This is a genomic window from Pseudomonas duriflava (assembly GCF_007830155.1).
Taxonomy (GTDB): domain Bacteria; phylum Pseudomonadota; class Gammaproteobacteria; order Pseudomonadales; family Pseudomonadaceae; genus Chryseomonas; species Chryseomonas duriflava.
Genome location: NZ_VLKY01000005.1, coordinates 228,888 through 344,230 on the forward strand (window position 1 = coordinate 228,888; position 115,343 = coordinate 344,230).

Sequence of the window (115,343 nt, forward strand, 5' to 3'; positions counted from 1 at the left end):
AGGGCTGCTCAAGTCGTAGCCGCATACCAATGACCTGCTCTTCGCCGGGCAATGCTACCGGGACGAATCCAAGCTGACGGTAAACGGCCTGGGCAGCCACATTGTCTCGGTAAACGCGCAGCGTTACCTTGGAGGCGCCAGTCATCTGTACCCCGCGCTGGATCAGTCGCTGGCAAAGCTGCCTGGCCAGACCTTGTCTACGCATTTCGGGCGCCACAATGATGCGACACAGGTGAATTGTATGCGGAGGCACCCGACGATACTGGCCAAAGGCAAGTAACCGGTCTTCGTCATCCGTGAGACAGAAACTTTCACCAGGCACCTTTAACAGCGCGGGCAATTCATCAATGGAAAAAGGGTAAAGCAGTTGTGGGCCGGCCCACCGGACACATGCCTCAGCGTCAGAGACCCAGGTGGCAAGTGTCTTGTAATCACCGTGAGCAGGCGGTTTGAATACCAGACCCATAACATGGTCCCCTTTCCTTACACGATGTTGGACCTGCCTGAGCGCCGGACGCGCTTAGGCAGGTCTTTTCTCAAGCGGCTGCCGACCCTTCCTTTTTCAGCGACGCCATATCGATCACGAAACGGTACTTTACGTCACCCTTGAGCATGCGCTCGTAGGCCTCGTTGATGTCTTGCATGTCGATCATCTCGATGTCCGAAACAATGTTGTGCTTGGCACAGAAATCGAGCATTTCCTGGGTTTCGGCAATCCCGCCAATAAGCGAACCGGCAATCTGGCGGCGCTTGAAGATCAAGCTGAACACATCAGGCGAGGGATGCGGCTCGGCGGGCGCGCCGACCAGGGTCATGGTGCCGTCACGCTTGAGCAGAGCGAGGAATGCGTCCAGGTTATGCGAGGCGGCGACACAGTTGAGGATGAAGTCCAGGCTGTTTGTATGGGCAGCCATTTCATCAGGGCTTCGGGAAACCACCACCTCATCGGCACCCAGGCGCAGCGCATCTTCTTTCTTGTCGGGTGACGTAGTGAATAGCACAACATGCGCGCCCATAGCATGGGCGATTTTAACCGCCATGTGGCCGAGCCCACCCAGACCTACTACACCAACTTTTTTGCCGGGGCCTACTTTCCAATGGCTCAATGGCGAATAGGTAGTGATGCCTGCACAGAGCAACGGCGCCACAGCTGCTAGATTTTCGGTGTGCGTAATGCGCAGGACGAATTTCTCGCTGACAACGATATTGTCGGAATAGCCACCGTAGGTATTGTCTCCGCCGAAAACCGGACCGTTATAAGTGCCGACAAAGCCGTTTTCGCAATACTGTTCCAGCCCCTCACCACAGGAGGAACATTGCTGACAGCTATCCACCATACAGCCGACACCCGCTATGTCGCCTACCTTGAAACGGGTAACGTGTTCGCCGACCGCGACGACCTTCCCGACGATCTCGTGCCCGGGAACGGACGGATAGAGCGTATTTTTCCACTCGTTGCGGGCCGTATGCAGATCCGAATGGCAAACACCACAGTAGAGAATATCGATCTGGACATCATGCGGACCTAATTCGCGACGCTCGAACTGGTAGGGCGCCAGACGATCCGTCGGGGAGTGAGCAGCATAGCCATAAGACTTGATCATGTGTGGAATCCTATCGTTGAGAAAAGGAGCAGCAAAATGGGACATGAAACAGTAGACGCGTTTCCTGTCCTGGCGTTACCGTGCCCGATGCCCATTCGACCTGCGGCGTATCAAATGCTTACTTTAAATGCTTACGCTGACGATACGATGAACAAAGGACCTGCGTACATGACAACCACGCCCATCATTTTCGACACCGATCCCGGCATCGACGACGCCCAAGCCATTGCTCTGATCATGGCGGACCCAGGCATCGAAGTCGTCGGCCTGACCACGACCTTTGGTAACGTTTCCATCGAGACCGCCACCCGCAACGCACTGTTACTGGTGGAGCTGGCCGGCCTGGACATTCCTGTAGCCCAGGGCGTCGGTACGCCACTCGAAAAGACGCCATACCCAGTACCGACCCATGTGCACGGAGACGATGGTTTGGGCAATCTGCACCTGCCGGCACCGACCCGTCAAGCCGTCAGCCAGAGCGCCGCAGAGTTCATTGTCGAGCAGACCCGCCAACGGCCCGGTGAAATCACGCTGGTGGCGGTTGGGCCGCTGGGAAATCTTGCCAAAGCCCTCGAACTCGACCCCGAGGTTGTCCATCGCGTGGCCCGCGTTGTGGTTATGGGCGGATCGATTCGTGAGGGAGGTAATGTTACACCGTTAGCCGAAGCGAACATTTTCTCGGACCCCCATGCCGCTGCGCAGGTATTGACTGCGGGTTGGCCGCTAACGCTGGTGGGCCTCGATGTGACCCATCGCACCTGTCTCGACCCGGCCAGAATGCAACGCATCACCGAAGCGCATCGCACTCTCGGCCCGCTGCTGGCGCACAGCTATGCGTTTTATGCGAAGTTCTACGGGTCCGCGTTGGGTATCGATGGCTGCTGCCCGCACGACAGTTGCGCCGTAGCCTGGTTGCGTCGCCCCGATCTGTTCCAGACCGTACGCGGACATCTGAATGTGATCACCGAGGGCCTGGCCGAAGGGCAGACTATTTTTGCACCTGAAGGTCGTCAGTATGTAGACGAGCATTGGAGTCGCTCGCCGGTAGTAGACGTCTGTCTTGGTATAGACGGCGCCGCCGTGGTGGACTGGATGGAGTCGGTGCTCACGACCCACGGTTAAGCAATGCATCCTTTGTTGTGGTTAGTGCATCCTGGGTGTTCCAAACACCTATGGGTGCACTAAACGCAGCGTACCAGAGGCTTCTTACCTGTCACCAAAATACTCGCTTAACCCGCAGCCAGTCATTTTTTGAACTTCAGGCAGCCCCCTTCTTCCAAGTAACGCACTAGACGGAAGAAGGAATGGACCATGCGCTCCGTGTTGGCTATCACGTTCGCAGCCCTGACTTTGGCAGGGCTGGCTGCCTGTGGCGATAAGACCGAGGACTATCGTAAGGAAGCTGCCAGGCATGAACAGAAAGCCCAGGAATATGCTGCGGCAGGTAACCAGGCTGCGGCCCGGACAGAACTCGCCGAGGCGGCCTCGGCCGACCATGCTGCTCGCGTCGAAGAGGCCGCCAATAAGAAGCGTCAGAGCGATGCGGAAACCTCACGCTAAACACTTCGCCAATATAACGGCCTATAAAGGCAAGCCACGCAAGACGTAGAAGCAGCGCCCAACCGTTGCAACCTGCTTTAACCAGAGCCCAGATCAGCGTAGCAGTTAAAGCCAGACCAAAGACCCATACGCCTAGAAACATGAGACAGGCCAGTTGAAAACCTGCCACAAGCAAGGCGATAGCTATGAAGTCGTACGCCCAGCGAGAGCAATTTGCCCCACCGACGACCCGGGCGATCTGCAAGGACAAAAGGAGGAGCAACCCATCCAGGGCTGAGGGGCAACGTAGCAAGCCATTAGTCGTATGACGAAATCAAAAGTATCTGGATGTAAAAATGGATTGCTCGGCAGCTGATACGTTTCTTTGTGATCCGACACAAACACTATCCCCTTACGACTGACCAGCAAGCGAGTCGGCCGCCGCGCTTCTGTTGTATCAATTGATAGCCATTGGCCGCTTAGTCATATTTTTGTCATGATTCTGTCATACCAACTTCACGTCGCCGCTCTAGCTTCAGGCCTACCCAATTGCCTGACATGCCTAGGAGGCATCGTGTATATCACACGCACCTTTCGTCTTTCCGCCCTTCTCTCTGCTTTTTGCCTGAGTACGGTCGCCCAGGCTACGGACGTGACTGGCGCCGGCTCCAGCTTTGTCTATCCGGTGCTATCGAAGTGGTCCCAGGCTTATAGTCAGAACTCTGATAACCGTATCAATTACCAGTCCATCGGCTCCGGTGGCGGCATCGCCCAGATCAAGGCTGCGACAGTTGACTTCGGTGCTTCCGACGCCCCGCTCAGCACCGAGGACCTAGAGAAGTCCGGTCTGGGCCAGTTTCCCAGTGTGATCGGCGGCATTGTGCCGGTGGTCAATGTGGAAGGCGTCGAGCCCGGTCAGCTCAAGCTGGACGGCGAAACGCTGGCCAAGATCTTTATGGGAACCATCAAGACCTGGAACGATCCGGCCATCGCAAAGCTCAACCCAGATCTTAGCCTGCCTTCGGCCAATATCACGGTCGTACACCGCTCCGACGGCTCGGGTACGTCTTATAACTTCACCAACTACCTGGCCAAGGTCAGCCCGGAGTGGAAGGAAAAGGTTAATTTTGGCACCACTGTCAACTGGCCCATCGGCGTAGGTGGCAAGGGTAACGAAGGTGTTTCTGCCTACGTTAAGCAGATCAAGAACTCGATCGGCTACGTCGAGTATGCCTATGCGCTTCAGAACAAAATGTCCCACGCGCAGCTGAAGAACGCGGCAGGTAATTTCGTCGAGCCGAATTCGAAGAGCTTCCAGGCCGCCGCTGATACAGCCGACTGGAGCAGCGCAAAAGACTTCAATTTGCTGATGACCAATGCCCCTGGTGCTGATGCTTGGCCGATCACGGCGACGACCTGGGTCATCATGTACAAGGAGCCGAAGAATGCCGAGCGCAGCAAGGTTGCATTCGACTTCTTCAAATGGTCGCTGGAAAACGGACAGAAGGATGCTGCCGCGCTGGATTACGTTCCGCTCCCGGACTCGCTAGTCAGCAAGATCGAGACTTATTGGGAATCCGAGTTCAAGAACTGATCCTTAGCTCGGCCTATACACCCCGCTCCTTCGCCGGTGCGGGGTGTTTTATTGAAGGACCTATCCATGTCCGCCACGACACCTTATAACCCCGCTACCGCACGAGATGTGCGCGAGCAACGCGCCCGCCGCGATACCCGGCATGACCGCTGGTTCCGCCTTACCCTGCTGACCGCTGCACTGCTGGTTCTACTGGTCATGCTGGGCGCTGCCTTTTCTACCCTCTGGGGCGGCCGTCTGGCCTTTTCTACCTTTGGCTGGTCGTTTTTGACCAGTGCCGAATGGGATGTGGTCAATGGTCGTTTCGGTGCCTTGGTACCGATCTATGGCACCTTGGTAACCTCTCTGATTGCCCTGGTTCTGGCTGTGCCGGTGAGCTTTGGCATCGCTCTTTTCCTCAGCGAGATCGCACCGCCGTGGCTGCGTACGCCCGTAGCGTCTGCTGTCGAATTGCTGGCTGGTATTCCATCCATCATCTATGGCATGTGGGGCCTGTTCGTTTTCGGCCCGTTCATGGCGCAATACCTGGCTCCATTCATTAACGACTACCTGGGCAGCCTGCCGGTAATCGGCGGTTTCTTTCAAGGGCCGGCCCTGGGCATCGGCCTGTTGAGCGCCGGTATTATCCTGGCAATCATGATCCTGCCGTTCATAACCTCAGTGATGTACGAGGTCTTCCGTACCGTACCGCCAGCCCTAAAGGAATCTGCCTATGCGCTGGGCTCGACCACGTGGGAAGTCTGCTGGGACATCGTCCTGCCTTACACACGCTCAGCGGTGGTAGGCGGCATCTTCCTTGGCCTGGGACGCGCGCTGGGAGAAACCATGGCGGTAACCTTTGTACTGGGCAATTCGCATCAGCTCTCCATGTCGCTGATGATGCCGAGCAGCTCCATCGCCTCGGTCATTGCAAACGAATTCAACGAAGCCTACACCGACCTGCACCGCTCTTCCCTGATTGCCCTGGGTTTCCTGCTGTTCGTCGTCACCTTCATCGTGTTAATGCTGGCTCGGCTCATGCTGGCGCGCATGTCGCGCCGGGCGGGTAATTGATGAACATGAGCGAACGTTTGTACCGCACACGTAAGATCAAGAACATGATCGCCATGACGCTGAGCAGCGTGGCGGCCATTATCGGCCTTGGCTGGCTGGTATGGATTCTGGCGACTACACTGATCAAGGGCGGCAGTGCCTTGAGCCTGACCCTGTTCACTGAAATGACGCCACCTCCCGGTGCGGATGGCGGACTCGCCAACGCCCTGTTCGGTAGTGTACTGATCAGCCTGCTTGCCCTTGCGATCGGGGCGCCTATTGGCATCCTGGCAGGGCTCTGGCTGGCCGAATTCGCTCGCACATCGCGCCTGGGGACTGTCATCCGATTCGTGAATGACATCCTACTGTCCGCACCGTCCATCGTGATCGGCCTGTTCGTCTACACCGCCGTAGTGATTCCAATGAATCAGTTCACTAATGGTTCGATCAGCTTTTCAGGCTTCGCTGGCGGCTTGGCACTGGCCATGCTGGTCATTCCGGTCGTGACCCGTACGACTGACGAAATGCTCCAACTGCAGCCGGCCTCTTTGCGAGAAGCGGCCTTGGCACTGGGCATTCCCCATTGGAAGGTTACTCTGCAGATCCTTTTGCGTGCCGCCAAAGCAGGCGTGGTGACGGGCGTACTGCTGTCCATGGCTCGGATTACGGGTGAGACGGCGCCGCTACTGTTCACAGCGTTCGGCAATCAGTTCTGGAATGCCGACCTGTTCAAACCCATGGCCAGCGTCCCGGTCACTATCTTCCAGTTCGCCATGAGCCCGTTCGAGACCTGGCAGGCACTGGCCTGGGCAGGTGCCCTGCTCCTGACAATTTTCGTTTTGCTCCTGAGCCTGCTGTCCCGTTTCGTCTTTTCTCGCAAGCGAGGTGCGCAATGACCAATCTTCAAACTCACATGCCCGAGATTTGCGCACGCAACGTGGGCTTTCAGTACAAGCAGCACGTGGCGTTGAAATCTATCAACCTGGATATTCCCGCTAACAAGATCACCGCCATCATCGGGCCCTCGGGATGCGGCAAATCCACCTTGCTGCGTATCTTCAACCGTATCTATGCGGAATACCCAAATCAGAAGGCTACCGGCGAGATCCTGCTGGATGGTGAGAACATTCTCGACCCGAAGTATTCGCTCAGCCGCCTGCGCAGTACGGTAGGCATGGTGTTCCAGAAGCCGGTCCCCTTCCCCATGTCGATCTTTGACAATGTCTCTTATGGCATTCGTCATCACGAGCGGCTCTCTCGTGTCGAGATGCGCGACCGCGTAGAGCAGGCTCTGCGTGGGGCGGCTTTATGGGATGAGGTCAAGGACAAGCTCCAGCAGAGCGCGCTGGGCTTGTCGGGCGGTCAGCAACAACGGCTGTGTATTGCTCGCACCATCGCGCTGCGCCCACGGGTATTGCTGCTGGATGAGCCAACGTCTGCTCTGGACCCGATTTCCACCGTAAAAATCGAACAGCTCATCACTGACCTGAAAGAGCAGTTCACCGTGGTTATCGTGACCCATAACATGCAACAGGCCGCTCGCTGCTCGGATATCACGGCCTTCATGTACCTGGGCGAGCTGATCGAAGTAGGTTCGACGGACCTGATCTTTACCAAACCGAAGGAAAAGCAGACCGAGGACTACATCACCGGCCGATTCGGTTGATGTAATCGGGCAATACAATGCGCGTTGCTTAATTACGCTCTACGGCATCCTGTTTGTAAGTAGCCATAAGCAACGCGTATTACCCCTACCCCTGCCTTCGCCATCTCCCGCTTTACGCCAACGCCACACGCCGCTATACCTCTTGCTTCTCCTGACAAGTAGGACCGCTGTGCATGTTGTCGCCCGAACAACTTCTTAGCTTTCTCGCCGTTGCCGTCGTAGTTACCCTTTCCCCCGGCCCGGACAACCTCATGGTACTGGGCCTCGGCATGGCAAAGGGTCGCCTGCGCGGTATGATTTTTGGGCTGGGGTGTGCCTTAGGCTGCCTGACTCATACAGCCTTGGCCGCGCTGGGCGTGAGTGCCCTGATCGCCGCCTCGGCCACGGCATTTACTGTACTTAAAATCGTAGGGGGACTCTATCTGATCTGGCTGGGTATCCAGGCCCTACGCAGCACCGGCCAGCCCCGTATTAGTTGTGAACAACCGGATGAGCCGTTGGGCCGCCTGTTTCTCAAAGGTCTGTTCGCTAATGCGATCAACCCCAAGGTCGTACTGTTCTTCCTGTCATTCCTGCCTCAATTCGTCCTCGCCGAGCGAGGTCATGTGAGCCTGCAAATCTTGCAGCTGGGCGTTGTATGTACTCTCCAGGCGGCCATCCTGTTCGGCCTGCTGGGTTATTTTTCAGGCGCAGTCGGTCAATGGCTACAGAGAAAGCCTCGTCTAGGCCTCTGGCTGGATCGCATGGCGGGTGGCATTTTCGTTGGGCTGGGCGTAAAGCTGATGGTTTCGCGCTAGAACAATATCACTACGAAAGGCCGGGCCCGGCCTTTCGCTGCCTTCTTTACTCGTTTCCGCCCAAGGCAAAGTTGGGTAGTGCTGCTACAGGCTGGGCAAACCGGAAGGGAATGGAAACCACGGCATCGCCTGCCGCCTGCTGGACCACGAAATGCAGGTGCGGCCCGGTACTCCGGCCCGTGTTGCCGGATTGCGCCAGTGGCGTCCCGGTCTTTACGGTCTGCCCTTCTCGTACCATCACGGAACCGCGCTTCAGGTGCAGATAAGCACTCTGGGTTCCATCGTCATGCAGGATACGCACAAAGTTGCCTGACGGGCTTGGCCCATGGCCAAACTGACGGTTCTCGATTTCGATAACCGTGCCGCCACGCGCCGCCACGACCGCGGTTCCTTCCGGCATGGCCACGTCTACGGCATAGCGGCCTTTTGGAGTGTGATGGCTGAAATCGCCATTGGCACCCTGGCTGATATAGAACGGGCCGCCCTGCCAGGGCAATGCATAGGCGTAGCCTGTGGTGATACCGGCCAGACTGTCCGGATTGCCCAACCCACCTCCTGCACCGGGCGAGTAATGCGGCGAGAAACTGAAGGCCTGCTTGAAATGCATGGGGTATCCCTGCTGGCGCTTTTGCAAGGAAGCAATTCGAACCTGACTGTTTGCCGGTATGGTCTGGCGAATCGTACCTTTGCCTGCGCCCGCCACATTGACCATGCGGCTCAGACGCAGGGTGACCGTCACAGGGACATCCAGACTGTTACTTACGTCAAACACTTGACCGCCTTTGGCCCGCCGTGTCACAAGCCGTACGCCGCCGTTGCGGGATTTGGGGGGCTTGGCCAGCCCAGCCGATGCAGAAGCAGAGGCCTTAGCAGAAGTCGAGGCGGTAGCCGATGGCTTAAGTTCAGCCCAGGCGGAGGATGTTGCCAGTACGGTCACAAGAATGGAGAGAAAAAATAAACGCATACTGTGGTCCGTCACGTAAAAGAATGCCCGAGGCAAAATCCAACCGGTCGAGGGCGCGTCGAGCTACGACCGGAGGGGGTAAGCAGGGTTCATCGATTCGTCATAAGACTGAGTAACAGTTCAAATTTTCTGCTGGCAAATTGATGGCCGGTACAGCCCGTTAGGATCGATCCGGCTTTATCAATCCTTTTTGATCTATAAAAGCCATGCTTATCGCTCAATGATAGAAGCCTGCTCTTAGGCCTCTTACCTTGCCATCTATACTGAAATCAGGTCGCACCCTTGCCGCTGCGCCAGGCAGCCAAGGTCCTGAAACGGCTCGGCGAACGCGTCCGTCGACGAGAGCGAGGTGTCTTATGATCAATCACGTCTGGGGTCTTCTGGCCCATCCCGATCGGGAGTGGCAACAAATTCGCGGAGAACGGGAAACGGTGTCCCATGCCTATGCCCATCATGTGCTATGGCTGGCCGCGATTCCGGTAGTGTGTACCTACATCGGTACGACGCAATTCGGCTGGAGTTTCGGGGCACGCCATGCCGTTACGCTGTCCCCCTGGACGGCCTTCACCATCGGCGTGATTTCTTATGCACTGATTTTAGGCGCCGTGGTGTTGATGGGTAATGTGATCCACTGGCTCGCGAAGCGGCATGCCCATCGCCCAAGCCGACGTCGCTGCATCGTCTTTGCTGGCTATACCGCAACCCCCATGTTTCTTAGCGGCCTCGTTGCCCTTTATCCACGGATCTGGCTGTGTATGCTCGCCGGAATCGTAGGGCTTTGTTACACGGCCTATTTGCTCTATGTCGGGATTCCCAACTTCCTGAACATTGACCGCAAGGAGGGCTTCATCATTTCTGGCTCGACCCTGGCAATCGGGGTATTGGTCCTGGAAGTATTACTGGCCATGACGGTTCTTTTGTGGGGCTACAACCTGGTTATGTCCTGACCTTTCTCGATAGCGCACCAGAGCTTTCCTGACGCGCTATCGCTCCCTCATAGCAGGTGATAAAGCGGCACGCCAATAAGCCAGATCATGTAGGTCAGCGTGGCGATCAGCAGACCATCGATCCGTCCTAACTGTTCAGCGCCACGGCGCCCATAGGCTAATAACAGGCCCAGGCACAACGCGGCATGCGGCAGAATGAAGTAACTGCTACCGCTTAACAGCCCCTCCGCTATTCCCGTCACATCAAACAACAGGGCCAGCAGTGCCGATATCAGCACTGAACCGCCTGCCGCCGCCAGGGCTGCGGCATTTCCGAAGCGTTGGGCTACGGTGTGCTTGTTGACGCCAGCATCCGCCTCTCTGTCCGGCACTCCGGCCAGAATGATGGCCGGCAAGATGGCAAAGAACAGCGGCAGAGCCAACAGCCAAGGCAGATTGGCAGCCAATGAGCCACCTTGAAGCGTATACCCCAGCCACAAGACCATTGCGCTGTGGGTAAACGCTACATCCAACTCCCCCCAACCCCGGTAGTTCAGCATGAGCGGTGGGCTGCTATAGCCCAGGGTCAGCACAGCAGCAATCAGAAGCCATAAAGCCGACCCGCCTGGGTTAAGCGATGTTTTAAGTGCCAGCCCTGCCGTTACAAAAGTCAGCAGGAGAGCAACACCAATACCTTTGCGCAACGATGCAAAGCTGAGCTCCTGGGTCACGAGTACTCGCGAGCCACCATTGAACGGGCCATGGTTCTTGTTGACGCTATCGCTCGGGTAGTCCCGGTAGTCATTGCAGAAAACCGTTGCGGCTTCGAGAAAGAAGATGCACAAAAGCCCCCAGAGATAAGGCGCCAGAGAGAGCCCTTGCGTAGCACTGGCCAGCGCGCCGATCGAATAGGCAAGCCAGGCCATGGGATAAAACTGCAAACGCAGCGCCTTAAGCCAGGGCCTGACCTGCTGCCAGACGCGGCCAACCGGTGTGTGTACGCCATGGCGCAAGGCGAACCCGGCACAGCGGGCTTTTTCGAGCCAGCCCTGCCGTTGCTCCTCGGTCGACGTGCGTACCGAACCGGCAATCAGGGTATGCACAGGTTTAACCCCGCAGAAACCAAGCGTGGCGTTACGCATGGCATGTGTACCCGGGGCGCGAAACAGCCAGTTATAGACTGGAGGCGGCGTATCCATCGTCGTAATGAGCTGGGCAGATTTGCCCTGCCAGAGCCCTTCCCATTCCGTTGCACCCCGTCCATAGAAGCGAAAGGCAAATCCGGGCATAACCAGCCGATCCAGAAATCCCTTGAGTAAGGCGGGCATCGTGCCCCACCAGGTGGGATAAACGAAAACCAGATGATCGGCCCAGATCAACAATTCCTTGGCCTCTTGCAGATCCGGCTCCAACACCTGATCCTCCGGTGACTCCACATGTACATACGGATCGAACTGCAACGACGCGAGCGACAACTGGCGTGTTTCTACACCGGCCCGCTCCGCTCCTTCCCGATAGGCCTGCGCGAGTGCAGCGCAATAGCTGTGCTCGCGTGGATGGCCCAGTATGATCAAGACCCTCATCGCGTCTCCTTAAGACAATCGAGTGAACGGCCCTGGCACCTAACCGCTGGTCGCCAAGCCCTGGCATAAGGCCAATAGACCAGACGCTGGCGTGACAAGTGCCACTGCTAAAGCGATTCGATGACGTATCGGTAAGAGGCGTTATAAGAGTATTGCGCTTAGCAGTATGGGATACGGACCGATTAGGGACGTAGCGTACGAATTGCGTCTAATCCTTCGACACGATCATTGGGTTGGGTGTTATTACGCTCAAACCAACCCTGGTTCATTTCCAGCGCAAGCCTTACGGCACGTGGCGAGCAGTGAAGGGTTTCGCTTTTAGGCTGCATGTCGGCGATACCGACAATCCTGCCGTCATCCGTTAAAAACGCCACCGACAAGGGAATAAGCGTGTCCTTCATCCAAAAGCAGACCGTTTTGGGAGCTTCGAATACAAACAGCATGCCTTGATTATCGGGCAAATATTCTCGATACATCAGGCCTTGCTGGCGCGCCTGCGCAGTCTCCACAACCTCTACGGCAATAGAATGCTCACCGAGACGGAGCTTATGAAGATCTCCTTCTTCTGCCAGGGCTGGGGTACAAAAGAGCCCTATCAAACACGCCAATCCTGTACGCCTGCGTTTTAACCGGAAGCTACCCTGCCTTAGATAACGCCTTACTCGATGTTGCAGGAATGCCATAGGATTAGGCCTCAAAAGAAAGGGCATCACGGAATAATGAAGCCGGATGCCCTTTCTGACTAGACCACTAAAGATTAATGCGTCTTGAACTGTGAGGAGACCCTGCTCAGTTCATGGGCCAGCTCAGACAACTCATTAGCCGTACCGGCTACTTGATTGGAAGAGCGGCTGTTCTGCTCGGACAAGGTCGCAATATGCTCGACGGTACGTGCTACTTCCTGGCTCGCGGTAGAGTTTTCACGTACGGCGTCGCTGATATTGCGCACGATACTCACTACTTCGCCAGTGGCCCGCTGGATATTATCGATTGCTTCAGCGCCCTCGCTCGCAAGCTGTTCACCCTGGATAACCTGCTCAACGTTATGCCCCATGATCGCAACCACAGATTTCACGTTGTTCTGGATACCTTCGATCTTTGTGGCAATGTCGCGGGTCGATTGCGTGGTTCGTTGAGCCAGCAGCCTGACCTCATCCGCAACGACGGCAAACCCTCGTCCCTGCTCTCCTGCACGTGCGGCTTCAATGGCCGCGTTAAGAGCCAGCAGGTTGGTCTGATCAGCAATCGACTGGATCAGTCCTACAATCGAGCGAATCTCATCTGACTGCTGCCCCAGTTCCGTAACCTTGCCAGCAGACTCTCTTACACTGTTCGAAAGTGAAGCCATGCCGTTCGCCAGATCCAGAACCTTGGAGCTGCCATTGGCGGCAATCTCACCGGTCTGCCGTGTCGTATCTGCCGCAGCGGCTGCGTTATTGGACAGATCCGAAATGCTGGTTGTCATCTGTTCAATGGAAGCGGCAATGCTGGACGCAGCGTCGCTGCCACGACCCGCGCCCTGGGCTACCGTTTGCGATGTTTGAGCCAGCTCGCTGGAAAACGAGACAAGGCGCTGAGAACCGTCTTTCAGACGGGAAATAACAGCGTTCAATTCGTTACGCATGGCCTCCAGATGCCCTAAAAGACTATCCGGACGTGTGCTTGCAATCGGCTGCGTCAGATCACCTTTCGCAATCAAGGCTACGCTTTGAGCGGCCTGTGCAGGTTCTCCGCCCAGAGTGCCCAGCACCGAGCGAACGATCCAGCTGATCAGTCCGATCGATACCAGAACCGCTAACAGCAAGGTAATAAGTGTCAGAATGCGCGTGTGGCTTACCGTTCGGGCGGCCTCTTCCTGACTTCGCTGCAGCGAGGCAGATTGGTAAGCGCTCATGGCGTCATAGGCGTCCATATACGCCTTGACCTTTTCGCCCAGCTCACGGTCAAGCGAGGACATTAACGTATTACGATCGGCTCCCTTGGACTGTTTAACGAAAACAGCCAGCGCATCCAGATAGGTCTTGCGCTTTTCACGCATCGTTTCCAGTAATGCGATCCCTTCAGCTTCTGTAACGCTTGCCTCAAGCTCCTTGAGATACACGTCATTTAGTGCAACGGTTTCTGCCCGCTTTTCATCTAGCGCCCGAATCGCAGCTGGATCGTCTAAAAACAGAGATTTAATAGCGCGCTCACGGTTCAGGTTCAAAATGCCTGGAATCGTCAAAGAGAGCTGAACTTTACGAGCGGCTGAGGCCATTTCACGGGTCCGCTCCTCCATTGAACCCAAGCTCCAATAGGCAAGCAGCCCCAGGCTTAACACCAGAAGAAACATACCGCCAAAACCAGCCCACAGTTGATGCTTAAGCTTCATAATCTTCACTGCATATTTATTGGGAAGCCCGGCGTGAGATGCCGAGTGGTTTATCACTAGGAAGACTCTGACCACACCTTGTGAGCCAGAGGGGCTAGGGGAATCCATCACCAAGGTTTTCGCTCGGGCAGTACCAAACTTTAACTACTAATGGCGCAGTGATATCAGCGGTTAAAGGTGTGGCTAACCCTGACTTTTGCTCTTTTCCCTGTCTAGCATCAGTGTTTCCAGCTGCTTGTTCTCTATAAAGAGCCCTTTGCCTGCTAACCGGCAGGCGCAACAGGCAGACGGACGGCTTTAAATGGCCACCGGAAAATAAACCGCTCACCTCTTGCCGGTGCCATTAGCGTCGAATCCGTCATCCGACGTCGAATGAAATGCAACTTGTCTTGCCCAAGGTTCTAAGTCTTATGACGAGCACCAGCAGCCTCTACAACAGCTGCTCCGCGACAGAGCTAAAGCCTTTTCCAAAAACAGAGCATAAGGGGTACGCATGATTACATCTGAACTCAACAGCGATGAGCATGTACTAGGCGCTGTGCTCGATGGCGATCGAGAACATCCTTTATTTGAACAGTATGTGGCGTACTGTGATGAGCGCACCGAGGCTATGTTGGGATGCGTGAGTTTTCGCCAGTGGCTATCCGACCGTATGCATATCGAAACCGTAGCAGCAGAGCTGGCTGAACGAGCGCGTACGGCTGGAATCAGCGAGGCGGCCCTTGATGCCCTGGTCAAGGATGCGACCGGAGCCAACCTATCCGATGCCACCGGAGCCCGTCTTGAGCAAGCGGTAGAGGATGATGAGGGAGAAACAGAATCGCTTGATACCCTAGAGGCAGAAGATGCGCCTCATGGACTAGAGAGCCAGATTATTTTCCTAATGACCCATTTTGGTATTTCCAAAATAGAAATCGAAAAGGAACTGGGATTACCGTTTGAATAAAAAAGGCCATGCAACGCATATTGCATGGCCTTCCAAGACAGGCCTGACTTAATCAGGCCTGAGGAGCACTGTTACTTAACGTTCTCCTCTTTCACGCTGGATTGTGTGGGATTGTTTTTGCTATCGCCTTCAGGCTCGCCGGTGTCATACAGGGTGACATCCAGATCCTGTCCCGGCGCCGGACGCCCTTCCAGAGGCGGCAGTGCCTTGGCTTTTTCAATATCAATACCCACACCATTAGCCAGACGCTGGCCATAGTCCGGATCGCAATGCCAGAAGTGCCAAATCATCCGTAGCTGGATATTTTCCGGGCACTGCTTGAGGTCAGCGGTAATGTTATTGATCAGGTCCTCTCGTTCCCACTCCTCGAAGGTGCGGTAGCGCTCACCCGCCTGCTTGTAGTCCGCCGCCGTCTTGATGGTCTGATAGCGGCCCAAATGGCCCTCTACCCACTGGTGGTAGTCCTTCTTGGGCTTGGGTGCCTCTTTCAACCCGCCTTCTGTGCTGGGCTCGTAGTTAACGTGCGGATTTTCACCAGCTGCATCCACATGGTAAGCCATAAAGCCATCACGCTGGTTGGTAGCAACCGCCTTGCGAGGCGCGTTGATCGGCAATTGCAGATAGTTGGCACCAACGCGGTAGCGCTGAGTGTCTGAATAGGACAGGGTGCGGCCCTGGAGCATCTTATCGTCAGAAAAGTCGATGCCATCAACCAGAACACCCGTACCAAAGGCAGCTTGCTCTACTTCTGCGAAGAAGTTGGACGGGTTGCGATTCAAGACGATACGACCAACCGGCAGCAGCGGGAATTTATCTTCTGGCCAGCGCTTGGTGTCGTCCAGCGGATCGAAGTCCAGGTTTACATGCTCATCCTCAGACATGATCTGCACACACATTTCCCATTCAGGGAATTCACCCCGCTCAATGGCGTCGTACAGGTCGCGCGTTGCATGGCCTACGTCGTGCTTCTGGATCTCGGTCGCCTGCTCGGTAGTAAGGTTTTTCACGCCCTGCTTGGGCTCAAAGGAGAACTTGCACAGCACGGCCTCGCCCTGGTCGTTTACCAGCTTGTAGGTGTTCACGCTGGAACCTTGCATATTGCGGTAGGTGGCGGGACGTCCCCAGGGACTTTTCACCCACGTGACCATGTGCAGCGCCTCAGGGTGATGCTGAACAAAGTCATAGAAGCGCCAGGGCTCCTGGCGGTTGCTGATCGGGTCGGGCTTGAACGCATGGATCATGTCGGGAAACTTGATCGCATCCCGAATAAAGAACACTTTCAGGTTGTTGCCTACCAGGTCCCAGTTACCGTCTTCGGTATAGAACTTGATGGCGAAACCACGTGGATCCTGAGCGGTTTCTGGCGACTCTTTGCCACCGATTACCGTAGAGAATCGTAGGAAAATCGGCGTTTGCACGCCAGTTTTAGTGAGCACTTTGGCACGGGTGTATTTGCTTGCCGGCTCGTCGCCAATCTTGCCATAGGGCTCGAAGAAACCATGCGCTGCGGTACCGCGCGCATGCACGACGCGCTCTGGAATACGCTCACGGTCGAAGTGCGTGATCTTCTCGATGAACTGATAGTTTTCCAGCGTAGCCGGGCCACGTTCGCCTACGCTGCGCAGGCTCTGGTTGTTGCTGACGGGGTGACCCTGACGCGTTGTGAGAGTTTTCGATGTGTCAGTCATAGCGGTTCCAAGCCTAATTCACGGTGTGGAGTTATTTAGTTCCTGGAAACAGACTAGGGTTCGCACCCCTCAAAACCACTCAGCGAGAATATAGCCCTACCCATGATCCCTAATCGTTTGTTTTACAAGGCCGAGGTTAAGTCAGACGGGAAAGTCCCTCATCCACTCGCATGGTTTAACTAATTGGAATTACTAAGTTTTATTCTAAAACTTTGGCTATGCAGCTAGTGCTTTAACAGCCAGAACACGAGCGCAATAAACTCCTTTAAATCTCCATATTTAAAATAGCTAACTAATTCATAGGGCATTCCAATCGGAAATCCTCTTCAAACGGCTCTTCAGCCGTCCCTTCTGTATAGCCGCCCCGCCTGACAGCCGTTACGATTGAACACTCTGAAGTAATCCCGGCTGGGGATTACTGTGTTTCGAGTGGAACTACCGAACCCTTATGGATCATCACGCATCTGCCTCTTCCTTGCCTTCCGATTCTCAAAGCCGTTGGGCGGCTGAGGTTCTTCTTGTAGATGACGATGCCCCCATGCGGCAGCTGATCATCGACTATCTGGCACGTTTCAGCCTTCGCGGTGAAGGTGCGGCCAACGGCACGGAAATGCGTCAGGCGCTGGCGCGTACACGCTTCGACATTATCATTCTGGACCTGATGCTACCTGGAGAGGACGGCCTAACCCTGTGCCGCTGGCTGCGTAAGGAAGGGACCACCCCCATCCTGATGCTGACAGCTCAATCAGAGCCAACCGACCGAATCATAGGTTTGGAGCTAGGCGCCGACGACTACATGGCCAAACCCTTCGAGCCACGGGAGCTTGTAGCTCGAATCCAGTCGGTACTGCGTCGCACTCAGGATAACCAAGGGGTACGCCGCGGCGCGACGCGTACCCATATTCGCTTTGATGGCTGGAAGCTCGATGGCATACGCCACCAGCTTGAGTCACCAAGCGGCATGATTGTCCCGCTCTCCAATGCTGAAGTCCGCATGCTCTGGGTATTCATTGAACACCCCCGCCAAGTACTGAGTCGGGAGCAACTCCTGGATGCCACTCGTGGGCGCAGTATCGAAGCCTTTGATCGCAGTATTGATTTGCAAGTCTCGCGCCTGCGGCAAAAACTTGGCGATGATCCCCGTGCACCCAGACTGATCAAGACGGTGCGGGGCGAAGGCTATCTGTTTGACGCTCAAAAGATCGGCAACTGATATGCACCGCCTGGACACCCTGTTCGCTCGACTGTTTGGTGTTTTTTTAATAGCCATCGTGCTTGGCCACTTCCTGGCATTCGGCTGGCTCGATTATGCAGGCCATGGCCCGCCAAACCGTCTGCCGCCCAGTATGCAGACTCCCCCGCCTAACAGGCCTGACGGCGAAGCATCAGCACTTCGCCCTGCGGGGCCTGAGTTCCGTCCGGGCCCTGAGTTCCGTCCAGGCCCGCCACAGAGCCTGATAGATCGGCTAAGCTGGATATTGGGCGGGCCGTTTCTGTTTCAACTGGTCGCCCTGATCATCGCTGCCTGGGTGAGTGCCCGCCTGCTGACACAACCGATCAGTCAGCTCACCGTGGCCGCGCAGAGTCTGAGCGACAACCTTGATAGCCCACCTATTGCCGAGACCGGCCCTCGCGAGACGCGGGAGGCAGCCCGGGTCATGAATCACATGCGCGAGCGCATCGTGGCGCAGATTCAGCAGCGCGGACGTATGCTGACCGCGATGTCCCATGACCTGCGAACGCCCCTGGCCCGCCTGAAGCTACGCATCGAAGAGATTGAGGATCCGCAGGTACGCAATCGGGCTACGCAGGACGTAGACGACATGATCGCCCTGCTGAACGCAACCCTGGACTACCTGCGTGAGCAGCGCAGCGAAGAACCCTGGGTGCTTTACGATATCTATGCCCTGGCCGAATCCCTTGTGGAAAACGCTCAGGACGACGGCGCCGACGTACGCCTGGCTGGTCATTGTCGCCCCATCCGGGTACAAGCCATGGCTCTGCGCTCTTGCCTGACCAACCTGCTGGACAATGCCCTGCGCTATGCCGGTCATGCGACGCTCGAACTGCACGAAGACGAACAGTACGTTGAAATTCGCGTCATAGACCACGGACCGGGTATTCCAGAGGAATATCGAGAGGTTGTCTTCGAACCTTTTTATCGCCTGGAGGGTTCGCGTAACCGCTACTCGGGTGGAGTAGGCCTTGGACTTTCCATTGTTCGTGAAGGCATCGAGCGGCAAGGCGGCACGCTTGAACTGGTCGATACGCCAGGCGGCGGTCTGACTGTGCTTATTCGTCTGCTGGCGCGTGAATAACACTTAGCCACTTTGTATTGGGCTGGATACAAAGTCACCATATCGAGGAAACATCCCTGAAGGATGCTATGCACTGGATCGTTCCCAGACGCTCTCAACCTTTAGGTGACGTATCATGATCAATGGAATAGGAAGCAGTTATTCCAGCTATTACAGCAGTTCTGGCAGAAATCGGAGTACAGACAGCGCTACTATTGAGGCCACCGGCAACGAAGAGAATCCGCTAAAAAAACGCCTCAAAGCGTTGGATAGCGATGGTAACGGCTCAATCAATAAAGCCGAGCTAACTGCCGTAGCCACCGAGGCTGACTGCCAGGAAGAAGAAACTGCCGACACGATAGACGTGGATCAGTTGCTTGGTCTTTTAGACCAGGACAGCGATGGCAGCTTGACTGAAAGCGAGCTGGTTAATGCCTTTACATTACTCTCGCCATCTTCTACCTATGCCAGTTACGACACAGCCGATGATTTGATTTTCAATCTCGATTCGGACGGCAGCGACACGCTCAGCAGCAGTGAACTCGAAGCCTTGAGCGAACTCAGCGGCACCACTCTGCTATCTGCTCTGGATAGCGATGAGATGGATCGCAGCGAACTGAGCGAGACCTTGCAAGCAGCCATGATGCCTGTCGAGCCTAAACGCCCGCCAGTCAAAGCGACGCAGCAGACGGATACCGCAAGTGCGGCCTATGTACAAGTGGTACAGACTTTTCTGCGGCAGTACCAGACAGTTGCCGACTACAAACCAGAAGCCACCAAACGCTCGAAGATCAATGTATCGGTCTAACCTTGTAACGTGAGGTGACAGCTCGCAGAAGCTTCCTCGTTCGTTGCTTAGCGTAGCGGGCTGTTGAGCAGATACTCCAACAGGGTTTGCGCGCAGGCTTCCATACCGTCCTGCAGAATCACTTCATAGCCATGCGTATTCTCAGTTGGAATAGCGATACAGCCTGCTTTGGCTGACGCCCCTGAGCTTAATACCGCACTGGCATCCGAGGCGAAATCAGGCATCAAAGCCGGTTGTGGGTTGTAGCCACAACGCTGGGCAGCATGCAACAGATCATCCGCTACGGTTTTCGAGTAATACCCTTTTTCATCACCTGTCAGAATGATCGGGTCCGCGCTCAGGTGCGTGTCGTACTCATTGGCAATAGGCCCTACCTCTACGGCAATGCAGATCTCACCGGGGAGCGTGCGGGCTGCATACTGCGCGCCAGCGTTGGTCTCCTCTTCCTTGGTTGTAAATACAAACAATGCATCGCGCTTGAGCATAGCCTTGCGCTCGGCCGCCAGGGCTGCTGCCTTGAGTGTGGCTACAACCGGGGCGCGGTCATCCAGAAAATGCGCTGCGACACAATCATTAACCAGGAAAGGCTTGCGCCAGTGCTGACTTAAAATAACCCGAGTACCGGCTCGAATACCCAAGGTGCCAAGCTCTTCCTTAGAGCGCCGCGTCAGGATATGAACATCAGTCCATTGCACGTTGCCGCTGAGCACGTCAGCACCTTGTGGCGACTCCGACGTGGCGTGCATGGTGCCGAACGACAGAACACCCGGAAAAATGCCCTCGTCGCCCATGATATCCACGGGGCACACGCCAAAGTTGATAGGAAACGCACCGCCCAGCGCGACCACGTTCAGGGTTCCATCCGGATTGATCCGCTTCACCACCATGGCGATCTCATCCTGATGCGCCATGATCAACACACTGCGGGCTATGGCCTCTTCACGCGAAGCATCGCCGGCCCGGACGATACCGATGACATTATCCGCTGCATCGATCCAGACCTCATCACAGTGACGCTTGAGTTCACGCCAGCAAATGGCCCGAACCGCATCCTCCTGACCGCCCGGCCCACGTGCGAGCAATAACTCCTCCAACAGGGCCAAGTCATCAGTATTCGCCATAAGTTCTCCTCGTGGACACAGGTGCGAAAACGGAACCGGCCCTGTCGGCCAGCCGGTTCCGTTTATACAATGTTACTTACCGTTATTGCCGTCCTGGTTATCACTGCCGTCACTGTCAGCGCGGTCGGGCTGTAGCTGGATGGACGCCTTTTCGGAACTGGACTCGCTGGATTTATCGTCGCTTGTGTTGAAGCAGCCGCCGAGTAGCATGGCGCTCAACATGAGGCCGATCACACCTATTCTTGAAATCATTGCCTTATCCTCCTCATCCCATCGTTTGATGGGCATTGCTTACAGAGAAGTCGACTCCCGGGCGAAGACGATGGTTCGATCAAGACACGATAGAAGAAAAGAGGATGGCCAGGCATGAGCCGTGTTTTATGAACTGCAACACGCTGCCTTTATGTTTTCTTGACACTCACAGTTCACGAGTCAGTAACCTGTCGACAGGTCCCTTTTGCAAGCTGACATGAAGCCGTCTATCTGCCAATGAAAGTATCTAAGACCAATTGAACTGGATCACACGGCATAAGAACTGGCATATTGCCAGTTCCGTATTTTTTGATGGTATGAGTAGTACATCATGACCCCTATACAACTGTCCGATCAGGAACCAAAAGCTCCACGTAAGGCCCGTCGCACTAAGCACTTTGAAACTCAGTACGAGTTCCACAATCGCTTGCTCGTCCGCTGCGAAGAACGCATCGAAGAGCTGGGTATGCTCGATACGATCAGCCGCGACGAGAAAATGACTCATCTGCAAAACATCGAGTTGCTGGCCAAGACCGTACTGGCGCAGACCGAAGAAGACGATTTGATCAGCCGAGCCCAGTCAGCCCTGGCGTACAGCCAAACGCATATGGCGGAGCAGAGCTTCTCAACGTCGGAATAGCAGCCAGACGACATCCGGGCGCGCCAGGCGCGGCCCGGATAATGACGTCAAACCTTGAATTGCCCGAGTTGCTGTCCGAGTTGGTCGGCAATGCTCCGCAATTGACGGCTGGATACGTGTGTCTGCTCGGTCGAGACCAAACTGACCTGAGCCAGGTTTGCGACCTGCACTACGTTCTGGTTGATTTCTTCGACCACGTGGGACTGCTGGAGGGTAGCGCTGGCAATCGAGGCGTTTACGGTCGACAGGTTATGTAGCGCCTGCAGAATGCGTTCCAGACTCACGTTCGCCTGCCCAGCCTGCGCTAGGGTCTGCCGGGAGACCTGCTCGCTTTCCTGGATAACGCGTACCGCCTCGCTCGAATTACCTTGCAGGCGACCGATCATGTCCTGTATTTCCTCGGTTGAGCGTTGGGTGCGCTGCGCCAGTAGACGTACTTCATCGGCTACTACGGCAAAACCACGGCCCTGATCACCGGCCCGTGCTGCCTCGATGGCCGCATTAAGCGCCAGCAGGTTGGTCTGCTCAGCAATGGCACGAATCACTTCCAAAACCTTACCGATCTGCGTGCTTTCCTGGGCCAGCGCCTGGATAACACTGGTGGCTTGCATAATCGTGGCCGACAACGTCTCGACCTGTTTGAGGCTGGTCGTCAGGCTGGCCTGCCCCGCCAGGGCGCATCCCTCGGCGGCCTGGACTTCGGAGGAGGCCTGCCCTGCATGCTGGGCTACGTCCTGAATAGCATGGGTCACTTCGTTAATAGCCGTAGCCAGCAAGTCCGTCTGCTGTGATTGTGCGTCACCCTGGCGCTGGCCTTGCTCGGCGACGTGGTCCAGGGTAATGGAATGCTGATCAAGGCTTTTCGCTGCGTCCAAAAGCTGCCGGATGATATGGCTCAGTTGCTCGGTAAAGCGGTTAAAATGCCGGCTCACCTCCGACAATTCGTCCTGGCCGCTCTCATCCAGCCGTCGGGTCAGATCCGCCTCGCCACTGGCGATATTGGCCATGGCACGTGCCGTCGACAGCAACGGGCGGGTAATACTGCGCTGGATCACCAGAATCAGGGCCGCCATCAGCAGAACAATGCCCAAACCCACACCGGCGGTCTGCCAGAGTTGAGCACGGAACTCGGCTTGCAAGTCATCGATATAGACTCCCGTCCCGAGAATCCAGCCCCAAGACTCGAACGGCTTGACGTAGGAGATCTTTGGCACCGGCTCGCTGGCGCCTGGCTTAGGCCAGCGATAGGCCACCTCGCCACCACCGGTACGGGAAATCGTCACCATGTCGTTGAACAGCGCTTTGCCGTCAGGATCTTTGAAGGTGGACAGGTCCTGTCCGATAAGCTTGGCATTCATGGGATGCATGATCATGCGCGGCTGCTGATCGTTGATCCAGAGATAATCATTATGGCCGTAGCGCAGATCCCTGATGACAGCCAACGCTGCCTGTTGGGCCGCTTCACGCGTCAGCGTTCCCTGGCTTTCCAACTGATGAAAGTGCTGGAGCACACCAAGCGCCGTTTCGACCACGTGCTGGGTCTTTTCTGCCTTGCCTCGGTAGAGCTGATCGTAAGAGGCGGAGAGCATCAGGGCGCCGAAAACACCCAACGTCAGGGTGGCGACACCAAGTATCAGCCATAAACGGCCGCGGATCGGGTATTTGCGTAAAACATCCATGCTAGTGGCTCCGACTTATTGTTATTGAATGCGTAAAGAAATGACGCCTGAAGTCAGCTAGGACTCAGCGGGTCATCGGCCTGATGCCTAAGGAATAAAGGCTCAACCGATGGTCGGCCGTTGCGGGATGACGGCTGGCTGGTCAGTTCTGAATCCGCCTGGAGCAGATGACCGTACGCTTTGCTCTCAACTTTTTCCGGTTATGGCCGATAAGGCGTGGTATCCGCGAAGTCCTGCTTAGATTTCTCTTGCAACAGGTATCTCATGACCAAACATGCTGTTTCCGATGACTCGCTCTCGCTGCTGTTGTTTTCCCTGCGTAGCGGAAAGCTCATGGCCATTAACCTGCTCAAGGTCAGCGAGATTATTCCCTGCCCGGCGTTGACCCGCCTGCCGGATTCACACCCTCATGTCAAAGGCATCACGACCTTGCGTGGGGCGTCCCTGTCAGTGATCGATCTTAGTCGTGCGATTGGCGAGCAACCGCTGGCTGATCCCAATGGCGGTTGTCTGATCGTGACGGAGATCAGCCGCTCCAAGCAGGCTCTTCACGTACAGAACGTAGCCAAGATCATTCATTCCCGCTCAAGCGATATTTTGCCGCCGCCCTATGGCTCGGGTACCCGTTCCTTCGTGACAGGCGTCACCCAGGTTGAAGGGCAGCTGGTTCAGGTATTGGATATCGAGAAGGTTATTCATGGCATCGCGCCGGAGCCCATACCGTGCGAACCGTCCGCTCTTAGCGATAACGAAGCCACTGCCCTGACCATGGCTCGGGTGCTCATTGTCGATGACAGCCAGGTTGCCCTCAACCAGTCGCTATTCACGCTTCAAGCCCTGAATATTCGTTGCCAGACGGCCCGCAGCGCCCAGGAAGCCATTGAAAAATTGCTGGAGTTACAAGGCTCCGACAATGAAATCAATGTAGTGGTCTCTGACATCGAAATGCCGGGTATGGATGGTTATGCCTTTACCCAAAGCCTGCGTGAGAGCCCTGATTTCAGTGGAATCTATGTGCTGCTGCACACATCCCTAGACAGCTCGATGAATAGCGAAAAGGCCAAGCGGGCCGGTGCCAACGATGTGCTAACCAAGTTCTCGCCGCCGGAGCTGACCCGTTGCGTGATCCGCGCAGCCCAGGCGGTTCAGGCCTGATCTGCGGTCCTTACATAGGCCTCTGGCTTCGTTAAACTACCGGGCTTATCGAGGCCATGAGCCCGGCAGTAACGAGAGGATGCAATGGACCCTAAGGACCTGAAACTCCTGGTCACGCGCGAGATGCCCTACGGCAAGTACAAAGGACGCCTGATTGCCGACCTGCCCGGTCATTACCTCAACTGGTTTGCACGCGAAGGCTTTCCCAAGGGAGAGATCGGTCGGCTCATTCAATTGATGCAAGAAATCGATCACAACGGCCTGTCCGCCCTGCTTGAACCGCTACGCCAGGCACACCCGCAGGCTTTGGCGGCGCGCTTCCCAGACAAGCCCGAACGGCCGCGCCGTTATTCCTTCGACCCGTAAGCGGGTCCACTGCCAGGCCTCATATCTGAGGGCTATTCGGCTTACTGCTTTTATTTCACAGGTGAAAGCCACGTATCATTAGCGCTCTAGCTATTACCGAGCGCTCATTCGAATGTCTTCTTTCGCAGCCCCCAACGCCGCCCTGGCCGATGGCCTGCCGACTCCGCGCCGCTACCAGGCTATCGCTGCGCTATTGGCCGCTATCAGCATGACCGTACTCGACGGCGGCATTGCCAACCTGGCGCTTCCCAGCATTGCCCAGGTACTAAACGTCGACGCTGCCGCCTCGGTGTGGATCGTGACCGCCTACCAGCTGGCGCTGGTTGCCCTCCTCTTCCCTCTTTCAGCCCTGGCCGAAAGAGTGGGGCTAAAGCGTGTCTTTATCGGCGGCGTGATGATGTTCAGCCTGGCCTCACTAGGCTGCGCCTTGGCTAGCAACCTGACCTCATTAGTCATCTCCCGAGCACTGCAAGGGGCTGGAGCATCGGCCATCATGTGCGTCAGTGCCGGCATCGTCCGGCTGACGTATCCGAAACGCCTGCTAGGTCGTGGAATCGGCATCAATGCGCTGTGCGTAGCCTTGAACTCAGCGCTGGCCCCTAGCCTAGGTGCGGCGATCCTAACCTATGCCAGTTGGCCCTGGCTGTTTGCCATCAACTTACCTATCAGCGTACTGGTGCTGCTGATGTTCCGGGCGCTACCAACCAGCCCGCGTGCATCGCGGCGCCTTGATCCGCTCAGCGTCATGCTCAATATCGGGCTTTTTTGCATGGGGATAAGCGGCCTGGAGCGGCTGGCCGAACAACCTTTGTTGGGCGTTCCGCTGTTGATGGCAGCCACAGGTTGCCTAGTAGCCCTGCTACGCCATGAGCGGAGTAACCCCGCCCCCTTGCTGCCTGTCGATCTGCTCCAGTACCCACTGTTTCGGCATGCCATGTTGGCATCACTGTGCGCCTTTGCCGCGCAGATGCTGTGCTTTATTGCTTTGCCATTCTATCTCCAACACCAGCTGGGCTTTACCCCGCTGCATACCGGTGCGCTGATGATGGCCTGGCCGCTGGCAGTCGCCGTGGCAGCGCAGGTTTCTGGACGCCTGGCCGATGTCTACCCACCGCAGCGCTTGTGCGTCTTTGGTGGCCTTGGCATAGCGGCCGGGCTGGCTGGCATGGCCCTCTGGCCTATGGATGAGCACTCGCTGCCCCTGGTCCTGTTTTTGTGCCTGAGCGGTATTGGCTTTGGCTTCTTTCAGGTGCCTAACAACCGTGTTCTGCTTACCTCTACCCCTCAGGCTCGCAGCGGTGCCACGGGCGGCATGCAGGCGGCCGCACGACAAACCGGGATGGCTCTGGGCGCTGCCCTGATCGCAGTTCTGCTTGGCCTACTGCCTGATCAGGCGCCACGGACCGGACTGGCCATCGCCGCTGTGTTAGCCATGCTGTCAGCCGCCGTCAGTGCCAAGGCGCTGCGTCATCGTACTGAATAGCTAAGAATCTACGATTGCTCAGTCTATTCCGACTCGCCAGCCTTCGATGACGCCAGACCTTTACGGCCCGGATACAGCCCGGTTGGATCCTTTGCTCTAGAGCACATGCTCCATGCATCAAGGTGCTGATCAATAGCCCTTGATGCCAGGCTGGCAGCGTAGCGCCAAGGGTAATGCCTGATCCGGCTCTTTAGTCGGTTAGCAATGCTTTGGCGTCCAAAGGCGGGTAGGCCCCTATCGCCCGAAGTTCGTTTACCGCGTCGCGGACCACCTCATACAACAGTTCACGGTTGTGTAAGAGTCGCGCACTAAAGCTGCGCTGGGTCTTGGCGGGAAGCTGTGGGTCGAACAGGGTAATAATCAACGTACCCTCCCGCTCCTCAAGGGTATGTTTAAGCGGCGGGTCTAGTTCTTCCAATTTTCGTTTGAGCGCCTGCATGGAAACGTTCTCATTTCGATGCCTTGATTATGCGACTCGCCCTACTTGTGCAATGTTCCTATCAGGAATATCTGTATGAAGTGACAAGAACCGCGCACTTGAGACCATGAAGAGAAAACAGAGGGAACAGAACTCACGAATCGGAAGGTAGCTCCTTCCATGTACCGGTGCCAAGAAACTGGGCAACCAGGGTACGCGCCAATTTCAGGCACTCATAGGCCGCTTGATCAAGGTTGTCTTGACCAGGCTGACCAGCTGCCAAGTAAGCGGAGGAGCCCATCAGTGCTATAGCCGCCTCAAATAGCCGCGCCTGATAACCAGCCTCACGGGAGCCGCTACGTACAAGAGTAGAGGCATCGTTTTCGTCCCGCTTGAACAGACAGGCGAAAGCTGCATCGTTGAGTCTATCCTCTTCGCTGACCACATAATCACCCTCACTGCCTTCCTTAAGTACGCGCTGAATAGCTGCATACTCGTCTTGGCTCAGACGAGAAGACAGGGTATCCGCGGGTTCAGAAGAGGGATCAGCAGTGAGGGGATGAAAAGTCTTCATGGCTGAGGTGTAAATTAGTATCCATTGATGAGCAGTGTGAACATCTCGTGTCGCTTTTCAACACGATGAGCCATAGGCCTTTGTCTATCGAAAAACGGCGAACCAGAACGAGGGGTTGGCTAAACCACAAGGTCGCACAGGCACATTATTACTATCGGCCTCCAAAGCGCAAACTTAAGAGCCACTCATTGTCAAGGCCCCTAAGCTACAAAACTTATACATTCTTTACATTTCTTTAGGGGCCTACCGTATTTTGGCACGCTACCTATCGTTAGCATTTCGCGTGCCAGAGCAGGCGCCGCTTCGCTCACAAGGTAAAGAATCTGCTTAATCAATGGGGTAGCCGCCTTAAACAGCAAGCCCCGTACGAAGCGGGGCTTGGTTTTACCAACGAGGTGGGCCGTAGTAGCCGGGCGGCGGGCCGTAATAACGTGGCGGCACTGGTACAACCTCCACCACTTGGGGCGCGGGTTGGTAGTACACCGGCTGGGCGGGATAGTAGACCACTTGCGGCGGCGGAGCAGCCTGAACATAGACTGGCGACTCGGCAGCGCGCGAACTGGCCACAATCGCCCCTCCTACGACAGCACCGACCACAGCCCCTAGAACGGCCGCACCGGGACCAGGCCCTCCGTGGGCAGAGGCCTGTCCGGCTACAGCCAGACACCCGGCCAGAAGGGCAATTTTGGACACTTGGCGAATCATGACTTTCTCCTCCTCAGGAGCCCGGCACATTGAAAAAGCCGGCCATTCATGAAACCGCGAATCTCTGGAAAGAAATAGTACGCTAACGTAAAGGTTATGTAAGGGCGGATAAGCGGTAAACCCGGGCAGCCCATTCACCGCTACCGAGCACTACGCAGCGCCCAGCGCGATAAAGGCATAACTCTCTTCAAGGGCCGACGCGATCAAAGCGCCAGTTTCCTCCAGCTGACTGGCAAGATCCTCATTCGACACGCGCAAAGACCAGTCCATCTGATTGGCCAGCCGGTCCAGTGCCTCTTGCTGACGTACCAACTCCAGCGCCGTCATGAAGGCTTCCATCTCCGGCAGATACACCGTGAAGCCATCGCCTTTGAGCGCCATGGTGCTAATGCCCAGCAAGGCACAGATTGCCGTCTTGGCACCGATCTCGTCACGGTCGGCCTGGCGGGACTGCTCAATCAACGCAGCCAGCTGAGGGTTGACCACACGGCCACCATGAATCAACGCTGCCCCTTCCTGCCAGGATTCCGGTGGGCAATCTTTCATCTCCGGCCGAAGCGGAATGTGTGGATTGATTTCCATCGGATAGATACGGCAAACCAAGGGGCGCCGCTCATAGATGGCGCAGCGGTTGTCGTCACCCAGGTTCCGGCAACGGCCCGGATTGTAGGAGGCGAAGGTAATGGATACATAGGCCTGGGTATCGCCGCAGCGGACCGGAATAGATCGTCGCTGGGCATGCTCCCGCTGCCCGGCTGACAGTTCCAGCCCCTTTAGCCCGAGCCCCGTATCATCAAGAAAACCTTCGACCAGAATGATCACCTGTCCGCCATCGGTGCTCCACTGGCGAGCCTCCACCAGGGTCAACGGAACATGATGACCAGTGCAGCACTTGCCGCAGCCTGTGCAGGAAAATCGCGTATCCATAATATCGGGCTCGTCAGAAATTCGTCTGGGCGACAGAAAACAGGCAGTATCGCCATAAAAATCTCTGTGGAGCACATTTCACGCCAAGCGGGCTCCAGCGCCTTGAATATCAAGGCTCATCTGCTTTGCAGGTCGCAGCCGGAACGGCGTCAGACGTTTTCGGGTAGCCGTGAAGCAGTGCATGGTCCATGATCCCACCATTACCCACTGGCCGTTGCGGATCGTTTATGAGGGTGCTCGCCCAACTGACAGCGTATTTTCGAGCGACACGACAGCGCTTGCAGGAACACATCAACCATGCCGAAAGCCTGCATACGCTTCTCTGGGCTATTCCCATCGGCATCGTGGGCGCCCTCGTAACCGTAGCCTTTCGCTACGCCATCGACCTTATCCATATCGCGGCCTTTGGCAAAACGGCCGATGTGGTAGAACTTGCTCAAGGGAGTGCCTGGTATATCCGACTGCTACTGCCGGCAGTAGGTGGCGTGGTCGCAGGCTTTTTGCTCCTGCTCAGTCGGCGCTATGCCCAGGCCGCTCTGCGCTCGGATTACATGGAAGCAATTACCTTAGGCGACGGTCGCATTCCCGTACGGCAGACCCTGGCCCGTAGCAGCTCTTCGCTGTGCTCGATTGCCACTGGCTCCTCCATTGGCCAGGAAGGTCCTATGGTGCAGCTTGCTGCCCTGTGCGCTTCGCTGGTGGGCCGTATCCGACGAATTTCCCCGGAGCAGCTGAGAACCCTGGTGGCCTGCGGTGCCGCGGCCGGAATCACGTCGGTCTACAACGCCCCTATTGCCGGGGCCTTCTTTGTAGCCGAAATTGTTCTAGGCAGCATCGTGGCAGAGCGCATGCCTCCCCTGATCATGGCCTCGGTGGTAGCCAACCTGACCATGCGTGCCCTCCCCGGCTACCATTCGATCTATACCGTCCCGCCGTTCGAGCCGCTCAGTCTGGGGCAGGACGTGCCATTCATCCTGCTGGGCATTCTGCTGGGTCTGCTGGCACCCGTTTTTCTCTGGCTGCTGGACAGTACCCGCCACCGAGTGGAGGGCCTGCCTATACCCTTACCTGTCAAATTGGGTACAGGGGGGCTGGTTGTCGGCCTGATCTCAATCGCCTACCCACAAACCTGGGGTAACGGGTACAGCGTTATCAACGATTTCATCAACAGTCCCTGGCCCTGGATGACTGTAGCCGCCCTGCTGGTGTTCAAGGTACTGGCAACCCTGGCTTCAGCCGGAACCGGAACGGTAGGCGGTATTTTCACCCCCACACTTTTTGTAGGCGCAGCCATTGGCGTGCTGTTTAGCCATGTAATCGAGCAGGTCGCACCCGCCTGGCACGCGCCTACCTTCATCTATGCCGTGGTTGGCATGGGCGCGTTTCTCGCAGCCACCAGCCGCGCGCCGCTCATGGCCATCCTGATGGTTTTCGAGATGACGCTGAGCTATGACATTGTCCTCCCTCTTCTGCTGTGTGTAGTGGCCGGTTATTTCATCAGCAGCGCCTTTTCGCCCCGCTCGATGTATGCCGTCACCGTCAAGAACAATGAACTCTGGAAAGCGCGCAACCAGACGCGCAACCTACAAGTACGTTCGATCCTCTGCGAAGGCGGACAGACCGTGGCAGCCTCCGCCACGCTAGACGAAGTACTGGAAACCTTTCGAGAACAGATCGTCAAGTTCGTCTATGTGATTGATGAGGACGGCCATCTCCTTAAGGTCGTCTCACTTAGGGACCTGAATCAAGCTCTGGCGCAAGGCATGCTGAATGAGCAGGCAACTGCCCAGAACCTGCCGGGCAGCCCTATCCCCTCACTGCATCCTTATGACAACCTGACCGTTGCCCTGGAGGCTTTCCTTAATCACCCAGGCGAGCGTCTGCCAGTGGTGGAAAGCGAAACCCATCCGCGACTACTGGGGTATATTTCCAAGAGCCAGGTGCTCGCGCACCTGAAGCTTTACCTATGACATCCGCTCCCGCAAAGCGGCCAATGTTCGCGTACAGACATCCGGCCAGGCATCCAGCGCACCGCCCTTGACCAGCTCGTCTACCCCCAGCGCCGTATAGGTGCCAGGCGTGGCGATGCTGTCGCCAATGGTCTTGAAGGTCTGCGCGGATTGCTGCCCGGCATAAGCCAGGCAATCCTTCATACTGCTGGTTACTACCAAACGGGCCTGCTCGGATGAAAGCCCCTGCTGTTCATACCAGTCCTGGAGTGTTTGCAGGAAATAGTAGAACCAGCCGTTCATACAGGCACCAACGGTTGCGACATCCAGTTGCTCTTCATGCGCCAAGGGAAAAATGTTACCCAGCGGTGCCAACAGGGTTTGCGCCCACTCGGCCGGCGGACACAGCGCCACGGTTGTAGCATTAATTTCCGAGGCAACTGACAGCATGACACGTACACTCTGCGCCGGCGCAAACAGGTTATTCAATGCAGCCAGCTCCAAACCTGCAACCAGCGAAATCACCCTATGTTCTTCCGTCAATGACAGCGCCTGGGCCACGGTAGCTACATCCGCAGGGCGTACTCCCAGGATTACTGTCCGGGCTGCTTCGACTACCGCCTGGTTATCAGGCATAACCTGACAACCAAAGTTTTCGGCCAGCGCCGCAGAGCGGTCCGCATTGCGTGGCGAAAGCATGATCGGGCCGGTGTAGCCACCGCGGCGCAATCCCTTGACGACGGATTCAGTAAGACTGCCGACCCCCAATACGCCTATGCCTGTTTCCATTACGTTGCTCCCGTCGTGGTCAAACGCATCAGTTAAGCAGAGACACGAAGTAAAAGGCACCGCTGAACGCACTTTGCTTGAAAAGTGATGCCTTAAACCTTTCGAAAATATGTTTTCAATGGACTCATCGGAGCGGACCGCATGGAACTTAGAGAACTCATGGGAGCCCTTCGCTTCCTAAAGGATGCCGAAAGGCTCAAGGATGTTCTTCGCAGCGCCCATACATCGACCGGGCGACAGGAGAGCACGGCTGAACATACGTGGCGCCTGTGCCTTATGGCCATGGTGTTTGAAAAGCACTTCGATGGCATCGACTTTACCAAGCTGCTCAAGATCAGCCTGATTCACGATCTGGGCGAAGCTATCCATGGTGATATCCCTGCCGTAGCCCAGCGGCCCGAACAGAAAAAGTCAGAAGCGGAGCGCGAAGATTTACTGACCTTGCTCACCCCGCTGGAACCAGCACTCCAAGCGGAGTTTGTGAACCTGTGGGATGAATATGAAGAAGCCGCCTCGCCCGAAGCCCGACTGGTCAAAGGGCTGGACAAGCTGGAAACCATTCTGCAGCACAATCAGGGCCTGAACCCGCCGGATTTCGACTATGCCTTCAACCTGACCTATGGGCAGCAATACACCGCCGCCCATCCGTTGCTAAGTGCCCTGCGCGAGCTATTGGATGAGGAAACCGAGCGCAAGGCCGTAGCCGGAGGGTCTCACTAACCTATAACAGATAAACGCGGGATTTCCCGGTCCGCTTCGCCTCGTACATGGCCTTATCCGCCGCCCTGATCAGATCGTCCGGGCTACATCCTGAGCCCGGACGATACAGCGTGATGCCAATACTGGCGCTAACAAAAGCCTCGCCGTGCACCAGTGCCACCGGGCGGCAAATCGACTCAAGCAGCTTTTCGGCCAATCGGCACGCATCCTGACGGGCATCCGCTTCAGCCTCAGCCAGATTTTCCAGAATGACTGTGAATTCATCCCCGCCCAGACGTATCGCCTCATCCGACTGACGAATGCCTTTCTGCAAACGACGGGCAATCTCCTGAAGCAAAGCATCGCCCGCATCGTGCCCTTGGCTATCGTTGACCGCTTTAAAGCCGTCCAGGTCAAGGAATAGCAAGGCCATAGACACGCGCTGACGTTCCGCCCGAGCCATTGCACGCGGCAGCAATTCGATCAGGGCACGACGGTTAAACAGCCCGGTCAGGACATCGTAACGCGCTTCGTACTCGCGCCGCTGCTCAGCCAATTTCCGCTCGCTGATATCGTGCAGGAAAGCACTGAACACAATCTGACCGTCATGATTGAGGGCGCGGAGACGCACTTCCACCGGCACGACGCTTCCGTCGCGCCGGAGAGCAGGTAACTCCAGACGCTGCCCGAGAACCGTGGCATTACCCGTCGTCAAATAGCGCTGCATACCCAACCGATGCCGCTCTCGCAGGTCCGGCGGTACGATAAGATCATCCATCATGCTGCCGATGGCTTCTTCCGGTGTCCAGCCAAACGTTTCCATGGCCTGACGGTTCCAGGCCGTGATAATGCCTTCCGCGTTGACAGCAACATAGGCGTCGTTGGCGTTCTCGATAACACTGCTCAGCTCGGCTTCCCGCTTACGCAAGGCTTGTTCTGAAGCTGCCAGTTGCCTGTTAGCTTCTTGCAGCGCCTGGGTACGCTGCTCAACGCGATGCTCCAGATCACGGCGTAACTCTTCGAGCGAGGCTTCTGCCTCTTTGCGGGTGCGAATGTCACTGACAATAGCAACAAAGTATTCTGGCTTTCCGTTCTGTTCGACTTCCTTGGTCACACTAACGTTGACCCACACGGGCTCTCCCTGCTTGCTCAGGTAACGGCGCTCCTGCTCAATAACATCGATCTCACCGTTCAAAAGCTGTTTAAGCAGGATCCGGTCCGCGGCGGCATCATCGGGATGGGTCAGGTCCCAATAGGTCAGTTGCTCGAATTCCTCGGGGTTGTACCCGACGATCCGGCATAATTCCGTATTAACCTTGAGCCAACGCGCATCCGTACTGACCTGGGCAATTCCTACTGCGGCACGCTCGAACATCCTGCCGAAACGGGCTTCACTTGCCTCGATCACCGACTGAGAATGCGCCATGTGGCCGCGAGTGAGCAACAAGGTTTCCCGAAGCTGAACTTCCTTGCTTACCAGAAAGGCAAAATCTTCCAGCATGATCCGTTCGGATTGACTCAGCGTGCGCGGCTTTGTATCGAGAACGCACAAGGCTCCCAAGGCAAACCCTTCACTGCTGTACACCGGCGTACCGGCATAGAAGCGAATATAAGGCGCCCCGGTAACGAGAGGATTGTCTTGAAAGCGTGAATCCTGCAAGGCATCTTCTACGATCATAGGTTCGTCCTGCATGATCGTGTATGCACAAAAAGCCGTCTCGCGAGAGGTCTCGCCCATCGATGTGCCGTAACAGGACTTGAACCATTGGCGGCTTTCATCAATGAAGGTAATAAAACACATGGGCGCACGCAGCGCTCGTGCCGCCAGCCGGGTAATACGATCGAAATAGGGCTCGGCTGGCGTATCCAGAATGTTGAGCACATGCAGTAAACGCAAGCGCTCCGCTTCATAGGCGTGATCGGGCATAAAGGGCATAAAAGCGGACCGCGTAGTGCTATTTATTTAGTTTTTCACATTTAACGTTAGAAGTATTGCTTCACCGTCTTCTTTGTAAAAGAAGGAAACACAAGGGGTGTCCAGACGATATCACGTGCAGGCATGCCCCTGTACATAAAGCCTTTCTCAGGCGACACGTGAACCTTGTCTGCCGCTTGCCTCTCGAACCTTATACCTTAGTGCAAGAAGAGTTTGAGCCCGATGAGCTTTGTCCAATGGGCTGCCGTATTAGGCACGCTCCTGCTTATCCTCGCCCTGGCTTCCGCCTATTTACGCTGGCTTCCGGTCACAACCTCGGTGGTGTGCCTGGCCTTTGGCGTAGCCATTGGCCCTCTGGGGCTCGGGCTATGGCATGAATCCTTTCAGGATGTAGCGCACTGGATGGAGCATTTGACCGAGGTGGCTGTGCTGGTCTCGCTGTTCGTAAGCGGGCTCAAACTCCGGCTTCCCTTGAAGGCCCAAGCGTGGCGCAGCGCTTATTGGCTGGCAGGCCCCATTATGGTGCTGTGCATCACCGGTACCTGTCTTGTCTGTCATTACCTGCTTGGCCTGGACTGGGGCATTTCTCTGTTGATCGGAGCAATCCTGGCGCCCACCGATCCAGTCCTGGCAAGCCTTGTGCAAGTGGCGCATGCCCGAGACTTCGACCGCGTTCGCTATGCACTGTCCGGCGAAGCCGGTCTCAATGACGGCATGGCCTTTCCTTTCGTTGTCCTGGGGCTATTGCTGGTTCACCATGGGACCTTACAGCCTGACTGGTTGGGCGAATGGGCCTTGCATCGGCTGGTCTGGGCTGTTCCCGCCGGGCTGCTGATCGGCTATTACCTTGGCAAAAGCATTGGCCGCCTGGCTATTTACCTGCAGGTCAAGCACCGCGACAGCACGATCTCCCCGAACGACTTTCTGGCGCTTGCTCTGATCGCCATTGCCTATGTCCTGGCGGACACGGTTGGGGCCTGGGGCTTTCTCTCGGTCTTTGCTGCGGGCCTTGGCTTACGGCGTGCCGAAGTATCGTCATCCGGACATGCAGAAATTCCTGCAGAGGAGCAGGCACAGCCAACTCTTGGCCATATAACCGGCTCAATCGTGCAGGCCAACAGATTAGACAACGAGAAAAAAGCCAGTCCGACTCTGGCAGCCGGCGTACTGATGGGCGACATGATTTCGTTCGGCAATCTCCTGGAGCGCTCCTTGGAGGTTTTGCTCGTTACCCTACTCGGCGTGCTGCTCTACTCCCATTGGGACTGGCGCGCCTTGATCATTGGATTTGCCCTGTTCTGTCTTATTCGCCCCTTGAGTGTTCGCCTGGTCTTAAGCAGAAACCAGGTGAGCCCAGCGCAGCGAACCCTAATCGGTTGGTTCGGGATACGTGGAATCGGCAGTCTCTATTATCTAAGTTATGCCTTGAATCATGGCCTTACCGAAGGCGACATGCAGCACAGTGTAGATCTGACCTTATCAGTCATCACCTTGAGCATTCTGATACATGGCGTTACTACACAACCGCTCTTGGATCGCTATGAGCGCAAGCGTTTGGAGGAAGGAATGCAGGAGAAGCCTTGATCAGAAGAAAGACCTAGCGGTAACCCAGAACGATTGGTAGCGGTTATCCGGCTTCCGTCAGGGTGTGCCGACAAGCCTGGTAACCGTGTCGATAATTTCGAAAACGTCGAAAGGCTTTTCGAAAATCGCATCGAACAAATGATTGTTCTGTTGAGCGATATGCGCCTGGGCACCCGTGGTCAGAATAATAGGCAAGCGCTTGAAGTCCTCTCGCTCCTTCATGGCCAGCGCAAGCTCCAGACCATTCATAGCCGGCATCATAAAGTCGGTGATGACTAACGCGGGCTGCTCACGGTCCAGAACCTCAAGCGCCTTCTTGCCATTACTAGCCTGAACAGCCATGTAACCTGCGTCTTCCAAAGCCAGGGATAGGATATCCGCGATCAAGAATTCGTCATCTACCACTAGAATTGTCGTCATACTTCAGCTCCCAATTGAGCGCTGACGAAATCAGGTTCGATCGTACGAGGTGGGTGACCCCGAAAGAACCATCTCCGCATGTCTGAAAGCCTTAGTTAAATCGAGACCATGGTTATTGATGACAATTTCCCGCAGCGTAGGATCGAAATCGCTATCCCTGACCTTCACGATGGACATGACACGCTTGAGCTCGGCGTTCAATTCAGCAAAACGCATCAAAAATAGATTGTCTGTGATACTCGAGAGTTCTGAAGAAGGCGCATTGATGTCCGGGCCGAAAATATTTCTGACCTCCCAGGTTCCGTATACCGTGACATCCATACTGCGCAGTTCGTTCGTCAAGGCGGTAAAAAACTCCACCATCCGATTTTGATCCATCGCCAGTCGGGCAATAGCGCCCAAGCTGTCGATTAGTACGCGCTTGGCTTGATGCCTACGTACCTCATTGATGATCTGATGCCCGAGGCGGTCCAACTGCAATTCGACCGTAGGTTGCCAGACCATTTTTATGACCCCGGCATCCATCGGCGTTCGAAAATCAAGCCCAATCCTTTCCGCTTTTGACTTCAGCTTTTCAGCCGTTTCGTAAAAACCGAAAATCACGCCTGGCTCTTCTGCCGTACATTGGGCCATGAAGTGAAGACCAAGCGTGGTCTTTCCACATCCAGAAGGCCCCATCAGTAACGAGATAGACGTATGTGGCAGGCCGCCACCCAGCATGTCATCCAGCGGTTTTACGCCACTGGTCACGCGCCGTTCGTTCAACCACTCCTGCAAATACGGTTTGTTATAGACCGACTCAATCCGGGGGTACACGACGAACCCCTGATCAGTGATCTCGTATTCATGCAGGCCTGTCAGGGCGCTACTTCCTCGGGTCTTGCGTAGGCTTATTCGGCGAACGGAGCGGACACCCTTAGTTTCCTCTCTCATGTCCAACACCCCGTCGACCATGGTGAGTTCGGGACTACCATCGTTGAGTTGGGAGCTGGTCAGGAACAGTACAGTGCATTTGGCAAACGCCGCGTGAGCTTGAAGCTCGGCGATAAAGCGCTTGGTATCGAGTGCGGTTTCAGCCTTGGTACGGGCATTGAGCAAACCGTCAACAATCAGCAAAGAGGCCTTTTGCCGGGTAATCTCCCGGCGCAGCAACTTGACGACCTGATCCAGCCCTTCGTTTTCCATGGTATCGAACGCGCTGAGGTACTGAATATCGCCCCCAACCATGGAATGATCGAAAAAGCTGAGCGTAGAGAGAAATTGGAACATGCGCTCGTGCGACTCGGACAGGAGCGTTGCGAACAATGCCCGCCCTCCTTCCCGCACGTAATTGAAAGCGACCTGGTTGGCCAGAATCGTCTTACCGGAACCCGGACGGCCCTGGATGACATACGAGGCGCCGGCCACGAAGCCACCTTGCAGCAAAACATCCAGCCCGTCGATTCCGCTTTTCAAGCGCGTTAGCTGTTTCAACTCAATCTGCCCCAACAGAGATTAGACATAGGCATCAGTATCTAACATACCGGGCCTTGGAGGCATAAGACTATGCCTCAGAATTGGAAATAGCCAGCCATCACATATAGCGAGCTATCAAACATGCCTGTCTTAGGAAGGCCGGTAGACTGAAAGGTTTCGAGCGTGAACTGCAGTAAAAAAGAGCCTTATGGCAACACTGCCTTCCTTAGATGGGGCCGCTCTCTTCAGGCGGCACTTGTAAGGGCAGTTTCTGCTTTCTGGGAGCCAACGGCGACTGCGTCCACTCATTCCGAAAATTGCTCAAATACACCATGTTGCTGCGAGTGATGGTATGACGATCCAGCTTGCCCGCCATAATCAGTAGCTGCTTTTCGATCTCTGCGATATGCGTCTGCAACCGCTCCGAATCCTTGAGATCCGCCGCCGAGATCACTCGAATCGCGACAACATCTTTATCATCCGTAGCAAACGTCAGGGTCAGGCTTCCATCGGGCCGAAGCGCCGAAACCACGGGATGATTGCTAACAAACGATGAGTCCAATGTCTTGAGATACTGTTCCATATTGTTTTCCTCACAGGTCATTATGTATGGCGATAGCGAGTTCCCTCTCCGGATCGCACGCTGAGGCAAGGCCCCAGGTGCGTATCACCCTTTAGCGTGAGCTTATGGAACGCTCACACTGGCGTGGCCGCTTACAACAAATGCGCGACCTCTGAAAACGTTTGGACCGACTCGGCTTGCATGCCTTTTCCTGGCTTGCCCTCGGCGGCGATGTAAGACACGGATTGCCCCGTCATCAATTGCTTGACGACATGAGGGCCCAAAATTGAAGAGTGATGTACGAACAGCTCAGGACCCTCCGTCTGGATAATAAAACCGTATCCCTTGGCACGGTCGAACCACTTGACGGTTCCACTCTGGCGATCAGACATGCAATGCCTCCTGAATCAAATACAGCAGGAACGCGTCCTGCTATGTGCTTGGTAAGAGATCCAAGAAGAGGCCTGGGTGAAGAACACACCCTCGAGGGTCATGGCGCCTATGCCAGCCGCGCCGTCTTCTCACAATAGGCCGATTCATGTTCGGACGTAAGGTTATTTAAGAGACAAGCGACCGGTGGAGACAGGGCTCTGCGAAGCCTCAGCGAAACGCGCTTAACAGACGGGTGGTCAAACCACACGAGGTCTCATCCCACTCTGTCAAAAACGCCCGCTGGATAAGAAACGCTATGTATTACGGTGAACGATTCAATGCCTGGACCCACCTGATCGGCGTGGTGCTGGCTTTTATGGGGGCCGTTTGGCTACTGATTGTTGCCAGTATCGATGGTGATCCATCAAAAATCATAAGCGTCGTGATCTATGGCATCACGCTGGTGCTGCTCTACAGCACATCGACGATCTACCACAGCGTACAAGGACGGGCCAAGGTGATCATGCGCAAGGTTGATCACCTGTCGATCTACCTGCTGATCGCCGGAAGCTATACACCGTTCTGTCTGGTGACCCTGCAAGGCCCGTGGGGCTGGTCACTATTTGGCATTGTCTGGAGCCTGGCCATTATCGGAATGCTGCAGGAGATCAAGCCGCGCTCCGAGGCAAGGGTGCTGTCCGTGGTGATTTATGCCGTAATGGGCTGGATCGTTCTGGTGGCAGTAAAGCCCTTACTGACGGCACTGGGTTCAGTAGGCTTTACCTGGCTCCTCGCCGGTGGATGCCTGTATACGCTGGGAATCATTTTCTTTGCGTACGACCGTCGCTTCCGCCATTGGCATGGCATCTGGCATTTGTTTGTTATGGCAGGCAGCCTGCTGCACTTTGTTGCTATTGCGTTTTATGTGGTGTGATACCTTTTAAGCCAGCATTCACAAGCCAATAAAGCGCTTACACAAGTGGAGAAAGCCATAAAAGCGGGTTTCAACCACCATCTGAGCAAGCCCGTTCAGTTCGACACGTTGATCAAGAGCACGCTCGAAGCCATCACCAAACGCTAGTAATGATAAAAAACCTGCCTTGCGGCGGGCTAAAGGTGCTTTAGATAGTGTACGGGCTAGAGACTTGAACGATCGCGTTGAGTCATGGCAGTTTTTGGAGCAGAGGGCCGTCCGGCTGGCCCTCTGATTTCAATAAAAGCGCTCGTTCACAGCTCTATAAACGCATTACTTGTCGGGCTGTGGGGTTATCCGCAAATAAGGCCGAATGGCCTGATAGCCCTTTGGAAAGCGCTGCTTGATCTCGTCTTCATCCTTTAGTGACGGCACGATAACTACATCCCCGCCCTGCTCCCAATTAGCCGGTGTTGCAACCTTATGGGTATCGGTCAGCTGCAGGGAATCGATCACTCGCAAGATTTCATTGAAATTACGTCCGGTACTGGCCGGGTACGTAATGATCAGGCGAATCTTCTTGTTTGGGTCGATAACAAACAACGAGCGTACCGTCAGGGAGTCATTCGCGTTTGGGTGGATCATGTCGTATAACGCTGACACCTGCCGATCCTCATCGGCAATGATAGGAAAGTTGACCGTAGTCTTTTGGGTATCGTTGATGTCTTCTATCCAGCGGCGGTGCGAGTCAGCCGGATCAACCGAAAGCGCGATAACCTTGACGTTACGGGCTGCAAATTCATCCTTGAGTTTGGCGGTATAGCCCAGCTCCGTTGTGCAAACCGGCGTGAAGTCGGCTGGGTGGGAGAACAGAACGCCCCAACTGTCGCCCAGCCACTCATGGAAGCGGATACGGCCTTCACTGGAGTCCTGTTCGAAGTCGGGAGCGATATCGCCCAATCTGAGGCTCATGGAAACTCTCCTGTGCAGTGTGGATGTGGCAGAACACGGAAATACAGCTGACGGATAGCAGTTAAGCTCGATATCGTGACGTTTGCTCGATCCGTTCCTGAAGTTGATACAAGAATGTGAAACCTTCCTCCCAACGTTCATGACCGGACTTCACATTGATGTGACCAGCGCCAGGCAGGATCGCTAGCTCGGCCTGCCATTGACGGGCCAGCCAATGGATGCGGTCAACCTGAGCAGCATGATCATTGTCGGAGCCAACCATAAACGCCGGGAAAGGCAGCGGTGTCTGGGGCAAAGGGGCAAAGTTTGTCAATGCCGCCGGGCAGCTCGGCCGCTCTACATCAGCAGGTGCAACAAGCAAGGCGCCTGCCACTCGATTCAGCAACCGGGGCGATGCCTGGCTCGCCCAATGCGTCACCGTTACACAGCCGAGGCTATGGGCAATCAACAGGACAGGTGTAGTGCTGCTACCAATATACCGCTCGAGCGTACTGATCCACTCCTGACGCACCGGGGCAAGCCAGTCCGCTTGCTCTACCCGGTCGGCCTGAGGCAAAGAACGTTGCCAATGGCTTTGCCAATGATTGTCAGGCGAGCCCTGCCAGCCGGGAACGATCAGGTAAGACATGGATGAGTCATGCATAAAGAACACCCCTGCGTGATGTTCTTGTACTTTAGGGCATTTCGACTCAAAGAAAAAAGAATAACAAACTATTAAGTTATTCATTTTAAGAATATAAGCCAACGCTTTACGAGCTGCCCCTCCTCACTATGGCCTGGGTGGGCAAAATGGATTGATTGCACCTAGCTAACGACCAGCCATTAAAGACGATGCGTACGTCCATGTTATTTGCATCGGTCACAGCCTAAAAAAGCAACGCTACTAGAAATCTGGCATTCACCAGGTAATGCCAAAGCCAGCGGTGTATTCGGTTTTGTTAGCATCACCTGGCGCACCGCCAATATAAGCCTGAGAGGCCTTAAGGTTAAGCGAGGCCCAGTTAGTGATCTTGTAGCGCACCCCTACCTCACCGTCGAAAGTCAGGTCAGCGATGCCATCAAAGGGTCGTCCGATTTCTCCAGTGGTAAAGAACTGTACGGTTTGTCCATACAGATTGCGGCTGTAATCCCATTTGAGGTTGGCCGATAGAAATTCGGCAGAACCTCCATCAGTAAATTCGAAGCGATTCTGATTGATCAGCCCGGTCATGGAAAAAGCACCCAGTTCGTTATCCCAGAACTGATAGCCCGGGCCCGTACCAATGACACGCTGGCTACTCAGCTCCTCTACCCAATCCCGGGTGTACTCCAGCCGACCTTGCCAGAACAGTTTTTCATTGAAGAAGCGATCAAGGGCATACTCCAACGAATAGTTATGGGTAGAGACCGAATCATCGCTCTCGTAGCGGTTGTAGCTGCCCGTAGCGTTGTGTCGCCATAGACCATGACGTGCTTGGGTCTTGAAATCGATGTTGTAGTCTTCGGTATCGGCCGAGGACGCATTGATATAGTCGAGACCTACATCAACGTTGCCTTTCCAGCTCAAATCCCGCAGAAAAGGCTTGGGAGAGACAATCTGGGTGATACTGGCAAGCGCCAGGGTACGAGCGCCCTCCTGGGTCTGCATGACAACGTAACCGTCATCGCCCGGCTTAAGCGACTGGGCTTCAACGTTCTGTTCGTGGGCGCCGCGCTGGATGAGGATAGGAGTGTCACGCTGCAAGGTCTTGATCTTGTCCCAGGCAAGAGGCATGTCTCCTCCATACTCGGTTTGCAGCAGCAGTTTCTTGCTATCCAACAGCTTGATCGTACCGGTTAAGCGGTCACCGTTCTTGAGCCAGACAGTATCAGCATTGGCAAAAGGAGCACACCACAACAGGGCAAACGGCAGGACACGACTAAAGCGCATGGAGCGAAGACCAAAGAAGACAGGCCGAAATAGGGCGATGTGCGGATTATCCGGACGCCTAGGCAAGAGTCCATGAACGCTAGGTAAAGGTTCAGCAAAGTTTCGGACACATCGAAGCCACTTTTTTAAAGAACACGGGCGCGTGTCTGCCTATTGAGCCGACCGCCCCTGTGCCCCGCCGTTTTATTGCGCTGCGCTCGTTTTCACCCTACGTCCACGCCCGTGAGTTCTCCTCCCCAAACCCGAGTGAGGCAACACTTATCTGCGAATGACTCGCTTTGTCTGTTGAAACGGCCACACTCGACACATTGTTGATATTGATTATTATTTGCATATGATGGTTAATATCATTTTCGCCGTGAGGATAGTCCCATTATCAGATCCCACAACAGACCATGCCGCGAGTGCTGGCATTGGCAAAGTTTCATGATCCGCTGCGCACTGGCCCCAGAGCAGCCGCATCTGGTTGAGTGCTTTCAGAGCCATGGCGTCAGCTTGGTCGAGCATGGGCAGCTAAGCCCCTGGTATATGGCCTGCACAAGCTTGAACCTATTTCTCGACACAGCTTGCGATCCTGCCTTGCCATGGCATTGGCGTTGCCTGTGCCTGGACCATGCCTGGCGTCCGCTGCATGTCATGCAGCAACTGGTAAAGACCCATGCGCAGCAGCGTACCTTCATTACGGTGCGTAATCGCCTGGCCACCTTGCAGCTACAGCCCTCCCTCTCCCCCGCAGAACTAGCAGAAGGAAACCCTTATGAATAACAACCGTATCGAACGCGACAGCATGGGCGAATTGGCAGTACCGGCAGAAGCACTCTATGGTGCGCAGACACAGCGGGCCGTGAACAACTTTCCGGTGTCTGGCCAGCGGATGCCCGCAGCGTTCGTACGGGCCCTTATTCTGGCCAAGGCCGCCGCTGCACAGGCCAATGTGGAATTAGGACAGCTAAGCGTCGAACTGGGCGATGCCATCAGCGACGCCTGCCAGCAGTTGCTCAAGGAAGATTTCATGGCCCACTTTCCTGTGGATGTGTTCCAGACCGGCTCAGGCACCAGCACTAACATGAATGCCAACGAGGTGATCGCCACGCTTGCCAGCCGCCGTTTCGGCGACACAGTCAGCCCGAACGATCATGTCAATTGCGGCCAAAGCAGCAATGACATTATCCCGACCAGTATCCATGTAAGCGCGGCTATTGAACTGCATGAGCGGTTGTTACCTGCTCTGGGGCATCTGTTGAGTGTGATCTGCGAAAAATCGCTGGAAGTACACCCATTCGTGAAGACCGGCCGTACTCATCTGATGGATGCCATGCCGGTGCGCATGAGTCAGGCCCTGGATGGCTGGGCACAACAGATCCAGTCGAATATCCAGTACCTCACCGCACTTCAACCAAGCCTGCAAGCCTTGGCGCAAGGCGGCACGGCCGTAGGCACAGGCGTCAACGCTCATCCCCGTTTCGCCGAACAGTTCTGTACCGAGCTCAAGGCACTGACAGGCCTTTCATTTACACCGGGCGCCAACTTCTTCGCACTGATCGGCTCGCAGGATACGGCGGTAGCCTTGTCCGGGCAGCTGAAAACCACAGCCGTATCACTAATGAAAATTGCCAACGATCTGCGCTGGATGAATTCCGGCCCGCTGGCCGGCCTAGCCGAGATCGAACTGGAAGCCCTGCAACCCGGCTCCTCGATCATGCCCGGCAAAGTCAACCCGGTGATTCCCGAAGCTACGGCCATGGTCGCGGCGCAAGTGATCGGAAATGACGCAACCATCACCGTGGCCGGACAATCCGGCAATTTCGAGCTGAACGTGATGCTGCCAGTCATTGCGCAAAATCTCCTGCACAGCATTCAGCTGCTGAGCAACGTCAGCCATCTGCTAGCTGATCGCGCCATCGCTACCTTCAAAGTCAATCAGGCGAAACTCAAGGAAGCCCTGGACCGCAACCCGATACTGGTAACAGCCCTGAATCCCCTGATCGGCTACCTGAAGGCTGCTGAAATCGCCAAGCTGGCTTATAAAGAAGGCCGACCGATCATAGAGGTCGCACTTGAACATACGGAGCTCAGCCGTGAAGAGCTGGAGCATCTGCTTAGCCCGGAAAAGCTGACCGAAGGCGGCCGCTAAGTCGGGCCGAACGCAACCGATGGGCGCCTGAGACGATCATCCCGATCGCCCTCGGTGCCTATCAATTCACGGCAGTGATGTTGCAACCGCGCAATGAGCGCAGGGACAGTGGCGCACCTGCGCATTGCCTTACGGTCAACAGCCAGCCCTGCGGGTCAGAAATTACTTCGCCGTGGCCCTACGCAAAAAGACCTGACTCGCTCGTCGCTCCTCCACCGCACTTACCGACAGACTCCAGTCTTCCCACTGCACTCGGTCGCCCTTGACCGGCAGGCGATCCAGCAAGCTCATCACCAACCCCGCTACGGTCTGATAATCCTCCGTTGCCTCCGCCTGAAAGCCGATACGCGCTTTAAGCTGACTCAGGGGCATGCCGCCATTGACCCTATAGCCGCCCTGCTCTTCGACAATATCCGGTCCATCCATTTCGCTGGCATCGGGCAGATCCCCGGTGATGGCTTCCAGAATATCGGTGATGGTCAATACACCGACAAAGTCGCCAAACTCATTGACCACAAAGCCAATGTGCGACAAGTCCTTTCTTAATTGCTCCAGGGCGTTCAGGGTCGGACAGGTTTCCGGCAAGAACGTCGCCTTGCGAATAAGCGTGGCCAGATCAGGCTCACGGCCCGCCAGCAGTTCTCTGAATACCTCTTTCTTATGGATATATCCTAAAGGCTCATCGATCTTGCCGTGCCGAATCACCGGTAGACGCGAATGGGCAGATTCGACCAAGGCCTGACGGACCTCTTCGGGGCTGCTGGCCAGGTCTACATAATCCACGTCGGTGCGTACCGTCATGACCGAACGTATCGAGCGCTCGGCCAATGTGAGCACACCATTGATCATGATGCGCTCCTGCCGCTCGAACAGCGCCGGTTCGCCAGGCTCGCTGCCAGGTTCCAAGAGATCAGCAATGTCGCTATCCACCTCAGCGGCTTCAACCCTACGCCCTCCCAGCAAGCGCATCACCGTAAAGGCGGTGCGTTCGCGAAGAGTAAGGTCGCCATGCAGCTTCTTCCGGCGACGCCTCCGGGAGATCTGGTTAAACAACTCGATCAGCATGGAGAAGCCAATCGCGGCATAGAGGTAGCCTTTCGGGATATGGAAGCCCAGCCCTTCAGCGGTAAGGCTGAAGCCAATCATCATCAGGAAGCCCAGGCACAGCATGATCACGGTCGGGTGAGCATTCACGAAGCGGGTCAATGGCTTACTGGCCACAATCATCACACCGATGGAGATCACCACGGCAATCATCATCACGGACAGATGCTCAACCATGCCTACCGCCGTAATGACAGCATCCAGGGAGAACACAGCATCCAACACCACGATTTGCGCCACAATCGGCCAAAAGGCAGCGTATACCCGACTGCCTCGGTGCTGAACGACATGCCCCTCCAAGCGTTCATGCAGCTCCATCGTGGCCTTGAACAATAAGAAGATGCCGCCAAACAGCATGATCAGATCACGGCCCGAGAAACTCTTGCCAACCAGTTCGAACAACGGCTCGGTCAGCGTGACCATCCACGAAATACTGGCCAAGAGGCCAAGCCGCATGATCAAGGCCAGCGACAGGCCAATGATCCGGGCTCGATCACGCAGGGCAGGTGGTAACTTGTCAGCCAGAATGGCTATGAAGACCAGGTTATCGATACCCAATACCAGTTCAAGAACAATCAGCGTCAGCAGGCCAAGCCATGCTGTTGGATCAGCAATCCATTCCATAAAGGTTAGTTATTCAGTTAGTCCAAAAGAAAAACAAGCGATTAGCAGTTCGCGTCGTTTGAATACTTACAGGCACACGTCCCCCTAGAGACCCCACAGCATGCGGGCCTCCGGCTGGCGCCTCGCATAGAGAGGCAATGGTCAAGCCACACAGAAGCGTAGTCGTACGGGGAAAAGCAGAGGGATTGGACAGACAAGCTTGAGGTATAGCCTGTGTCCTTACAGCATGAGCTGTAACAAGGCTTATAAATGAATCAATATGAGAAGAGCTTCGACTGGGAGGCTCCGAGAGGGAGGTCATAGAACCTAGCAAGTAGTGGAAAGCCTTGATATTAAGCAGCTCACGATAAACTCCCTATAGCAAAACTGTTACAGATTACAAAAGCCAGACTCTGAGTGTTCAACTAGTAGGTGCTCACGGTGCTTCTAGTTACCGTAAAAAGCGTACGCAATCGCAGCAAAAAGGCGGAAGCTTGTTAAACCTGATAAAGCCGTCCTTACCACGAGAACTCTCTGCCCTGGCAGGAACGTAGCCGTAAAAGACCAACACTAGAGCAAGACTGGTTTCTCTTGAGAGCCAAAGCCTGTTTCAAGCCACCTTGGACGTTACCCAAGCACCCCAGAACAGACTACTGAAAAACCGCTGGCAGTCTCCAAATCCGGCATCATGCAAAAGCCCCTGAACGGCTTCTTCAGAACGAGGCGGATCGGCTCCCTGCAAGATCTTCCCGAGTTTGGCTTTTACCTCATCGGACGTAGCCCCCTGCTGCCGCCAGCGCTCGCCCCATACCTTGAGCAAAAAGGGCTGCTCTGCATAGGCATAGTGATTGGCTGCAACAATCAGCGGTGCGTCCGGCTTCAAGCGCGCCTGGATAGAACGCAGCAGGCTTCTCTTGTGGTCGTCCCCCTGAACATGATGCAGAACGCCAATCAATGTCGCGGCATCATAGGCTGCGTCGTTAGGCAAATCATCGACTGTCCCCAGCAGCAACTGAGTTCTATCCAGCAAACCATTGGCTTTCAAATGCTCTGTTGCTGTCTCCAGCATCGATGGTGATGGATCAACGCCAACAAATGTCCAGGCTGGCTCCAGGGCCGACAACAAAATGATTTCTTGAGCAGTTCCGCCTACCCCAACCACCAGAATACGTGCAGGAACACCATTACCAAGGCTGGCCGCCAGTACGCAGGCAGCCAGCTCATGGCAGGCGTCATAGCCAGCAAGAGCGATTCGGCTCTGGCGCGCATACTCGCCAGCACGGGATGCATCGAACTTTTCAGCAGGATTTAAAGGGCTGTGTTCCATGGCGCTCTCCATTCGACCAGGAACACTCTATGGGAGGCTGTTGAATACAAAAGATCGTATTTCTTATCCACACCATTCCTGAATGGAATCAGACAGCTCTGCCCGCCACTCCACGGCCAAGAGAGCAGGACATTACACCGGGCTATCCGAGTCGATAACGGTCGTACTCTGCCCAAACAACAATCATTGCTAACGCTAATGACGCAGGGAAGCTAACAAAAGAAAGAAGGCCGATAATAGCCGAATATAACTACAACAAATCCAAATAAGAGCCTCGCCTTAAGGGATCCCATCTTCCTGCATGTGTTTGGTATGAGTTTTGGCCAGCTTGTTACCGCTCAGGTCGACATTCAGATAAATTGGCCCTGTAAATCATCACTTAAGTGATCATGGGCCAAACGACTAAATAAAAATTCCGCTTGCTTCTTTTAAATATCGCTACATCCAAAATCGGCTTAATAATCAAGGCGAAACCGGCATATGCAATAAACGCATAAACAGCCAAAGCCATATACTTTTAAGTATTTTAAATATATTTAATTTTATTCCATACAAAGCTGCTATGATAAATCTTACAGGCTAGCTGATTATTTACAAACCAGAACGCCGTATTTAAAAACAAACAACACTAGAACTATGAGAAAAATAATCATGATTATTATTAGAGTTAATAAAGATCAATGGAATGCTGTAAGTGTAGATGAGCAGCAAAGAATAGAGCAGGGACTAAGAGAATGTGGTGCTTTAGAGGCATCAGTGGTAGTTGCCATTGATGACTCAGAGGCTCCTTTCGATACTGCAATCAATCACGATCCCGACAAATCCCCCATCAAAGATGTGCGAGAGACCTTACGGGACTCCACAGCTTTAAAAGGAATAGATTGGTGTCATGCCAATACGGAAGGTGCCGCTCAGGTAGTCTGCCTAGGCATCGTAAACTCGTCCATGGCCTGTAAGAACCGGGGTCATTGATTTTAGTTTCATAAGGCCCCTAAAATATAATATTGATTTTACCAGCTTAAGGTTATCGTTCTAAAAAGTTCTTTAAGCGGCCTAAATCAAGCGAGACAACAGTAGTCTTTAATAAAGCCTAATGAACACCCTCCTGCTTGTAAGCTGTTAAAGCCTCAAGCATAAAGGCTTTATGAACCCCGCCTGCATAAAACAATATTCAAACATTACAAATATATAGGGGTTATTGCTCTGCCTTTCTTACAGTCTGCTCTCGATTTTCTAATTCAGGCTTTGTCTGAAAATTATTAGATTGCCAGCATGAGCTATCTAGATCGCTCGCTTAACTCACTGAGGTAACGCGAGTACAAGAAGCTAACAATGGATCGCCTAGCGGGTAACCTAGAATTGATACCGAAGCAGTCAAGCAACTACTTGATGAAAAAATGTCGATTAAAAAAGTTGCAGAGAAGTTGGGTGGCGTTAGGACTGTTAAGCAAGTCAACGCGGTCAGCTAATGAGTATCAGTATCTTTACTCACCTTTACTCTTGGCCTAATACCTTCTTTACATCCGAGTCCGCATACTATCGTTCAGCCAGGCAGGAATGCTTGGCTACCAGAAGTGATGGTTTGCCACGGCTCCTCGCTCGTTTCCCCAAAACGAATGCATTGCTCTTTCTCTCGGGGAGTTCGTGGCTTTTTCTTCTACCTGTAACGCCAATCAGCACTTAAAACCAGCGCATTCTATGCATATGTTTACGCATGACTCTCTTAATGCCCAGGTGTGATCCAGCTCGTGCCATGCAGATTAAGAAGCGCCGCCAAATAAGCTCCTTCCTTCAACATTTTGAATGAGTCTGCCTATCTGCTGACCGCCAAGCCAGTATTTAAAAAATACCGCTTTAGTCCCTCAAACGTGCCTTTCTCGTTTCCTACGCAAGTTACAGCCTGACGCTACGGCAAATTATCGCAGACAACAAAAAACCCGCCGAAGCGGGTTTTTGCTGACCGTACCCAATATCCTTATCGGGTTGCCGTCCTGGCGTGGTCATCATCCTTGACCTGACTGAGCGCATCCTTCGCTCCATCCAATGTGTGTAGATTACGGGGATGCGCGTGGCTACAACAGAGCGACTCCTCCAAACTGCGTGTAAGCCTTTGGCTATAGTTTTGGGTAAAAACAGCTCATAGCCTGTTATCAGCTCTTGCCTATAGCGCGTCGCAACCCAGCGTTACCGATAGTAACTGCCAAACAGTCCTCAAGGCTGCCCAACGCTGCATTGGCCAGCGCACCGGAGCGGCCGTAACGCTTACGCAGGCGGAGCCCGATGCTTGCCGAAGCACAGGCCGCTACAGCACCGAGCAGTGCAGGAAGCAGAATCGGCTGTCGCCGTGCGCTGGCCAACGCTGCCGCGGTAAGCCCTCCCGACACGGCCCGTACTGCCATTGAGGCGCTGATTGTCCGGTCCGGGGCAAAGGGTAATTTGTCGCCGATCAATTCGCTGGCGGCCAGCGGAGTTAATAAATGACGCGTTCGCGGCATGGCCAATGTGCGCGCCGGCTCGCCCATCTGGTCAATATGTGGGTGTTCGGCAAGCGCCCTGCTGACCAGCGTAGGCGCCAGCATGCTGCGCATGCCTGTTACCGTGCCGAGGGCCAGTGCACCCCATAACAGATCGCGCGCTATCGTCATGTCTCTCTCTCCCGGTGGCGTCATTCTTTGACCGACTGCTCTCTGCTGTCGTTCACCGGCCCTGCTGTTCTTCGATGTACATATACATAAATTGAACAAGGCCAAACGGAGGCAATAAACAGACGCCCTGCATGACACAAGACGGTAACCGTCTTGTGTCTAAACATGCTGCGCTTACTGACGAATGCTGGCGATATTGCCCATACCTGTTTGGGTCACAGTAGCCTGAGACGCGTAAAAGCTTTGCGTTTGATCAAGCAGCGTCTGGTTAAACGAGCCTGTTTGCGTCACGGCAATCTGATTCGCTCCCTCGTACGAGGTCTGGCTGATTTCAAGGTTATTGAAATCGCCGTTTTGGTCGTACTGAATCGCCCCGAACTGGCCTCCCTGCTCAATATGCACAGCATTGCTGTTTCCTGTGGTGCTGCCGGTTATACGGCCGTCGAAGATATTTTGATTGACTTGGACGGTATTCAGATCACCCGTCACGCTGTAGATGAAGGGTATCGCTCTAAAGATCGAAAAAGGCAGGCGGCAGGAGCCCTGTAGTTAGACCCAGGCTCACTAAATGTGCGCCCGCATTTCTCAGGCGTGCCTGTTATCGACGGGGAACGGTTACGTCCTGAGCTGTAGCCCCGGTATATGGCCCAAAAAACATAGCCATTGCTAAAAAGATTAGCTCTATCTATCTGATAGACTTGATAAATTTCTTTGTGTAAGGTAGCGGCTTCTTTGGGGAGTAGCCTGCTTTCGAGTTGTTCGAAAGTGTTTATGTCAACATCCTCGGCAGGTATGCCGTGGCATAAACGACCTATCGGTTGGCGAGACCATTGATGTATCCGCGTTCAGTATCGGGCGCGTGGATATGTCATTGGACAGGAGCCCGATCGGTACGAAGCCGTGAATCCAATTGCCCTCGTCCTGCTTGCCTTGGCCATGTCCACGGATGCCTTTGCCGCTGCGGTAGGGAAAGGCGCCAGCCTGCATAACCCTCGTCTTAGCGAAGCGCTGCGTACCGGCCTGATCTTTGGCACTGTCGAAGCCATTACCCCTGTCATCGGTTGGGCAGCCGGTCTGGCTGCCGCCCCGTTCGTACAACAGTGGGATCACTGGATTGCTTTCGTTTTGCTCCTGATCCTGGGTCTTCGGATGATCCGGGCCGGGTTTGGCGCGCCCGAGGAAGAAGCTGAAAAACCTTGTCGGCACTCCTTCTGGCTGCTTGTGATCACAGCAATCGCAACCAGTATCGATGCGTTGGCCGTAGGCGTCGGTTTGGCGTTTATCAACGTCAACATCCTTACTGCTGCCCTGGCCATCGGGCTCGCTACCATGACAATGGTAACGCTTGGGGTAATGCTGGGACGTGCCATAGGCGCATTGATAGGAAAACGTGCCGAAATTCTGGGCGGTTTTGTACTGATCGGGGTCGGCTCCCTGATTCTTTACGAGCACACAACCGCTTCTACGGTTTCCGCCTGGGTAGGTCTGTAATCGCTCATCCTGAATGAGCAGAACCACTAGTTAGCTCTCCCTTTGAATAGACAGCAGGCGTACGCGTCTAGCGGTATGCTCCAGGATTAAGCAGAGCCAGAGTAGTACTACCAAAATCGAACTGGCTCTGCATCGCCCTCACCGACGCAGCAGGGCTCGCCGCACTCCACGCTTACTGATGATTTACTTGACCAGCTAGGCCAGTTCTAGCGCACGGCTAGCCGTCGCGCTGTAGCCGCGCACGCGGTCTTGTCTGATAGATATCCTCAGCAAGCAACCAGGGGCTGATCAGACAGTGCCTGCGCCCCTATAAACACCTAGTGGTCTAGTCGAGATCCGCCGCGTCATGCCGCTCTGGCACTTGTTCCGACTCATCACCCCACACACGGTTAACCTTGCGTCCCCGCACTACGGCAGGTCGGGCGGCAATAGTGTCAGCCCAGCGTTTCACATGGGTGTAGCCCTGTACCGACAGGAACTCGGCGGCATTGTAGAGGCCACCCTGAACCAGCACACCGTACCAAGGCCAGATAGCCATGTCGGCAATGGTGTACTCCTCGCCTGCCACATAGGGTCGCTCGGCGAGCAGGCGGTCAAGCACGTCGAGCTGGCGCTTGGCTTCCATTGCGTAACGGTTAATAGGGTATTCGAGCTTTTCCGGCGCGTAGGCATAGAAATGGCCGAAGCCTCCGCCTACAAACGGCGCTGAACCCATCTGCCAGAACAACCAGTTCAACGTCTCGGTACGCGCCGGTCCCGCTGCTGGAAGAAAGGCCCCAAATTTTTCAGCCAGATAAACCAGGATGGATCCCGACTCGAACACACGCACAGGGGTATCACCGCTGCGGTCGACCATGGCCGGAATCTTGGAGTTGGGATTCATGTCGACAAAACCGCTTGAGAACTGGTCGCCTTCACCGATGCGGATCAACCACGCATCGTACTCCGCGCCTGTGTGGCCGAGCGCGAGGAGCTCTTCGAGCAGGATCGTGACCTTTACCCCATTCGGGGTCGCCAGCGAGTAGAGTTGCAGGGGATGCTTGCCCACCGGTAGCACCTTGTCATGGGTCGGGCCGGCTACAGGACGGTTGATACTGGCAAAGGTGCCGCCCGAGGAGGCAGGAGGCGTCCACACCGCCGGAGGAACATAGGTAGAAGCGTCACTCATGGCTATCGTTCTCCATAGAAAGCTGAGGTCTGAAACACGGTAATGGGTTGGCCGCGCCTTGTCACCTGATTGGCAGGGCCCTGGAAGACTCAGCCGTTACTCAAGAAAGACAACAAAGAATGCGATATCGGTAGCCCTTAGAAATTATTCGCGAGGATTCGCGCACAGCATGACGGCATCGGGCCGCATAAAAAAAGCCCGCCGAAGCGGGCTAAAAATGCCGTGATGGGGTTAATGACAACGCATTTAGCATGCATTCCTTTCGTTACAGTTTGGCGATAGACACCTCAGTGGATTTGGCGAAGTTAATCACTTCGCGACCCACACCTAGTTCAGTGCTTTGACTGAGCGTGTTGTGATTACGGATGTAGCCGTACCGGCTGCTGAACAAAAACTTATATCTAGCAGTAAGACTCTGTTATTGGCCCGTAACAAACCTAAGAGCTTTTGCGCAGAATGACTTCGAAGCCCACATCGATGCAGTGCTTCGCTGGTTTTTCGCCGCGCATGAGAGTCAACAGCATGTCGGCAGCCTGTCGACCAATCTCGCCCCGAGTGGTACGCACGGTCGTCAATGAAGGATGCGCCCACGCAGCGGCTGGCAGGTCATTGAACCCGGCGATGCCCAACTGCTCTGGTACGGCAATTCCTCGCTGCTGTGCTCGAAACAGAGCGCCTAGCGCCAGATCGTCGTTGTTGAAAAACACCGCGTCGAACGGTTGCTCTCGAGCCAAAAGTTGATCAAGCAGCTCAGCGCCCAAACCGACTGAGGACAGATAAGGGGTCAATAATTCGAGGTCAGGATTGTAACAGTGCGCCTCACGCATGGCTTGGCGGTAGCCCTCAACACGCTGGAGCGTGCGCGGATCAAGCTGGGCGGCAGCCAGGGCAATGTTCCGGTATCCCTGCTCAAGCAAGGCTTTTGTCATGGCAGCTCCAGCCGCCAGCTGGGAGAAACCGACGCAATAGTTTTCTTCTACCTCGCTCAAGTCCATAAGCGTTACAACCGGACCGTGATAACCATCCAATATGGCGTGGACCGCATCACTGCGATCGAACCCTGTCAGGATCAGCCCTGCCGGCTGATGGGCCAGATAGGCCCGCAACAGGCGCTCGTCTTCTTCGGCACGGTAGTGGCTGACGCCGATCATGATATCGAATCCTGCTGACATCAGCACATGCTGGATCGCTTCGACGGTATCTACAAACACAACATTGGACAGCGACGGAATGATCACCGCTACAAGATTGGAGCGAGCGCTGGCCAAGGTACGTGCCGCCGTATGCGGTACGTAGCCCAACGCCTTTACGGCCTGCATCACTTGCTCACGCAGCGCGGGCGAAACCCGATCAGGCTGCGAAAGCGCACGGGAAACAGACATCAGCGAACACCCCGCCGCACGCGCCACGTCGGACAAGGTGACGCGCTCGTTGGTACGGCGCCGGCGTTGGCTCATAGATAATCCAGAGAGATACGGCAACAGCGAAAGCCCCTCCGGCCAGACACGGACCGGAGGGGCGGTCTTTCACAGAACGATTACTTAGGTGCCTTGGCGATTTCGGCCTGTACCTGATCGAACAGGGGCTTGCCTACAGTGTCGATCACGCTCTGAATCGCCGGCTGCGCCTTTTCACGCATGCGCTGGACTTCTTCAGCCGGGACTTCGTTGACCTGCATGCCGTTTTCCTTGAGCTGCGCCAGAGCTTTCTTGCCTTCCTCACGCGTATCCAGACGCTCGGCGTCACGTGCTTTTTTGGCCGCTTCCATCAGGATGTTCTGCTCGGTCTGGGACAGCCCGTCCCACCAGCGCTTGGAAGCCAGCATGATCCAGGGGCTGTAGACGTGGTTGGTTACGGTCAGGTACTTCTGCACTTCGTAGAATTTAGAAGACAGAATAGTGTTATAGGGGTTTTCCTGACCATCGACGGCCTTGGTTTCCAGCGCGGTGAACAGCTCGGAGAACGGCAGCGGCACGGCATTGGCGCCCAGTTGCTTAAAGGTGTCGAGGAACACCGGGTTCTGCATGACCCGCACCTTCACGCCGGAAAAGTCTTCCATCTTGTTGATGGGACGGACGTTGTTGGTCATGTTGCGGAAACCATTCTCCCAATAGACCAACCCTACCAGTCCCTTTTCCTTCAGCTTGTCCATGACCTGCTGGCCAACCGGGCCATCCAGAACGAAGTCCGCCTGTTTTTCACTTTCGAACAGGAACGGTGTATCCCATACGGCCATTTCCTTGGTAATGCCGACCAGCGTAGCGGTAGAGCCCACCATCATTTCCTGTGCCCCGCCAATCAAGGCGTTTTGCATTTGGGTATCCGGGCCCAGGCTGGCCGCGCCAAAGGCACGCACCTTGAGCTTGCCATCAGAGGCTTTGGCGACCTCCTCGGCGAACAGCTTGACTGCACGACCCTGATTGCTGTCTTCGTTAAGACCATAGCCAAAACGGATCATACGGGGGCGAATGTCATCGGCGGCTTGGGTAGAGAAGGAAGCCAGAGGACCGGCCAGGATGGCGGCAGCTAGCGTCGCGAAGAGAAAACGTTTCATAAGGGCAGTACCTTTATTGTTGTCGGTTGAGCAGCAGGGGTGGCGGCATGAGCGGTAGCCGCCAGGTTTACGCCGGTGCAGGCGCGACCGGTCATAAGTTCGAGCACTAGCGCAGCCATGTCAGCGGCACCGTAATGATTTCCGGGAAGATGATCAGCAGCACCACAATACAGAGGTAGCTCAGAAAGAAAGGCATGACGCCTTTCACCAGCGGCTCCATCCGAATGCGGGCAATGCCACCTACCACATTAAGTACTGTGCCAACTGGCGGCGTGATCAAACCGATCGAGCCGATCAGAACAAACATCACGCCAAAATACACCGGATCGACCCCAGCCTTGACTGCAATAGGTGCCAGTACCGGGCCGAGGATAAGAATAGTGGGCGTCAGGTCCAGCACCATGCCAACGGCAATCATCAGAACCATAATGGCCGCCACAAGCAACTTGGGATCTTCCGCCAGCGGGCCAAGCATTGCGGCGATTTCGTCAGGTAACTGAGCCAGCGTGACCATATAGGCCGAAACAGTGGCAGCCGCGCAAAGAAACATTACGGAGGCAGTAGTGCGGCTCGCCCGGGTCAACACCTCGACCAGTGCTTTCCAGTTCAATTCACGGTACAACAGGGTCGAGACGACCAGAGCATAAACGGCCGCAACGACTGCCGCTTCGGTTGGCGTGAACAAACCGCCACGCAGGCCACCCACGATAATGACGGGTAGCATCAACGCAGCAATACCATCTTTGATGGCTTTGAGACGCTCACCCGCTGTTGCCTTGGCCTGCGGCGGTTCGTGAATGTTCTTGGCAATAAGCGTCCAGGCCACGATCAGCCCTGTCGCCATGATTAGGCCCGGCACCAGACCGGCCAGGAACAGCTGACTGATAGACGTGTTGGTTACCACGCCATAGATTACAAAAGGCATGGACGGAGGAATGATCGGCGCGATGATCCCGCCTGCTGCAACCAAGCCGCAAGAGGGACTGAGCGGATAGCCACGCTGACGCATCATGGGTAGCAGTAACGTAGCGAGCGCTGCGGTATCTGCCAAGGCCGAGCCAGACATACTTGCCAGCAGCACCGAGGCCGCGATGGCGACATACCCCAACCCACCTTTTTTATGCCCGACAAAAGCCTGAGCCATGGTGATGATCCGCCGGGAAATACCTCCGGCATTCATCAGCTCGCCAGCCAAAATGAAGAACGGTACGGCCAGTAGCGGAAAGCTGTCGGCACCGTTTTGCAGGTTTTGCGCCAGCAGTTGTACGTCCCAGAAATCCAGATACCACATCAGCACAGCGCCCGTGAGCAGCAGCGCAAAGGCGATAGGCATTCCGAAGGCCATGAAACCCAGCAGCGACGAAAGGAAAACGACGACAGTCATAGCGGTCCTCGGGTGGGCAGCGCCCGTTTTTTGTTATCAAAGATGGCCGAATCGACCGGTTCAGTCTGCGGTTACGTTGGCCAGGGCCGCCGGTATTGGGTTCGCACGCCAGACACCCACAAGCTGTACCAACGCCAGAACCGCCAGAGCCACCATACTGACCAGCACCGGCACCATGGCGAGCGCCAGGGGATAACCCATGACCGGACTCTCGTTTTGCCAACCGAACTGCACCTGGTTCCAGCCTCCCCAGGCGGATAATGCACTGGCACCAGCCACCAGAAGCCAGCTGACCGAGTCAATCAGACGGCGGGCCAGACGGGGGAATTTGTCGCGGATCATGCTGAAGCTCATCAACTCGCCGCGTCGCATGCTGGAGGCCACCCCGACAAAAACCAGCCAGACAAAGGCCAACCGTGATAGCTCTTCTGCGCCAGCCCAGCCGGTTCCAAAGGCATAGCGCATCACCACGTTGGCAAAAACGGCCACAACCATGAAGCTCATCAAGATAGCCATCATCCCATCGGTCAGCTGATCGAAGCGTCGGGCCGTACGGTTGCTATAGATAGGGCCCTGAGTCAGCGGCGGCTCATTACGTGTTGTTGGCGCATCGGGCATCTTAGACGACAGGCCTATCAGCGCTGCCATTTCAGAATCTGGAATGGGTGCATACATCCAGGCGCAAATTTTCTCTACCACGACCGGGCTGGGATCAGTGGCATCCACACACAACACACCCGGTTCGCCCTCTGGGGACTCGAGGGTAGCGAATTGACTCTGCACCAGAGAAGTCGGCATGTAGTGGCCGGGGCGCGACCCCACACGCTGCAAAGCCGTTTCGTAACTCAAGGATAAATGAGCGAAGCGCAGGCCAGGCACTGCATCGCGCAGGCGATCCCGGTAGCTACGCTTGAGTGCCGAGCAGGACAGTACAAAGCCGACGCCGTCGTTCACAGCCTTCTGCATTTCGAGGCGCAGCAGGTTGAGCCATTCGACGCGGTCCGCGTCGGTCAACGGCGTGCCGGCTTTCATGCGGGCAACGTTTTCAGGGGAATGGAAATGATCGGCTTCGATATGACGAAAGCCTAGCGTACGTGCCACACCCAGGCTGGTTTCGGTCTTGCCCGAACCACTGACGCCCATGATGACGACAGCTTGAGCCGGCGTGGCAGATGTGTTTTCGCGCAGAGTCATGAGCTCTCCCAGGTCGCATCGGTGTGCGCCTATTCATTATTTTCAGCCATGTTAGCGCTAACCAAGAAATAACGACAAGCCCTGAATTGACCTTTAGTCGCGCAAGACACCTGCCCTATTCATAAGATATGAAATGGTGCGCGTGGTGCAGCGCATGAGCGATTATGTCCTTGGTGCAAGGCTCTGCGTCTAATGCACCACAGAGAGCATAGTCGCAAGGCGCGATAATGAAGGGGGATTACGCTACAGGAAACTGTATTAGCGGCGAGATAACTCTTCCGCCCGACGGCAGGCGTAAAGGAGGATGTTCTTTATTAGCGTACGCCGCGCAATGAAGTCTGTTCTGGACCGGCCATCCACCAAACAGCATTCATGACTGCTTCCTTTTGTTATTGAAATAAAAAAGCCCGGTCGAAACCGGGCTTTTGCTTGCCTACGATCAGCTGATCGTCATCAGATTAGCGTTACCACCAGCCGCTGCCGTGTTGACGCTCAAGGCACGCTCAATGAGCAGACGCTCCAGCGGAATCGCCGTTTCGCCCTGGGACAAGCCCTGAACACCCACAATCGGCCCGCGACGCTGAGCGACCTGCTGGCAGACCTGACGCAGTTGATCCGAGTCACCGTGATGCAGAACGGCATCAAAGGTTTCCTCGTCCTTGGTCCAGTCGGCCGTGGTTTTGATACGGGCCTGGACGGCTTGCGGCAGACGACCACGCAAAGCGCGAGACAGATCGCTCTGTACCCACAGCGCAGTACTCCCTACGGCCAGAACCGCTGCCAACTGAGCCAGCAGATCACCTTCGTCCTCTGCCAGGCAAAGCACACGTTCGCGCGGCAACAGGGTGTAAGTGTTGCGCTCGCCGGTTGGGCCAACCAGTACGCGAGTCACGCCACTGACGGATTGCTTGCCAAACGCCTGGCACAGCTCGGCCAGCGCCGTGTTCTTCTGCTGGTTCGCCCAGGCTTGTAACGCCTCGAGCGGCTTGCCCTGACGCTGTTCCATCTGGTTACGCAAGGTCAGGTCGGACGGGCTTTCCTGATTGTCTCGCGCAAAGGCTTGAGCCACGCCATCTACCGGACGGGTCGACAGCAGGCGGTACAGGTAAACCGGGCCACCGGCCTTAGGACCAGTACCGGACAGGCCTTCGCCACCGAAGGGCTGCACGCCCACTACAGCGCCTACCATGTTGCGGTTGACGTAGAGGTTACCGGCATGAGCCTTGTCCACCACCTGAGCGATAGTCTCGTCGATACGGGTATGCACGCCGAGCGTCAGGCCGTAACCGGTAGCATTGATCTGATCCATCAAGCGGTTCAAGTCCTGGCGGGCGAAGCGCACCACGTGCAACACCGGGCCAAAGATTTCGCGCTCCAGCTCGTCCAGACTTTCCAGTTCGATCAAGGTTGGCAACACAAAAGTGCCACGGTGCACGGCACCATCCTGAGAGCGAGCAACCTGATAGACCGAGCGGCCTTTGGCACGCATGCCCTGGATGTGCTTGTCGATATTGGCCTTGGCTTCCTGGTCGATCACCGGGCCGATATCCACCGGCAGGTTATCCGGGTTACCGATACGGCACTCCGCCATGGCGCCCTTGAGCATTTCGATAACGCGATCCGCCACATCTTCCTGCACACACAGTACACGCAGGGCCGAGCAGCGCTGACCGGCGCTGTCGAATGCGGAGGCAACCACGTCCATGACCACCTGCTCGGCCAAAGCCGAGGAGTCTACGATCATGGCATTCTGGCCGCCGGTTTCAGCAATCAGCGGGATCGGACGGCCCTGGGCATCCAGGCGACCGGCAATGTTGCGAGAGATGATATTGGCAACTTCAGTGGAGCCGGTGAACATCACGCCCTTGACGCGCTCGTCACTTACCAGCGCCGAGCCGACGGTATGACCCTGACCAGGAAGCAATTGCACCACGCCTTCCGGCACGCCAGCTTCCAGCAGGATACGCACGGCTTGGGCAGCAATCAGCGGAGTTTGCTCAGCCGGCTTGGCCAGTACAGTGTTGCCGGCAGCCAGCGCCGCCGCTACCTGACCGGTAAAGATCGCCAGCGGGAAGTTCCAGGGGCTGATGCACACGACCGGCCCCAACGGGCGATGGGTGTCGTTGGCAAAATCGCGACGAACCTGCGCGGCGTAATAACGCAGGAAGTCCACCGCTTCACGCACTTCTGCAATGGAGTTTGCAAAAGTCTTGCCCGCTTCGCGGACCAGCAGGCTGATCAGCGGCTGGATCTGCGCTTCCATCATATCGGCGGCATTGTCCAGCACGGCAGCACGCTGCTCTGGTGGAGTCGACTGCCAGATCGGTGCCGCAACCAAGGCGCTGTCCAGTGCGTTGCTTACGTCCTGCAGACTGGCATTCTGTACAAAGCCCACCACATCACGATGGTCTGCCGGGTTATGGACGGCCTGAGGAATACCAACCTCCGCCGTGCAACCCAACATAGGCGCTGCACGCCATTCGGTGTTGTGGCTGGCCATCAGTGCGCCGGACAAGGAGCCCAGACGGTGCTCGTTGGCCAGATCGATACCACAGGAGTTACGACGCGACGCGCCATACAGTTCAACCGGCAGCGGAATACGCGGGTGCGGCAGCCCCAGCTTGCCTTCCTGAGACGCCATCTGCTCGATAGTTGCCACCGGATCGGCCACCAGCTCTTTCAGCGAGATGGAGTGATCGGCGATACGGTTGACAAACGAGGTGTTTGCGCCGTTTTCCAGCAGACGACGTACCAGATAGGCCAGCAGGGTTTCATGCGTACCTACCGGTGCGTAGATCCGGCACGGACGATTCAGCTTGCCGTCGGCTACTTTGCCTACTACCTGCTCGTACAGGGGCTCGCCCATGCCGTGCAGGCACTGGAATTCGTACTGACCGGGATAATAGTTCTGACCAGCGATCTGATAGATGGCCGCCAGGGTATGTGCGTTGTGCGTGGCGAACTGCGGATAGATCACTTCCGGTACAGCCAGCAACTTGCGAGCGCAGGCCATGTAGGACACGTCGGTGTAAACCTTACGGGTGTAGACCGGATAACCCTCGAGGCCTTCGATCTGGGCGCGCTTGATCTCGCTGTCCCAGTAAGCGCCCTTCACCAGACGAATCATCAAGCGGTGACGGCTGCGACGGGCCAGATCGATTACATAGTCGATCACATAGGGGCAGCGCTTCTGATAAGCCTGGATGACAAAACCGATACCGTTCCAGCCAGCTAGCTTTGGCTCGAAGCACAAGCGCTCCAGCAGGTCCAGAGAGATCTCCAGGCGATCGGCTTCTTCAGCGTCGATATTGATACCAATATCGTACTGCTTGGCCAGCAAGGTGAGGTCCAGCAGGCGCGGGTACAGTTCATCCATCACACGCTCGTACTGAGCGCGGCTGTAGCGCGGGTGCAGTGCGGACAGCTTGATGGAAATGCCCGGGCCTTCATAAATGCCACGGCCATGGGAGGCCTTGCCAATCGAATGGATCGCCTGCTCATAGGACGCCAGATAACGCTGGGCGTCTTCTTCTGTCAGGGCGGCTTCGCCAAGCATGTCGTAGGAGTAGCGGAAGCCCTTGGCTTCGTAACGGGTGGCGTTGGCCAGGGCCTCACCAATGGTTTCGCCGGTGACAAACTGCTCACCCATCATCCGCATGGCCATGTCTACGCCCTTGCGGATGACCGGCTCGCCGCTCTTGCCGATGATGCGGTTGAGCGCCGAGAACATCTTCTCTTCATTGTGCGTTGCCACCAGCTTGCCGGTGAGCAGCAGGCCCCACGAGGCGGCGTTGACAAAGATCGAGGAGCTCTTGCCGAGATGGTCGCTCCACTTGCCATTGGCGATTTTGTCGCGGATCAGGACATCACGGGTGGCCTTGTCTGGAATGCGCAGCAGGGCTTCGGCCAGGCACATCAGCGCTACGCCTTCCTGCGAAGACAGCGAGAACTCTTGCAGCAGACCCTGAACAAGACCGGCACGGCCACTGGCGCCTTTGGCGTTGCGCAGTTTTTCGGCCAGCTGATAGGCCAGCTTGTAGGCAGCCTCAGCGGTAGCCTCGGGCAGACGCGCCTGCTCCAGCAGCATCGGTACCATCTCTTCTTCCGGACGGCGGTAGGCTGCTGTTACGGCGGAGCGCAGTGCAGATTGCGGCAGGATGCTTTCGGCAAACTCCAGGAAGGGCTGGTAAACCGGGTCGGCCAGCGCTTCGACAATCTCATTGTCGGCTTCGCCCAGACGCGCTGCCATGTTCTGCAGCTCATCAACGCTGACGCCTTTCTCCAGAGTTTCCAGGTAGGTGTAGATCGCCTGCTTGATCAGCCAATGCGGGGTGCGATCGATAAGGCGGGCCGCCTCTTTCAAGCGCTCACGGGTGGCTTCGTCAAGTTTCACGCCAAGCGTAGTGGTAGTCGCCATGTTGCCTCGCCTTATCGGTTGGGGTTGTTATAGTAAGGCGGCAAGAATAGAGGCAACCTCGCCCTGGTGCAACTAGGTGCAACCGCATTTAGTCGACCTATTTAAGCTGACCTAGTAAACGTGTAAAGCGCTCTGACCAGCGCTCATGCTGCGACACCTTACGATCAAGCCAAAAACTGTCTAGTTCAGCGGTTTCAAGCTTAATTTACTGACTTTTGTTTCCACAACTAAACGGTGCAACTTTTAAAACAAAAAGGTTGCACCCTAACCATATTCCAAGCAAACCAACCATACCGGTCTATATACGTTCCCGCCCCGTTTCTTGAAGTCATCCCCTCCTGAACCCTACTCTGAGGGCTCTCCTCGGCCAGATCAGTCCAGGCACGCCGCATCGAAATAGAGAAAGTGCGTGACTCCCGCCCCGCTCTCCCCGCATCATTCGGGCTGAATCATGACTCACGACCTCTTTGCCGATGGCTAAAAAACAACAGGAAGCTCCCGACGCGCTCGATGCGGAGGACAGCCGAGAAATCACCTCCCCCATTCTGGATGAAGTAATCGGCTATGCGCTGCGCCGTGCCCAGCTAAAAGTCTTCCAACATCTCATCACCAAACTTGAAGCGTTTGATCTGCGCCCGGCGCAGTTCACGGCCCTGACCTTGATTGAGCAAAATCCTGGACTTATGCAGGCCGAACTGGCACGTAGCCTTGCCATCGAGCCGCCGCAAATGGTCATCATGCTGAACAAGCTTGAATCGCTGGGCCTGGCGCTGCGTATCCGCTGCAAGCCAGACAAGCGCTCCTACGGTATTTTTCTGAGCAAAACCGGCGAAGCTGTGCTCAAGCAACTCAAGGACATCGCCCGGAGCAGCGATATCGAAGCGACTTCGGCCTTGACTGCCGAGGAGCGAACACAATTACTGCATTTGCTGCACAAGATTTATCGCTGAAGCGCCTGCCGGCATTTTTCCACCGAGAGCCTGATCGGGTTAAGCTGCGCTTTTGCCTAGCGTTGCAGGAGAGCCCGTCATGTCGGACACGTCAGAGCCGTGCGAACAGACCCGCCTGATTCATGCCGGTCGCCGGAGCGAAACCGGCAAAGGGCGCGGCTTTAACCCCCCGGTCGAGCGGCTTAGTACTGTGCTGTTCGACAGCCTGGCCGAGCTGCGCCACGCCTCGGCAGGCGGTGATGACGGCCGCGCGCTGGTCTACGGCGCACAGGGAACATCCACCACTTACGCCCTTGAAGACTGGATCACAGCCCTGGAGGGTGCCTATCGCACCCGTCTCTACCCTACCGGGCTTGCTGCCGTGGCGCAGATGTTCCAGGCCTTTCTGCGGCCCGGCCAGCATGTACTGATTACCGACTCGGTGTACGGGCCGGTCCGTGGGCTGGTACGCGAGTTCCTGGAGCCGTTCGGGATTCAATGCGAATTCTACGCAGCGGACGGCCACGATATTGAACGCCGGATTCGCCCGGAGACCCGGATGATTTATGCGGAGGTTCCCGGCTCGCTGCTTTATGAAATGTGTGATCTACCGGCCCTTTCCCGGCTGTGCAAGGAGCGTGGAATTCTGCTGGCTGTGGATAATTCCTGGGGCTCCGGACTGATCTACAAGCCGCTGGCGCTAGGTGCAGACATTTCCCTGATGGCACTGACTAAATACGTGGCCGGCCATTCGGACGTGATGATGGGCAGCGTCAGTACCACCGAGGCGCACTGGCCGGCACTGGCCCGTATGAGCCGGGCAACGGGCAATACCGTCAGCCCCGACGATGCCTATCTGGTTTTGCGTGGTGGCCGTACCCTGGCACCACGCCTCGCCTTGCATGCCAGCCAAGCCCTCCAGATCGCCCAATGGCTGGAAAGCCGTCCCGAGGTCGCCCGCGTGCTTCATCCGGCCCTGCCGAGCGATCCGGGTCATACGCTCTGGCAGCGGGACTGCCTGGGCAGCAATGGCTTGGTCAGCTTCGAGTTCAAAGATAAGGACGAAGCGCAGCTGGCACGGTTCATCGACACCCTGCGCCTGTTCGGCCTCGGCTATTCGTGGGGCGGCTTCGAGAGCCTGGTCAGTGTGGTGGAGCGCCAGGGCACGCGCAGCGTCACGAGCCTGAAGGATCGCGGCCCGATGGTTCGTCTCCACGTAGGCCTGGAAGCGCTGGACGACCTGATCGTCGATCTCGACGCGGGCTTTGCGGCGCTCCGCTAGCCTATAGACACGTCATCCGGCAGGAACGGTAACGGTGCCCGGCTGGCCTGCACCGCTTCGGCCTGGCGTTCCAGGTTAACCAGCAGGTAGTCGTATACATAGGTGGCCGTCTCCCATTTACCTCGGTAGAACGGCTGCTCACGCTTGGGTGCAGCCAGCCGCGCCGTACGCGCCCAGGCGAAGGCTAATCCTAGCCAGCCTAGCAGGCGAAGGTAATCCAGGGCGGCACGGTAAGGGTGCTCAGGATCCTGCGAATCCATCAGGTCGTCCGTCAGATAGCGTACCCGCTCGCACTGCTGAATCAGGACATCACCGAAACGCCTGCAACTTTCGGTCTGACCGCATAGCTCCGCTTCGCCTCGAAAAGTATCCAGCAGATTGCCCAGTAGAGGTTCTCGGGCACCGAGCACTTTACGGATCAGCAGATCGTTGGCCTGTATCTCGTTGGTGCCTTCGTAGATCATGGTGATGCGGCTATCACGCAGGGTTTGCTCAATACCAAAATCGTTCACGTAGCCATAGCCGCCAAACACTTGCAGCGCTGCGCTACTAAGCTGAAACCCCTGCTCGGTAAAAAAGGCCTTGATGATTGGCGTTAGCAGCGAAGCCAGCTGATGCGCCTCGGCACGCGCCTGTGGCTCCGGTGCATGTTCGGCCTGATCGAGCAGGTGTGCTCCCCAATAGCCCAACGCACGCAGGCCCTCACTGACGGCACGCAGCTCCAACAGGGTACGTCGCAGGGCAGGATGCTCTTGAATCAAGTCAGCTGGCTCGACCGAGTTGGCCGAACGTGGCACGGCCCGCATCTGCCGACGCTCGGCTGCATAGCTCCTGGCCTGCTGCCAGGCAGATTCAACATGTCCAAGCCCTTGCAGCCCTACATGCAGGCGCGCCGAATTCATCATCACGAACAGGGCGGCCAGACCTCGCTGAGGCTCGCCGATCAGCCAGCCCTGTGCCCCCTCGAAACGCAAGGCGCAGGTGGCGCTGCCCTTGATGCCCATCTTGTGTTCAATCCCTTCGCAATAGACGCCATTAAGCCGCTTCTCGAGCCGCTTCGGCACAAGAAACAGGGACAGCCCCCGGCTACCGGCCGGTGCATTGGGCAACCGTGCCAGAACAAGATGGACGATGTTATCGGTCAGGTCGTGCTCACCACCCGAGATGAAGATCTTGTTGCCCTCAAGCTGGTAACTTCCGTCGCCTTGGGGTTCCGCACGGGTACGGATCAGCCCCACGTCACTACCCGCCTGTGGCTCGGTGAGACACATAGTCGCCAGCCATTCACCACTGACGATCCTGCCAAGGTAAGCGTCCTTGAGTTCTGGCGACGCATGGGCGCGCAAGCACTCATAGGCGCCATGGGCGATGCCGGGATACATGGCCCAGGCATGATTGGACGAGGCCAGCATTTCCTGCAAAGCGGCATCAAGCAGCTGCGGCAGGCCCTGTCCACCCCAGGCGGGATCACAGGCCAGCGCTGGCCAGCCATTGTTTACATAAGCTTGATAGGCTGCGGCGAACCCTTCGGGCGTAGAGACTTGGCCCTTCTCTAACTGACAACCCTGACGGTCGCCTTGGGCATTCAAAGGGGCCAGTTCCTCGGCGGTAAACCGTCCCGCCTCTTCCAGTACCTGACGCGATAACTCAGCGTCCACCCCCCTAAAAGAGGGTATTACTTTCCAATCTGCAGGTGCGTTGAGCCATTCTTCAATTACGAACTGCATGTCTCGCAGCGGCGGCTGGTAGGTCATGTCTGATCCTTTAGTTCAATGAATACCGTCCGGATTTTCGATCAGCACGGCCATGCCCTGCCCGCCGCCAACACAGGCCGCTGCGACGCCATAGCGGGCTTTGAGTGCACGCAACTGTCGCGCCAGGGTAAGACTGAGGCGCAAGCCGGTAGCGGCTAGAGGATGCCCCAGGGCAATGGAACCGCCGTGAATGTTCAGCCGATCCAGATCAAGTTCCAGTTCACGCTGGACGGCAAGTACCTGCGCACCCTGGGCTTCGTTGATTTCGAAGCAGGCGATGTCATCCAGGCGTAGCCCGCTGCGCTCAAGTAGCAAACGAATCGCCGGCGCGGGGCCGATCCCCATGAGTTCGGGCGGCACGCCAACGGCTGTCGCGGCGATCAGTCGTCCCAAAACCGGGCCCTGATGTCCCTGCCCTTTCGACACAATGATCGCAGCGGCGCCATCTACCACGGCGCAACTGTTGCCTGCTGTCTGGACGCCGCCTTCATGAATCGGACGTAGCCGGGCCAATGCATCAAGTGAGGAAGATCGTGGATGGGTATCCGTATCGACCGCTTCGGTCTTTCGCGGCAAAGCAATTCCACGCGCCTGGTAGCCATTCAGACTGAATCGCTCGGCCTCTACAGCAACGATCTCCTCGGCGAACCAGCCAGCCTCTTGGGCAGCCAGAGCGCGGTCAAAACTGCGCAGCGCATACGCATCAACGTCGGCCCGCTGGATACCATAATGGCTGGCAAGATTTTCAGCAGTACCAATCATGTCGACTCCGGGCGCCGGATCAACCAAGGCTTCCCATAGGAAGTCCTTGAATTCCACCGGAGCGCCCAGGCGAAAACCCGTGCGGTGGGTATAGGCCGCAATCGGATTGCGCGACATGGACTCACTTGCTACGCATAGTACTCGCTCGACCTCGCCTCGCATGATCTGCTCGCCCGCCTGGCGTAGCAACTCGAAGCCTGTGCCGCAGATACGCTGGACCTGCAAAGCGGGCACTTCTACCGGCACACCCGCATACAAGCCGATATGCCGCGGAAGCAAATACGCATCGAAACTGGACTGGGCCACAGAGCCTGCCAGTACGCTGTCGATCTGTTCGCCCGGCAGAGCGCAGCGCGTCAGAGCTTCGCGAGCAACCTTGATACCTAGATCAATAGGCGATACCTGACCCAAGGCCCCGCAGTAATCCACCCAGGGCGTACGCACGCCACCCAGCAGGACGACATCATTGAAGGCTGAGTATAGCCCTTTGCGGCCAGTCATATACGCCTCCTAGCTCGGTAATCATGCACTACTTGAGGCGGTACACTTTTATCAGCACCGCATTACGCTGCGGTTTCAAACTGGTCAGCGTTCCGACATACACGTAGCGATTCAGCCATTCGTACTTGCCGCTTGGCGCCGTAATGTCAACATGAGAAAAGGCATAGCGCTCGGCATCCAGCTCGTGAATCAGTACCCGATTACGAACAGTCAGGATGACGCCATCGGTGGTCCGCATCTCATAGAGTGCATCGAGTTGCCGGACGCCATCCGCACGAATGAGCTGGCGATCAGCACCGCCCGGCAACACTTTGCCCCGTAGTCCAGCCCCGTTGAAACGTCCTCCAGTGATAGGAACCATACGGCGTTCGCCAAGCGGCCCCTTGCCTAATGACAGGGTTTCGGCAATCTCGACGGTTGCCTCGTACACTAGCTCGGTTTTCGGCGCCTCCTCGGTAGCGGCCTGAGCCACAGCGTGGAGCGAAGCCATGAGTACAGCGTTAAGCAGGCCTAACAGAGCAAACCTGTGGTGTTTCTGACGACGGATCATAGGGACTCCTGTGCCTTCAGATCGGCTATTAGTCATGATGCAGACTGAATGACAGCCGGCTCTTCGCCCCGATACAACGCGTCGACCAAGCCAGCCCGCCGTTGCAAGACAGCACGCTGATTGATCGATCCCTTGTCCGTGATTTCACCACGATCAATGGAAGGCGGCTCGGTCAGCAGGCAGGCCCATTCCAGGCGGCTAGCATTGCCGGTCGCCTCGCTATTGATCGTAATAAGCAACTGGGAGAACCAGTCGCGAACGGCCGGAGCCGCTAGGGTTTGCTCAGGCGTTGCGTCATCACCCAGACCGGCCAGAGCGCGGCACTCCGGCAGCCGCGGAAAGATCAGCAGGCCCAGGTATTCACGGTCCGGCCCGACCGGAACCACGTCCTGCACATAAGGCGAACCGGCCAATACGATGCGGGTGCGCAAGGGGCCAACACTGACGAATACGCCAGACGATAGCTTGAAGTCCTCGGCAATGCGCCCATCGAACATAAAGCCCAGCTGTGGCTGCTTAGGGTCCGCCAGTTTCAACGCATCGCCGGTGCAATAAAAACCTTCGCTATCAAACGCTTCGGCATTTTGCTCCGGGGATCGCCAGTAGCCGGGCATTACATGCGGCCCCCGAAAGCGGGCCTCAAGCTTGCCATCCACGGGCACCAGTTTCACTTCGCACCCCGGCGCCGGCAGGCCAACATACCCCGCCATGGAAAGCGGCCCGGTGGTAAAGGTGCAGGACGGCGCCGTCTCGGTCATGCCGAGGCCGGCCATCATGCGAATGCGTTCGCCGCACTGCTGCTCGGCAACCCGGTCCAGGCGGTCCCAGACGCTTTGGGATAAACCGGCCGCCGCAAAGAAGAACAGCTTTATCCTGGCAAAGAATCGCTCGCGCAAAGCAGCGTCTTTTTCCAGAGCGGTCGCCAGCTCTTCCCAGCCTTTGGGTACGGTCAAGTAAGCGGTAGGAGAAATCTCCCGTAGGTTGCGCAGGGTTTCGGCTATACCTTGCGGGGTCGGCTTCCCCTCATCCAGATAGAAGCTGCCGCCGTTGTAAAGCACGATACCGACGTTATGGCTGCCGCCGAACGTATGGTTCCAGGGTAGCCAGTCGACCAGTACCGGTGGTTCCTCACCAAAGGTAGGAAAGGTCTGCAACAACATTTGCTGATTGGCGCAGAGCATGCGCTGCGTAGTAACCACGGCTTTGGGCAACTTGGTCGAGCCCGAGGTAAACAGGAATTTGGCAATGCTGTCCGGCCCGGTGCTGGCAAAGGCGGCTTCGGCTTCGGGACCGCCGGGTGTAGCGAGCAGGCTGTCAAAGGACAGGCAGAGCCGTCCTGGAACCTGCCCGCGGGTCAGAACGACCGGGATTTCCGTCGGGATACGCGCCTCGATGGCGCGCCGGTAGAGATCGCCGTCACAGGCGAAGACTAGGCCCGGATCCAGCAGATCGACGATGTGCTTGAGCTTAGCCAAATCCTGGGACAACAGCGAATAGGCGGGCGAGACCGGGCAGAACGGAATGCCGGCGTACATGGCGCCCAGGCACATCTGCAAGTGTTCCAGATCGTTGCCGGACAGAATAATCAGCGGGCGTTCAGCTGAAAGACCAAATCCCAGCAAGGACTGTGCAATGGCACGAACACGCTGAAGCATGTCGGCATAGGTGATCCTACGCCAGTCTCCCCCATTTTCACGCGCAGCAACAAAGGTGTGCTCCGGCCGTACCCGAGCCCAATGCACGAGCCGGTCAAGCAGCCGCCGGGGTAGCGGCGCCAGTGGCTCCAGGGCGCGCATACGCAAAATACCATTGGCTTCGTACTGAACTTCGACGTCAGGATGACCGATCGAGACAGGACGGTATCGGGGTGCAGGTGCTGCCTCGTCACTGGACACCCTTGTCCGGGGATCGATCCGCAGCTCGGATTCGCAATTCACGTCGCGTACCTCCTGTTAGGCATGCGTAGCCCTTAGTCGCACAGACAGCACGACCGCCGAGGCCCTCACGCATGGCCAGCCCGTTTGGTCCGGGCCGGTATTGTCATTGTTGTCGTCAGGAATAGCGTTTAAGTCGGACTTCTAAATCGGATAGTGCCGAGGAGTGGTCTGCAGGGTAATCCAGCGCAGCTGCGTGAAATGCTCGATCGACGCTGAGGAGCCAAAGCTGCCATAGCCGCTGCCCTTGACACCGCCGAAGGGCATTTGCGCTTCGTCGTGCACGGTCGGGCCGTTGATATGGCAGATACCGGACTCGATCCGCTGGGCCAGCCCAAGCGCGCGGTTTACGTCACGGCTGAACACGGCGGCCGACAGACCATACTCGGAGTCGTTTGCTACTCGCAGCGCCTCCTCGTCATCCTTTACACGAATGACCGACACCAGCGGCCCAAAGGATTCTTCGCGGTAGAGCCGCATCGCAGGTGTTACACCGTCGATTACCGTCGCCTGCATCAGACACCCCTCGATCTGGCCGCCCGCTGCCAGCCGTGCGCCCTGGGTCAGCGCATCATCCATCAGGGCCTGCAAACGTTCACCCGGGGCGCGGTCAATCAAGGCACCCAATACCGACGTGCTGACTTGTGGATCGCCCGCCAGCAGTGTCTTGGCCTTATCAGCCAGCTTGCTGACAAAGGTATCGGCCACTGACTCGTGCACGATCAGCCGCTCCGTGGACATGCAAATCTGGCCCTGATTGAAGAAGGCACCAAAGGCCGCAGCCTCGACGGCAGCGTCCAGGTCAGCATCGTCCAATACCAGCAGTGGCGCTTTGCCGCCCAGCTCTAGAACGGCGGGCGTGAGATGCCGCGCGGCCATCTCACCGATGATTTTGCCAACACGGGTCGACCCGGTGAAATTGACGCGGCGCACGGCAGGGTTGGCAATCAGGCGCTCCACAATGGCCGGAGCGTCTTCCGGTGCGTTGTGAATCACGTTAACGACTCCATCGCCCAAGCCGGCTTCCTGAAGCACTTCGCCGATCAGGCTGTGCACGGCCGGGCAAAGCTCGGAGGCCTTTAGCACCACGGTATTGCCACAAGCGAGCGGCATGGCAATGGCGCGCGTTGCCAGAATGACAGGTGCATTCCATGGCGCGATGCCAACCACGACGCCGCAGGGCTGGCGCACCGCCATGGCCATCGAGCCAGGCAGATCGGAAGGAATGATCTGGCCGGTGATCTGGGTCGTCATGCATGCCGCTTCACGCAGGATGCCGGCAGCTAGATGCACGTTGAAACCGTACCAGTTCGGCATGGCGCCGGTTTCCACTTGCCCCGCTGCAATAAACTGCTCGGCGCGGCCGGCCATGAGATCGGCCGCCTTCAGCAACCGGGTACGTCGCTCATTCGGCCCCAGGGCAGCCCAGGCAGGAAAGGCGGCGTGAGCCGCAGCAACGGCGGCATCCGCATCCTCCAGGCTGGCCGCGGCGGCGCGGGTCACCGGTTGTTCGGTGAGCGGGTTGCGCCGCTCAAAACTCTGGCCGTCAGAGGCTTGCAGCGTCTGACCGCCAATCAACAAAGGCACTTCATGCATGATGCGATCCTCGTTCTTGTACTTATCAAGGTCTGCACAGGCACCGCTTCCGGTGCCCTTGAAGTATCTGCTTAACGACGGTAGGTCTGAAGCCCCGGCTTGATGCTCTTCTCATCCAGGAATTGCTTCATGCCCTGTTCACGGCCGCGCTCGGGATCACGCAGTTGCGACTGATCCAGCTTGGCATACAGGTAGTCCTCGTTCTGCTCCCAGTTCAGCTCGCGGCAGCGCTTGAAGCCAATCTTGGCAGCCCGTAGTACAACCGGGTTCTTTTCCAGCAACTCACGCGCCAGGGCAATGGTTTCTTCACGCAGCTGGGCCAGCGGTACACTCTTGTTCACGAGCCCCATCTGTGCGGCTTTGACGCCGTCAAAGGTACGGCCGGTCATGATGTAGTAAAGCGACTCACGGTGGCCTACGGTATCAGCCATCGCCTTACTCACCAGGTTGCCGGGCGGAATACCCCAGTTCACTTCAGAAAGGCCAAAGGTCGCCTCGTCCGCCGCAATGGCCAGGTCACAGGCCACCAGCGGGCTGAAGCCGCCGCCAAAGCACCAGCCGTTGACCATGGCGATGGTAGGCTTGCTGTACATGCGCAGGAGCTTCCACTGCCATTCGGACGCTTCGCGGCGAATCTTTTCCTGCAGGATTTCAGGGCCGGCATCCACCTCGCGGAAGTATTCCTTAAGGTCCATCCCTGCGGTCCAGGCCTCGCCGGCGCCGGTCAGCACTACGACGCCAGCCTCCGGGTCCTGCTCCAGCGTTTCCAGGATGTCGCGCATTTCACGGTTCAGCGTAGGGCTCATTGCATTACGCTTTTCCGGGCGATTGAGGGTGACCCAAGCAATACCCTCTTCGACCTTTACGTCTACCGTTGTCCAACGACCTTCATAGCTGTTCATAACAGGACCCTTATGTTGTGTTTCTTGTGAAGCTAACGCTAAAGCAGGAAAATAGTTATGTCAATTAACTATTTTTAGAAATCTCTATCTGCTTTCACTTTAGCCCCAGAAGACATAAGTCTTACGTCTTATGTCTTCACTGTAAAAGTTAATAATTACAATTTTTCGATACATCCACTCTACTTGAGCAGGTAGGCGTCATATACCACGGCCTTGCCCAAGCGCATGGCACTGCCCACGCCTATGGCACGGTTAAGCCAAGCATATTTCTCGGAACTTGTCTCAAACGTCATCGTGACCTTGAAAAAGTATTTGGTTGGATCGACCGGTTTGCCAGCAGCCACGTCCTTCATTACCTCCGGCGGGCCATAGCGATACCCCTTGGTTTGCAGGTAGACGAGTTCACCGTCATCGGTCTGGAGCAGATAGCGCGTGTCGATAATGGCTAAACCGTCTTCCGTAACTACCTGCCAGTCGGCACCATTGTTCAAAATCGTGCCTTTAAACGTTGGCCCTTCGAAGCGCCCGCCTGTGATCGGGATAATTCTTCGAGTACCCAATGGGCTGGTCTTGCCCAGCTCCCAGACAGGAGCAACCAAATCCACCTCAAAACGGGCCAGTCGCTCCACCTGTAGCGGCGGTGGATCATAGGGCACCGTCTCGCGCGCGTCCTCAGCGCTTGCGCCCCCCATCATCAGCGCTCCGAACCCTAGCAACACAACAGATGCGATACGTTTGAACATATCTTTCTCCTTAGTGTGCCGGCTCGCCCGCCATCACCGTGCCCGCTGGCTGCTTGCCCGCCTGCCGATTCAGCAGACAAAGCACGGAAACCGCTGCGATAACCACGCCGGGCGACGTTGCAGCAACCAGCGTAGACGCTGCGCCTCCCATGGCCAGTATCTGCCCGGCCAGAAGCGGGCCTGCCATGGCGCCCAACCGCCCTACTGCTACAGCTGAACCTACGCCCGTAGCTCGAATCACGGTGGGATAAACCTGTGGCGCTAGCGCATACAGCACCAGTTGTCCGCCCACGACAAAGAGTCCGGCCACAAACCCTGCCACAATGACCCCGACAAAGCTGGTTGATAGCCCCAGACCGGCAAGCCCCGCCAGGATGCCGGCATAGATCGACACCACAACGAATTTCGGACGCCACCGATCCATCAGCAGACCGAATAACACCGAGCCGATGCCGCCGCCGATGTTGAACAGGATCTGTACCGTTACGGCCTGACTCCGGGTAAAGCCTTGTCCGACCAGCAGCGAGGGCAGCCAGTTGAGCAACATGTACATTACGGTGAGCGTAAAAAAGTAGCTGAGCCAGAGCATTAGGGTAGTCGAGGCCCGGACCTGACGGAACAGACCGTCCCATGTCCCGACGGCACGCGCCGTCTTTTGCCGATTAAGGCCGAGCTGAGCCGTTTCCACCAGATAGACAGCCAGCAACGGCGCTACCAGTAAGGGCGCGATACCGCCCACATAAAAGACCGTCCGCCAGCCCAGGCCGGTATCCAGCAGCCCTACGACAGCAGCCAGCGCACCTCCCAGCGGCACCCCGCAATACATCAGACTGACTGCCGTATTACGTGCGCGCTCACCGGCCGACTCGGACGACAGCGCGATCAGGTTTGGTAGCGCACCGCCCAGGCCTATGCCCGTCATAAAGCGCGCCACCAGCAGGCTAGACATGTCCCAGACATGGGCGCTGGCTAGCGAAAACACGCCGAACAGGATGACCGAAGCGATTAGTACTTTCTTACGCCCAATCCGATCGGAAAACCATCCTCCCAGAAAGGCACCGGGCAATAACCCTAGAATACTGGCGCTAAATACAAGTCCCATTTGCCCTGGTTCGAACCCGAACGCTGCCGCCATGCTGGGCGCCGCGATTCCCATCGCCTGTAGATCCATGCCTTCCAGCAACGCGACGATAAAGCACAGGCCAATCGTCAACCGTGTCCGCTTTTCGGCCGTTCCAAGCGTATTCATAACGAAACCTCGCTAGTTATAGGACCGCCAAGAAAAGGCGGCCGGTTAATGTCAGAAGCGAAACGTGGTACTGACCATTCCAAAATGCGTATCCGAACCATCAGCTTGGCGAATCGCCTTGCCTGCCTGGAAATAGCTGTACTCCAGGTCCACTGTCAGGTTTGAGGTAGGCATCCAGCGCAAATTGTTACGAAACAGGTTGCCGGTCTTCGAAGAGGAGCTGTTTGGTGTCCCCGGCACAAAGCTCATGCCTGGCATGTATACGCCGTCATTGGTACTCTCGCGCCATACTGCGAACACCCCTGACTCCAACTGCAGGTAGGAACGCGGCGCGAAGGTCACCAGCGGACCGATCAAATAGATATTTGAAAGCGTGGTCAGCCCTGAATCGCCGTAGAAACCGTTCTTGGGAAACAGCGGGTCGAAGGTGCCGACCTTATCATCGCCAAAGCGGTCATCCCCGCTGGCCGCATCGAACCGTACGGCCAGCCGGGGCTTCCAGGGATGCGAGAAGGTATAGCCCGTCTCACTGCTTATCCCCCACGCCTGGATGCTGGCGTCCTCAAGGTGACCCCCTTGATAGGCGAAATCCCAGGTCCAGTCCCAGCCCGCTTGCTTGCCAAACAGCCGCACACCACCGGTATAGCGTTTTTCACTACCGCTAAGTCCCGCCAGGGTGCGCTCGTCGGTTTCCAAATCAAAACCATAGACGTCAAGCATGAGGGCCGATGTTTTCGGCAACGTGCCGTATAGTCCATAAAACTTCACATTATTGTTTGAACCGTCATCAAAGCTGTCTTCGCTCGTGGTAACAGGCCGCAAGGCGAAAGCGTCAAGCTTGTAACCACTGGCCCCGCTATAGCTCAATCGCACCCCATCGAAATTCAATCGAATATTTCGGGCATCGCGGTAGGTGACGAAGGCCTGGTTGCCGTAGGCCAGTTCCTGTCGACCCACGCGGGTCATCAGTTTGCCGCCTAGCATCTCGCTGTTCACATCAATGAAAGCCTGATGCAGCTCCGTACGACTCTCGTCATAGGGCCCGTAAAGCGCTTTATTCCACATCTGGGTATTTTCCAGCTGGACGAAGGCCCGGACCCTGTCATCAAACAAATGCAAGTCCCCATGCACCTGGAGACGCTGTTGGATATAGGAGTCCTTGTTGACGCCTCGCAAGCCAAAGACCGGATTATTAAAGGTGTCCGCCCGATAACGCATCTCTGCACCAAACTGCACCCAGGCAGACTCGGAAAGACGTTGGTAACGGAACGGATCGAAAACGTCTGTGCGCTTGGACGCATCGTCCAGAAAGCGATAGTCCTCAGCCCAGCGCGGCGGCCCTGGTGGCAGCGGACGGGAATTTTCAAGTGAGTTGGGCGGTGTTGTAGGCCGCGTTTGCTCCAAGGTCGTAGAGGGTGCGGCCTGGGCAATACCTGCTGCCGTCAGCATTAGTAACGTCGTAGCAAAACACACCGGTGCCAGTGCTCCAGCACCATAGGGGAACGATGAATACATGACCGATTCCTGCTTTTTTGTTGTTGTAGTTCAGTGTTACGGAGCGTGTATCAGCGCCTGGACGGCCAATATGCCCACGGCCCAGGGGACAGTTGGTAGGCGTATGACGAAAGGAAAAAGGAACTGCGCGAGTTATCAGGGGAGATAAGCATGATTGAGCCCTTTAATTGTTTTTATTGTTAACTTTATTTCTGCTAGCCCATAGGAGGTGATTAATCACTTCCTACAGGATCATCGTGTTCTTTTGCTCTTTTCAACGTCAACAATTAAAAGGCACATTGTTCGCTTATCGAACGTTATATCTATTAACTATTTAGACACCTAATAAATAGGATGCCAATACGCGGCACGGTCACTATGGCTGAGAAGCGATGCAGTGGGGTTTGTACAACAGATTGCCTGAGCACAGCAGAGGAAGGGCGAGAGCAACGCTTTACTCCCGAGAACTAATACATCTCGGGAGTAAAGAAAAAGATAGAAATTAGAAAGTCAGCTTGCCAGCCCCTGCGGTATCAGGGACGGAGGTCGGTACCAGTGAAGCAGCTATCTTGGTGTAGGAATACGGCGGCGTCCAACCAATGCTGCTATTCCAGGAGCACTTCATCGAGACGCCGTTGATCAACGAACCAGAGTCCTTATAGACCGTCCCGCCATTCTGGGCCGTAACCTGATCGCAACTACTAATGCCGGTAATATTGAAGGCGTTGGCTTCTGACAGGATCGCCGACTCCTTGCCTACCCCATGGGCGGAGCTGAACGGATAAATAGCATGACTCTTGCTGCCGACATGCAAGTTGTTGTACAGGTGCACCTGCCCAAAGCGGACCCGTGGCGCTCGCTGCATTACGTTCTCGAACAGCGTGTTGTGAATAGTGACCTTGAGTTTGCCCTGGTCGGTTGATGTGGCGCTGTCACTAGAGCCGATCAGGATGTTCTTGTCATGCAGCTTGAAGACCGTATGGGAGATCGTGACGTAATTGGCCCCAGTCTTTACATCCAGCGCCCCGTCATGATGCTGCACATGACGGCCATTCTCGATTTCGTCCGGATCGTCCTGGCGGGTACCGTCGGTAAAGGTCATGTGATCGATCCAGACGTTGCTGGCCCCCTGGATAGTAACCCCGTCGAACTCGGAATTCCAGTTGCCGGCTGAACCATCGTCCGGATCCCAAACCGGAGTTGGGTCCCAAGGGTTCTCGATAGTCAGGTTACGCATGATCACGTTATTGGCCTTGATCATGAAATAACCATTGCGAATCTGGGCATTAGTGCCCATACCTACGATAGTGGTGTTAGCCGGCACGCTGAGCAGCGCGCGCGTTTTCATATCGGCAGTACTGGTATAAGCCTTCCCCTCGCTGATATCGAGCGTGCCGGTAATCTTGATGATCCGCCCGCCGCTTCCCGCCGAGGCCTTCAAGGCATTTCGTAACTGCGTTACCGTGCTAACCGAGTACACATCGGTTCCAACGGCTGAAGCGCCTCCCTTGGTACCTCCATTCTGCGTCGCCCACCCCGTCGTTGCGGCCTCGCGAACATCGGCTGCAAAACTGCTGGCCATGAATACCATCAGCAATGTGCCGGCGCCCATCGTCGACCGTCGGGACAGCCCTATCTTCGTTATCATCGTCGAATCCTATACTTTTGGTTTTGTGGTGATCGCACGCAAAGGCTCTATGTCGAGCCGCTTCGAGACAACGCTGGCATTTTGATTTTTAGCGAGACTGTAGAAACGATCTCACTTCAAATGAGGCCTCATCGACGCTTTATGACGATAAGAAGCTTTGCACGCGTCCTTCAATCGGCCCTGAGAGACGGGCCTAACGCTATCCGTCCCGGAAGACAGATAGCAGTATTCAGCCATTCCTTTAGAAATTGATCTTGCCAGCGCCGGCGCGTGTAGCGACTGTTGCCGGGACCAGGAAGGCAGGCAACTTGACGTATTGATAAGGAGGCGTCCAACCAATGTTTGGGTCCCATGAGCAGGTTATGGACTTGCCATTCACCAGCGAGCCGGAGTCCTTGTAAACCGTGCCTTTATAGTTAGCAGCGATCTTTGTACAACCACTGATTCCTTCAATGTTGAATACATTTGCCTCCGACAGAATCGCCGAATCCTTACCGACACCATGGGCATAGCTGAAGGGATAGACAGGGTGCTGGGTGCTTCCCAGATGCAGATTGTTATACAGGTGCACCTGTCCAAAGCGAACCCGCGGAGCACGCTGCCCGATATCATGAAAAACAGTGTTATGGATGGTGACCTTGAGCTTGCCGGCGTCGGTATCACCGGTGTTATCGCTGTTACCGATCAGGATGGTCTTGTCGTGCTGCGTGAAGACGGAATTGGAAATGGTCACATAATTCGCACCGAGCACTACGTCCAGCGCACCATCATGATGTTGGATATGCACGCCGTTACCGATCTCGTTGGGATCGTCCGGGCGGCTACCGTCGGTAAAGGTGACATGATCGACCCAGACATTGCTGGCACCACTGATCGTGACCCCATCGAACTCCGAGTTCCAGTTGCCAGTGGAGCCATCGTCCGGATCCCACGCTGGGGTTGGATCCCAGGCATTCTCGATGGTCAGGTTGCGCATGATCACGTTATTGGCCTTGATCATGAAATAACCATCCACGATTTCAGCTTTTTTGCCTACGCCGATGATCGTCGTGTTGCTCGGCACGCTCAGTTCACCGCGACTCTTCATGTCAGCGGTGTCCGTATAGGGCTTGCCATCGCTGATATCGATTTTGCCAACAATCTTGATGATACGGCCACCGCTCCCGGCTTTAGCAGTCAATGCGTTACGAAGCTGGGTCGCCGTACGTACTGTATAGATATCAGTACCAACGGCCCTCGAACCTCCTGTAGTACCACCGTTCTGAGTGGCCCACCCGGTTTTGGCAACCTCTCGCATATTTGCAGCAAAGCTGCTGGCAGCCAGCGTCATTAACAGCACACCGGCACCCAGCACTACCGGTTTCTTAAGCAGACCTGCGTTGAGGGTCATACGATTGTCCTTCTTATTTGTATGATGTCTTACCGCACATACAGGATTAGCCTATTTTCGCCAAGAAACAAGAGCAAATTAGCAATTATTAAAACCAGTCATCATACCTTCATGCTTGCCCCCATGAATACACTTCAGTCTGGCGATCCAAGTGCTTATGTAAACGGCCATCATGGTTGTTTTTATGTGGTATAGGCAGCACGCCCTGAAAGGGCTGTCCTGCCTTAGCCCATGACCATGCCATGTCCATAATGAGATGTAGGTGGCAGCCCAACGGTTTGAATAGGACGGATAAGAAAGGAATAAGGAGATACTTTATCCAGGCACATTAAATTATCTACATAACTATTAAGTGTAGAGTTTTAATTTAATTTGACGCCTTAAACCATTACTCAAGTAACATGCCGGATACATTTAAAATAACACCTTCCGCCGCCCTTATTTTCTACGTGATCACGACCACAAAATTGGAAATTCCAACTAAACAATCCTCAATCACATGGTAAATATCTATTCCGCCGCATCCTCTCGACATCAAGCAGTAGTCTGGGAAAACAATGCGCGCCAGCAACCTTGCGTCTCTAACCGTTAGCGGCTGACCCATACTTGCTCAGGGTTCCCGTCAGATGGTTATAGCCAAGAACAGTTATAAGTTATTGCTGGCTAAATAATAGTCCACATACCTTATGAAGTTTTACATCAGCACGGCCGTTATACGATCAGGGTCGACTCCCCTCATAGCGTTATCTATCGACAGGCCCTCTCCTCATGGCGGCCCAGCCAGATTCACTCATTATGAACAATATTCTTTTCAGCAGATTAGATGATTCGTGAACGTCCCATCGACAAGACGGCCAGGCCGTTTCAAGGTGAGTCAAGGCAATATAAAACAAAGCTTTTTAATGCCCTGACTTTGTCTTTGTTGAGCATTATAAAAAACGGAGTTTTTAACAATTCCGGAATTATTTACATCATGACACTAAACCGAAACCATAAAATCAAAAAATATACTATCCAACCATAGTTAATATCAGGCAGACAGAATGGAAACGGCCAGAAAAAATAGCAACATAGCTTTTTGCGCACTGCTATTTATTATACTCACCCTGCACTTTTCTATATTTGAAAAAGCGCCACAAAACCCTATCGGTATAAAATATGTGAGCGAGCTTTATCTAACGGTATGCATGGGGTTCAGCTTTTTATTCCTGCTAGGCACCGTTAATGCTCGAAATAAACAAGACTATAATCTTGTTATGGGTCTGGGCTTGTTCTCAACATTTATCTTCATGTTTTTGCCCGCGCTCTTTGCTGACTTGTTTTATGGACAACCTCTCGTTTATGGATTGATTGAAGAGCGGCGTGTTTTGTTCTGCTTTAGCTTTGTGTTGCTTCTGTATATGGGCAAGCGCGTCGGTGCCAGTGAGTTCGAAAAAACCATCCTGGCGGTAGGACTGCTGGCAGTCGCACTATCCTGGCTAAGCTATTTCGACATTCTGCCCGACCTACGAGATAGAACGGATATGGATCTAAGCCGACCCGACCGTGCTTCGGTCGGCGCTACGGTACTTATTATCTCTTACTGTCTATGTATCTACTTCTGGGGAAAAGGCAAGTCGCCACTGGACGGGCAACCTCGTCATAAAATGAACTACCTGATCCTGGCCGCGCTGTATTTCGCCACGCTGGTATTTGTTACCCAGACCCGGCAAGTACTCTTGGTATGCGCTATTTTTACGCTGCTGTGCCTGAAGCAGAAATCAATTATCTTTGTCGCTCTTGGGTTACTGATCATAACGCCCTTTATGATCAACCCTCATTTACTTGAGGCACTGGGCGTCAACGTCGATTTTTATATGCAGTCGGCCCAGGAGGGCGCAACCGATAACGTACGCGAAAGTACCATCGCCCAGATTTTCGACCACCTTAGTCGGTACAACTGGGAACCCAGCGGTAGCCTCAGCCTGATGTGGAATAACGGATTCAAGAGTTATTTCAGCTATTACTTTTTCCTGTCCGACGTAGGCGTTATAGGAACACTTTTTCGCTTCGGCTTCCTGGCCCCGGCTGTTATCACCGTAACGTTGTTTCTTTATGCAAAGATTGCCAAAAAGCTCAATGCCAACCTGGACTTTACGCTGGCACTTTTTCTGGCTTATCTCACTATTTGGCCGTTGCAAGGTCTGTTTGAATACCAGGAAGGCTTGACTGCTTTTTTATTCGTTATCCAGGCTCTGAAAACGTTTTATCAATCCTCTACCGCTATGGTACTGCCTTCGCCCGTTGAGGAAAAATCGGCCGCCTTGATGTCATAAAATATGCCTGACGGCATTTTCTGCCTTAACGTCAATGTGTCAGGCCCAGCGCTGTCATTGGAAGAAAGCGCTTCACTCACGCCAAGGGCACTCTACCCTTCTTATGCCCTGCTTAGACTTTCCTGCCGCTCACGCTGAAAGCGATAGGCAGCGCCAGCGCCGGATGCGTCTTATCTGCACGGAGACGATACCCAATGGAAAAACGTAATTACGACCTGCTCGAAGTGGCCAATGGCAAGCCCATCAAGATGTGGACGCATGGCGTGCCGGTCGAAAGCGATGCCAAACAGCAATTGATGAATACGGCAAAGATGCCTTTCATCTTCAAACACTTGGCTGTCATGCCGGATGTGCACCTGGGTAAGGGCTCGACCATTGGCAGCGTCATTCCTACCGTGGGTGCCATCATTCCAGCCGCTGTAGGCGTGGATATTGGCTGCGGCATGATTGCCGCACGCACTTCGCTTATGGCCTCTGACCTGCCGGACAATCTGCACCCCCTGCGTAGCGCGATCGAAAAGGCCGTGCCCCATGGCAAGACCTTTGGCCGCCGCGATCAAGGTGCCTGGCAGAACGTCCCCAATGCTGCCGATCAGGCCTGGGCGCCTCTGGCCAAGCGTTTCAAAGCCATCACAGACAAATATCCCAAACTACAAAACACCAACAACCGTAACCACCTGGGTACGCTTGGCACCGGCAATCACTTCATCGAAATTTGCCTGGATGAAGCCCAGCGCGTCTGGTTCATGCTGCACAGCGGCTCGCGTGGCGTGGGCAATGCCATAGGCAGTCTGTTCATCGAGCTGGCCAAGAAAGACATGCAGCAGCACATCGCCAATCTGCCGGATCGGGACCTTGCCTACTTCGAAGAAGGCAGCAAGCACTACACCGATTACGTAGAAGCTGTGGCCTGGGCACAGGATTTTGCCAAGCAGAACCGGGCGCTGATGATGCATGCCGTGATCGAGGCGGCACGCAAGGTGATCACCAAACCCTTCGAAGCCAGCCTGGAAGCGGTGAACTGCCATCACAATTACGTACAAAGGGAACGCCATTTCGGTCAGGACGTGCTGATCACCCGCAAGGGTGCGGTCTCGGCAAAGAAAGGCGAACTCGGCATTATCCCCGGCTCGATGGGCGCCAAGAGTTTTATCGTGCGCGGCCTGGGCAACGAGGAGTCATTCTGTTCGTGCAGCCACGGCGCCGGTCGCAGCATGAGCCGGACTCAGGCGAAAAAACAGTTCAGTGTGGAAGACCAGATCCGCGCTACCGCTCATGTCGAGTGCCGCAAAGACGCTAACGTAATTGACGAGATTCCCATGGCCTACAAGGACATCGACCGTGTCATGGAAGCTCAGCGCAGTCTTGTGGAAGTCGTGCACACCTTGCGTCAGGTCGTGTGCGTAAAAGGATAAGGAAGCCCCTTTTACTGAATGGACATAATAAGGAGCCCTCATGGAAGAACTAGACATTGACGGTACGATTGGCGGCGGCCAGATCCTGCGCAGCGCTTTGAGCCTGTCGATGATCACCGGCCGGTCGTTTCGTATTGACAACATTCGCGGCAAACGCAGCCGGCCAGGCCTGTTGCGGCAACACCTGACCGCCGTACAGGCGGCTGCTCAAGTGTGCGGGGCAACGTTGGAGGGTGCAGAACTGGGTTCGCTCAGTCTGCGCTTTCAACCAGGCCCTATCCGTGGCGGCCACTATGAGTTCGCGATCAGCACGGCCGGCAGCTGCACGCTGGTTTTTCAGACCGTACTGCCCGCCCTGCTCCGAGCGCCCGAGCCGAGTCACCTCCTGCTGACTGGCGGTACGCACAACCCGGCCGCCCCACCGGCGGATTTTTTGCAGAAGGCCTGGCTTCCGCTTCTCCAACGCATGGGCGCACAGGTTGAACTGACCCTGATCCGGCATGGATTCGCACCGGCCGGTGGCGGTGCAATCGAGGCCCACATAGTACCCAGCGCCTTGCAACCGCTGTATCTGGAGCAACGTGGTTCCATCACCTATCAGCAGGCTCAGGCCTTGGTGGCAGGCCTACCCGCGTCTGTTGGGCAGCGGGAGCTGCGGCGCATCGCCGAGCGACTGGGCTGGCCACGCTCGGCATTGCATAACATTGTGCTGGCTCAGGCCCGTGGCCCCGGCAATGTGGTATTAATCGAACAGGGCTACGAGGCCGTCAGCGAAATTTTCGTCGCTTTTGGGCAACCGCGCGTACGCGCCGAACCTGTGGCGGATCAAGCTATCGCCGAGGCGCAGGCATTCGAGCGCAGCGCGGCGGCCGTAGGTGAACATCTAGCGGACCAGCTGTTGCTGCCGCTGGTTTTGGCAGGCGGAGGCCGCTTTACCTGTATGCATGCCTCAGATCATCTACGCAGCAACGCTGAGATCATTGCTCGCTTCTGCCCTGTCCAGATCAGAATCGAACCGTTGCATGACAACTGTTACGCCGTCACCGTCACCACATAAGCAAAAAGGCGCTCTAAGCGCCTTTTAATCTCGATAACACACCTGTTACGCCTGTGCCTGCAACCGCTCCAGCAGCGCCGCTGTCTCAGGCGCGCCCATGCGCTGGGCCGCCGCAAGAGGCGTTACACCATTGGCGTCTTGGGCATGAATATTGGCACCTTTTGAAATCAGGTATTCAGCAATTTCGGCGCGATTGAACATGGCAGCCATCATCAGCGCTGTCTTGCCATCAGGCGAAACGCCTTCGATATCCGCCCCACTGTCTACCAGCAGTTGCACCATGGCCAGGTTGCCTTTGAAGGCAGCTCCGGCAATCGGGCTCTGTCCATTGTCGTTACAGATATTCGGATCAGCACCATGGTCGATCAGGGTTTTCACCGCATCCAGGTGACCGTGATAACTCGCCAACATAAGCAGCGTATCGCCCTTGCTGGTACGCAAATTAGGAGGAAGCCCCCTGTCGAGGATACGGCCCAACGTCACCGCATCGCCGCTACGCGCCAAGTCGAGTACTTGATGAGCGAATTCAATCGCCTGGTCTTCGGTGATGTCTGCGTCGTTGCGGTTCTCATCCATCATGATGCTTCCTTGTATAAGGTAACGTAGCGTTTTCGCATTTAGCGTAGTCGCTTTGTAATTACGCTTGAAAGCGTAGGTATTCAATAAGCCCCATTAAAAAGTCGTATGCCCTGCGTGCAAGCACAACAGGGCATACAGAACTGCTCGGACAATAACTACTTGCCTTGCATTTTCTTGGCGGTCGCCATGCCAGCGCCCAGATCGGCACCCGTCATGGGATCGTTAGCTGGGTCTGACGAGGTACGGGCAGCCATCTGGTTTACGATCTTCATGTCCTTCTCGGACAGGCTAACCGTAGCCAAACCGTCACCGCCATCTACAGCAGGCTGGGGCGTCTCGACATACTCCCACTCAGGCCCTTGGTTCCACGGACCACGCATATTGCCCTCGCCCTGCGACATGCTGAAATACACGCTGGCGAATTCCGGCTTTCCGGGGAGCTTGCCCTGTGGGAAGTTGGGCTGCATGGAATGCAGAGCCTTCTCAAAGGACTTCTGGTGAGCGATTTCACGCGTCATCAGGAAGTTCAGCGCGTCTTTGATGCCAGGATCGTCAGTGATATTGATCAGGCGCTCATAGATGATCTTGGCCCGGGCTTCAGCAGCGATATTTGAACGCAGGTCCGCTGTAGGCTCGGTAATGGTATCAATATAAGCAGCGGTCCACGGTACACCCGCTGAGTTGGTCAATGGTGCGCCACCGCCGTACAGAAGCTGGGTGATATGCGAGTCATTGCCCGAACCGGTCAAGGCGCGGTACATGGCGGCCTCTTCCTCAACGCCTTCAGCCATTTGGCCTTTAGCGCCCTTGTTCAGCATACCAATGATCGAACCAATGATTTCCAGGTGACTAAGTTCCTCGGTCGCGATATCCATCAGCATATCTTTACGACCTGCATCGTCCTCGGCCAGACCTTGGGTGAAGTAGCGCATGGCTGCTGCCAACTCGCCTTGGGGACCGCCGAACTGTTCAAGCATAAGATTAGCGAGCCCCGGATTAGGCTCGGCTACACGTACCGTGTACTGAAGTCGCTTGTTGTGGACGAACATACTGTTCTCCTGTTCAGAGTTAATCACGCTATCCCTATCTGAACTGCGTCCTTTCTGTCTTAGTGTGCGGTAATGCACCGTAACTGACGTATCCCTAGCATTCGCAGAAAATCGCTGAAGTTGTGGACACGCTCTGTAGAAATGGAGAGGTACGATGCCCTGATAGTTCAGAGGAAATGACTATCACCCTGAAAGGCTAAGTCTATGAAACGATTCCGCCGCTTCGCTTAAAAAGCTATAAGACGCTTAATTAAAGTCCTTTAAATTCAAAGTGTTACTGAGTACACAGCAAAGCAAGAGAGCCGTCTGACCGTGAAGCGGTAGCACATTTTTTGCGTGAAAATAACCTTACCATTTATCGACTTATTTCAAGACGTTTCATTAAAAGCCTGCCCTTTTTACAGACTCAAGGCACTCCACGATCTGTTTATGGCCTTAGTAGAGTGATGGCCTATCCGCCCGAAGCAACATGGGCTAAATACTGGCTCGCTACCTGTCTAAATGGACTATCCAAAGCGGTTGGCCAGACAACCCCTGTAACAGTCTGGATGGATACGCCATCGCACCGTAACGTCAGGCCACTCTCAAAGCAGTAGCAACTGACGCTCCGTCACGCCACCATGAAATACTTGGAGGGCTCATGTCCGATACATCGTCTACCTCCCGCGGTGCTCAACAGGCCGCCTGGATCGGCCTGGCGCTGGGGCCCATACTCTTGTTGATCTGTTTGCTGACCGAGCCTCCAGGCGATCTGTCCCGGGCCGCCTGGAATACGTTGGGCCTGATGTTGCTCATGGGTGCATGGTGGTCTACTGAGGCCATTCCAATTCCGGCAACTTCCCTACTGCCGATTCTCCTCATTCCGCTGCTAGGCATCGACACCATTCAAAAGGCCACCGCGCCTTATGCCAACCCGATTATTTTTCTATTTTTGGGTGGCTTTCTGCTTGGCCTTGCCATGGAACGTTGGAATCTGCACAAGCGTATCGCACTCGCAACGCTCCTGGCCGTCGGTAGCCAGCCGAGCCGGCAGATTGCCGGTTTCATGCTGGCTACCGCCTTCGTCAGCATGTGGGTGAGCAACACCGCTACCAGCATCATGATGCTACCGATCGGCCTATCCGTTATTGGTCTATTGGTTGGAAACGGCGAAGAGCGGGAACGGCAGCGCTTCGCCACGGCCTTGTTGCTGGGTATCGCTTACGCCGCCAGTGTGGGAGGAATTGCTACTCTTATCGGCACTCCGCCCAATGCGTTCTTGGCAGGTTTTCTTCATAACAGCTACGGCATCGAAATCGGCTTTGGCCGCTGGATGCTACTAGGCGTACCCGTTGCCCTAGGCATGCTGGTCTTTATCTGGTGGTGGCTGACCCGGGGTGGCTTCCGGCTCGGCGAGACCAATAGCGAAACGTTGTTGCGTGAAGAAAAAAACCGCCTGGGCCCGCTTTCCAAGCAGGAAAAGCGTGTCGCTGTAATTTTTCTGCTCGCTGCCCTGGCCTGGATCTTTCAGCCCTTGCTGGCCAGCTATATCGACGGCATCAATGACACCAGCATCGCCATCGCCGCTGCCATGACCTTGTTTCTCACCCCAGCCAACCTTCGCAAGCGCGAATTTATCATGGACTGGAAGCAGGCGAACAAGCTGCCTTGGGGCGTTCTGCTGCTTTTTGGTGGCGGACTTTCTCTGGCAGCGGCTATCAGCAGTTCAGGCCTGGCGGAATGGATCGCCCGTGGCCTGGAAGGATTCGGCAGCCTGCCAATGATCCTGATGATCGGCCTCGTCACCTTCGTTATCGTCATGCTGACTGAAGTCACGTCCAATACCGCCACGGCGGCAGCCTTTCTGCCGCTTCTCGGCGCACTGGCCGTCGCCCAAGGTTTGCCGCCGGAAATGCTTGCCATTCCTGCCGCCATCGCAGCCAGCTGCGCCTTTATGATGCCCGTCGCTACACCACCAAACGCTATTGTCTTTGGTACAGGGCATATGAGCATTCAAGCGATGATCAAGGCTGGCTTCATGATCAACCTGTTCGGCACCGTGCTAGTCACCCTTTTGTGCTATGGGCTGATTGGGGTGATCTGGGGGAGCTAAGAAGCGTATCCATTACGATGAACAGACGGCTCAGACATGCGCTTTAGCTCTGTTTGAGCTTGTCTTCCACAAAAGACAATTTGGGAAAGAGCCATATGGATCGATCCAAGCACCGTGGGGCTTGTGAGCGTTCTTTTGCAGTACATCTGGATCACTATTGATAAAACAAGGGCGGCCATATCGTCCATAAGGGCTGCCCTATTACTCGTTTTCCTTTCCCCGGCGGCTTAACTGCCTACTCCCCATAGGTTACTCAGGTCCCCTAACAGCGAAGCATCAATATTCTGCTGCCCCAAGTATTGTAGGATGACATTGGCGAACTGACTGCTCATACCGCTATTCATGCCCAGCGCATCAAAGGTTTGATCAACCTCTTGCTGGTTGTCGATATGATCCAGCAGCCCGCTCAGTTGCCCCGTAATGTCTTTGGCATTACCGCCCAGCAGGCTACTCAGGCCTCCTAGCTGACTCAACCCGCCAAGCGCATTGTCCCCTGCCAGTTGATCCAACCCAGGAACCTCTTGAGCTAATTGATCATACTCACCGCCAGTCAGCTTGTTCTGCGCTAGCCCTAACAAGGCCCCTATACCGCCCACTGCCTGCTGCGGCGAAACATCTAGCTGCTCGGTTAGCGCTTTAATCAGCCCTTGCGCCTCAGGAGTGCTGGCGGCAACAGCAGAGGCATCCTGCTGACTATCAGTCGCTGCCTTTACAGCATCGTTCAGATTGAAGGCTAACGCAGGAGCACTGGCTGTAAGGATCAAGGAGATAAGAAGCGTACGAGAGATCAAGTGCATGAGAGTTCCTAGGTAGAAAAGACAAACCCTGTAACTGTAAAGGACACACAATGGCACGTTGCTGAACAAAACTCAGATTGTCTGATAGATAAACTAGGCTAACCTTAACAGGGCTGACGCCAAGAGCGGATCACGGCTGACAGCGGTTACCAAGCCCTTACCGTTTGCGTTACTTTACTCAGAAGCAATCACAGTGCCCTACACCGGATTGCGCTAGTACTAATCAAAGCTTTTGCTGATTCGCCATAAATCGTATGTCATCGAAACTCCATCGAGGAGCCGACCATGTCATATCGCTCTCGCATTACTCGCACCCTGGGTTTAGCCGTCCTTATCACCGCAGCGCTGGCTCCCCTAGCTGCTGCCCATCATGGCTGGTCATGGGCTGAGGCCGAGCAGATCCAGCTAAACGGCACGGTCGTCAAGGTCCAGGTGGCACCGCCCCACCCTTGGCTTGATGTAAAAACAGCGGAGGACGAAGTCTGGCGCGTCGAACTCGCCAACCCTGCCCAAACGCAACGCGCGGGATTCATAGAGGGCTCAGCCAAACCCGGCGACACCATTACGGCGACTGGCAACCGCTCTCAAGACGCCTCAGAAAAAAGAATGAAAGCGGTGCAGATCGAGGTGAATGGCAAGACCTACACGCTTTATCCCGAACGCATCCGGTAAGTGGTGGAGGAAGGCTTTTGGGTAGCTCTCTCAGGGTGGCCTCCCGCAGTTCTCTTGCGGCAGTCGAGCGTTGCCTATCTGCTGGTGAACGCCGCGCACATCGCCTCGTTTGGCATACTGCTGGGTTCCATCGTCTCGCTTGATCTACGGTTACTTGGTGCCTTTCGCAAGGTCCCCCTGGCAACGCTAGAGCCTTTTCTAACTCGCATCGCGGCCTGCGGTGTGGTTCTGGCGTTCCTGAGTGGCTTTTGGCTTTTCACGGTCAACGCACAGGATTACATCAGTAACCGGGCCTTTCTTATCAAGCTGGGCCTGATAGGGCTTGCGCTGCTCAATGTACTTCTAAGACATACGGCTTATCGGCAAACCTGCCTGCAGGAAGGTAAAGCCGTGCCTCGTGCCCTTCAAGCTCATGCGTTATTGTCTCTGACGTGCTGGCTGGGTGTTGTACTAGCCGGGCGTTGGATTGGTTTTATATCGGCTATTTGAAATATGCCCCTTATTTGATATGTGGACTGCTACGTTTGAAATCCCCTGTCAAATTAACTGGGCTTAGCTACTACTCTGTACTTACAGAAATTTTCTTTTATATCGGCCATAATGAGGCATCGTTAGAAAGGCCAATACTCTGTTACGAGACAAATTAATTTTAAATTCAGCCAATTGAAAAGCATTGAACATAGCAACTTCTTAACTAGCATATAGCCAAGGTATCTCCTACTACCCTTAAGTATTAATTAGCCAGTACGCATTACCTCAAGGGGGCCGACAGTCTAAACCACAAACAAGTCTTACAATTTTATTGTTAATTAACTTTAGCAAAGGTAAAGAAAATCTCGCAAACTCAGCAGAGCTTCATGTAAAATCCGTGAATTTAATCACATATTTCCGCATGGATTGATAAATGCTTTATTTACATAAGCATGGAGTTTCACTACCCATCAAACGACGCCTTAAAGAATGGATTCTTTATTCTAAAACAGAGGAATCCAATAAATTTATTCCTTTCGTCCAGAGCTTAATCAACGACCGTAATAAAAGGGGCCAAGGCAATCGATCATTCAGTACACTTCGCGTAAATCAAAAAAGCTATTTCATTAAAACAACTGAGATTACTCAACTACAAGCCCAACTTAGAGCTACTTTCGGTTGGCGAAGGCGAGTAGGTGGTTACGGATGGCCCATATCAGAGATTATCAATACTAATCACGTCATACAAAAAGGGCTTAATACACCCCAACTTTATGGCTTTGGTTACAAACGATCTAGAATAGGGTTAGTGAATGAGGTATTTCTTGTTACTGACTGGTTAGAAAACCATGTTAATGGCCTAGAATGGCTAAATAGTGGCAAGGCCGAGCCGCAGCAATTCTTTAAGGTTTTTTTTCTTTCTATGCTAGATATGCATAGAAAGAAAATCTGGCACTTAGACTACTGGGTTGAAAACGTAGTGCTTTCTCCATCGAACCCTAGCACAATAAATATAATTGACTTCGAAAACTGCTATATAGGCGATAATGCCTATATTTCTGAAACATTAGGCTTTCAGTTTGGCTTTATTTACTACATGAAAGCCAGTTATTATATTTCAGAAAAAGCTTATGATGAGACAGTAGCTGAAGCACTGAAAGCCTACAAAAACATTAATGAAGAAGCGTTTCAGATTTTTTACAGCTACAGCAAAAAGAACCATATTGGTAGAAAAGAGCGCAGAGAAATACCTTTGAAAGGAACCTTTCCTAGGGATCGAGCAAACCTATAGTTAAAAAGCAGGCCCTATATAAGTATTATATAGCCTTCTACCCAACCAGTTTTTTATTGCAGACTTATGAGCCACATAAAACATTATAATATTTTTAAATTTTTATGCCAATGCAGGCGGTGCAAAAGCACCATTCATTGAGCAGGAATCACGATTTACCAACTACTTATAAAAAATAAGCAAGAGCACGTTACATATTTTAATTTACAAGCGCTTTAAGCCAATTGTAATTAGGTCCATGTTAAATACACAATCATGCGGTCAATAACAAGCTCGAAGATAAGACGCTTTACACAGAGGACTCACATGAAAGGATATACAGGGATGGCAGCCGCCGTGCTGGCACTGACAGGTACGCTGGCTCACGCGCAGGAGAGCGCAACGACGGCTTCTTTGGGAATCGGTCCTAAGCCATGTCGGGTCTTGTTGCAGGAATGGGACACGATTGAGCCTTACGCCAGCGCCTGGGTCTCGGGCTATTTCTCGTTTTTCAACGAGACGACCCGCAGCGGGATCAAGAATGTTTCCGAGGGAATGGACGCTGATCTGCGTATGCAGTGGATTCGTGATCATTGCCAGAAAAACCCGGTCGATACCTTGCAGGACTCCGCTGAGGCCCTGGGTAAGGAACTGGTGGACTACCGCGCCGGCCATTAACCACCCTGCTAGCCTGCTTTTACTGACCGAGACGCTTGACTGCCGCCGCCGCGCAGTCAACTCTCAAGGCTTTCCCTCTGTTTGGAGCGCTCATGTCAGTATCCCTTGATCAGCTCGCCCCAGCGGCTGTGTTTCGCCATTTCGCTGCCCTTTCCGCTATTCCGCGCCCCTCTTTTCATGAGCAAGCCGTAGCGGATCATCTGATGGCATTCGCAGGCCGCCATGGTTTGGCCGCAGAGCGCGACGCGCTGGATAACGTCATCATTCGAAAGCCAGGCAGCCCAGGTTACGAAGACGCGCCCGTCACCATCCTGCAAGGCCATACAGACATGGTCTGCGAGAAGAACGAGGGCAACCCTATCGATTTCACCCGCGACCCGATTTCGCTGCGGGTAGAGGGCGATCTGCTCAAGGCCGATGGCACAACGCTGGGTGCTGACAATGGCATTGCCGTAGCTTTTATGCTGGCGTTGCTGGAAAGCACTGACATTCCCCACCCACCGCTGGAAGCGGTGTTTACCTCCCAAGAGGAGGTTGGGCTTCGAGGTGCCGCTCAACTGGACACGTCCGGCTTAAAGGGACGTCTGTTCCTGAACATCGATAGCGAAGAAGAAGGCCTGCTGTTTGCCAGTTGCTCGGGAGGCAACCGCAGCGATATGCGTCTGCCGATCCAGTGGATCGACTCGGCAGCGGATGCCGTAGCCATGACGATACAAGTGCGAGGCCTCAAGGGCGGGCACTCCGGGCTGGATATTCATACGCCTCGCGGTAATGCCATTTTGCTGCTGGGTCGCGTCCTGCACGACTTGCAATCCAGGCACGCCGCGCAAATCGCTTTTATTCAGAGCGGCTCCGGCAAGAGCAATGCCATTCCGCGCCGGGCCGAGGCGACGGTGTTGATTGCCGCCAGGGATCAAGAAGCAGTTCAGACGACCCTTTCGACCTGGCGTGAGCGACTGACGCAAGAATATGTAACGGCCGATCCTGGTTTTGAACTGGCCTTTGCGTCCCAGCCCGACGCACCGGTTCACAGCTTTAGCCCGTCGACCACCCAGGCTCTGTGCCAGGCGCTCATGCTGATGCCGCAAGGCGTGCAGCGGATGAGCCCGGATATCCCCGGACTGGTCGAAACTTCAACCAATCTCGGAACGCTTGATATCGTTGGCGACGAAATCAGCTTTGGTAGCGCCAGCCGTAGCTCACACCCTTCTCAAATGGAGGCGACAGTCGCCAAGCTTCAAACCCTGGCAGCCATGATCGGTGCCCGCTTTGAACTGCACGACAGCTACCCGGCCTGGCCTTTCCGGCCCGAATCGCCGCTGCGTGAGCTGTTCGTGGAACGGTTCACGGCGCAATATGGCCGTAAGCCGGAGGTTGCCGGTATCCATGCTGGCCTGGAATGCGGCGTGTTCAGTGCCAAGCTGGATAATGTAGACATGATCTCTTTTGGCCCGGATATCCGAAACGCACACTCGCCGGATGAGTGCCTGAGCATTGCCTCGACCGAGCGAACCTGGGCGCTGTTCCTGAATCTGCTCGCGCACATTAAACCAGGCTTTCCCACACCATGAGTGGTCGCTGCGCCTTCGAGGGTGCAGCTTTACCGTTTCTCCGCTTCCTCTGATCATTTATAACGCTCATGATCCGGGTCAATACTTAGCCTGCCTGTCAGGCTAAGCTAGCGTTAGCCCTCTCCTTAACAAGCAGGCCAGATGCCTGAATAGTGAGTATGGAAAGCTCTATGACTAAACCTCTTTCGCCTGAAACCCTTGCCATCGTCAAAGCCACCGCCCCGATGCTACAAGAGCACGGCGTTGCCATCACAACACGCATGTATGAACGCCTGTTCGTAAACCCCGAGATCAAAGCGCTCTTCGACGAGGCTGCACATATCTCCGGCGAGCAGCCCAAGCGACTGGCAGCGGCCATTGTGGCCTATGCGAAAAACATCGATAACCTGGATGCCATTCAGGGTGCCGTAGACAAGATCTGCGCCCGCCATGTGGCCACCCATGTGAAGGCCGAGCACTACCCTGCCGTAGCTGACGCCTTGCTGCCAGCTATCAAGGACATCCTGGGCGATGCTGCGACGGACGATATTCTAAATGCCTGGGGCGAAGCCTACTGGTTCCTGGCAGACATCATGATCGAGCGCGAGAAGGCACTGTACGGTGAAGCGCATTGATCAACTAGCATAAAAAAGCCCGCATTTAGCGGGCTTTTTTATCTGGACGAGAGGTCACAGCCTGGCTTACCGGACGCTTACCAAAGCACAGCGTGCTAATGGCGCGCCCTTTGTATGATGGGCTTACTCCTCAGCGTTTCCAGGCGCGGCCTGTTCTTCCGTAACACTAGTAACTTCTCCTGCCACTAACGTCTCTGACGCGTCGGATGGCTCAACCACCGCACCTCGTAACCGCTCCAGTTCATGGATGACCGGGTCCAACTGAGCACGCGGGTTACGAAACCAGTCCACTGACCAGATTCGCCGGATGCGCCATCCCAGCTGTTCGAGCACGCTTTGCCGCAACCGGTCGCGGTCACGGGCGGACTTGGCCGAATGGTAAGCCGCGCCATCGCACTCGATACCCATGAGGTAGCGGCCCGGCTGTGCCGGGTCCCTTACGGCCAGATCAATAAAGAAGCCGGCCACGCCTACCTGTGGCTCACAGGTATAACCGTGACGGGACAGTGCTTCCATAACTGCCACTTCGAAATCGCTGTCCGGTGCCCGACTGGTTTCCGAGAGGCGTGGCAGGTAGCCCGTCTCGGCAAAGTGCCAGAAGTTGCGCAGCGCCTGCACACCCTGGCTCGACGTACCGGTTACCAGCACATCCGCCGCCGTGAACGAGGTGAAAACGTGCATGCGTTTCTTCGAGCGGGTGAACAACACGTTCAAGCGGCGCCACCCTGAGTCACTATTGATCGGACCGAAACGCTGCGGCACCCTACCTCCGGCTTCCACCGGGCCATAGGTGCCTGAAATGTAGATGACGTCCCGCTCATCCCCCTGTACGTTCTCAAGGTTTTTAATAAACAAGGGCTCGGGCTGCCCGGCATTCTGCTCAAGCGCCATTTGAAGCGCGGGATTCTGTTTGGCCCGCTGCTCCAATAAGCGCTCGATCTGATCCGCCTGTTTGACGTTCATGGCTACCACGCCCAACGACTCGCCCGGCTGCTCCAAGACATGCCGCTCGATTGCCGCGACCACAACTTCGGCCTCTTCCACGTTGCGCTGTTCGACGAAGCGGCCCTGCGCCACATGCTCGAACTTTACGCCAAACTCGGGCGACTCCTTATACGGTGATGGGTAAACCACCAGATTACCGTCATAAAAGGCTGCGTTGGAAAATGCGATAAGGCTTTCGTGACGCGACCGGTAATGCCAGCGTAGGCGACGCAAGCGGAACAGCGGCATCGCAGCGTCCAGAATGCTTTCGGAGTCCTGAGCCAAAGACAGGTCCTCGTCTTCGCTATCGTCCGCTGAGCCCTGTCGGGCAAAGAAATTGGTGGGCGGTAGCTGCTTCGGATCGCCCACCACTACCAGTTGCCGGCCCCGCGCGATACTGCCCAGCGATTCTTCCGGGCGCATCTGCGAAGCTTCGTCCATGACCACCAGATCGAATTCCACCTCACCGGCAGGCAAGTACTGCGCCACCGCCATAGGGCTCATCATAAAGCAGGGCTTCAGCGCTTGCAGAGCACTTGCAGCGCGCTGCATCAGGCTTCGAATCGGCTGGTGGCTGCGCTGTTTACTAGCCTCATGCTCCAGCAACGCCAGTTCGGTACGCTCCTTTACCTTGCCGGAATTGTTGCCCACCGGCACTTCATTCTGGTCGATATCGTAGGCAATTTCCTCGCGCTGAAGCCCCTTGAGCGCCTGATCAATTTCAGCGAAACGCGCCCGAATGGCGTCCTGCTCCTTGCCGGAAAACTGCCCCAGCGCCGGATTCTCTTCCAGAATCTGGCAGGCCCAGCAGTCAAGCAGCCCCAACAGGCAGGCGTCGGCACAACGGTCTGCTGCCAGTTGCTGCCGCTCGATTGCAACCACAGTTGCCGCAAAGCCCAGCGCCACCAGACGACTACGCAGCCGCCGGTACTCGAACCAGTGATCCAGCAGGTCTTCCCGCTCGGCAGCGCGGGCAAGCCGCTGCTGAAGACCGGGAAAGTCTCGCTCCGCCAGGACTTGCCACCACTCGTCAGGCTCGATGTCACCCTGGACAAGAAATGCATCGAGGCTGTCTTCCCATACCGCAATGGCCTGCTGAACGGGCGCAGACTGAGCACGCCATTGCTGGATCAGCGCTGCAGCCGCGTCGGTATCCCTTTGCGCCAGCCGAGCCGCCAGTGCTGTACCAATCGGCAAGGCCAGGACTGGCTGCATCAGCTCAACCGTATGCCGCCAGGCATTGAGGGTGGCACGTGCGGCAGACGCCTGTTCCAGCGTGGGCAGTTCACGACCCGCAAGCGCCACAGTAAGATGCTCATCCTGCCGCAACTGCGCCGCGTTCTGCTGCCAGCTTTCCAATGATTTGAGCCGTTCCTGAAGACCCTGAAGTGTTGGATTTTGCTCGCGCACATAGGGCAGCAAGGATTTGAGCGCGCCGCCAGCACTTTTCAACAGACGCATGAACTGGCCATCTGCCATTAGCAGAGGCCGGTTGCGAAGGTCGTGGGTGTCAAAAGGAAATACCGTTTCGAGAGCCTGACGCAGGTCGTCAACCTCGTCCAGATAGGTCAACGTGGCCTCAGAGGCCTCACGCAGTGTATCGATCGTTGCGGTATCAGCCTTGAGCAGGTAGTCGGCAATCCATACCTTGGCGCCAAAGCCACGCCCACAGGTTTCACGGAGCTGCCGATACCAGCCGCGGAGCTGTAGCAGAGCGTCAACATCGGTTTCCATGCCTTGAAACAAGGGCCCGAACTTTTGCGTATAGACGGGGTTATCCTGCAGCAGGGCTTGCTCGCGCTGAAAGCCAACTGCCGCGGGTAACGCCGCGATTCCTTCGCCCAGCTTGACCCCAGGCCGCACCAGGGTCAGCAGTTCGGCCTTTGCTGCACGCCATTCACCCTTGAACCAGCGAAAAAGCGAACTATCTGCCAAGACCCGGTGCAAGTCCTCCAACCGCTGGCTGTCTGGCAAACGGCTAAAGCTGAATACCTGGGAGAGCTGCTCACGCTGCTGCCGGAGTTCAGGTAGCTGGGTAGCCAGATCGGCCAGGAGACGATCAAGCGCCTCGTCTTCAAAACCTTTCTGCCGCGCCTCTGCTAGTTCAGCAGGCAGAGCCTGTACCAGCCGCAGCAGGGTGCCCAGCTGTTCAAGCCCCTCACGATCCGTAGTCAGCTCCAGCGCTTGGTCATGCGCCTGTATCTGCTTGAGCAAGGTGGCAACCTGAGACACCGCCTGCATGAGGTCGCGCGTCCGCTTCATCAGCTCCAGCGCGTGGGAGAGGTCCAGATCTTCGCCAGTATGCAGGCGCAGTGTTGCACAGGCCTGGGTCATGGCCTGCAAGGCCTCCGCCGAGGCAATCGCATCCGCACGGAAACTGCGTGCCAGGGCTTCCTGTCCGGCGAGCAGGCTGTCGAAGCGCTCCAGCCAGGCGCTTAACGCCTTACAGGTATCTGTGTTCAGCACGCCAACAAGGGACCAGTCCTCATCCCCTTGAGGCAATACCAGAGAGGGCAATCGATCCGCCAGATCCGCCAAGGCCTCGGGAGTAAAATGGGCTACCTTCGGTGCGCCGAACAGCTCCGCAAGCGGCGCTCTTGCCTGGGCCAATGTGTTCAACCTGGCCTGCGCCTGCTGTAACGATGCCATGAGAGCTTCACGCTCGGGTGCAGTCAGGTGCGTCAGCTGGCACCCGAACCAGGGGTGGGTCTCAAGCCTGCCCGGCTCGCCTGCCTCCTGGGCCGTCTTGTGATAGTAGCGGGCATAGAAGCCGGCCTGCTCTTCAAGCTGTACCCGGGAAACTGGCTGATCCCCGGTCGGGTGCAGAACGGCCGGTGTCAACGGCAGGCTTTCCCGCAGCCGGGTCGCCTGCATCAATATTTGATGCACCGTCATGCCCGTCTCGTCGAACTCGCTGTGCAGGTGCTCGACATACCCATTGAGCTGCTGTTTGAGTCGCTCGTAATGGGCAATCTGCTCCTGTCGCTGTTTAGGTGAGCGGAAAGTGCCGCGCTTCTGGATACGCTCGCGAATGCTACCGATCACAGCCTGCTTCTGGCTTTTGTGGCTATGCAGCTCAAGACAGAAATCGCCAAGCCCGGCGCGGGTCAGCCGGTTCTTTACCACCTCCAGCGCTGCCCGTTTTTCCGCCACGAACAGCACTTTCTTTCCCTGCGCCATGGCCGCCGCAATCATATTGGTGATCGTCTGTGATTTACCGGTGCCGGGTGGCCCCTCGATGACCAGGTTTTCGCCGCGCATCACATCTACCAATGCGCTGTGCTGGGAGCTGTCTGCATCGTCGATCAAGGGGTAGCGCTCGTGCACATCCTCCAGACGGTCGATCAGGTACTCGGCACTAAAGCCGCCCCCGCTGCTGCCGCTTTCACGCCTGTCGGCAGCGGCGCCAATCAGACGTTGTACCAAGGGGTGCTCGCCAATCTGCTCGCCAGCCCACCGCGCCGGATCAAGGTCCAGGTACATCATGAGCTTGCCGAACTCGAACAGCCCGAGCGAGGCGAAACGGCGAACCTGCCAGGCTGGTTTGGTACGCAGTACCGTATCTGTGATCTGCGTGAAATAGGCTTCGGGCGTCAGGTCTTCCGTGATATCCGGCAGCGCAATGCCAAAGTCGTTTTTTAGCTTTTCCCGCAGGGAAAGATTGGTAAGGATATCTTCGCCGGTGTACTGGATACGGTATTCGAACGTAGCCGTGTCGGCGTTGAGCTTGCCTTTTTCCAGTTGCACAGGCACCAACATGAGCGGCGCGAGGCGCGTACTGTTGGTACCTGCTACAGACTCGTCCCACTCAAGAAAGCCGATGGCGAGGTACAGGATATTCGCCCCGCTCTCCTCCAGTGCCAACCGTGACTGCGCATGCATGATGTGCAGGCGCGACTCCAGCTCAGCCGGAAAGTAGAGGCTCTGAATGGATTCGTCTGTGTGCTTTCTACTTTGGGTTTCTGCCGGCATGGGCAGCTCATAACTGGCCGCCATTCCCAGTTGGGCAGCCCACTCTTCAGCGGTAGGCCGTTTCTTGGCTTCCCGGATCTCGCCGGTGCACGCATCCCTTACCAGGAAACCGTGCTCCAGCAATTGCTTTTCGGTCGGTTCGGGTACTGGGGCAAAGCGCATGGAGCGCTCAGAGGTCAAAGCTTCGAACAGCTGATCCGGCAGCTCGTCGATAACACGTACGAAGCGCTTGCTGCGCGCATGGGAAAAACTGAGCAAGCGGTTACGAGCGCTCAGGTCAAGCAATCGGCTGCGCAGCCGTTCGAGATTCGAAAGAGGGCTGACGGATGCGCCTGAAATGTCGTCCACGAAAAAACATCCTCAAAAAACAACAGGCCGGCTGTTACACACCGGCATTTATTCGACAGACACTGGATAAGCACTTCGACGCGCCTGGGACGACAACCGGCGAATCCGCAGGGTTCGAAGAAAAGGTGATAACGCTTTGTGTAAAAGCGCCGTAAGGCCAGTGCCCAAAGACCGCTATGCGATTAAACCTGACACTCTACCCGGATCTGTTGCCTACGCACGCCAAAGCCTGGAAATTTATGACCTTTCCAGCTTAAAAAGGCGAATTCGCAGGTTTTACGTTTATCCTTTTCACCCATAGCCCCGCCTTTCCGCTGAGGCTGGTCAAGAGCCTGCCTGGTCATTTGCCACGGGCGGTACACTATGCCCATGACCTATTCGCCCATGATGAAAACCGACACCCTAACTCTGCCGAACGGCCTGCGCGTCACACTCGAACATGTCCCGCGCCTGAAACGCGCAGCGGCGGCCGTGCGTGTCGCCGCTGGCAGCCATGACGCCCCCAGCGCCTGGCCGGGTCTGGCTCACTTCCTGGAGCACCTGTTCTTCCTGGGCACCGCCACCTTTCCTGCCGACCAGAGCCTGATGCCTTATGTGCAACAGCATGGCGGCCAGGTGAATGCCAGTACCCGCGACCGCACTACAGACTTTTTCTTCGAGCTGACGCCTGCCGCGTTCGAAGGCGGGCTGGCCCGGCTGTGCGATATGCTCGCGCACCCTCGGCTAGCCCTGGATGATCAGCGCCGTGAACGGGAAGTGCTGCATGCCGAGTTCATCGCCTGGTCACGAGAAGCCACCACCCACCGCCTGGCCTGGCTGACCGCTCCTTTGTCCAGACAGCATCCCGCTACCGGTTTTCACGCGGGTAATCGCTATAGCCTGCAAGTGCCCAACCCCGCTTTTCAAGCAGCGTTACACACGTTTCATCAACGCTACTACCACGGCGGCCAGATGACGCTGGCTCTTGTGGGGCCGCAGTCACTGGACGAGCTGCGTGAGTTGGCCGAGCGCTATGGCAATGACTTTTCCAGCGGAACACATTTCCTGCAGGCATTGCCGCCCCCACTTCGCTCCAAGACGAAAATAACGCTGCCTGCATTCGATCCCTCACGCCTCAACCTGACCTTTGCCCTCGAAGGCCTGCCCGCTGGCAGTGAAGAGGCGCTGAGGTTTCTGTTTACCTGGTTGACCCGTCGCCATGCTGGCGGCCTGCTGAATGTTCTAACGCAGCGTGGCTGGATCGATGCCGTAAAGCCCGAAGTACTGTATCGCTTTGCCGACCAAGCCCTGGTAACCATCGAATTTACCCTTACCGAGCAAGGCCAATCGGCGCAAGGCTGTATCGCCGGTGCTTTTTTCGACTGGCTCCGCGTTCTGGCAGATCAGGATGACTGGGGTTCATTACGTGAAGAATACGCCTTGCTCAAGGCGCGCGAGCGTCAAACGGCACCGGCTCTGCTGCTTGCGCGCGGCCATGTTGAGTCGCCCCAGTACAACCTAGAGCTATCGGCCGAGAGCGTCCAAGCCCTGCGCGCCCTTCTCAACACCCTTTGTCCCGAGCAGCTTCTCCATCCTGTTGAAATCGCGCCTGAACAATCGTTGCCAACCTGGGCATTACCCCCGGCGAACCCCTTCCTAAGGTCACCTGATTCTACTGCCTTCCCGGTACCGCTCCCGTCAGCCCTGCATGTCAGCCAGGCGCTGTCCTCTCAAACGGGCGAAGGCGCGCTTTATCTGCGCTGGAGAGCCGAGTCTGCCGTTGCACCCGATACACGACGCGCACTGCTACGCACCATGACCGCTTCGCTCAAGGGTTTGACCGAAGAAGCTGGCCAAGCCGGTGTGGACATGACTCTGACTGCGCTCGGGCCATATTGGCAGCTCAAGCTGGCAGGCTACAGCGAGCCCATACCAGCAGTCCTGGCCGCGTTGACGTCGCACTTAACCTCTCCAACAACAGATGCCTGGGCCTCGTTCACTCAGCCTGAACCCGAAGCGCCAGCGGGCATGCCCATTCGAGCGTTACTGAATGCACTACCGGATAGCGTGGCAAACCTTGCCACACTGTCACCTGCTTCTGTCAGCGTTCAGACCGAAACGAACGGTCCAGCGCTCCTAGCGGACATCTGGGCTCGCAGTCACTGGGATGGCCTGGTAGCTGGTCTGCCCGAGGTATCGCTTGCGCCACTCGGCACCAGCTTGGTCAAGCTGCCTGGAAAGCCTGCGCCTGGCCGCCCACAGCCCGGCCACATCTCGTCCGGGCATTACTGGCAGAAGATTTCCACATCGTCTGTCGAACACGCCATTGTGTTGTTTTGTCCCGCTCCCCCAGGCGATCTTGCCCGGGAAGCCGCCTGGCGTCTGCTGGCTCAACTTGTCCAATCACGCTTCTATCAGCGTATGCGCGTCGAGCTGCAGTTGGGTTACGCCGTCTTTTCCAGCTTTCGCCACATGGAAGGCCAGCCTGGCTTGCTGTTCGGCATACAGTCGCCCGCCATCCCAACAGCCGTGTTGTTAGCTCATACCCGTAAGTTTTTCGAGGCGCTTACAACACATAACGCTCCGTCTCTGGCTGAATGGACGGCAGCCCAACAAGCCCTGGGCGATCAGTTCAACGAAGCCGTGCTGGAGCCGCGCAGCACGGCTGAGCAACTCTGGCAGGCCTATCTGGGTGGCCACTCTGCCAGCTATTTCGAGGCACTGCGGCGCGCTATCGAGCACCTGACACCTGCCGACTTCAAGAACGCGTGTCAGGACCTCACCGCAGCCACCCATGGCTGGCTCTGCCTAGGCAACCATCCGGCGCCAGAACCTATTTGGCGGACGATGTGACTACATGTCGCGCCTGATGGGTAGTAGACTATGCATATACGCCGACAGGAGGTCGGGCCAGGAACCGCCTTTCCTGAACGTATGAATGGAACGCAAGACTAAGTAAGTCGGACAGACTCCGACAGTAACCCTGAGGTAATGATTATGTGGACTAAGCCTGCTTATACCGATCTGCGTATTGGTTTCGAAGTGACTATGTATTTCGCCAATCGTTGATTGCGTGAAAGGCGCCCCGGTTAACCGGGGCGTCCTTTTTCTAGTCCCCTGTTCCTGGCCCGCTTAGAAGTTGCCCTGGTCTCGCCGACGCAAGTCCAAGCGACTACCCTTGCACACAGTCTCCTCTGTACCGCGGCAAGTTCTAAACTGGCCCTAGATTATTGACCCATGTATATCCAGATTCTTGGCTCCGCTGCGGGCGGCGGCTTTCCTCAGTGGAACTGCAACTGCCCCAACTGCCGTGGCGTCCGCGACGGCAGCCTGCGTGCGCAACCTCGTACCCAATCCTCCATTGCCTTGTCCGACGATGGGGTGAACTGGGTCCTGTGCAACGCCTCCCCTGATATCCGAGCCCAACTGCAAGGTTTCGCCCCGATGCAGCCCGGCCGCGCTCTGCGCGACACCGGCATCCGGGCAATCATCCTGCTGGACAGCCAGATCGACCACACCACCGGCCTGCTTAGCCTGCGTGAAGGTTGCCCGCATGATGTCTGGTGCACCGATATGGTCCATCAGGACCTCACCACCGGCTTTCCGCTGTTCAACATGCTGGAGCATTGGAACGGCGGCCTGCGCTGGAATCGTATCGAGCTGGAAGGCAGCTTTACCATCCCGGCCTGCCCGAACCTGCGTTTCACCCCGCTGCCTCTCCGTAGTGCGGCGCCACCTTACTCGCCGCACCGCTTCGACCCGCACCCTGGTGACAATATCGGCCTGATTGTTGAAGACCTGCGCACCGGCGGCCGTCTGTTCTACGCACCGGGTCTAGGCAAAGTAGATACTGCCCTGCTAGCCAAGATGGCCGAAGCCGACTGTCTGCTGGTCGACGGCACCCTGTGGGAAGATGATGAGATGCAGCGCCGTGGGGTCGGCACCCGTACCGGTCGTGAAATGGGTCATCTGGCACAGAACGGTCCTGGCGGCATGCTTGAGGTGCTCGACCAACTGACCTCGCCGCGCAAGGTGCTTATTCACATCAACAACACCAACCCGATCCTGGACGAAGACTCACCCGAGCGAGCCGAAGTTGAACGGCGCGGGGTGGAAGTGGCCTGGGACGGCATGAGTATCGAATTGTAAGAATCTGCCCCTTCCAGGCGGAAGCAGTCGATACTAAAGATAACGTGCGGTGCTTATATCTGGTCTCAAGACCGGCGGCACCCCGCCTTTACGCCAGAGGAATGACCTATGCCGCAAGCCCTTACGCCCGAAGCGTTCGAGCAGGCTCTGCGCGCCAAAGGCGCGTATTACCATATCCACCACCCTTATCACGTGGCCATGTATGAAGGCCGCGCAACGCGTGAGCAGATTCAGGGCTGGGTAGCCAACCGCTTCTACTATCAAGTAAACATCCCACTCAAAGACGCGGCGATTCTTGCTAACTGCCCCGACCGCGAGATTCGTCGGGAGTGGATCCAACGCATCCTCGACCACGATGGTGCGCCCGGTACTGACGGCGGCATCGAAGCCTGGCTGCGTCTGGCTGAGGCAACGGGGCTGAATCGCGAGCAGGTCCTTTCCCAAGAGCTGGTTCTGCCCGGCGTGCGCTTCGCCGTGGATGCCTATGTGAATTTTGCTCGCCGTGCGTCCTGGCAAGAAGCCGCCAGTAGCTCACTGACCGAACTGTTCGCCCCCCAGATTCACCAGTCGCGCCTGGACAGCTGGCCTCAGCATTACCCCTGGATCGACCCGGCCGGTTACGAATACTTCCGTACCCGCCTTGGCCAGGCGCGCCGCGATGTGGAGCATGGTTTGCACATCACCCTGGCGCACTACACCACCTACGAAGCCCAGCAGCGCATGCTTGATATCCTGCAGTTCAAGCTTGATATCCTCTGGACCATGCTCGACGCCATGAGCATGGCCTACGAGCTGAAGCGGCCGCCTTACCACACCGTTACCGACCAGCGTGTCTGGCATAAAGGGATTCCATTATGAGTTTCGACCGTAACCAGGTGCCGCGCTGGCGCTCCGGCTATCGTTTTCAATTCGAGCCCGCGCAGAACGGCTTCGTGCTTCTCTACCCCGAAGGCATGATCAAACTGAACGAAAGTGCCGGTGCTATTGGTGACCTGATCGATGGCCAACGCACCGTTGCCGCCATTATTGATGTCTTAAACGAACGATTCCCCGGCGTCCCGGAACTCGGCGACGACGTGGAGCAGTTCATGGAGGTTGCTCGTGCAGAGCACTGGATCCAACTCGGTTAATACGCCAGGCAAGCCCGGCATAGGCTTGCCCCTCTGGCTGCTGGCAGAACTGACTTACCGCTGTCCCTTGCAGTGCCCCTACTGCTCCAACCCGCTGGACTTCGCGGCACAGGGCAAGGAACTGACTACCGAGCAGTGGTTTACCGTCATGCAGCAGGCCCGCCAGATGGGCGCGGCGCAACTGGGCTTTTCCGGCGGCGAGCCGCTGGTACGTCAGGACTTGGCCGAGCTGATCGGCGAAGCCCGCCGCCTGGGCTATTACACCAATCTGATCACCTCAGGCATCGGCCTGACCGAGCAGAAGATCGCCGCCTTTCGCGACGCGGGGCTGGATCATATTCAGATCAGCTTTCAGGCCAGCGACGAAGAGGTAAATAACCTGCTCGCCGGCTCCAAGAAAGCCTTCGCCCAAAAGCTGGAGATGGCCCGTGCCGTAAAGGCCCATGGCTACCCCATGGTGCTCAACTTCGTCACACACCGGCATAACATCGACAAGATCGACCGTATCATCGAGCTGTGCCTAGCGCTGGAGGCTGATTTCGTCGAGCTCGCCACCTGCCAGTTCTACGGTTGGGCACAGCTCAATCGGGTTGGCCTGCTGCCAACCAAAGCCCAGCTGGAGCGTGCCGAGCGCATTACCAACGAATACCGCGCCAAGCTGGAAGCGGAAGGCCACCCCTGCAAACTGATTTTCGTCACGCCGGATTATTACGAGGAGCGCCCCAAGGCCTGCATGAATGGCTGGGGCAGCATTTTTCTCACGGTCACCCCGGATGGCACCGCCCTGCCCTGCCATGGCGCACGTCAGTTGCCGGTCCAGTTCCCAAACGTCAAAGATCACAGCCTGCAACACATCTGGTATGACTCATTCGGCTTCAACCACTTCCGTGGTTATGACTGGATGCCTGAGCCCTGTCGTAGCTGCGATGAGAAGGAAAAGGACTTCGGTGGTTGCCGTTGCCAAGCGTTCATGCTGACCGGTGATGCCGCCAATGCCGACCCGGTATGCAGCAAGTCGCCTCATCACGACGTCATTCTAAATGCCCGTAAAGAAGCAGAGCACGCGACCCAGACCATTGAGCAACTGAGCTTTCGTAACGAGCGGAACTCCAAGCTTATCGCCAAAGCCTGATAAAGACACTGCTCGCCGCTGTCGTGGAGGACCTGATGAATTCACCTGCCCCGAATACGACCTTTACTGCGGAGCAGGCTGTTGCAGCCGGTATCGACTTCGCCGAACTTCACGCCTCGGATCTGGGCCTGTTTTGGAACCAGTACGATCCGGCCGACGGCGCTTGTCGTCTATGGCGCTGGGTCGACGGCCAGGCACAGTGTCTGACGCCGGACGGGTACAGTGCACGCAGCCGCGTCTATGAGTATGGCGGCGGTGCCTTCTGCCTGACCGACACGGAAGCCCTCTTTGTCAACGAGGCGGACCAGCAGCTGTACCGTCAGCCGTTGGATGGCAGTACGCCGGTGGCTCTCACGCAAGGCAAATACCGTTATGGCGATCTTCAAGCGGCGGCCGGAGCCATCATGGCCGTCGAGGAAAGTCATGAAGGCGAGGCCGTAATCCACCGGCTGGTCGCAATTGGTCTGCTTGATGGGCGCCGTCAGGTATTGGCGGAAGGTGCAGACTTTTATGCCTCACCAACGCTAAGTCCCAACGGCAAACGCCTTGCCTGGATCGAGTGGAGCCGCCCTGACCAACCCTGGACGTCTACACGCCTCATGTGTGCCGAACGCCTCGAAGACGGCCGCTGGGACACACCCAGCCTGATTGCCAGCGGTGCGGAGGAATCCCTTCAACAGCCACGCTTTGATGAGCTTGACCAGTTGTATTGTCTCTCCGACAAGAACGGCTGGTGGCAACCTTGGGGCGAGTCGACCTCCGGCTTTACTAAACTGTCCTCAATCGACGCCGACCATGCCGCCGCACCGTTTCAACTGGGTGGCCGTACGTGGTTGACCCTGGGCGGCGACGCTTATCTTGCGACCTGGTTCGAGGACGGCTTCGGGCACCTAGGGCTGCACCATGGGCCTCATCAATTGCAGCATTTCGCCTCTTCTTTCACACGCTTTCGCAGTTTCTCACGGCATGGTCACCGGCTGTATTGCATAGCCGCTGCCCCCGATAGGACTGCCGCTGTCGTGTCCATAGACCTGAATGACGGGACCGTACAAACACTTGCTGGTGGCCTTTCTCCTCTACCACCCGCATCTATCAGTCATCCACAGCCCTTGCGCTACCCAACAGGCGCAGGCCACGCCTATGGCTTCTTCTACCCAGCCTTGAACAGCGTTGAGCCCCCTCCGCTCGTGGTTTTCATCCACGGCGGGCCAACCTCTGCCTGCTATCCCGTATTCGACCCTCGCATCCAATACTGGGCACAACGGGGGTTTGCTGTTGCCGATCTCAACTACCGAGGCAGCACTGGCTACGGTCGCGCTTACCGACAAAGTCTGCATCTGAGCTGGGGCGAGGCAGATGTCGAAGATGCCTGTACTGTTGTTGCACACTTGGCTGAACGCGGCTTGATCAATGCCCAACAGGCATTCATTCGGGGCGGTAGTGCCGGCGGATACACCGCACTCTGTGCGCTGGCTTTCCATCGGGTCTTTCGTGGCGGCGCCAGCCTTTATGGGGTTACTGACCCAGCCGCTCTAGCGCGTGTTACCCATAAGTTCGAAGCGGATTATCTCGATTGGCTTATTGGCGACCCCAGCGCCGATGCCGAGCGCTATCGTGCCCGAACTCCCTTATTACATGCCGACCGGATCAACGTGCCGGTCATCTTTTTCCAGGGCGAGTTAGACGCCGTGGTTGTTCCTGAACAGACCCGTGCCATGCTCCGGGCATTGAAGGATCGCGGCGTCCCGGCCAAAGGTTATTTTTATCCAAACGAGCGTCACGGCTTTCGTCAGGCCAAGAACCAGGCGCATGCACTGGAGCACGAGTGGCGTTTCTACCGAGAGATTTTGGACCAGAACACCTCAATCCAAACATAGCGCTGGAAAATTGATCGTTACTCTCCCCGACGACGGGCTGCCCGCTCGTCTCCTCGGCGGGGCGTACCTCTTGCGTCGGCCTGCCAGTCGAGCTAAATCTCTCTCTGAGCGTTACCTTTTACTTGGATATCACTTCGAGGCTGATCGCGATGGAACCGCAATTGAATGCTATACCTGCTCCTCGTCCCTTCTATTCCTCTCCCTCCGAAATCTATTCCGACGAAAGCCCTGATGTCATCCAACGTTTACTCAGCCGCTCCGAAAGTCGTATCGCCGAGCTGATCGAGCTCGACAACATGAGCGCCCATCTCAAACTGATTCATCTCCAAAATATCGAGTCGATGATTACAGCGGCCACTCGGCAGAGTAATGACCAGACTCATCTGACCCGCGCTCAGATCGTCTTGATGTGCTGCGAAGAAGTGCGTAACCGCCTTCAGCTCCGCTGAGGACGTGCCTGTTCAACTGCCAATCAGGCGGCCTTTAAGCTGTGAGAGCCCGCTCGTTTTCATAATAAAGGTCTGTAGTGCCTCTTTGGCGTTGAACTTATCCGATATCATCTGGCCGCATCGTATTGATATGAGAACCAAGGAATGGACTCATCATATAAACAGGCTTTTTGTCGTTTGCTTATTCCAGCCGCCCTGGTCGCCGGCTGGTGCTTGGGGCAGGTCACGCCTCTTCATTCACCGCCCGCTCAACTAAACAACTATCTGGCCCAGCCTGTCACCCAACTGACCCATGTTACCTGGCAGGAGCAGGACAAGCGTCCACTGCCCCCCGCCCAACCGGCCGTCACACCGGCAGCCAAGCCCTCGTCGCAGCGCTGGATCTTTTGATCAGGTACGGCCTGAATACTCAGGCCGTACCTGTGGCCTCTCTTACCGAGCGCGTACGCGCCGCGAAGTACAAGACCACCCCAACTGCCAGCAAAATTCCGGCACGAAGCCAAGTTTCCAGACTTTGCTGGCTCAATAAAATCAAACACGACAGAATCGCCAGGACCGGGATGAACGCAGGAACCCTGAAATGAGGCTGATCTACTCGGTCCCGTCGCAGCACGAGCACTGCAACATTGGTACTCAAGAAGACGAAGAGGAGCAGAAGCACCACCGTTTCAGCAAGGGCAGAAAGTGTTCCAGTCACTGTTAGAGCCATGGCAACAAGCGTAGTTACCACGATAGCCACCCAAGGTGTCCGCCGCTGAGGCAATACCCGACCCAGTACTGGCGGCAGGAGCCCTTCCTCTGCCATTCCATAGGCCAGTCGACTGGCCATGATCATGGTGAGCAACGCCCCGTTTGATACGGCAATTAACGCCACGAAAGCAAAAAGCGTAGGCGGCACGCCATAGCCGGTTGCTTTAACCACATCTAGCAGCGGCGCGGAAGAAGCAGCTAACTGCTCTGCCGGCAGTACAAGCGAGGCGGCTAGCCCTACCAATACATATACGATTCCGGCAATCAGTAACGCACCAAACAGGGCGCGAGGATAGATCCTGCGCACATCCCGGATCTCTTCTGCCATATTGGCCGAGACCTCGAACCCTACGAACGAATAAAACGCCAACAAGGCAGCCCCTAGCACCGCGATGGGCGGAGACGTCCCCTCCGTAAATTGTACGACCCGTCCCGGATCACCCTGACCACTGCCGAAGTACAGGGCAGCCAGGACAACAACCAGTAACAGCCCCGATAGCTCAACCACGGTCATGACCAGATTTGCACCCATTGACTCCTTGATACCTCGCGCATTCAGCAGGGCCACGAGCGTTAGGAAAATGAGTGCCGTCACGAGAGGCGGTGAGGTGATGAAGGTTCCTAAATAGTCACCGGCAAAGGCCAGAGAAAGCCCAGCGGCACTAGTGACGCCAGCCGCCAGCATAGAAAACCCCACCAGAAAGGATATAAGCGGCGATTTGAAGGCCCGTGCTGCGAATACAGCTGCACCGCCTGCCTTCGGGTACTTAGTCACCAATTCAGCATAAGAGGCGGCCGTCAGCATCGCGAACCCCAACGCCACCACAAGCGGCACCCAGATCGCTCCACCCACCTCGCCGGCAATCTTGCCGGCTAAAGCATATACACCTGCGCCCAGCACATCGCCCAAAATGAATAACAACAGCATGGGCCCTGTAATAGCACGCCGCAGCTTGGTATCGGATGCTGTAGCAGAGGTATTCATAGGCGAACGCTCCATCATTGAACCCTGATCAGAGATGTCGATCGGCTAAACCGGATCAGGGCTGGACGTCAGTGCAACACCCAGCACTTTCCTAGTGGCCCGTGCCTTTCGGTTCGGTAGCCAAGCGCTGGACAAACCATGACGCTCAACTACCCCGATTCATCGACCGCACCATCAAGGGATCAGTTCGATATCAAGACCAAACCCAACCTTATGATTCATTGAACCTGGCAGCAGGCCGCATGACCAACCTTGAGAATGAATCATTACTTCTGGAAGACTAGTCCAATGACCAATCATGCTGTGGAGAACCCTATGTCAGCTTCAAAAGTCGCCTTGGTTGTAGGCGCTAGCGGAATCATCGGCAATGCCCTCGTTGAAACCCTAGTCGAGAATCCAGAATGGCGTGTCCGCGCTGTACGCCGTACGTTCGTACCGGGTGTCGAGACGCTCGAACTGGATCTTAACGATGCTCAGGCTACCGCCGATGCTCTACGCCATGCCGGCGATACCACTCATGTGTTCTATGCCGCTTTGCGCCCCGATAGTAGCCTCGCCCGCGAAGCGGAAATCAACGGCGCCATGTTGCGCAACCTCCTTGATGGTCTGAAGGCAGCTGGAGCCAAACTGGAACGTGTCGTCCATTATCAGGGCGCTAAAGTCTATGGTGTCCACCTAGGCCCGACGACAGCTCCTTTTTATGAGGATGATCCACGACACCTTGCTCCAAACTTCTATTACACCCAGGAAGACTTGCTGCGTGAGCGCGCCGCACAGGGTGAATTCGAATGGTCCATCCTGCGCCCGGATGTTGTGGTAGGTGATATTGCAGGAAACCCCATGAATATCGCCTTGGTCATCGGCGCTTTTGCTGCGCTAAGCAAGCAGGCTGGTGTCCCTCTGCGTTTCCCTGGCTCAGTAAAGGCTTATCGTGGTGTTCTCGCTCAATTGACAGATGCCCGCTGGCTAGCACGCGCCAGTATCTGGGCTGCACTGGCCCCTGCCGCCCGTAACGAAGCCTTCAATCTGGTTGGCGAGCCCTTTCGCTGGGAGCGGCTATGGCACAAGGTCGCAGAGGCATTCGATATGCCAGTGGCCGAACCGCAACCCTTCTCCCTGGCCGCACAAATGCCGGCAAAGGCTGCCGTCTGGCAAGAACTGGCCGAGCAACAGGGCCTGCAAGCGATCCCTTATGAAAAGCTGATAGGATGGAAATTCGGCGACTTCGTTTTCAATACCGAATTCGACATGATTTCCGATATGGGCAAGATTCGCCGTGCAGGCTTTACCGAAGCAGTCAGTACAGAAGACAGCCTGATCGGTGCGATCAAACGTCTGCAGGAAAAGCGCTACATACCTTAAGAGGCAGTTTCGCCCAGCGTTCAGCACTGGGCGAACATCACCACTGATGTTTAGTTTGCAGCGTGCATGTCTTGAGCGGTAGGTGAGACCCGCAAGGAGCTCTCCAATGACTGGACGGCTTTCCAGGCTGCTTGTTGCAGCGTGGCAGCGGTCGCTTTCTCTAGCCGCTTGGTTTGCGCGGCGCTCGGCTGTGGTGGTTTTTTACCGTAGATCAAGGAGTAGAAAACTGATGCTCCAATATATGACCCGGTAAAAGAAGGGTGGCTACCATCAGGCAGAAACAAACTTGGTCGAGGTGTTGCGGCCAAAGCCGTCTGCCACGCCTGCCCTACTGGAGCCAGCAAGGCACCACGTTCTTTAGCGATGGCTGTATAAGCTTGGTCTAGTTTGGCTTGCATATCCGGATTGTTCTGGCGCGCCCACGTTAAGTAGAAAATGGTCTTGGCACCTTTCTTTTTGATTTCATCATCCATCAGCCGCGCGTATTGGTACATCAGATCCAGGTTCTTGACCGGCAGCATGCTGTGCTCTTGCAGAACAACATAATCCCAGTGTTCATCCTTCAAAGCCTGCTGGATATCACCCTTTTTCCAATGCAGTTCAAGCGAAGCACCGGAGAACGCCAGGGTTTTTGTCTGGATAGGCCGCGCTTGACGCGCTTGGATAGACATTTCACTCAGAACCGCAGGCAGATCATTAACGTACGTATAACTATTCCCGACAAAAAGAATCTTGATCGGTGCGTGGGCATCGGCCTGCGTTTGCTGAGCCGCTGACGCGTACAGCGTACTGGTCAGATAAATGAACAAAAATGGGATAATCGATCGGATACTGATGCGCATGCATGTCCTCTACAATGCCGATAAAGCGATAGATGCTTAGGCAACAGGCAGCCGAGCCGCCAATCGTTGCCACTGTCGTCACTGTGACAGGCATCGCCCTGCTTTTGTTAGATGCCAATCGTGCATTGGCTCTCACAACAGAGTATTTCTCCATGAGGGAGCGGCAGTAAGGCCATAAGAAACATAGGCTAGCTTTCGGCATTACATTTGATCAGACCGGCCGAGAGGGGTCTCGTTATTACCGAACGACACGTAACCAACTTGCACACGTTTATTGATGCCCGCAATCAATAAAAAAGGGCAGCTTAAAGCTGCCCTTTTTTATTGAAACATCCTGAATGAACTAACGATTAATTATCATTACAGCTCATTCCAGAAGCTTCATATTCTAATATATGGATATGATTCTGATGGTCTTCATACGTCATTCTGATCGGGCGTATACCACAAAAGCTGCTCAAATCAGGTGTATCGATAACCCGCTTGATATCCAGATGATCGGAATAAGAATAATGCTCTACAGCAGGCGATACCTTGGCCAGATCGTTCTGTTGAGCAGCAACGGCAGAACCGCTGGCTATCACCAAAACCATGAGTAACCCTATAGAGTGCTTCATATTCATCTTTACCTGTAGCGATTAACTCCGTGAAGACATGCTGCAACTACACCGCTCATATATTCGGAGTCTGTAATTGAAAGCGATTGCAGAGATTGTGGAAGCAATGATTACAGAAAGCGCGCTCCCAATATAATCGTTAGCTTGCAAAGCATTTTTGTGTAGAGGGAAGGGAATCGTGCAGAAGGAGCTATGGTCATGATTCTTTATTGAGCTGTGTTTACGACCCCAATACATTTCCAATAGACCCGCCAAGCTTTATTCAGCCTTTTGACTGATACGAGTCCTCCTTATATGGAAAACGACGCTTCTCCTCGGTTATACCGTCAAATGCACGAAGCTTGACTGACGAAGCCGTTCTCACCTTCTTGAACCTATGCTCTGTACAAGCATGCCCTGTTCGGCCGCGATAGACCTTGATGCAGGAGTTACCTCGGTAAGTTCTCGATTGCCTAGGAGTTGCTGGAGCACAGCAGCTCCAGATGATCAGCTTGCACCAGTCACTCACCAAGATGGCTTTTAACGCTAACAAGGGTCTGCGGCTTGATAAAGAGCTTGGTTTTTTTTCAAAAACTGTTTCTCCTTGTGAAAAGCTGAACCCTTACAAAGCCAGGCCGGTCACAAAAAGACACCGGTCGCGTGCGGCTTAATTGCCTACCTCTTCGTCCGGCGTAATCGCAGCATTACTGACTGACCTAAGCCAATACGGCTTACCAAGAGAGCGTTTAATGATGAAAATGCCTACCAAGACCCTTCTCGCCGGCAGCCTAAGTCTTCTGCTGGGTGCCATGGCTACCACCACCTATGCAGCCGACCTGAGCCCAGCTGAGTTCGTCAACCAAGCCTCTGCTCTGGGTATGGCCGAAATCGAAACCGCCAAAATGGCAAAGGAAAAAGGTAGCTCGCCGGACGTAAACACATTCGCTCAAAAAATGATCGATGATCATACGGCGTCCAATAAGCAGCTCAGCGAAATTGCCAAGCAAAAGAAACTAGAGGTTTCAACCGAGGCGGACTTGATGGATAAGGCGAAAGCCATGATTCTTAAGGTACGCCAGGGTGAATCCTTTGATGTAGCCTATGCTAATAATCAAGTGGAATCCCACGAAAAGACTATCGAACTGTACCGCCAAGAAGCGGAAAGCGGCCAAGATTCCGAACTCAAGAGCTTTGCCAAATCCACACTTCCAACATTGGAACATCATCTGAAAATGGCCAAGGCTTTGCTTGAGCAGCAAGAAAAACAGTAATAGACAGTGCTGCCGCCTGTTCACACAAAGCGTCAGTACTTTGCGACCTTCCTTCCCGTCAAGATCAGCAGGAAGGTTACAATCTTTTGATTTACAAACGATTAATTTCTCAAAGGGGGTTGACACAGCTCCTCTCTCCGAGAATAATGCGCGCCTCGGATGGCTACGTAGCTCAGCTGGTTAGAGCATAGCATTCATAATGCTGGGGTCCGGGGTTCAAGTCCCTGCGTAGCCACCACCTCTTTCTAGGGTCTAGCTTCGGCTAGGCCCTTTTTTATTTCAGCTCTACTACCAAGGCGCAACTAGCGTCTGAACTAAAAAGGGCCAGCTCCTTATAAGGAGCTGGCCCTTTTTAGTTCAACATACCCTTTAGGCGACTGGCGCACCTACTGCTCGAAGCGTAGTCACGGTACCCGCTTCTGCACCTACCTTAACGCTGCGCAAATCCTTCAAGAAATTATCGCGCCAGGAAGCCAGATCATTCTTGCGGATGATCCGCATCATGTCCTCGTAACGCGTTTTACGTTCCTCAAGGGGCATACGTATCGCACGATCCAGCGCTTCAGCCATACCAACGACATCGTAGGGGTTAACAATCAATGCCGAGGTCAGCTCACGCGCTGCGCCAGCAAAGCGCGACAGCACCAGCACACCCGGATCTTCTGGGTCCTGTGCTGCCACATACTCTTTTGCGACCAAGTTCATACCGTCGCGCAAAGGTGTCACAAGCCCTACATCAGCGGAGCGGAACAAGCCCATGATCGTCCTGCGATCGTAGCTTTTGTTGGAATACCGAATGGGTGTCCAGTCCAGCTCTGAGAAACGACCATTGATATGACCCGCCTGAGACTCAAGCTGCTTACGGATGTTCTGATACGTTTTTACATCAGAGCGTGAGGTCGGTGCGATCTGAATGAACTGTGCGGCCTTGCGATGTTGCGGGAAACGCTCCAGCAATGTCTCGAAGGCACAGAAACGCTCGACTAACCCCTTTGAGTAATCCAGACGATCAACACTAACAATCGTCTTGTAAGGAATCCCTTCGATACTGCGGGAGATAAAGTTTCGGCGAGCGCGGTAGGACTCGGCCTGCTTGATAATATCGTCAGGTACCGTCCCAATGGGATAGACGCCCATATGGAAGTTATGACCATAGGCCGTCAAGCTACCATCGTTTTCCAGAACACCACGCACTTCACGGGTAATGTAATCCTGAAAGGCTAGCTTGTCGGTATCGGTCTGGAAGCCGACCAGATCGTAATAGCACAGCGTTTTTAACAGTTCGTTATGTGGCGGAATAGCCGTCAGGATTTCCGACGCTGGGAAAGGAATATGCAAAAAGAAACCGATCCGATTACGAATGCCGATCATCCGGCACTCCTCGGCAAAAGGAATCAGATGATAGTCATGCACCCAGATGATGTCGTCAGGCTTGAGCAAGGGCTTCAAACGCTGCGCCATCGACGCATTTACCCGGCGATAGCCGT

The 115,343-nt window shown here is 55.7% G+C and carries 98 protein-coding genes, 1 tRNA gene, 3 pseudogenes and 1 riboswitch (2 of these 103 cut by a window edge); of the genes and pseudogenes, 49 read left to right on the forward strand and 53 right to left on the reverse strand.

Annotated features, from left to right (window positions below; translation table 11 throughout):
• Both IQ22_RS09220 and IQ22_RS09225 read right to left on the reverse strand, forming a co-directional pair.
• On the reverse strand, positions 1 to 466 hold the 5' portion of the coding sequence (locus IQ22_RS09220) for a GNAT family N-acetyltransferase (protein ID WP_145140954.1). The gene continues 41 nt to the left of window position 1, outside the view; only the first 466 of its 507 coding nucleotides appear in the window; the start codon lies at positions 464 to 466; its stop codon lies off the left edge, out of view.
• A 70-nt stretch (positions 467 to 536) separates the two neighbouring features.
• The gene (locus tag IQ22_RS09225; RefSeq protein WP_145140956.1) at positions 537 to 1,604 is read right to left on the reverse strand and encodes an NAD(P)-dependent alcohol dehydrogenase; all 1,068 of its coding nucleotides are present in this window, start codon (positions 1,602 to 1,604) and stop codon (positions 537 to 539) included.
• 168 nt (positions 1,605 to 1,772) lie between these two features.
• Here IQ22_RS09225 and IQ22_RS09230 point away from each other — a divergent pair, with 168 nt between their 5' ends.
• The 7 genes from IQ22_RS09230 (at position 1,773) to IQ22_RS09260 (ending at position 8,232) form a co-directional block, all read left to right on the forward strand.
• A complete protein-coding gene (locus IQ22_RS09230; RefSeq protein WP_145140958.1) occupies positions 1,773 to 2,726 on the forward strand; it encodes a nucleoside hydrolase in 954 nt (317 codons plus the stop codon).
• Between the two features lie 189 nt (positions 2,727 to 2,915).
• Entirely contained in the window at positions 2,916 to 3,164 is a 249-nt protein-coding gene (locus tag IQ22_RS09235; protein WP_145140960.1) for a hypothetical protein, read from the forward strand.
• 559 nt (positions 3,165 to 3,723) lie between these two features.
• Positions 3,724 to 4,737: a phosphate ABC transporter substrate-binding protein PstS gene (pstS, locus tag IQ22_RS09240; RefSeq protein WP_145141186.1), complete on the forward strand. Its 1,014-nt coding sequence runs from the start codon at positions 3,724 to 3,726 to the stop codon at positions 4,735 to 4,737.
• 66 nt (positions 4,738 to 4,803) lie between these two features.
• Positions 4,804 to 5,790, forward strand: coding sequence for a phosphate ABC transporter permease subunit PstC (gene pstC / locus IQ22_RS09245; RefSeq protein WP_145140962.1), 987 nt, complete (start codon positions 4,804 to 4,806; stop codon positions 5,788 to 5,790).
• Complete coding sequence (gene pstA, locus IQ22_RS09250) at positions 5,790 to 6,665, forward strand: phosphate ABC transporter permease PstA (protein ID WP_145140964.1); 876 nt, start codon at positions 5,790 to 5,792, stop codon at positions 6,663 to 6,665. The genes pstC and pstA overlap by 1 nt, the downstream gene beginning before the upstream one ends.
• Before the next feature lie 17 nt (positions 6,666 to 6,682).
• A complete protein-coding gene (gene pstB, locus IQ22_RS09255) occupies positions 6,683 to 7,435 on the forward strand; it encodes a phosphate ABC transporter ATP-binding protein PstB (RefSeq protein ID WP_244309066.1) in 753 nt (250 codons plus the stop codon).
• A gap of 173 nt (positions 7,436 to 7,608) precedes the next feature.
• On the forward strand, positions 7,609 to 8,232 hold the full coding sequence (locus IQ22_RS09260; protein ID WP_145140968.1) for a LysE family translocator: 624 nt from the start codon (positions 7,609 to 7,611) through the stop codon (positions 8,230 to 8,232).
• 46 nt (positions 8,233 to 8,278) lie between these two features.
• On the opposite strand, the gene IQ22_RS09265 is transcribed toward IQ22_RS09260, so the two are convergent.
• Positions 8,279 to 9,196 carry a M23 family metallopeptidase gene (locus IQ22_RS09265; RefSeq protein WP_145140970.1) on the reverse strand — a complete coding sequence of 306 codons (918 nt, stop codon included), beginning with the start codon at positions 9,194 to 9,196 and terminating at the stop codon, positions 8,279 to 8,281.
• Positions 9,197 to 9,552: 356 nt separating this feature from the next.
• Between IQ22_RS09265 and IQ22_RS09270 the strand changes: the two genes are divergently transcribed.
• Positions 9,553 to 10,143 (forward strand): Yip1 family protein, encoded by a 591-nt coding sequence (locus IQ22_RS09270; protein ID WP_145140972.1) that lies wholly within the window; start codon positions 9,553 to 9,555, stop codon positions 10,141 to 10,143.
• 47 nt (positions 10,144 to 10,190) lie between these two features.
• Here IQ22_RS09270 and IQ22_RS09275 read toward each other — a convergent pair whose 3' ends face one another.
• From IQ22_RS09275 to IQ22_RS24090, 4 genes and pseudogenes are all read right to left on the reverse strand, one after another.
• Positions 10,191 to 11,705, reverse strand: a complete 1,515-nt coding sequence (locus IQ22_RS09275) for an NAD(P)H-dependent oxidoreductase (protein WP_145140974.1) — start codon at positions 11,703 to 11,705, stop codon at positions 10,191 to 10,193.
• Positions 11,706 to 11,887: 182 nt separating this feature from the next.
• Positions 11,888 to 12,304 (reverse strand): DUF192 domain-containing protein, encoded by a 417-nt coding sequence (locus tag IQ22_RS09280; RefSeq protein WP_208733623.1) that lies wholly within the window; start codon positions 12,302 to 12,304, stop codon positions 11,888 to 11,890.
• A gap of 158 nt (positions 12,305 to 12,462) precedes the next feature.
• Positions 12,463 to 13,329 (reverse strand): methyl-accepting chemotaxis protein, encoded by an 867-nt coding sequence (locus IQ22_RS24085; RefSeq protein ID WP_425298853.1) that lies wholly within the window; start codon positions 13,327 to 13,329, stop codon positions 12,463 to 12,465.
• Between the two features lie 237 nt (positions 13,330 to 13,566).
• A pseudogene (locus IQ22_RS24090) lies at positions 13,567 to 14,184 on the reverse strand (MCP four helix bundle domain-containing protein); the annotation flags it as partial.
• Between the two features lie 385 nt (positions 14,185 to 14,569).
• Between IQ22_RS24090 and IQ22_RS09290 the strand changes: the two are divergent.
• The gene (locus IQ22_RS09290; RefSeq protein ID WP_145140980.1) at positions 14,570 to 15,022 is read left to right on the forward strand and encodes a hypothetical protein; all 453 of its coding nucleotides are present in this window, start codon (positions 14,570 to 14,572) and stop codon (positions 15,020 to 15,022) included.
• Positions 15,023 to 15,093: 71 nt separating this feature from the next.
• Here IQ22_RS09290 and IQ22_RS09295 read toward each other — a convergent pair whose 3' ends face one another.
• The gene (locus tag IQ22_RS09295; RefSeq protein WP_145140982.1) at positions 15,094 to 16,710 is read right to left on the reverse strand and encodes a catalase; all 1,617 of its coding nucleotides are present in this window, start codon (positions 16,708 to 16,710) and stop codon (positions 15,094 to 15,096) included.
• 448 nt (positions 16,711 to 17,158) lie between these two features.
• Between IQ22_RS09295 and IQ22_RS09300 the strand changes: the two genes are divergently transcribed.
• The 3 genes from IQ22_RS09300 (at position 17,159) to xopAW (ending at position 19,815) form a co-directional block, all read left to right on the forward strand.
• On the forward strand, positions 17,159 to 17,923 hold the full coding sequence (locus IQ22_RS09300; RefSeq protein WP_145140984.1) for a response regulator: 765 nt from the start codon (positions 17,159 to 17,161) through the stop codon (positions 17,921 to 17,923).
• A gap of 1 nt (position 17,924) precedes the next feature.
• Positions 17,925 to 19,028: a sensor histidine kinase gene (locus tag IQ22_RS09305; RefSeq protein WP_145140986.1), complete on the forward strand. Its 1,104-nt coding sequence runs from the start codon at positions 17,925 to 17,927 to the stop codon at positions 19,026 to 19,028.
• Positions 19,029 to 19,143: 115 nt separating this feature from the next.
• Complete coding sequence (gene xopAW / locus IQ22_RS09310) at positions 19,144 to 19,815, forward strand: EF-hand domain-containing protein (protein ID WP_145140988.1); 672 nt, start codon at positions 19,144 to 19,146, stop codon at positions 19,813 to 19,815.
• Positions 19,816 to 19,862: 47 nt separating this feature from the next.
• On the opposite strand, the gene IQ22_RS09315 is transcribed toward xopAW, so the two are convergent.
• Both IQ22_RS09315 and IQ22_RS09320 read right to left on the reverse strand, forming a co-directional pair.
• Positions 19,863 to 20,936 carry a zinc-binding metallopeptidase family protein gene (locus IQ22_RS09315; RefSeq protein ID WP_145140990.1) on the reverse strand — a complete coding sequence of 358 codons (1,074 nt, stop codon included), beginning with the start codon at positions 20,934 to 20,936 and terminating at the stop codon, positions 19,863 to 19,865.
• Between the two features lie 72 nt (positions 20,937 to 21,008).
• The gene (locus tag IQ22_RS09320) at positions 21,009 to 21,188 is read right to left on the reverse strand and encodes a hypothetical protein (RefSeq protein ID WP_145140992.1); all 180 of its coding nucleotides are present in this window, start codon (positions 21,186 to 21,188) and stop codon (positions 21,009 to 21,011) included.
• Between the two features lie 331 nt (positions 21,189 to 21,519).
• Between IQ22_RS09320 and IQ22_RS09325 the strand changes: the two genes are divergently transcribed.
• Positions 21,520 to 21,828 carry a hypothetical protein gene (locus IQ22_RS09325; RefSeq protein ID WP_145140994.1) on the forward strand — a complete coding sequence of 103 codons (309 nt, stop codon included), beginning with the start codon at positions 21,520 to 21,522 and terminating at the stop codon, positions 21,826 to 21,828.
• A 47-nt stretch (positions 21,829 to 21,875) separates the two neighbouring features.
• On the opposite strand, the pseudogene IQ22_RS24095 reads toward IQ22_RS09325, so the two are convergent.
• A pseudogene (locus tag IQ22_RS24095) lies at positions 21,876 to 22,415 on the reverse strand (methyl-accepting chemotaxis protein); the annotation flags it as partial.
• Between the two features lie 318 nt (positions 22,416 to 22,733).
• Positions 22,734 to 23,507 (reverse strand): annotated as a pseudogene (locus IQ22_RS24100) (cache domain-containing protein); the annotation flags it as partial.
• Positions 23,508 to 23,771: 264 nt separating this feature from the next.
• On the opposite strand from IQ22_RS24100, the gene IQ22_RS09335 reads away from it, so the two are divergent.
• From IQ22_RS09335 to IQ22_RS09345, 3 genes are all read left to right on the forward strand, one after another.
• On the forward strand, positions 23,772 to 24,662 hold the full coding sequence (locus tag IQ22_RS09335; RefSeq protein WP_145140998.1) for a chemotaxis protein CheV: 891 nt from the start codon (positions 23,772 to 23,774) through the stop codon (positions 24,660 to 24,662).
• Between the two features lie 84 nt (positions 24,663 to 24,746).
• The gene (locus IQ22_RS09340) at positions 24,747 to 25,028 is read left to right on the forward strand and encodes a DUF3820 family protein (protein WP_145141000.1); all 282 of its coding nucleotides are present in this window, start codon (positions 24,747 to 24,749) and stop codon (positions 25,026 to 25,028) included.
• Positions 25,029 to 25,140: 112 nt separating this feature from the next.
• Positions 25,141 to 26,511 carry an MFS transporter gene (locus IQ22_RS09345; RefSeq protein WP_145141002.1) on the forward strand — a complete coding sequence of 457 codons (1,371 nt, stop codon included), beginning with the start codon at positions 25,141 to 25,143 and terminating at the stop codon, positions 26,509 to 26,511.
• Between the two features lie 190 nt (positions 26,512 to 26,701).
• Here IQ22_RS09345 and IQ22_RS09350 read toward each other — a convergent pair whose 3' ends face one another.
• From IQ22_RS09350 to IQ22_RS09365, 4 genes are all read right to left on the reverse strand, one after another.
• The gene (locus IQ22_RS09350) at positions 26,702 to 26,950 is read right to left on the reverse strand and encodes a hypothetical protein (RefSeq protein WP_145141004.1); all 249 of its coding nucleotides are present in this window, start codon (positions 26,948 to 26,950) and stop codon (positions 26,702 to 26,704) included.
• A gap of 133 nt (positions 26,951 to 27,083) precedes the next feature.
• Positions 27,084 to 27,503, reverse strand: coding sequence for a hypothetical protein (locus tag IQ22_RS09355; RefSeq protein ID WP_145141006.1), 420 nt, complete (start codon positions 27,501 to 27,503; stop codon positions 27,084 to 27,086).
• A 384-nt stretch (positions 27,504 to 27,887) separates the two neighbouring features.
• The gene (locus IQ22_RS09360) at positions 27,888 to 28,208 is read right to left on the reverse strand and encodes a hypothetical protein (RefSeq protein ID WP_145141008.1); all 321 of its coding nucleotides are present in this window, start codon (positions 28,206 to 28,208) and stop codon (positions 27,888 to 27,890) included.
• A gap of 150 nt (positions 28,209 to 28,358) precedes the next feature.
• Positions 28,359 to 29,135 (reverse strand): YkgJ family cysteine cluster protein, encoded by a 777-nt coding sequence (locus IQ22_RS09365; protein WP_145141010.1) that lies wholly within the window; start codon positions 29,133 to 29,135, stop codon positions 28,359 to 28,361.
• 227 nt (positions 29,136 to 29,362) lie between these two features.
• On the opposite strand from IQ22_RS09365, the gene IQ22_RS09370 reads away from it, so the two are divergent.
• A complete protein-coding gene (locus tag IQ22_RS09370) occupies positions 29,363 to 31,105 on the forward strand; it encodes a ClcB-like voltage-gated chloride channel protein (RefSeq protein WP_158635423.1) in 1,743 nt (580 codons plus the stop codon).
• On the opposite strand, the gene IQ22_RS09375 is transcribed toward IQ22_RS09370, so the two are convergent.
• Positions 31,100 to 31,873 carry an NAD(P)-binding domain-containing protein gene (locus IQ22_RS09375; RefSeq protein WP_145141014.1) on the reverse strand — a complete coding sequence of 258 codons (774 nt, stop codon included), beginning with the start codon at positions 31,871 to 31,873 and terminating at the stop codon, positions 31,100 to 31,102. The genes IQ22_RS09370 and IQ22_RS09375 overlap by 6 nt on opposite strands.
• Positions 31,874 to 32,014: 141 nt before the next feature.
• Here IQ22_RS09375 and IQ22_RS09380 point away from each other — a divergent pair, with 141 nt between their 5' ends.
• Positions 32,015 to 32,593, forward strand: coding sequence for an HD domain-containing protein (locus IQ22_RS09380; RefSeq protein WP_145141015.1), 579 nt, complete (start codon positions 32,015 to 32,017; stop codon positions 32,591 to 32,593).
• Between the two features lies 1 nt (position 32,594).
• Here the strand turns inward: IQ22_RS09380 and IQ22_RS09385 are convergent, their stop codons facing one another.
• The gene (locus tag IQ22_RS09385) at positions 32,595 to 34,508 is read right to left on the reverse strand and encodes a sensor domain-containing diguanylate cyclase (protein ID WP_145141017.1); all 1,914 of its coding nucleotides are present in this window, start codon (positions 34,506 to 34,508) and stop codon (positions 32,595 to 32,597) included.
• A gap of 222 nt (positions 34,509 to 34,730) precedes the next feature.
• Between IQ22_RS09385 and IQ22_RS09390 the strand changes: the two genes are divergently transcribed.
• Positions 34,731 to 36,092: a cation:proton antiporter gene (locus IQ22_RS09390; protein ID WP_145141019.1), complete on the forward strand. Its 1,362-nt coding sequence runs from the start codon at positions 34,731 to 34,733 to the stop codon at positions 36,090 to 36,092.
• A 57-nt stretch (positions 36,093 to 36,149) separates the two neighbouring features.
• On the opposite strand, the gene IQ22_RS09395 is transcribed toward IQ22_RS09390, so the two are convergent.
• From IQ22_RS09395 to IQ22_RS09410, 4 genes are all read right to left on the reverse strand, one after another.
• The gene (locus tag IQ22_RS09395) at positions 36,150 to 36,512 is read right to left on the reverse strand and encodes a response regulator (protein ID WP_145141021.1); all 363 of its coding nucleotides are present in this window, start codon (positions 36,510 to 36,512) and stop codon (positions 36,150 to 36,152) included.
• Between the two features lie 30 nt (positions 36,513 to 36,542).
• Complete coding sequence (locus IQ22_RS09400; protein WP_145141023.1) at positions 36,543 to 37,985, reverse strand: ATPase domain-containing protein; 1,443 nt, start codon at positions 37,983 to 37,985, stop codon at positions 36,543 to 36,545.
• Between the two features lie 208 nt (positions 37,986 to 38,193).
• Positions 38,194 to 38,550: a DUF3509 domain-containing protein gene (locus IQ22_RS09405; protein WP_158635424.1), complete on the reverse strand. Its 357-nt coding sequence runs from the start codon at positions 38,548 to 38,550 to the stop codon at positions 38,194 to 38,196.
• A gap of 131 nt (positions 38,551 to 38,681) precedes the next feature.
• The gene (locus tag IQ22_RS09410; protein ID WP_145141027.1) at positions 38,682 to 38,921 is read right to left on the reverse strand and encodes a cold-shock protein; all 240 of its coding nucleotides are present in this window, start codon (positions 38,919 to 38,921) and stop codon (positions 38,682 to 38,684) included.
• 296 nt (positions 38,922 to 39,217) lie between these two features.
• Between IQ22_RS09410 and trhA the strand changes: the two genes are divergently transcribed.
• Positions 39,218 to 39,835 carry a PAQR family membrane homeostasis protein TrhA gene (gene trhA / locus IQ22_RS09415; protein WP_145141029.1) on the forward strand — a complete coding sequence of 206 codons (618 nt, stop codon included), beginning with the start codon at positions 39,218 to 39,220 and terminating at the stop codon, positions 39,833 to 39,835.
• Positions 39,836 to 40,147: 312 nt separating this feature from the next.
• Here the strand turns inward: trhA and IQ22_RS09420 are convergent, their stop codons facing one another.
• From IQ22_RS09420 to IQ22_RS09430, 3 genes are all read right to left on the reverse strand, one after another.
• Entirely contained in the window at positions 40,148 to 40,786 is a 639-nt protein-coding gene (locus IQ22_RS09420) for a peroxiredoxin (RefSeq protein ID WP_145141031.1), read from the reverse strand.
• Positions 40,787 to 40,847: 61 nt separating this feature from the next.
• On the reverse strand, positions 40,848 to 41,429 hold the full coding sequence (locus IQ22_RS09425) for an alpha/beta hydrolase (protein WP_145141033.1): 582 nt from the start codon (positions 41,427 to 41,429) through the stop codon (positions 40,848 to 40,850).
• 255 nt (positions 41,430 to 41,684) lie between these two features.
• Entirely contained in the window at positions 41,685 to 42,695 is a 1,011-nt protein-coding gene (locus IQ22_RS09430) for a DUF481 domain-containing protein (protein WP_145141035.1), read from the reverse strand.
• Positions 42,696 to 43,121: 426 nt separating this feature from the next.
• Between IQ22_RS09430 and IQ22_RS09435 the strand changes: the two genes are divergently transcribed.
• Positions 43,122 to 43,460 carry a FagA protein gene (locus IQ22_RS09435; protein WP_244309050.1) on the forward strand — a complete coding sequence of 113 codons (339 nt, stop codon included), beginning with the start codon at positions 43,122 to 43,124 and terminating at the stop codon, positions 43,458 to 43,460.
• Complete coding sequence (locus IQ22_RS09440; RefSeq protein WP_145141037.1) at positions 43,453 to 44,829, forward strand: class II fumarate hydratase; 1,377 nt, start codon at positions 43,453 to 43,455, stop codon at positions 44,827 to 44,829. Before IQ22_RS09435 ends, IQ22_RS09440 begins: the two co-directional genes overlap by 8 nt.
• 162 nt (positions 44,830 to 44,991) lie before the next feature.
• On the opposite strand, the gene IQ22_RS09445 is transcribed toward IQ22_RS09440, so the two are convergent.
• Positions 44,992 to 46,557, reverse strand: coding sequence for a TerC family protein (locus IQ22_RS09445; protein ID WP_145141039.1), 1,566 nt, complete (start codon positions 46,555 to 46,557; stop codon positions 44,992 to 44,994).
• A gap of 589 nt (positions 46,558 to 47,146) precedes the next feature.
• Positions 47,147 to 47,863 carry an SAM-dependent methyltransferase gene (locus IQ22_RS09450; protein ID WP_145141041.1) on the reverse strand — a complete coding sequence of 239 codons (717 nt, stop codon included), beginning with the start codon at positions 47,861 to 47,863 and terminating at the stop codon, positions 47,147 to 47,149.
• A 651-nt stretch (positions 47,864 to 48,514) separates the two neighbouring features.
• On the opposite strand from IQ22_RS09450, the gene IQ22_RS09455 reads away from it, so the two are divergent.
• Positions 48,515 to 48,835 (forward strand): hypothetical protein, encoded by a 321-nt coding sequence (locus IQ22_RS09455; RefSeq protein ID WP_145141043.1) that lies wholly within the window; start codon positions 48,515 to 48,517, stop codon positions 48,833 to 48,835.
• Positions 48,836 to 50,013: 1,178 nt separating this feature from the next.
• Here IQ22_RS09455 and IQ22_RS09460 read toward each other — a convergent pair.
• Complete coding sequence (locus IQ22_RS09460) at positions 50,014 to 50,508, reverse strand: DUF4126 family protein (protein WP_145141045.1); 495 nt, start codon at positions 50,506 to 50,508, stop codon at positions 50,014 to 50,016.
• A 165-nt stretch (positions 50,509 to 50,673) separates the two neighbouring features.
• Here IQ22_RS09460 and IQ22_RS09465 point away from each other — a divergent pair, with 165 nt between their 5' ends.
• Together IQ22_RS09465 and mntP are read left to right on the forward strand one after the other, a co-directional pair.
• Positions 50,674 to 51,057, forward strand: coding sequence for a hypothetical protein (locus tag IQ22_RS09465; RefSeq protein ID WP_145141047.1), 384 nt, complete (start codon positions 50,674 to 50,676; stop codon positions 51,055 to 51,057).
• A 178-nt stretch (positions 51,058 to 51,235) separates the two neighbouring features.
• Positions 51,236 to 51,400: riboswitch (yybP-ykoY riboswitch) on the forward strand.
• Positions 51,401 to 51,408: 8 nt separating this feature from the next.
• Complete coding sequence (gene mntP, locus IQ22_RS09470) at positions 51,409 to 51,999, forward strand: manganese efflux pump MntP (RefSeq protein WP_145141049.1); 591 nt, start codon at positions 51,409 to 51,411, stop codon at positions 51,997 to 51,999.
• Between the two features lie 325 nt (positions 52,000 to 52,324).
• Here mntP and yghU read toward each other — a convergent pair whose 3' ends face one another.
• From yghU to putA, 6 genes are all read right to left on the reverse strand, one after another.
• Positions 52,325 to 53,167: a glutathione-dependent disulfide-bond oxidoreductase gene (gene yghU / locus IQ22_RS09475; RefSeq protein ID WP_145141051.1), complete on the reverse strand. Its 843-nt coding sequence runs from the start codon at positions 53,165 to 53,167 to the stop codon at positions 52,325 to 52,327.
• A gap of 437 nt (positions 53,168 to 53,604) precedes the next feature.
• Complete coding sequence (gene gntR / locus IQ22_RS09480; protein ID WP_145141053.1) at positions 53,605 to 54,624, reverse strand: HTH-type transcriptional regulator GntR; 1,020 nt, start codon at positions 54,622 to 54,624, stop codon at positions 53,605 to 53,607.
• 80 nt (positions 54,625 to 54,704) lie between these two features.
• Positions 54,705 to 55,721 (reverse strand): TRAP transporter substrate-binding protein, encoded by a 1,017-nt coding sequence (locus IQ22_RS09485; protein WP_145141055.1) that lies wholly within the window; start codon positions 55,719 to 55,721, stop codon positions 54,705 to 54,707.
• Positions 55,722 to 55,827: 106 nt separating this feature from the next.
• Positions 55,828 to 57,105, reverse strand: coding sequence for a TRAP transporter large permease (locus IQ22_RS09490; RefSeq protein ID WP_145141057.1), 1,278 nt, complete (start codon positions 57,103 to 57,105; stop codon positions 55,828 to 55,830).
• Between the two features lie 60 nt (positions 57,106 to 57,165).
• Positions 57,166 to 58,248 (reverse strand): gluconokinase, GntK/IdnK-type, encoded by a 1,083-nt coding sequence (locus tag IQ22_RS09495; protein WP_145141190.1) that lies wholly within the window; start codon positions 58,246 to 58,248, stop codon positions 57,166 to 57,168.
• Between the two features lie 490 nt (positions 58,249 to 58,738).
• A complete protein-coding gene (gene putA / locus IQ22_RS09500) occupies positions 58,739 to 62,716 on the reverse strand; it encodes a trifunctional transcriptional regulator/proline dehydrogenase/L-glutamate gamma-semialdehyde dehydrogenase (RefSeq protein ID WP_145141059.1) in 3,978 nt (1,325 codons plus the stop codon).
• 473 nt (positions 62,717 to 63,189) lie between these two features.
• On the opposite strand from putA, the gene IQ22_RS09505 reads away from it, so the two are divergent.
• On the forward strand, positions 63,190 to 63,666 hold the full coding sequence (locus tag IQ22_RS09505; RefSeq protein ID WP_145141061.1) for a MarR family winged helix-turn-helix transcriptional regulator: 477 nt from the start codon (positions 63,190 to 63,192) through the stop codon (positions 63,664 to 63,666).
• 79 nt (positions 63,667 to 63,745) lie between these two features.
• Positions 63,746 to 64,927: a cystathionine beta-lyase gene (gene metC / locus IQ22_RS09510; protein WP_145141063.1), complete on the forward strand. Its 1,182-nt coding sequence runs from the start codon at positions 63,746 to 63,748 to the stop codon at positions 64,925 to 64,927.
• Here metC and IQ22_RS09515 read toward each other — a convergent pair.
• The 11 genes from IQ22_RS09515 to IQ22_RS09565 form a co-directional block, all read right to left on the reverse strand.
• Positions 64,924 to 66,681: an acyl-CoA dehydrogenase family protein gene (locus IQ22_RS09515; RefSeq protein WP_145141065.1), complete on the reverse strand. Its 1,758-nt coding sequence runs from the start codon at positions 66,679 to 66,681 to the stop codon at positions 64,924 to 64,926. The two genes, metC and IQ22_RS09515, sit on opposite strands and share 4 nt — an antisense overlap.
• A 15-nt stretch (positions 66,682 to 66,696) precedes the next feature.
• Positions 66,697 to 67,944: a thiolase family protein gene (locus IQ22_RS09520; protein WP_145141067.1), complete on the reverse strand. Its 1,248-nt coding sequence runs from the start codon at positions 67,942 to 67,944 to the stop codon at positions 66,697 to 66,699.
• A gap of 28 nt (positions 67,945 to 67,972) precedes the next feature.
• Positions 67,973 to 68,494 carry a DUF3237 domain-containing protein gene (locus IQ22_RS09525; protein WP_167654166.1) on the reverse strand — a complete coding sequence of 174 codons (522 nt, stop codon included), beginning with the start codon at positions 68,492 to 68,494 and terminating at the stop codon, positions 67,973 to 67,975.
• A 32-nt stretch (positions 68,495 to 68,526) separates the two neighbouring features.
• Positions 68,527 to 70,389, reverse strand: coding sequence for a feruloyl-CoA synthase (locus IQ22_RS09530; protein WP_244309070.1), 1,863 nt, complete (start codon positions 70,387 to 70,389; stop codon positions 68,527 to 68,529).
• A gap of 183 nt (positions 70,390 to 70,572) precedes the next feature.
• On the reverse strand, positions 70,573 to 72,024 hold the full coding sequence (locus tag IQ22_RS09535) for an aldehyde dehydrogenase (protein WP_145141071.1): 1,452 nt from the start codon (positions 72,022 to 72,024) through the stop codon (positions 70,573 to 70,575).
• Positions 72,025 to 72,095: 71 nt separating this feature from the next.
• Complete coding sequence (locus IQ22_RS09540) at positions 72,096 to 72,926, reverse strand: p-hydroxycinnamoyl CoA hydratase/lyase (protein ID WP_145141084.1); 831 nt, start codon at positions 72,924 to 72,926, stop codon at positions 72,096 to 72,098.
• Between the two features lie 179 nt (positions 72,927 to 73,105).
• Positions 73,106 to 73,669: a DUF3237 domain-containing protein gene (locus IQ22_RS09545; RefSeq protein WP_244309054.1), complete on the reverse strand. Its 564-nt coding sequence runs from the start codon at positions 73,667 to 73,669 to the stop codon at positions 73,106 to 73,108.
• A 10-nt stretch (positions 73,670 to 73,679) separates the two neighbouring features.
• Entirely contained in the window at positions 73,680 to 74,918 is a 1,239-nt protein-coding gene (gene mhpT, locus IQ22_RS09550) for a 3-(3-hydroxy-phenyl)propionate transporter MhpT (protein WP_145141086.1), read from the reverse strand.
• A gap of 51 nt (positions 74,919 to 74,969) precedes the next feature.
• A complete protein-coding gene (locus IQ22_RS09555) occupies positions 74,970 to 76,433 on the reverse strand; it encodes an alginate export family protein (protein WP_145141088.1) in 1,464 nt (487 codons plus the stop codon).
• Positions 76,434 to 76,914: 481 nt separating this feature from the next.
• Entirely contained in the window at positions 76,915 to 78,060 is a 1,146-nt protein-coding gene (locus tag IQ22_RS09560) for a pectate lyase family protein (protein WP_145141090.1), read from the reverse strand.
• 241 nt (positions 78,061 to 78,301) lie between these two features.
• Positions 78,302 to 79,450: a pectate lyase family protein gene (locus tag IQ22_RS09565; protein WP_145141092.1), complete on the reverse strand. Its 1,149-nt coding sequence runs from the start codon at positions 79,448 to 79,450 to the stop codon at positions 78,302 to 78,304.
• 1,160 nt (positions 79,451 to 80,610) lie between these two features.
• Between IQ22_RS09565 and IQ22_RS09570 the strand changes: the two genes are divergently transcribed.
• From IQ22_RS09570 to rtcA, 3 genes are all read left to right on the forward strand, one after another.
• Positions 80,611 to 81,765, forward strand: coding sequence for a hypothetical protein (locus tag IQ22_RS09570; protein ID WP_244309056.1), 1,155 nt, complete (start codon positions 80,611 to 80,613; stop codon positions 81,763 to 81,765).
• Between the two features lie 194 nt (positions 81,766 to 81,959).
• Positions 81,960 to 83,180 (forward strand): RtcB family protein, encoded by a 1,221-nt coding sequence (locus tag IQ22_RS09575; RefSeq protein ID WP_145141096.1) that lies wholly within the window; start codon positions 81,960 to 81,962, stop codon positions 83,178 to 83,180.
• A 40-nt stretch (positions 83,181 to 83,220) separates the two neighbouring features.
• Positions 83,221 to 84,237, forward strand: a complete 1,017-nt coding sequence (gene rtcA / locus IQ22_RS09580) for an RNA 3'-terminal phosphate cyclase (RefSeq protein ID WP_145141098.1) — start codon at positions 83,221 to 83,223, stop codon at positions 84,235 to 84,237.
• 45 nt (positions 84,238 to 84,282) lie between these two features.
• On the opposite strand, the gene IQ22_RS09585 is transcribed toward rtcA, so the two are convergent.
• Complete coding sequence (locus tag IQ22_RS09585) at positions 84,283 to 84,816, reverse strand: ankyrin repeat domain-containing protein (RefSeq protein ID WP_145141100.1); 534 nt, start codon at positions 84,814 to 84,816, stop codon at positions 84,283 to 84,285.
• Between the two features lie 155 nt (positions 84,817 to 84,971).
• Positions 84,972 to 85,865, reverse strand: coding sequence for a manganese catalase family protein (locus IQ22_RS09590; RefSeq protein ID WP_145141103.1), 894 nt, complete (start codon positions 85,863 to 85,865; stop codon positions 84,972 to 84,974).
• A 640-nt stretch (positions 85,866 to 86,505) separates the two neighbouring features.
• Here IQ22_RS09590 and IQ22_RS09595 point away from each other — a divergent pair.
• Complete coding sequence (locus IQ22_RS09595; RefSeq protein ID WP_145141105.1) at positions 86,506 to 87,957, forward strand: SLC13 family permease; 1,452 nt, start codon at positions 86,506 to 86,508, stop codon at positions 87,955 to 87,957.
• Positions 87,958 to 88,184: 227 nt separating this feature from the next.
• Here IQ22_RS09595 and IQ22_RS09600 read toward each other — a convergent pair whose 3' ends face one another.
• Positions 88,185 to 88,754, reverse strand: coding sequence for a DUF2780 domain-containing protein (locus tag IQ22_RS09600; protein WP_145141107.1), 570 nt, complete (start codon positions 88,752 to 88,754; stop codon positions 88,185 to 88,187).
• A 285-nt stretch (positions 88,755 to 89,039) separates the two neighbouring features.
• Here IQ22_RS09600 and IQ22_RS09605 point away from each other — a divergent pair, with 285 nt between their 5' ends.
• From IQ22_RS09605 to IQ22_RS09630, 6 genes are all read left to right on the forward strand, one after another.
• Entirely contained in the window at positions 89,040 to 89,426 is a 387-nt protein-coding gene (locus tag IQ22_RS09605) for a DUF6152 family protein (protein WP_145141109.1), read from the forward strand.
• A 54-nt stretch (positions 89,427 to 89,480) separates the two neighbouring features.
• Positions 89,481 to 89,915 (forward strand): DUF6644 family protein, encoded by a 435-nt coding sequence (locus tag IQ22_RS09610; RefSeq protein WP_208733624.1) that lies wholly within the window; start codon positions 89,481 to 89,483, stop codon positions 89,913 to 89,915.
• A 415-nt stretch (positions 89,916 to 90,330) separates the two neighbouring features.
• A complete protein-coding gene (locus IQ22_RS09615; RefSeq protein WP_145141113.1) occupies positions 90,331 to 91,188 on the forward strand; it encodes a BUD32 family EKC/KEOPS complex subunit in 858 nt (285 codons plus the stop codon).
• A 306-nt stretch (positions 91,189 to 91,494) separates the two neighbouring features.
• Entirely contained in the window at positions 91,495 to 91,845 is a 351-nt protein-coding gene (locus tag IQ22_RS09620) for a hypothetical protein (protein WP_145141115.1), read from the forward strand.
• A gap of 92 nt (positions 91,846 to 91,937) precedes the next feature.
• On the forward strand, positions 91,938 to 93,416 hold the full coding sequence (locus tag IQ22_RS09625) for an aminoacyl-histidine dipeptidase (RefSeq protein ID WP_145141117.1): 1,479 nt from the start codon (positions 91,938 to 91,940) through the stop codon (positions 93,414 to 93,416).
• A 170-nt stretch (positions 93,417 to 93,586) separates the two neighbouring features.
• On the forward strand, positions 93,587 to 94,030 hold the full coding sequence (locus tag IQ22_RS09630) for a globin domain-containing protein (RefSeq protein ID WP_145141119.1): 444 nt from the start codon (positions 93,587 to 93,589) through the stop codon (positions 94,028 to 94,030).
• Positions 94,031 to 94,153: 123 nt separating this feature from the next.
• Here IQ22_RS09630 and hhe read toward each other — a convergent pair whose 3' ends face one another.
• Complete coding sequence (hhe, locus tag IQ22_RS09635; RefSeq protein WP_145141121.1) at positions 94,154 to 99,334, reverse strand: DUF4011 domain-containing anti-phage protein Hhe; 5,181 nt, start codon at positions 99,332 to 99,334, stop codon at positions 94,154 to 94,156.
• Between the two features lie 363 nt (positions 99,335 to 99,697).
• On the opposite strand from hhe, the gene pqqF reads away from it, so the two are divergent.
• The 9 genes from pqqF (at position 99,698) to IQ22_RS09680 (ending at position 108,440) form a co-directional block, all read left to right on the forward strand.
• Positions 99,698 to 102,166 carry a pyrroloquinoline quinone biosynthesis protein PqqF gene (pqqF, locus tag IQ22_RS09640; RefSeq protein WP_244309058.1) on the forward strand — a complete coding sequence of 823 codons (2,469 nt, stop codon included), beginning with the start codon at positions 99,698 to 99,700 and terminating at the stop codon, positions 102,164 to 102,166.
• A 144-nt stretch (positions 102,167 to 102,310) separates the two neighbouring features.
• A complete protein-coding gene (gene pqqA, locus IQ22_RS09645) occupies positions 102,311 to 102,382 on the forward strand; it encodes a pyrroloquinoline quinone precursor peptide PqqA (RefSeq protein WP_003243383.1) in 72 nt (23 codons plus the stop codon).
• Positions 102,383 to 102,550: 168 nt separating this feature from the next.
• Entirely contained in the window at positions 102,551 to 103,462 is a 912-nt protein-coding gene (gene pqqB / locus IQ22_RS09650) for a pyrroloquinoline quinone biosynthesis protein PqqB (RefSeq protein WP_145141123.1), read from the forward strand.
• 108 nt (positions 103,463 to 103,570) lie between these two features.
• Positions 103,571 to 104,320 carry a pyrroloquinoline-quinone synthase PqqC gene (pqqC, locus tag IQ22_RS09655; protein WP_145141125.1) on the forward strand — a complete coding sequence of 250 codons (750 nt, stop codon included), beginning with the start codon at positions 103,571 to 103,573 and terminating at the stop codon, positions 104,318 to 104,320.
• Positions 104,317 to 104,592 (forward strand): pyrroloquinoline quinone biosynthesis peptide chaperone PqqD, encoded by a 276-nt coding sequence (gene pqqD / locus IQ22_RS09660; RefSeq protein WP_145141127.1) that lies wholly within the window; start codon positions 104,317 to 104,319, stop codon positions 104,590 to 104,592. The genes pqqC and pqqD overlap by 4 nt, the downstream gene beginning before the upstream one ends.
• Positions 104,564 to 105,724 (forward strand): pyrroloquinoline quinone biosynthesis protein PqqE, encoded by a 1,161-nt coding sequence (gene pqqE / locus IQ22_RS09665; protein WP_145141129.1) that lies wholly within the window; start codon positions 104,564 to 104,566, stop codon positions 105,722 to 105,724. Before pqqD ends, pqqE begins: the two co-directional genes overlap by 29 nt.
• A gap of 35 nt (positions 105,725 to 105,759) precedes the next feature.
• Positions 105,760 to 107,601 (forward strand): S9 family peptidase, encoded by a 1,842-nt coding sequence (locus IQ22_RS09670; protein ID WP_145141131.1) that lies wholly within the window; start codon positions 105,760 to 105,762, stop codon positions 107,599 to 107,601.
• Between the two features lie 149 nt (positions 107,602 to 107,750).
• On the forward strand, positions 107,751 to 108,050 hold the full coding sequence (locus IQ22_RS09675; RefSeq protein ID WP_145141133.1) for a hypothetical protein: 300 nt from the start codon (positions 107,751 to 107,753) through the stop codon (positions 108,048 to 108,050).
• A 144-nt stretch (positions 108,051 to 108,194) separates the two neighbouring features.
• Positions 108,195 to 108,440, forward strand: coding sequence for a hypothetical protein (locus IQ22_RS09680; RefSeq protein ID WP_145141135.1), 246 nt, complete (start codon positions 108,195 to 108,197; stop codon positions 108,438 to 108,440).
• Positions 108,441 to 108,459: 19 nt separating this feature from the next.
• On the opposite strand, the gene IQ22_RS09685 is transcribed toward IQ22_RS09680, so the two are convergent.
• Positions 108,460 to 109,785, reverse strand: a complete 1,326-nt coding sequence (locus IQ22_RS09685) for an APC family permease (protein ID WP_145141137.1) — start codon at positions 109,783 to 109,785, stop codon at positions 108,460 to 108,462.
• Between the two features lie 315 nt (positions 109,786 to 110,100).
• On the opposite strand from IQ22_RS09685, the gene IQ22_RS09690 reads away from it, so the two are divergent.
• Entirely contained in the window at positions 110,101 to 111,147 is a 1,047-nt protein-coding gene (locus tag IQ22_RS09690; protein ID WP_145141139.1) for an SDR family oxidoreductase, read from the forward strand.
• 50 nt (positions 111,148 to 111,197) lie between these two features.
• Here the strand turns inward: IQ22_RS09690 and IQ22_RS09695 are convergent, their stop codons facing one another.
• Both IQ22_RS09695 and IQ22_RS09700 read right to left on the reverse strand, forming a co-directional pair.
• Entirely contained in the window at positions 111,198 to 111,989 is a 792-nt protein-coding gene (locus IQ22_RS09695) for an SGNH/GDSL hydrolase family protein (RefSeq protein WP_145141141.1), read from the reverse strand.
• 350 nt (positions 111,990 to 112,339) lie between these two features.
• Positions 112,340 to 112,606 (reverse strand): DUF2790 domain-containing protein, encoded by a 267-nt coding sequence (locus IQ22_RS09700; RefSeq protein ID WP_244309060.1) that lies wholly within the window; start codon positions 112,604 to 112,606, stop codon positions 112,340 to 112,342.
• A gap of 731 nt (positions 112,607 to 113,337) precedes the next feature.
• On the opposite strand from IQ22_RS09700, the gene IQ22_RS09705 reads away from it, so the two are divergent.
• Positions 113,338 to 113,856: a DUF4142 domain-containing protein gene (locus tag IQ22_RS09705; protein ID WP_145141198.1), complete on the forward strand. Its 519-nt coding sequence runs from the start codon at positions 113,338 to 113,340 to the stop codon at positions 113,854 to 113,856.
• Between the two features lie 161 nt (positions 113,857 to 114,017).
• A tRNA-Met gene (locus IQ22_RS09710) sits at positions 114,018 to 114,094 on the forward strand.
• Between the two features lie 131 nt (positions 114,095 to 114,225).
• On the opposite strand, the gene otsA is transcribed toward IQ22_RS09710, so the two are convergent.
• Positions 114,226 to 115,343, reverse strand: the 3' portion of a protein-coding gene (gene otsA, locus IQ22_RS09715; protein ID WP_145141145.1) for an alpha,alpha-trehalose-phosphate synthase (UDP-forming). The gene runs 313 nt beyond the window's last position; 1,118 of the gene's 1,431 nt are visible here — the last part of the coding sequence; the start codon falls outside the window, past its right edge — the gene reads right to left on this strand; the stop codon is at positions 114,226 to 114,228.

Coding starts and splice junctions, on each gene's coding strand:
- pqqF (WP_244309058.1), top strand. CDS start 99,698: ATGCCCATGACCTATTCGCCCATGATGAAAACCGACACCCTAACTCTG.
- IQ22_RS09680 (WP_145141135.1), top strand. CDS start 108,195: ATGGACTCATCATATAAACAGGCTTTTTGTCGTTTGCTTATTCCAGCC.
- IQ22_RS09565 (WP_145141092.1), bottom strand. CDS start 79,450: ATGACCCTCAACGCAGGTCTGCTTAAGAAACCGGTAGTGCTGGGTGCC.
- IQ22_RS09520 (WP_145141067.1), bottom strand. CDS start 67,944: ATGACTGGCCGCAAAGGGCTATACTCAGCCTTCAATGATGTCGTCCTG.
- IQ22_RS09230 (WP_145140958.1), top strand. CDS start 1,773: ATGACAACCACGCCCATCATTTTCGACACCGATCCCGGCATCGACGAC.
- IQ22_RS09365 (WP_145141010.1), bottom strand. CDS start 29,135: ATGGATACGCGATTTTCCTGCACAGGCTGCGGCAAGTGCTGCACTGGT.
- pstC (WP_145140962.1), top strand. CDS start 4,804: ATGTCCGCCACGACACCTTATAACCCCGCTACCGCACGAGATGTGCGC.
- IQ22_RS09605 (WP_145141109.1), top strand. CDS start 89,040: ATGTCATATCGCTCTCGCATTACTCGCACCCTGGGTTTAGCCGTCCTT.
- IQ22_RS09590 (WP_145141103.1), bottom strand. CDS start 85,865: ATGTTCGTCCACAACAAGCGACTTCAGTACACGGTACGTGTAGCCGAG.
- pqqD (WP_145141127.1), top strand. CDS start 104,317: ATGAGTTTCGACCGTAACCAGGTGCCGCGCTGGCGCTCCGGCTATCGT.
- IQ22_RS09515 (WP_145141065.1), bottom strand. CDS start 66,681: ATGACCTACCAGCCGCCGCTGCGAGACATGCAGTTCGTAATTGAAGAA.
- IQ22_RS09380 (WP_145141015.1), top strand. CDS start 32,015: ATGGAACTTAGAGAACTCATGGGAGCCCTTCGCTTCCTAAAGGATGCC.
- IQ22_RS09375 (WP_145141014.1), bottom strand. CDS start 31,873: ATGGAAACAGGCATAGGCGTATTGGGGGTCGGCAGTCTTACTGAATCC.
- IQ22_RS09525 (WP_167654166.1), bottom strand. CDS start 68,494: ATGATCCGTCGTCAGAAACACCACAGGTTTGCTCTGTTAGGCCTGCTT.
- IQ22_RS09405 (WP_158635424.1), bottom strand. CDS start 38,550: ATGGAACAGTATCTCAAGACATTGGACTCATCGTTTGTTAGCAATCAT.
- IQ22_RS09225 (WP_145140956.1), bottom strand. CDS start 1,604: ATGATCAAGTCTTATGGCTATGCTGCTCACTCCCCGACGGATCGTCTG.
- pstA (WP_145140964.1), top strand. CDS start 5,790: ATGAACATGAGCGAACGTTTGTACCGCACACGTAAGATCAAGAACATG.
- IQ22_RS09305 (WP_145140986.1), top strand. CDS start 17,925: ATGCACCGCCTGGACACCCTGTTCGCTCGACTGTTTGGTGTTTTTTTA.
- IQ22_RS09700 (WP_244309060.1), bottom strand. CDS start 112,606: ATGAAGCACTCTATAGGGTTACTCATGGTTTTGGTGATAGCCAGCGGT.
- IQ22_RS09425 (WP_145141033.1), bottom strand. CDS start 41,429: ATGCATGACTCATCCATGTCTTACCTGATCGTTCCCGGCTGGCAGGGC.
- IQ22_RS09295 (WP_145140982.1), bottom strand. CDS start 16,710: ATGACTGACACATCGAAAACTCTCACAACGCGTCAGGGTCACCCCGTC.
- IQ22_RS09325 (WP_145140994.1), top strand. CDS start 21,520: ATGACCCCTATACAACTGTCCGATCAGGAACCAAAAGCTCCACGTAAG.
- IQ22_RS09370 (WP_158635423.1), top strand. CDS start 29,363: ATGAGGGTGCTCGCCCAACTGACAGCGTATTTTCGAGCGACACGACAG.
- IQ22_RS09490 (WP_145141057.1), bottom strand. CDS start 57,105: ATGACTGTCGTCGTTTTCCTTTCGTCGCTGCTGGGTTTCATGGCCTTC.
- IQ22_RS09505 (WP_145141061.1), top strand. CDS start 63,190: ATGGCTAAAAAACAACAGGAAGCTCCCGACGCGCTCGATGCGGAGGAC.
- mhpT (WP_145141086.1), bottom strand. CDS start 74,918: ATGAATACGCTTGGAACGGCCGAAAAGCGGACACGGTTGACGATTGGC.
- trhA (WP_145141029.1), top strand. CDS start 39,218: ATGTATTACGGTGAACGATTCAATGCCTGGACCCACCTGATCGGCGTG.
- IQ22_RS09615 (WP_145141113.1), top strand. CDS start 90,331: ATGCTTTATTTACATAAGCATGGAGTTTCACTACCCATCAAACGACGC.
- IQ22_RS09385 (WP_145141017.1), bottom strand. CDS start 34,508: ATGCCCTTTATGCCCGATCACGCCTATGAAGCGGAGCGCTTGCGTTTA.
- IQ22_RS09670 (WP_145141131.1), top strand. CDS start 105,760: ATGAATTCACCTGCCCCGAATACGACCTTTACTGCGGAGCAGGCTGTT.
- IQ22_RS09440 (WP_145141037.1), top strand. CDS start 43,453: ATGAATAACAACCGTATCGAACGCGACAGCATGGGCGAATTGGCAGTA.
- IQ22_RS09625 (WP_145141117.1), top strand. CDS start 91,938: ATGTCAGTATCCCTTGATCAGCTCGCCCCAGCGGCTGTGTTTCGCCAT.
- IQ22_RS09560 (WP_145141090.1), bottom strand. CDS start 78,060: ATGATAACGAAGATAGGGCTGTCCCGACGGTCGACGATGGGCGCCGGC.
- IQ22_RS09320 (WP_145140992.1), bottom strand. CDS start 21,188: ATGATTTCAAGAATAGGTGTGATCGGCCTCATGTTGAGCGCCATGCTA.
- IQ22_RS09435 (WP_244309050.1), top strand. CDS start 43,122: ATGATCCGCTGCGCACTGGCCCCAGAGCAGCCGCATCTGGTTGAGTGC.
- IQ22_RS09275 (WP_145140974.1), bottom strand. CDS start 11,705: ATGAGGGTCTTGATCATACTGGGCCATCCACGCGAGCACAGCTATTGC.
- IQ22_RS09535 (WP_145141071.1), bottom strand. CDS start 72,024: ATGCATGAAGTGCCTTTGTTGATTGGCGGTCAGACGCTGCAAGCCTCT.
- IQ22_RS09265 (WP_145140970.1), bottom strand. CDS start 9,196: ATGCGTTTATTTTTTCTCTCCATTCTTGTGACCGTACTGGCAACATCC.
- IQ22_RS09315 (WP_145140990.1), bottom strand. CDS start 20,936: ATGGCGAATACTGATGACTTGGCCCTGTTGGAGGAGTTATTGCTCGCA.
- IQ22_RS09345 (WP_145141002.1), top strand. CDS start 25,141: ATGTCTTCTTTCGCAGCCCCCAACGCCGCCCTGGCCGATGGCCTGCCG.
- IQ22_RS09485 (WP_145141055.1), bottom strand. CDS start 55,721: ATGAAACGTTTTCTCTTCGCGACGCTAGCTGCCGCCATCCTGGCCGGT.
- putA (WP_145141059.1), bottom strand. CDS start 62,716: ATGGCGACTACCACTACGCTTGGCGTGAAACTTGACGAAGCCACCCGT.
- pqqC (WP_145141125.1), top strand. CDS start 103,571: ATGCCGCAAGCCCTTACGCCCGAAGCGTTCGAGCAGGCTCTGCGCGCC.
- IQ22_RS09235 (WP_145140960.1), top strand. CDS start 2,916: ATGCGCTCCGTGTTGGCTATCACGTTCGCAGCCCTGACTTTGGCAGGG.
- IQ22_RS09335 (WP_145140998.1), top strand. CDS start 23,772: ATGACCAAACATGCTGTTTCCGATGACTCGCTCTCGCTGCTGTTGTTT.
- IQ22_RS09705 (WP_145141198.1), top strand. CDS start 113,338: ATGAAAATGCCTACCAAGACCCTTCTCGCCGGCAGCCTAAGTCTTCTG.
- IQ22_RS09600 (WP_145141107.1), bottom strand. CDS start 88,754: ATGCACTTGATCTCTCGTACGCTTCTTATCTCCTTGATCCTTACAGCC.
- IQ22_RS09350 (WP_145141004.1), bottom strand. CDS start 26,950: ATGCAGGCGCTCAAACGAAAATTGGAAGAACTAGACCCGCCGCTTAAA.
- IQ22_RS09495 (WP_145141190.1), bottom strand. CDS start 58,248: ATGGGCGTCAGTGGTTCGGGCAAGACCGAAACCAGCCTGGGTGTGGCA.
- IQ22_RS09430 (WP_145141035.1), bottom strand. CDS start 42,695: ATGCGCTTTAGTCGTGTCCTGCCGTTTGCCCTGTTGTGGTGTGCTCCT.
- IQ22_RS09465 (WP_145141047.1), top strand. CDS start 50,674: ATGCTGCGCTTACTGACGAATGCTGGCGATATTGCCCATACCTGTTTG.
- IQ22_RS09410 (WP_145141027.1), bottom strand. CDS start 38,921: ATGTCTGATCGCCAGAGTGGAACCGTCAAGTGGTTCGACCGTGCCAAG.
- IQ22_RS09575 (WP_145141096.1), top strand. CDS start 81,960: ATGGAAAAACGTAATTACGACCTGCTCGAAGTGGCCAATGGCAAGCCC.
- IQ22_RS09540 (WP_145141084.1), bottom strand. CDS start 72,926: ATGAACAGCTATGAAGGTCGTTGGACAACGGTAGACGTAAAGGTCGAA.
- IQ22_RS09595 (WP_145141105.1), top strand. CDS start 86,506: ATGTCCGATACATCGTCTACCTCCCGCGGTGCTCAACAGGCCGCCTGG.
- IQ22_RS09270 (WP_145140972.1), top strand. CDS start 9,553: ATGATCAATCACGTCTGGGGTCTTCTGGCCCATCCCGATCGGGAGTGG.
- rtcA (WP_145141098.1), top strand. CDS start 83,221: ATGGAAGAACTAGACATTGACGGTACGATTGGCGGCGGCCAGATCCTG.
- gntR (WP_145141053.1), bottom strand. CDS start 54,624: ATGAGCCAACGCCGGCGCCGTACCAACGAGCGCGTCACCTTGTCCGAC.
- IQ22_RS09395 (WP_145141021.1), bottom strand. CDS start 36,512: ATGACGACAATTCTAGTGGTAGATGACGAATTCTTGATCGCGGATATC.
- IQ22_RS09585 (WP_145141100.1), bottom strand. CDS start 84,816: ATGATGGATGAGAACCGCAACGACGCAGACATCACCGAAGACCAGGCG.
- IQ22_RS09620 (WP_145141115.1), top strand. CDS start 91,495: ATGAAAGGATATACAGGGATGGCAGCCGCCGTGCTGGCACTGACAGGT.
- IQ22_RS09685 (WP_145141137.1), bottom strand. CDS start 109,785: ATGAATACCTCTGCTACAGCATCCGATACCAAGCTGCGGCGTGCTATT.
- xopAW (WP_145140988.1), top strand. CDS start 19,144: ATGATCAATGGAATAGGAAGCAGTTATTCCAGCTATTACAGCAGTTCT.
- IQ22_RS09355 (WP_145141006.1), bottom strand. CDS start 27,503: ATGAAGACTTTTCATCCCCTCACTGCTGATCCCTCTTCTGAACCCGCG.
- metC (WP_145141063.1), top strand. CDS start 63,746: ATGTCGGACACGTCAGAGCCGTGCGAACAGACCCGCCTGATTCATGCC.
- IQ22_RS09545 (WP_244309054.1), bottom strand. CDS start 73,669: ATGTTCAAACGTATCGCATCTGTTGTGTTGCTAGGGTTCGGAGCGCTG.
- IQ22_RS09675 (WP_145141133.1), top strand. CDS start 107,751: ATGGAACCGCAATTGAATGCTATACCTGCTCCTCGTCCCTTCTATTCC.
- IQ22_RS09555 (WP_145141088.1), bottom strand. CDS start 76,433: ATGTATTCATCGTTCCCCTATGGTGCTGGAGCACTGGCACCGGTGTGT.
- pqqB (WP_145141123.1), top strand. CDS start 102,551: ATGTATATCCAGATTCTTGGCTCCGCTGCGGGCGGCGGCTTTCCTCAG.
- IQ22_RS24085 (WP_425298853.1), bottom strand. CDS start 13,329: ATGCGTAACGAATTGAACGCTGTTATTTCCCGTCTGAAAGACGGTTCT.
- IQ22_RS09300 (WP_145140984.1), top strand. CDS start 17,159: ATGGATCATCACGCATCTGCCTCTTCCTTGCCTTCCGATTCTCAAAGC.
- IQ22_RS09455 (WP_145141043.1), top strand. CDS start 48,515: ATGATTATTATTAGAGTTAATAAAGATCAATGGAATGCTGTAAGTGTA.
- IQ22_RS09420 (WP_145141031.1), bottom strand. CDS start 40,786: ATGAGCCTCAGATTGGGCGATATCGCTCCCGACTTCGAACAGGACTCC.
- pstB (WP_244309066.1), top strand. CDS start 6,683: ATGCCCGAGATTTGCGCACGCAACGTGGGCTTTCAGTACAAGCAGCAC.
- IQ22_RS09260 (WP_145140968.1), top strand. CDS start 7,609: ATGTTGTCGCCCGAACAACTTCTTAGCTTTCTCGCCGTTGCCGTCGTA.
- IQ22_RS09690 (WP_145141139.1), top strand. CDS start 110,101: ATGTCAGCTTCAAAAGTCGCCTTGGTTGTAGGCGCTAGCGGAATCATC.
- IQ22_RS09290 (WP_145140980.1), top strand. CDS start 14,570: ATGATTACATCTGAACTCAACAGCGATGAGCATGTACTAGGCGCTGTG.
- IQ22_RS09445 (WP_145141039.1), bottom strand. CDS start 46,557: ATGGAATGGATTGCTGATCCAACAGCATGGCTTGGCCTGCTGACGCTG.
- IQ22_RS09390 (WP_145141019.1), top strand. CDS start 34,731: ATGAGCTTTGTCCAATGGGCTGCCGTATTAGGCACGCTCCTGCTTATC.
- IQ22_RS09630 (WP_145141119.1), top strand. CDS start 93,587: ATGACTAAACCTCTTTCGCCTGAAACCCTTGCCATCGTCAAAGCCACC.
- yghU (WP_145141051.1), bottom strand. CDS start 53,167: ATGAGTGACGCTTCTACCTATGTTCCTCCGGCGGTGTGGACGCCTCCT.
- IQ22_RS09695 (WP_145141141.1), bottom strand. CDS start 111,989: ATGCGCATCAGTATCCGATCGATTATCCCATTTTTGTTCATTTATCTG.
- IQ22_RS09340 (WP_145141000.1), top strand. CDS start 24,747: ATGGACCCTAAGGACCTGAAACTCCTGGTCACGCGCGAGATGCCCTAC.
- IQ22_RS09450 (WP_145141041.1), bottom strand. CDS start 47,863: ATGGAACACAGCCCTTTAAATCCTGCTGAAAAGTTCGATGCATCCCGT.
- IQ22_RS09460 (WP_145141045.1), bottom strand. CDS start 50,508: ATGACGATAGCGCGCGATCTGTTATGGGGTGCACTGGCCCTCGGCACG.
- IQ22_RS09360 (WP_145141008.1), bottom strand. CDS start 28,208: ATGATTCGCCAAGTGTCCAAAATTGCCCTTCTGGCCGGGTGTCTGGCT.